The 113926-nt window shown below is 61.0% G+C and carries 111 protein-coding genes (2 of these 111 running past the window's edge); 62 read left to right on the top strand and 49 right to left on the bottom strand.

Annotated features, from left to right (window positions below; genetic code table 11):
- The 4 genes from AB7813_RS05120 to AB7813_RS05105 all read left to right on the top strand — a co-directional run.
- A protein-coding gene (locus AB7813_RS05120) for a penicillin-binding protein 1A (protein WP_320444266.1) crosses the window boundary here: on the top strand, window positions 1–1671 show its 3' portion. It extends 822 nt beyond the left edge of the window; only the last 1671 of its 2493 coding nucleotides appear in the window; its start codon lies off the left edge, out of view; its stop codon occupies window positions 1669–1671.
- A gap of 109 nt (window positions 1672–1780) precedes the next feature.
- Window positions 1781–2912 (top strand): peptide chain release factor 2 gene (gene prfB / locus AB7813_RS05115; protein ID WP_120289384.1). Its coding sequence is split into 2 segments (ribosomal slippage): window positions 1781–1849 and window positions 1851–2912, totalling 1131 coding nucleotides; the frame shifts between segments, so codons are not numbered across the junction.
- A 15-nt stretch (window positions 2913–2927) separates the two neighbouring features.
- Window positions 2928–3806, top strand: a complete 879-nt coding sequence (locus AB7813_RS05110) for an NAD(P)-dependent oxidoreductase (RefSeq protein ID WP_439084228.1) — start codon at window positions 2928–2930, stop codon at window positions 3804–3806.
- Between the two features lie 174 nt (window positions 3807–3980).
- Window positions 3981–4364, top strand: a complete 384-nt coding sequence (locus tag AB7813_RS05105; protein ID WP_246297915.1) for a hypothetical protein — start codon at window positions 3981–3983, stop codon at window positions 4362–4364.
- Between the two features lie 84 nt (window positions 4365–4448).
- On the opposite strand, the gene AB7813_RS05100 is transcribed toward AB7813_RS05105, so the two are convergent.
- Complete coding sequence (locus AB7813_RS05100) at window positions 4449–5078, bottom strand: helix-turn-helix domain-containing protein (protein WP_089264128.1); 630 nt, start codon at window positions 5076–5078, stop codon at window positions 4449–4451.
- 228 nt (window positions 5079–5306) lie between these two features.
- Here AB7813_RS05100 and AB7813_RS05095 point away from each other — a divergent pair, with 228 nt between their 5' ends.
- Together AB7813_RS05095 and AB7813_RS05090 are read left to right on the top strand one after the other, a co-directional pair.
- On the top strand, window positions 5307–6176 hold the full coding sequence (locus tag AB7813_RS05095; protein WP_093758407.1) for a fumarylacetoacetate hydrolase family protein: 870 nt from the start codon (window positions 5307–5309) through the stop codon (window positions 6174–6176).
- A 195-nt stretch (window positions 6177–6371) separates the two neighbouring features.
- Window positions 6372–7352 carry a tripartite tricarboxylate transporter substrate binding protein gene (locus AB7813_RS05090; protein ID WP_439063969.1) on the top strand — a complete coding sequence of 327 codons (981 nt, stop codon included), beginning with the start codon at window positions 6372–6374 and terminating at the stop codon, window positions 7350–7352.
- Here AB7813_RS05090 and AB7813_RS05085 read toward each other — a convergent pair.
- From AB7813_RS05085 to AB7813_RS05065, 5 genes are all read right to left on the bottom strand, one after another.
- The gene (locus tag AB7813_RS05085; protein WP_439063968.1) at window positions 7349–9496 is read right to left on the bottom strand and encodes a carbamoyltransferase C-terminal domain-containing protein; all 2148 of its coding nucleotides are present in this window, start codon (window positions 9494–9496) and stop codon (window positions 7349–7351) included. The two genes, AB7813_RS05090 and AB7813_RS05085, sit on opposite strands and share 4 nt — an antisense overlap.
- A 74-nt stretch (window positions 9497–9570) precedes the next feature.
- On the bottom strand, window positions 9571–10929 hold the full coding sequence (locus tag AB7813_RS05080) for a M23 family metallopeptidase (RefSeq protein WP_439063967.1): 1359 nt from the start codon (window positions 10927–10929) through the stop codon (window positions 9571–9573).
- 91 nt (window positions 10930–11020) lie between these two features.
- Complete coding sequence (locus tag AB7813_RS05075) at window positions 11021–11815, bottom strand: peroxiredoxin (RefSeq protein ID WP_439063966.1); 795 nt, start codon at window positions 11813–11815, stop codon at window positions 11021–11023.
- Window positions 11816–11835: 20 nt separating this feature from the next.
- A complete protein-coding gene (locus AB7813_RS05070; RefSeq protein ID WP_158005733.1) occupies window positions 11836–11976 on the bottom strand; it encodes a hypothetical protein in 141 nt (46 codons plus the stop codon).
- A 195-nt stretch (window positions 11977–12171) separates the two neighbouring features.
- Window positions 12172–12732 (bottom strand): hypothetical protein, encoded by a 561-nt coding sequence (locus AB7813_RS05065; protein ID WP_309946059.1) that lies wholly within the window; start codon window positions 12730–12732, stop codon window positions 12172–12174.
- On the opposite strand from AB7813_RS05065, the gene AB7813_RS05060 reads away from it, so the two are divergent.
- Window positions 12688–15921: a YhdP family protein gene (locus AB7813_RS05060; protein ID WP_439063965.1), complete on the top strand. Its 3234-nt coding sequence runs from the start codon at window positions 12688–12690 to the stop codon at window positions 15919–15921. The genes AB7813_RS05065 and AB7813_RS05060 overlap by 45 nt on opposite strands.
- Window positions 15922–15966: 45 nt before the next feature.
- Here AB7813_RS05060 and AB7813_RS05055 read toward each other — a convergent pair whose 3' ends face one another.
- Window positions 15967–16710 carry an IclR family transcriptional regulator gene (locus tag AB7813_RS05055; protein WP_175368901.1) on the bottom strand — a complete coding sequence of 248 codons (744 nt, stop codon included), beginning with the start codon at window positions 16708–16710 and terminating at the stop codon, window positions 15967–15969.
- A gap of 238 nt (window positions 16711–16948) precedes the next feature.
- On the opposite strand from AB7813_RS05055, the gene AB7813_RS05050 reads away from it, so the two are divergent.
- Both AB7813_RS05050 and AB7813_RS05045 read left to right on the top strand, forming a co-directional pair.
- Entirely contained in the window at window positions 16949–18172 is a 1224-nt protein-coding gene (locus AB7813_RS05050; protein WP_439063964.1) for an ABC transporter substrate-binding protein, read from the top strand.
- 105 nt (window positions 18173–18277) lie between these two features.
- Window positions 18278–19048, top strand: coding sequence for an SDR family NAD(P)-dependent oxidoreductase (locus AB7813_RS05045; protein ID WP_231080589.1), 771 nt, complete (start codon window positions 18278–18280; stop codon window positions 19046–19048).
- Window positions 19049–19123: 75 nt separating this feature from the next.
- On the opposite strand, the gene AB7813_RS05040 is transcribed toward AB7813_RS05045, so the two are convergent.
- The 4 genes from AB7813_RS05040 to tyrS form a co-directional block, all read right to left on the bottom strand.
- On the bottom strand, window positions 19124–20818 hold the full coding sequence (locus tag AB7813_RS05040; RefSeq protein ID WP_231080590.1) for a methyl-accepting chemotaxis protein: 1695 nt from the start codon (window positions 20816–20818) through the stop codon (window positions 19124–19126).
- A 176-nt stretch (window positions 20819–20994) separates the two neighbouring features.
- The gene (locus AB7813_RS05035) at window positions 20995–22689 is read right to left on the bottom strand and encodes a methyl-accepting chemotaxis protein (protein ID WP_120290292.1); all 1695 of its coding nucleotides are present in this window, start codon (window positions 22687–22689) and stop codon (window positions 20995–20997) included.
- A gap of 110 nt (window positions 22690–22799) precedes the next feature.
- Complete coding sequence (locus AB7813_RS05030) at window positions 22800–24017, bottom strand: MFS transporter (RefSeq protein WP_439063963.1); 1218 nt, start codon at window positions 24015–24017, stop codon at window positions 22800–22802.
- A gap of 84 nt (window positions 24018–24101) precedes the next feature.
- On the bottom strand, window positions 24102–25352 hold the full coding sequence (tyrS, locus tag AB7813_RS05025) for a tyrosine--tRNA ligase (protein ID WP_120289408.1): 1251 nt from the start codon (window positions 25350–25352) through the stop codon (window positions 24102–24104).
- A 156-nt stretch (window positions 25353–25508) separates the two neighbouring features.
- Between tyrS and AB7813_RS05020 the strand changes: the two genes are divergently transcribed.
- Both AB7813_RS05020 and AB7813_RS05015 read left to right on the top strand, forming a co-directional pair.
- Window positions 25509–26618, top strand: coding sequence for an anhydro-N-acetylmuramic acid kinase (locus AB7813_RS05020; RefSeq protein WP_439064628.1), 1110 nt, complete (start codon window positions 25509–25511; stop codon window positions 26616–26618).
- A 316-nt stretch (window positions 26619–26934) separates the two neighbouring features.
- The gene (locus AB7813_RS05015; RefSeq protein WP_439063961.1) at window positions 26935–28458 is read left to right on the top strand and encodes a porin; all 1524 of its coding nucleotides are present in this window, start codon (window positions 26935–26937) and stop codon (window positions 28456–28458) included.
- A gap of 105 nt (window positions 28459–28563) precedes the next feature.
- On the opposite strand, the gene AB7813_RS05010 is transcribed toward AB7813_RS05015, so the two are convergent.
- Entirely contained in the window at window positions 28564–29211 is a 648-nt protein-coding gene (locus tag AB7813_RS05010; protein ID WP_068736626.1) for an alpha/beta hydrolase, read from the bottom strand.
- Between the two features lie 277 nt (window positions 29212–29488).
- On the opposite strand from AB7813_RS05010, the gene AB7813_RS05005 reads away from it, so the two are divergent.
- The 9 genes from AB7813_RS05005 (at window position 29489) to AB7813_RS04965 (ending at window position 37478) form a co-directional block, all read left to right on the top strand.
- Window positions 29489–30697, top strand: a complete 1209-nt coding sequence (locus tag AB7813_RS05005; protein WP_439063960.1) for a cysteine desulfurase family protein — start codon at window positions 29489–29491, stop codon at window positions 30695–30697.
- A gap of 108 nt (window positions 30698–30805) precedes the next feature.
- A complete protein-coding gene (gene sufB, locus AB7813_RS05000; protein WP_439063959.1) occupies window positions 30806–32287 on the top strand; it encodes a Fe-S cluster assembly protein SufB in 1482 nt (493 codons plus the stop codon).
- Window positions 32288–32292: 5 nt separating this feature from the next.
- On the top strand, window positions 32293–32604 hold the full coding sequence (locus tag AB7813_RS04995) for a hypothetical protein (RefSeq protein WP_120289416.1): 312 nt from the start codon (window positions 32293–32295) through the stop codon (window positions 32602–32604).
- Window positions 32588–33346 carry a Fe-S cluster assembly ATPase SufC gene (gene sufC, locus AB7813_RS04990; protein ID WP_320444250.1) on the top strand — a complete coding sequence of 253 codons (759 nt, stop codon included), beginning with the start codon at window positions 32588–32590 and terminating at the stop codon, window positions 33344–33346. The genes AB7813_RS04995 and sufC overlap by 17 nt, the downstream gene beginning before the upstream one ends.
- 11 nt (window positions 33347–33357) lie before the next feature.
- On the top strand, window positions 33358–34677 hold the full coding sequence (gene sufD, locus AB7813_RS04985) for a Fe-S cluster assembly protein SufD (RefSeq protein WP_439063958.1): 1320 nt from the start codon (window positions 33358–33360) through the stop codon (window positions 34675–34677).
- Window positions 34674–35921, top strand: a complete 1248-nt coding sequence (locus AB7813_RS04980; protein ID WP_093758422.1) for a cysteine desulfurase — start codon at window positions 34674–34676, stop codon at window positions 35919–35921. The genes sufD and AB7813_RS04980 overlap by 4 nt, the downstream gene beginning before the upstream one ends.
- Window positions 35918–36319: an SUF system Fe-S cluster assembly protein gene (locus AB7813_RS04975; RefSeq protein ID WP_170849663.1), complete on the top strand. Its 402-nt coding sequence runs from the start codon at window positions 35918–35920 to the stop codon at window positions 36317–36319. The genes AB7813_RS04980 and AB7813_RS04975 overlap by 4 nt, the downstream gene beginning before the upstream one ends.
- A 78-nt stretch (window positions 36320–36397) precedes the next feature.
- Window positions 36398–36808, top strand: coding sequence for a HesB/IscA family protein (locus AB7813_RS04970; protein ID WP_175368910.1), 411 nt, complete (start codon window positions 36398–36400; stop codon window positions 36806–36808).
- A gap of 202 nt (window positions 36809–37010) precedes the next feature.
- Window positions 37011–37478, top strand: a complete 468-nt coding sequence (locus AB7813_RS04965; protein WP_175368911.1) for a TfoX/Sxy family protein — start codon at window positions 37011–37013, stop codon at window positions 37476–37478.
- 56 nt (window positions 37479–37534) lie between these two features.
- Here the strand turns inward: AB7813_RS04965 and AB7813_RS04960 are convergent, their stop codons facing one another.
- The 5 genes from AB7813_RS04960 to AB7813_RS04940 form a co-directional block, all read right to left on the bottom strand.
- The gene (locus AB7813_RS04960) at window positions 37535–38602 is read right to left on the bottom strand and encodes a diguanylate cyclase (RefSeq protein WP_120289426.1); all 1068 of its coding nucleotides are present in this window, start codon (window positions 38600–38602) and stop codon (window positions 37535–37537) included.
- Between the two features lie 123 nt (window positions 38603–38725).
- Window positions 38726–40237 (bottom strand): DEAD/DEAH box helicase, encoded by a 1512-nt coding sequence (locus tag AB7813_RS04955; RefSeq protein ID WP_175368912.1) that lies wholly within the window; start codon window positions 40235–40237, stop codon window positions 38726–38728.
- A gap of 376 nt (window positions 40238–40613) precedes the next feature.
- A complete protein-coding gene (locus tag AB7813_RS04950; RefSeq protein ID WP_439063957.1) occupies window positions 40614–41990 on the bottom strand; it encodes an MFS transporter in 1377 nt (458 codons plus the stop codon).
- Between the two features lie 119 nt (window positions 41991–42109).
- The gene (locus AB7813_RS04945) at window positions 42110–42724 is read right to left on the bottom strand and encodes a TetR/AcrR family transcriptional regulator (protein WP_089264150.1); all 615 of its coding nucleotides are present in this window, start codon (window positions 42722–42724) and stop codon (window positions 42110–42112) included.
- A gap of 369 nt (window positions 42725–43093) precedes the next feature.
- On the bottom strand, window positions 43094–43402 hold the full coding sequence (locus tag AB7813_RS04940; protein ID WP_093758428.1) for a hypothetical protein: 309 nt from the start codon (window positions 43400–43402) through the stop codon (window positions 43094–43096).
- Between the two features lie 231 nt (window positions 43403–43633).
- Between AB7813_RS04940 and AB7813_RS04935 the strand changes: the two genes are divergently transcribed.
- Complete coding sequence (locus tag AB7813_RS04935) at window positions 43634–45133, top strand: caspase family protein (protein ID WP_439077225.1); 1500 nt, start codon at window positions 43634–43636, stop codon at window positions 45131–45133.
- A 94-nt stretch (window positions 45134–45227) separates the two neighbouring features.
- Complete coding sequence (locus AB7813_RS04930; protein ID WP_089264153.1) at window positions 45228–46460, top strand: FAD-dependent oxidoreductase; 1233 nt, start codon at window positions 45228–45230, stop codon at window positions 46458–46460.
- A 6-nt stretch (window positions 46461–46466) separates the two neighbouring features.
- Here the strand turns inward: AB7813_RS04930 and AB7813_RS04925 are convergent, their stop codons facing one another.
- From AB7813_RS04925 to AB7813_RS04910, 4 genes are all read right to left on the bottom strand, one after another.
- Entirely contained in the window at window positions 46467–47237 is a 771-nt protein-coding gene (locus AB7813_RS04925; protein ID WP_093758431.1) for an SDR family NAD(P)-dependent oxidoreductase, read from the bottom strand.
- 18 nt (window positions 47238–47255) lie between these two features.
- Window positions 47256–48026, bottom strand: a complete 771-nt coding sequence (locus AB7813_RS04920; RefSeq protein WP_439063954.1) for an SDR family NAD(P)-dependent oxidoreductase — start codon at window positions 48024–48026, stop codon at window positions 47256–47258.
- A gap of 92 nt (window positions 48027–48118) precedes the next feature.
- Window positions 48119–48385, bottom strand: coding sequence for a hypothetical protein (locus AB7813_RS04915; RefSeq protein WP_439063953.1), 267 nt, complete (start codon window positions 48383–48385; stop codon window positions 48119–48121).
- A gap of 27 nt (window positions 48386–48412) precedes the next feature.
- Complete coding sequence (locus AB7813_RS04910) at window positions 48413–49381, bottom strand: SDR family NAD(P)-dependent oxidoreductase (RefSeq protein ID WP_439083401.1); 969 nt, start codon at window positions 49379–49381, stop codon at window positions 48413–48415.
- A 136-nt stretch (window positions 49382–49517) separates the two neighbouring features.
- On the opposite strand from AB7813_RS04910, the gene AB7813_RS04905 reads away from it, so the two are divergent.
- Window positions 49518–50114 (top strand): TetR/AcrR family transcriptional regulator, encoded by a 597-nt coding sequence (locus AB7813_RS04905; protein WP_439058487.1) that lies wholly within the window; start codon window positions 49518–49520, stop codon window positions 50112–50114.
- Between the two features lie 78 nt (window positions 50115–50192).
- Here the strand turns inward: AB7813_RS04905 and parE are convergent, their stop codons facing one another.
- Window positions 50193–52241, bottom strand: a complete 2049-nt coding sequence (parE, locus tag AB7813_RS04900; protein ID WP_089264158.1) for a DNA topoisomerase IV subunit B — start codon at window positions 52239–52241, stop codon at window positions 50193–50195.
- A gap of 102 nt (window positions 52242–52343) precedes the next feature.
- Entirely contained in the window at window positions 52344–52724 is a 381-nt protein-coding gene (locus tag AB7813_RS04895) for a hypothetical protein (RefSeq protein ID WP_089264159.1), read from the bottom strand.
- A gap of 278 nt (window positions 52725–53002) precedes the next feature.
- On the opposite strand from AB7813_RS04895, the gene AB7813_RS04890 reads away from it, so the two are divergent.
- The 5 genes from AB7813_RS04890 to argC all read left to right on the top strand — a co-directional run bounded on the left by AB7813_RS04890 (window position 53003) and on the right by argC (window position 57780).
- Entirely contained in the window at window positions 53003–53533 is a 531-nt protein-coding gene (locus tag AB7813_RS04890) for a DedA family protein (RefSeq protein WP_089264160.1), read from the top strand.
- Window positions 53534–53680: 147 nt separating this feature from the next.
- On the top strand, window positions 53681–54670 hold the full coding sequence (locus AB7813_RS04885) for an MBL fold metallo-hydrolase (protein ID WP_441227912.1): 990 nt from the start codon (window positions 53681–53683) through the stop codon (window positions 54668–54670).
- A gap of 146 nt (window positions 54671–54816) precedes the next feature.
- On the top strand, window positions 54817–55806 hold the full coding sequence (locus tag AB7813_RS04880; RefSeq protein WP_439063949.1) for an MBL fold metallo-hydrolase: 990 nt from the start codon (window positions 54817–54819) through the stop codon (window positions 55804–55806).
- A gap of 232 nt (window positions 55807–56038) precedes the next feature.
- Window positions 56039–56725 carry an FMN-binding negative transcriptional regulator gene (locus tag AB7813_RS04875; RefSeq protein ID WP_089264163.1) on the top strand — a complete coding sequence of 229 codons (687 nt, stop codon included), beginning with the start codon at window positions 56039–56041 and terminating at the stop codon, window positions 56723–56725.
- Complete coding sequence (argC, locus tag AB7813_RS04870; RefSeq protein WP_439063948.1) at window positions 56722–57780, top strand: N-acetyl-gamma-glutamyl-phosphate reductase; 1059 nt, start codon at window positions 56722–56724, stop codon at window positions 57778–57780. Before AB7813_RS04875 ends, argC begins: the two co-directional genes overlap by 4 nt.
- Window positions 57781–57883: 103 nt before the next feature.
- Here the strand turns inward: argC and AB7813_RS04865 are convergent, their stop codons facing one another.
- A complete protein-coding gene (locus AB7813_RS04865) occupies window positions 57884–58348 on the bottom strand; it encodes a carboxymuconolactone decarboxylase family protein (protein ID WP_439063947.1) in 465 nt (154 codons plus the stop codon).
- A gap of 196 nt (window positions 58349–58544) precedes the next feature.
- A complete protein-coding gene (locus AB7813_RS04860; RefSeq protein ID WP_089264165.1) occupies window positions 58545–59579 on the bottom strand; it encodes a glutamine synthetase beta-grasp domain-containing protein in 1035 nt (344 codons plus the stop codon).
- A 502-nt stretch (window positions 59580–60081) separates the two neighbouring features.
- Here AB7813_RS04860 and AB7813_RS04855 point away from each other — a divergent pair.
- Window positions 60082–60282 carry a DUF2735 domain-containing protein gene (locus AB7813_RS04855; RefSeq protein WP_093758441.1) on the top strand — a complete coding sequence of 67 codons (201 nt, stop codon included), beginning with the start codon at window positions 60082–60084 and terminating at the stop codon, window positions 60280–60282.
- Between the two features lie 109 nt (window positions 60283–60391).
- Here AB7813_RS04855 and AB7813_RS04850 read toward each other — a convergent pair whose 3' ends face one another.
- From AB7813_RS04850 to AB7813_RS04840, 3 genes are all read right to left on the bottom strand, one after another.
- Window positions 60392–61333: a glutaminase gene (locus AB7813_RS04850; protein WP_175368928.1), complete on the bottom strand. Its 942-nt coding sequence runs from the start codon at window positions 61331–61333 to the stop codon at window positions 60392–60394.
- A 27-nt stretch (window positions 61334–61360) separates the two neighbouring features.
- Window positions 61361–61762 carry an MAPEG family protein gene (locus AB7813_RS04845; RefSeq protein ID WP_089264168.1) on the bottom strand — a complete coding sequence of 134 codons (402 nt, stop codon included), beginning with the start codon at window positions 61760–61762 and terminating at the stop codon, window positions 61361–61363.
- A gap of 146 nt (window positions 61763–61908) precedes the next feature.
- A complete protein-coding gene (locus AB7813_RS04840; RefSeq protein WP_439084229.1) occupies window positions 61909–63648 on the bottom strand; it encodes a PHA/PHB synthase family protein in 1740 nt (579 codons plus the stop codon).
- 352 nt (window positions 63649–64000) lie between these two features.
- Here AB7813_RS04840 and AB7813_RS04835 point away from each other — a divergent pair, with 352 nt between their 5' ends.
- From AB7813_RS04835 to recJ, 7 genes are all read left to right on the top strand, one after another.
- On the top strand, window positions 64001–64321 hold the full coding sequence (locus AB7813_RS04835) for a hypothetical protein (protein ID WP_439083403.1): 321 nt from the start codon (window positions 64001–64003) through the stop codon (window positions 64319–64321).
- A gap of 93 nt (window positions 64322–64414) precedes the next feature.
- Window positions 64415–65635, top strand: coding sequence for an LL-diaminopimelate aminotransferase (locus AB7813_RS04830; RefSeq protein ID WP_309946125.1), 1221 nt, complete (start codon window positions 64415–64417; stop codon window positions 65633–65635).
- Window positions 65636–65712: 77 nt separating this feature from the next.
- Window positions 65713–67035: a homoserine dehydrogenase gene (locus tag AB7813_RS04825; protein WP_439083404.1), complete on the top strand. Its 1323-nt coding sequence runs from the start codon at window positions 65713–65715 to the stop codon at window positions 67033–67035.
- A 57-nt stretch (window positions 67036–67092) separates the two neighbouring features.
- Window positions 67093–68091: a class II fructose-bisphosphatase gene (glpX, locus tag AB7813_RS04820; RefSeq protein WP_068736567.1), complete on the top strand. Its 999-nt coding sequence runs from the start codon at window positions 67093–67095 to the stop codon at window positions 68089–68091.
- Between the two features lie 10 nt (window positions 68092–68101).
- Window positions 68102–68554: an N-acetyltransferase family protein gene (locus AB7813_RS04815; RefSeq protein ID WP_441227911.1), complete on the top strand. Its 453-nt coding sequence runs from the start codon at window positions 68102–68104 to the stop codon at window positions 68552–68554.
- 79 nt (window positions 68555–68633) lie between these two features.
- Window positions 68634–69353: a haloacid dehalogenase type II gene (locus AB7813_RS04810; RefSeq protein WP_439083406.1), complete on the top strand. Its 720-nt coding sequence runs from the start codon at window positions 68634–68636 to the stop codon at window positions 69351–69353.
- Between the two features lie 47 nt (window positions 69354–69400).
- Window positions 69401–71239 carry a single-stranded-DNA-specific exonuclease RecJ gene (gene recJ / locus AB7813_RS04805; RefSeq protein ID WP_439083407.1) on the top strand — a complete coding sequence of 613 codons (1839 nt, stop codon included), beginning with the start codon at window positions 69401–69403 and terminating at the stop codon, window positions 71237–71239.
- A gap of 43 nt (window positions 71240–71282) precedes the next feature.
- On the opposite strand, the gene AB7813_RS04800 is transcribed toward recJ, so the two are convergent.
- Window positions 71283–72032: a GntR family transcriptional regulator gene (locus AB7813_RS04800; protein ID WP_439083408.1), complete on the bottom strand. Its 750-nt coding sequence runs from the start codon at window positions 72030–72032 to the stop codon at window positions 71283–71285.
- A gap of 135 nt (window positions 72033–72167) precedes the next feature.
- Between AB7813_RS04800 and AB7813_RS04795 the strand changes: the two genes are divergently transcribed.
- Genes AB7813_RS04795 through AB7813_RS04785 form a run of 3 tightly spaced genes read left to right on the top strand, consistent with a single transcriptional unit; the run spans window position 72168 to window position 75928 of the window.
- Window positions 72168–73517, top strand: coding sequence for a class-II fumarase/aspartase family protein (locus AB7813_RS04795; protein WP_439083409.1), 1350 nt, complete (start codon window positions 72168–72170; stop codon window positions 73515–73517).
- Between the two features lie 26 nt (window positions 73518–73543).
- Window positions 73544–74530: a tripartite tricarboxylate transporter substrate-binding protein gene (locus AB7813_RS04790; RefSeq protein WP_439084230.1), complete on the top strand. Its 987-nt coding sequence runs from the start codon at window positions 73544–73546 to the stop codon at window positions 74528–74530.
- Between the two features lie 9 nt (window positions 74531–74539).
- The gene (locus tag AB7813_RS04785; protein WP_439063938.1) at window positions 74540–75928 is read left to right on the top strand and encodes a class II fumarate hydratase; all 1389 of its coding nucleotides are present in this window, start codon (window positions 74540–74542) and stop codon (window positions 75926–75928) included.
- A 9-nt stretch (window positions 75929–75937) separates the two neighbouring features.
- Here AB7813_RS04785 and AB7813_RS04780 read toward each other — a convergent pair whose 3' ends face one another.
- Together AB7813_RS04780 and efp are read right to left on the bottom strand one after the other, a co-directional pair.
- Window positions 75938–77167: a lytic murein transglycosylase gene (locus AB7813_RS04780; RefSeq protein WP_439063937.1), complete on the bottom strand. Its 1230-nt coding sequence runs from the start codon at window positions 77165–77167 to the stop codon at window positions 75938–75940.
- A 168-nt stretch (window positions 77168–77335) separates the two neighbouring features.
- Window positions 77336–77902, bottom strand: a complete 567-nt coding sequence (gene efp / locus AB7813_RS04775; RefSeq protein ID WP_068736546.1) for an elongation factor P — start codon at window positions 77900–77902, stop codon at window positions 77336–77338.
- 138 nt (window positions 77903–78040) lie between these two features.
- Here efp and epmA point away from each other — a divergent pair, with 138 nt between their 5' ends.
- Genes epmA through AB7813_RS04760 form a run of 3 tightly spaced genes read left to right on the top strand, consistent with a single transcriptional unit; the run spans window position 78041 to window position 80509 of the window.
- A complete protein-coding gene (gene epmA / locus AB7813_RS04770; RefSeq protein WP_439063936.1) occupies window positions 78041–79093 on the top strand; it encodes an EF-P lysine aminoacylase EpmA in 1053 nt (350 codons plus the stop codon).
- Entirely contained in the window at window positions 79090–80190 is a 1101-nt protein-coding gene (locus tag AB7813_RS04765; RefSeq protein WP_439063935.1) for a lysine-2,3-aminomutase-like protein, read from the top strand. The genes epmA and AB7813_RS04765 overlap by 4 nt, the downstream gene beginning before the upstream one ends.
- A gap of 40 nt (window positions 80191–80230) precedes the next feature.
- Window positions 80231–80509 carry a hypothetical protein gene (locus tag AB7813_RS04760; RefSeq protein WP_081422013.1) on the top strand — a complete coding sequence of 93 codons (279 nt, stop codon included), beginning with the start codon at window positions 80231–80233 and terminating at the stop codon, window positions 80507–80509.
- Between the two features lie 23 nt (window positions 80510–80532).
- On the opposite strand, the gene AB7813_RS04755 is transcribed toward AB7813_RS04760, so the two are convergent.
- Window positions 80533–81108 carry an HdeD family acid-resistance protein gene (locus tag AB7813_RS04755; RefSeq protein WP_089264182.1) on the bottom strand — a complete coding sequence of 192 codons (576 nt, stop codon included), beginning with the start codon at window positions 81106–81108 and terminating at the stop codon, window positions 80533–80535.
- Between the two features lie 123 nt (window positions 81109–81231).
- On the bottom strand, window positions 81232–82257 hold the full coding sequence (locus AB7813_RS04750) for a PrsW family glutamic-type intramembrane protease (protein WP_315842261.1): 1026 nt from the start codon (window positions 82255–82257) through the stop codon (window positions 81232–81234).
- A gap of 156 nt (window positions 82258–82413) precedes the next feature.
- Between AB7813_RS04750 and AB7813_RS04745 the strand changes: the two genes are divergently transcribed.
- Window positions 82414–82674, top strand: coding sequence for a hypothetical protein (locus AB7813_RS04745; protein WP_068736902.1), 261 nt, complete (start codon window positions 82414–82416; stop codon window positions 82672–82674).
- Window positions 82675–82677: 3 nt separating this feature from the next.
- Here the strand turns inward: AB7813_RS04745 and AB7813_RS04740 are convergent, their stop codons facing one another.
- Window positions 82678–82968, bottom strand: a complete 291-nt coding sequence (locus AB7813_RS04740; RefSeq protein ID WP_175368942.1) for a hypothetical protein — start codon at window positions 82966–82968, stop codon at window positions 82678–82680.
- Window positions 82969–83160: 192 nt separating this feature from the next.
- Between AB7813_RS04740 and AB7813_RS04735 the strand changes: the two genes are divergently transcribed.
- Window positions 83161–83754, top strand: coding sequence for a DedA family protein (locus AB7813_RS04735; protein WP_175368943.1), 594 nt, complete (start codon window positions 83161–83163; stop codon window positions 83752–83754).
- 21 nt (window positions 83755–83775) lie between these two features.
- Here the strand turns inward: AB7813_RS04735 and AB7813_RS04730 are convergent, their stop codons facing one another.
- Both AB7813_RS04730 and AB7813_RS04725 read right to left on the bottom strand, forming a co-directional pair.
- A complete protein-coding gene (locus AB7813_RS04730) occupies window positions 83776–84012 on the bottom strand; it encodes a hypothetical protein (RefSeq protein WP_068736536.1) in 237 nt (78 codons plus the stop codon).
- Window positions 84013–84147: 135 nt separating this feature from the next.
- Window positions 84148–84699, bottom strand: coding sequence for a hypothetical protein (locus AB7813_RS04725; protein WP_441227910.1), 552 nt, complete (start codon window positions 84697–84699; stop codon window positions 84148–84150).
- Between the two features lie 212 nt (window positions 84700–84911).
- Between AB7813_RS04725 and AB7813_RS04720 the strand changes: the two genes are divergently transcribed.
- Window positions 84912–86309 (top strand): molecular chaperone, encoded by a 1398-nt coding sequence (locus AB7813_RS04720; protein WP_439077203.1) that lies wholly within the window; start codon window positions 84912–84914, stop codon window positions 86307–86309.
- A 135-nt stretch (window positions 86310–86444) separates the two neighbouring features.
- Here the strand turns inward: AB7813_RS04720 and AB7813_RS04715 are convergent, their stop codons facing one another.
- From AB7813_RS04715 to AB7813_RS04705, 3 genes are all read right to left on the bottom strand, one after another.
- Complete coding sequence (locus tag AB7813_RS04715; protein ID WP_439071794.1) at window positions 86445–87299, bottom strand: metal-dependent phosphohydrolase; 855 nt, start codon at window positions 87297–87299, stop codon at window positions 86445–86447.
- A gap of 233 nt (window positions 87300–87532) precedes the next feature.
- A complete protein-coding gene (gene cax / locus AB7813_RS04710; protein ID WP_120289492.1) occupies window positions 87533–88633 on the bottom strand; it encodes a calcium/proton exchanger in 1101 nt (366 codons plus the stop codon).
- 250 nt (window positions 88634–88883) lie between these two features.
- The gene (locus tag AB7813_RS04705) at window positions 88884–89405 is read right to left on the bottom strand and encodes a GNAT family N-acetyltransferase (protein ID WP_439083410.1); all 522 of its coding nucleotides are present in this window, start codon (window positions 89403–89405) and stop codon (window positions 88884–88886) included.
- Window positions 89406–89550: 145 nt separating this feature from the next.
- Between AB7813_RS04705 and AB7813_RS04700 the strand changes: the two genes are divergently transcribed.
- From AB7813_RS04700 to fabI, 5 genes are all read left to right on the top strand, one after another.
- Window positions 89551–90627 carry an AI-2E family transporter gene (locus AB7813_RS04700; RefSeq protein ID WP_120290302.1) on the top strand — a complete coding sequence of 359 codons (1077 nt, stop codon included), beginning with the start codon at window positions 89551–89553 and terminating at the stop codon, window positions 90625–90627.
- 77 nt (window positions 90628–90704) lie between these two features.
- Window positions 90705–92927: a DUF3141 domain-containing protein gene (locus tag AB7813_RS04695; RefSeq protein ID WP_441227909.1), complete on the top strand. Its 2223-nt coding sequence runs from the start codon at window positions 90705–90707 to the stop codon at window positions 92925–92927.
- 27 nt (window positions 92928–92954) lie between these two features.
- The gene (locus tag AB7813_RS04690; protein ID WP_441227908.1) at window positions 92955–93917 is read left to right on the top strand and encodes a phosphate acetyltransferase; all 963 of its coding nucleotides are present in this window, start codon (window positions 92955–92957) and stop codon (window positions 93915–93917) included.
- A gap of 5 nt (window positions 93918–93922) precedes the next feature.
- On the top strand, window positions 93923–95137 hold the full coding sequence (locus AB7813_RS04685; RefSeq protein ID WP_120289500.1) for an acetate kinase: 1215 nt from the start codon (window positions 93923–93925) through the stop codon (window positions 95135–95137).
- Complete coding sequence (fabI, locus tag AB7813_RS04680) at window positions 95134–95925, top strand: enoyl-ACP reductase FabI (RefSeq protein WP_120289502.1); 792 nt, start codon at window positions 95134–95136, stop codon at window positions 95923–95925. Before AB7813_RS04685 ends, fabI begins: the two co-directional genes overlap by 4 nt.
- A gap of 17 nt (window positions 95926–95942) precedes the next feature.
- On the opposite strand, the gene AB7813_RS04675 is transcribed toward fabI, so the two are convergent.
- From AB7813_RS04675 to AB7813_RS04655, 5 genes are all read right to left on the bottom strand, one after another.
- Complete coding sequence (locus AB7813_RS04675) at window positions 95943–96401, bottom strand: MaoC family dehydratase (protein WP_120289504.1); 459 nt, start codon at window positions 96399–96401, stop codon at window positions 95943–95945.
- Window positions 96402–96423: 22 nt separating this feature from the next.
- A complete protein-coding gene (locus tag AB7813_RS04670; protein ID WP_439083412.1) occupies window positions 96424–97074 on the bottom strand; it encodes a 3-oxoacid CoA-transferase subunit B in 651 nt (216 codons plus the stop codon).
- Window positions 97075–97077: 3 nt separating this feature from the next.
- Window positions 97078–97725 carry a 3-oxoacid CoA-transferase subunit A gene (locus AB7813_RS04665; RefSeq protein ID WP_120289508.1) on the bottom strand — a complete coding sequence of 216 codons (648 nt, stop codon included), beginning with the start codon at window positions 97723–97725 and terminating at the stop codon, window positions 97078–97080.
- An 84-nt stretch (window positions 97726–97809) separates the two neighbouring features.
- Window positions 97810–98424 (bottom strand): hypothetical protein, encoded by a 615-nt coding sequence (locus AB7813_RS04660; protein WP_120289510.1) that lies wholly within the window; start codon window positions 98422–98424, stop codon window positions 97810–97812.
- A complete protein-coding gene (locus AB7813_RS04655) occupies window positions 98421–99347 on the bottom strand; it encodes an alpha/beta fold hydrolase (protein ID WP_439083414.1) in 927 nt (308 codons plus the stop codon). The genes AB7813_RS04660 and AB7813_RS04655 overlap by 4 nt, the downstream gene beginning before the upstream one ends.
- Before the next feature lie 131 nt (window positions 99348–99478).
- On the opposite strand from AB7813_RS04655, the gene AB7813_RS04650 reads away from it, so the two are divergent.
- From AB7813_RS04650 to AB7813_RS04640, 3 genes are read left to right on the top strand one after another with little or no spacing between them, the layout of a single operon-like run.
- Complete coding sequence (locus tag AB7813_RS04650) at window positions 99479–101986, top strand: alpha/beta hydrolase (protein ID WP_439083415.1); 2508 nt, start codon at window positions 99479–99481, stop codon at window positions 101984–101986.
- A gap of 8 nt (window positions 101987–101994) precedes the next feature.
- Complete coding sequence (locus tag AB7813_RS04645) at window positions 101995–102858, top strand: alpha/beta fold hydrolase (RefSeq protein ID WP_120289516.1); 864 nt, start codon at window positions 101995–101997, stop codon at window positions 102856–102858.
- A gap of 18 nt (window positions 102859–102876) precedes the next feature.
- Window positions 102877–103335, top strand: a complete 459-nt coding sequence (locus AB7813_RS04640; protein WP_089264203.1) for a potassium channel family protein — start codon at window positions 102877–102879, stop codon at window positions 103333–103335.
- On the opposite strand, the gene AB7813_RS04635 is transcribed toward AB7813_RS04640, so the two are convergent.
- Window positions 103313–103996 (bottom strand): helix-turn-helix domain-containing protein, encoded by a 684-nt coding sequence (locus tag AB7813_RS04635; protein ID WP_120289518.1) that lies wholly within the window; start codon window positions 103994–103996, stop codon window positions 103313–103315. The genes AB7813_RS04640 and AB7813_RS04635 overlap by 23 nt on opposite strands.
- Window positions 103997–104302: 306 nt before the next feature.
- Between AB7813_RS04635 and AB7813_RS04630 the strand changes: the two genes are divergently transcribed.
- On the top strand, window positions 104303–104920 hold the full coding sequence (locus tag AB7813_RS04630) for a response regulator transcription factor (RefSeq protein ID WP_439058456.1): 618 nt from the start codon (window positions 104303–104305) through the stop codon (window positions 104918–104920).
- A gap of 22 nt (window positions 104921–104942) precedes the next feature.
- On the opposite strand, the gene AB7813_RS04625 is transcribed toward AB7813_RS04630, so the two are convergent.
- Entirely contained in the window at window positions 104943–105560 is a 618-nt protein-coding gene (locus tag AB7813_RS04625; RefSeq protein WP_439083416.1) for an invasion associated locus B family protein, read from the bottom strand.
- Window positions 105561–105581: 21 nt separating this feature from the next.
- Entirely contained in the window at window positions 105582–106421 is an 840-nt protein-coding gene (locus tag AB7813_RS04620; protein ID WP_439060489.1) for an alpha/beta hydrolase family protein, read from the bottom strand.
- Window positions 106422–106573: 152 nt separating this feature from the next.
- Between AB7813_RS04620 and AB7813_RS04615 the strand changes: the two genes are divergently transcribed.
- From AB7813_RS04615 to AB7813_RS04600, 4 genes are all read left to right on the top strand, one after another.
- The gene (locus tag AB7813_RS04615) at window positions 106574–107290 is read left to right on the top strand and encodes a YoaK family protein (RefSeq protein WP_120289526.1); all 717 of its coding nucleotides are present in this window, start codon (window positions 106574–106576) and stop codon (window positions 107288–107290) included.
- 68 nt (window positions 107291–107358) lie between these two features.
- Complete coding sequence (locus AB7813_RS04610) at window positions 107359–108951, top strand: SulP family inorganic anion transporter (RefSeq protein WP_439071788.1); 1593 nt, start codon at window positions 107359–107361, stop codon at window positions 108949–108951.
- Between the two features lie 123 nt (window positions 108952–109074).
- Window positions 109075–109230, top strand: coding sequence for a hypothetical protein (locus AB7813_RS04605; RefSeq protein ID WP_158596792.1), 156 nt, complete (start codon window positions 109075–109077; stop codon window positions 109228–109230).
- A gap of 54 nt (window positions 109231–109284) precedes the next feature.
- Window positions 109285–109719 (top strand): hypothetical protein, encoded by a 435-nt coding sequence (locus AB7813_RS04600; protein WP_120289530.1) that lies wholly within the window; start codon window positions 109285–109287, stop codon window positions 109717–109719.
- A gap of 43 nt (window positions 109720–109762) precedes the next feature.
- Here AB7813_RS04600 and ppk2 read toward each other — a convergent pair whose 3' ends face one another.
- A complete protein-coding gene (ppk2, locus tag AB7813_RS04595; protein WP_120289532.1) occupies window positions 109763–110563 on the bottom strand; it encodes a polyphosphate kinase 2 in 801 nt (266 codons plus the stop codon).
- A 36-nt stretch (window positions 110564–110599) separates the two neighbouring features.
- Window positions 110600–111055, bottom strand: coding sequence for a hypothetical protein (locus AB7813_RS04590; protein ID WP_089264212.1), 456 nt, complete (start codon window positions 111053–111055; stop codon window positions 110600–110602).
- 158 nt (window positions 111056–111213) lie between these two features.
- Between AB7813_RS04590 and AB7813_RS04585 the strand changes: the two genes are divergently transcribed.
- From AB7813_RS04585 to AB7813_RS04570, 4 genes are all read left to right on the top strand, one after another.
- Window positions 111214–111657, top strand: a complete 444-nt coding sequence (locus AB7813_RS04585; protein WP_439083417.1) for a hypothetical protein — start codon at window positions 111214–111216, stop codon at window positions 111655–111657.
- On the top strand, window positions 111650–112882 hold the full coding sequence (locus AB7813_RS04580; protein ID WP_439084231.1) for an HlyD family secretion protein: 1233 nt from the start codon (window positions 111650–111652) through the stop codon (window positions 112880–112882). The genes AB7813_RS04585 and AB7813_RS04580 overlap by 8 nt, the downstream gene beginning before the upstream one ends.
- An 11-nt stretch (window positions 112883–112893) precedes the next feature.
- Entirely contained in the window at window positions 112894–113319 is a 426-nt protein-coding gene (locus AB7813_RS04575) for a hypothetical protein (RefSeq protein ID WP_439071787.1), read from the top strand.
- A 79-nt stretch (window positions 113320–113398) separates the two neighbouring features.
- Window positions 113399–113926 carry the 5' portion of a DUF2092 domain-containing protein gene (locus tag AB7813_RS04570; protein ID WP_441227907.1) on the top strand. 276 nt of this gene lie beyond the right edge of the window, so only the first 528 of its 804 coding nucleotides appear in the window; its start codon is at window positions 113399–113401; the stop codon falls past the right edge of the window.

The following is a 113926-nucleotide window of genomic DNA, read 5'->3' as shown; positions in this document are numbered from 1 at the left end:
GAAGTGCGCCGCGACATCCTGGAACGCTACGGCGAAAAGAAACTCTATGAGGGCGGCCTGTCGGTCCGTACCACACTGGATCCCAAGCTGCAGGTCATGGCGCGCAAGACCATGACCAACGGCCTGATCAATTTCGACGAGGTGCGTGGCTGGCGCGGGGCGACCAACAAGATCGATATTTCCGGTGACTGGGGCGTGAAGCTCGCCGAGGTCAAAGCGCTGTCCGACATCGCGCCGTGGAAGCTCGCTGTCGTGCTGGATGTCAGTGATCAGTCGGCGCGGATCGGCTTTCAGCCGGGCCGTGAACTCGGCGGTGCCGTGCTCAAGGATCGCCAGACCGGCATCCTCACGTTGGATGGCGTGCGCTGGGCCAAACCCGCCGCCGGCCCGACAAAGGGCAAAACACCGACGGCCGTGTCGCAGGTTTTGGCCGCGGGCGACGTCATCTATGTCGATCCGCTCACAAACAAGGACGGCTCGGTCGTCGAAGGCCAGTTCCGGCTGCGGCAGTATCCGGAAGTGTCCGGCGCCATGGTTGCGATGGATCCTTTGACCGGACGTGTGCTCGCCATGGTCGGCGGCTTCTCGTTCGACCAGAGCCAGTTCAACCGCGCCACGCAGGCCTATCGTCAGCCCGGCTCATCCTTCAAGCCGCTGGTCTATTCGGCAGCGATGGACAATGGCTACACGCCGTCCACCGTCGTGGTCGACGCGCCGATCGAGATCGATCAAGGGCAGGGCGCCGGGGTGTGGCGTCCGGAAAACTATTCGACCGGCAAGTATTACGGCCCGGTGACGCTGCGTAATGCATTGATGCGCTCGCTGAACACCGTGACAGTGCGACTGGCGCAGGACGTCGGCATGCCGCTGATCGGCGAATATGCCAAGCGATTCGGCGTCTATGATGAATTGCCGAACTATCTCTCCTATGCGCTCGGCGCCGGTGAAACGACCGTCATGCGGATGGTGACGGCCTACTCGATGTTCGCCAATGGCGGTCGCCGCGTGAAGTCGACGCTGATCGACCGTATTCAGGACCGCTACGGGCATACGATTTTCAAGCATGACCAGCGCGAATGCCGCGGCTGCGACGCGCCGGAGGGTTGGAAGAACCAGGCCGAGCCGCAGCTCGTCGATCGCCGCGAGCAGGTGCTCGACGCCATGACCGCCTACCAGATCACCTCGATGATGGAAGGCGTCGTGCAGGGCGGCACGGCGACTGTGCTCCGCGAAGTCGGCAAGCCTATCGCCGGCAAGACCGGCACGACCAATGACGAGAAGGATGCCTGGTTCATCGGCTTCTCGCCTGACGTCGTGGTCGGTATCTATGTCGGTTACGACAAGCCCCGGAACCTCGGCAACAAGGCCACCGGCGGTGCGCTGGCTGCGCCGATTGCGAAGGACTTCATGAAGCTTGCGCTCGCCGACAAGCCGGCCGTGCCGTTCCGCGTGCCTGCCGGCATCAAGCTGATCCGCGTCGACGCCAAGTCGGGCATGCGCGCCGGACCGGGCGATGGCGGCCGCACCATCCTCGAGGCCTTCAAGCCCGGCACGGCGCCGCCGGACAACTATTCTGTGATCGGTGTCGCCGATGCCGATGGTCGTTCGCTCTCGGTGTCGCCGGAAACCGACCGCAGTTTCATGCGACCGGGAACGGGCGGGCTGTATTGAGGCTCATCTGACCCCACAGCAGATCCTTGCGGATTGCGCTTTGCCGCGCACGCCGCTACATCCCGATCACCATTCGTATTGCGGCTGATGCCGCCAGATCAGAGTTTCCATGCGCGCTGAAATCGAACGCCTCGTAGAAGAGATCAAGCAGTCAGTCGGGCTGCTGAGGAGGCATCTTTGACGTCGATGCATCCACGGCACGACTTGCAGAGCTGAACGCTCTCGCCGAAGATCCCAATCTCTGGAACGACCCCCAAAAGGCCCAGCGCCTGATGCAGGAGCGCACCTCGCTTGAGGACTCGCTTCAAGGCATCGGCAAGGTCACGCGTGAACTCGACGACAACGTCGAGATGATCGAACTCGGCGAGGCCGAGGGCGACCAGAGCGTCGTGACGGAAGCCGAGAATGCGCTCAAGGCGCTGAAGAAAGAGGTCGCGCGCCGCGAGCTGGAAGCGCTACTCTCTGGCGAGGCCGATCGCTTCGACACCTATCTCGAAGTCCATGCCGGCGCCGGCGGCACCGAGAGCCAGGACTGGGCCTCGATGCTGCTGCGCATGTATACGCGCTGGGCTGAAAAGCACGGTTTCAAGATCGAGTATCTCGAAGAGACGCAGGGTGAAGAAGCCGGCATCAAATCGGCGACGATCCAGATCTCCGGCCACAACGCCTATGGCTGGCTGAAGACCGAAGGCGGCGTGCATCGTCTGGTGCGTATCTCGCCTTACGACTCCAATGCCCGTCGTCACACCTCGTTCTCGAGCGTCGCGATCTTTCCGGTCGTGGACGACAGCATCAAGATCGACATCAACGAATCCGATGTACGCGTCGATACGATGCGCTCGGGCGGCGCCGGCGGTCAGCACGTCAACAAGACGGAATCTGCCGTACGTCTGACGCATATTCCGAGCGGTGTGGCCGTGGTTTGTCAGGCCGGCCGTTCGCAGCACAAGAACAAGGCCCAGGCCTGGGACATGCTGCGCGCGCGTCTCTACGAGATCGAGCTGAAGAAGCGCGAGGAGAAGGCCGCTGCCGATCAGGCTGCCAAGACCGATATCGGCTGGGGTCACCAGATCCGCTCTTACGTGCTGCAGCCCTATCAGATGGTGAAGGATCTGCGCACCGGCGTGCAGACGTCGGATACCTCCGGCGTGCTCGACGGCGACCTTGACGAGTTCATGGCGGCGACACTGGCGCAGCGCGCCTTCGGCACCTCGCCAGGTGCCATCGACGACGTGGATTAAGCCATGCCCCAAGTTTTGCCCCATGTTGCGTTCATCGGTTTGGGACGCATGGGGCACGGCATGGCCGGCCGCTATCTCGAAGCTGGTTTCAGCGTTGCCGTCTGGAATCGGAGCAGGGCGAAAGCAGAAGATCTGATCGCACGTGGCGCACGCTGGGCAGCTTCGCCGGCGGATGCAGCCGAAGGCGCCGATGCCATCGTCACGATGGTCGCCGATGACGAGTCTTCACAGACTGTGTGGCTCGGCACTGATGGTGCCGGGCGAACCGCGGAGGCGGGCGCGCTGGCGATCGAATGTTCGACGGTGTCGCACCAGCATGCGCTCGATCTTGCGAAAGTGCTGCAGGAACGCGGGCTGACCTACATCGATTGCCCTGTCACTGGTCTGCCGGATGCGGCTGCGAGCGGCAAGCTCACGCTGCTGGTCGGCGCGGATACTGCGGACCTCGACAAGGCCCGGCCGTTTCTGGCGCCGATCGGATCGACGATCCGGCATTTCGGCCCCATCGGATCGGGTACAGTTTACAAGCTGATCAACAACCTGATGGGCGCGATCCATATAGCTGGGCTCGCCGAAGGTCTGGCCATTGCAGAACATGCCGGGCTGGACATGAAGCTGGTGTTGGAGTCCATCGCGAGCGGCGTCGCGGCAAGCCCACAGGTGCTGCGACATGCGCCGCGAATGTTGGCGCGCGATTATTCAGGCGCATCCTTCACCGCTGCACTGCGCCATAAGGATGCGGCCTATGCGGTGAGATTGGCGGAGCAGCTTTTGCAGGCGAGGCCCCTGGTCGGCGCAGCGGCTGTTGAAGCCTATGAAAAGGCGAAGGCTTTCGCGCCAGACGATGACGAAGCCAAAATGATCGAGCTCATCTCGCAACCGAGAGACGGCTGAGTAAGCTAACCCGCCCGCCAAAGTCTGCGGCGTCTTGAAACAGTCGCGTCGCTGCGCGGCCGCTTCCGTTCTTCTTGTCACCCGATATCATCCGCGTGCCGGAACTCAACATCCGGCGCTGGCTTATCCTGACGCCGCATGTCGCGGTGTCATGAATTCAACGGGGTGTGGGGCATGAAGAAGATCATTCCAATTCTTGCTGTTGGCGTTGCATTGATGCTGGGCGCCTGCGGCCGCGATCCCGGACCAGCAGGTCCGAAGGGCGAAACCGGCGCGCAGGGGCCGGCCGGCCCGCAGGGTGCGCAAGGCGTTCAGGGCATTCCCGGCGCGCAGGGACAGGCGGGTGCACAGGGACCGCAAGGTCCGCAGGGTACGCCCGGCGCCAAGGGTGACAAGGGTGATGTAGCACCAGTGAGCTTCCGCGCGGTGCAGGCAGATGGCGCGATTAGCTGCGAGGCGACAGAGACGCTGGTGTCCGTTGTCTGCCCGAGTGGCGGTGCACCTGATGGCACCAAGTGCACCACGACGCCAACCGTTGGTCTCTGCCTGAAGAAGTAATCGTGTGGCAGATTGAAATCGGCTGCTAGCCAACAGGTCCCTCGCTCGCAGGTGAGCGGGGGCCTTCAAACTTGCGGACGCGTGCTAGGCCTTGCCGTCGCTGCGTCGTCCGTAACTCGGAGGCACCGAAATCACGAGGTAGTATTCACACCGGCGCGCGGTCTTGTTCTCGAACCAGTGCTCGACATCGACTTCGAAATACAGCGAGTCACCCTCGTCCAGAACCGTCTCGGTATCCTTGGTGCGCACGGTGACGCGTCCGTGCGTGGCAAGGACGTGTTTGGATGTGCCCTGCGGGTAGGCGGGCAATTTGCCGGTCGAGGTTTTCGGGGGCAGGTGATGCAGGACGACTTCCACTGCCATGCCGGCCATGACGGGCGACAGCAGGAAGCGCTCGAAGCCCGTCTTTGAATCGCGAAAGATCTGGCGTTGATCCTTGCGCACCACAGCGAAGGCCCGGCGCGGCGCGTCGTCGTCGCCCATCAGCGTCGAGAACGATGTTTCCAGAGCCAGCGCGATACGTCGCGCGACCCCGATCGTCGGGCTCTTCTCGCCGCGCTCGACTTTCGACAGCATCGCCCGACTGACACCGGACTGCTTGGAGAACTGCTCCAGGGTCAGGTTGGCCTGTTCACGCAATATGCGAACCCGATCGCCGAATGCGCGACTGACGGGGTCTTCGCGAACGACCTTCCGCGTCGCCGGTTTCGCCATATCGGGTGCTGCTCCAATGTCATTCGCGGATGTAATCCGCCGGTGATTCCATCTTAGGCGCCGTTGCTCGCCATGTCACATCCTGCTGCGGCAGATGACCGCGTGCGTCTTCTAAAGAATAAATAGCCGGGATGATCAGCTTGCCAAAATCTTCTATCGAAGATAGGTGTATCTTTAGAAGATGCCGGCGATCCATTCGCCGGACAAGCAGACATATCAGGAGGAAGAATGCACCTTGTTACTTTCCTGCATGAGGGCCGGGCCACGGTCGGCATTGCAGATCAGGCGCTCACTCAGGTCTCGCCGCTGCCGCGCGACGTTGCCCCCGATATGATTGCGCTAATTGCCAATTTCGATAGCCTGAAGGGTACGCTTACCGCTTCAGCGGGCGCGCCCCTTCCTATCGCCAGCGTCGAGCTTCTTGCGCCAATCCCGCGCCCGGCACGCAACGTGTTTTGCGTTGGCAAGAACTACCATGAGCACGCGAAGGAATTCGCGGGTAGTGGTTTCGACTCCTCGGCAAAGGAAGTCGTGCCGGAAGCGCCAGTCATCTTCACGAAGCCGTCGAGCACGGTGATCGGTTCCGGCAAGTCGATTCCGAATTATCTCGATCCGACCGACAGCACCGACTACGAAGGCGAGCTGACGGTCGTCATCGGGCGTGGCGGCCGCGGCATCAAGAAGCAAGACGCGCTGGCGCATGTGTTCGGTTACACGATCATCAATGACGTCACGGCACGCACGCTGCAGCACAAGCATCGCCAGTGGTTCATCGGCAAGGGCATCGACGGTTTCTGCCCGATGGGTCCCGCGATCCTAACTGCTGACGAGATGCCCGACCCGACGAAAATGCGACTGACGACATCCGTCAACGGCGAAAAGCGCCAGGATGCGTCGGTGACCGATCTCATCTTCGACATTCCGACGCTGATCGAGACGCTCTCGGCAGGGATCACGCTGGAGCCGGGCGATCTGATCGCGACCGGAACGCCGGCCGGCGTCGGCCTCGGCTTCACGCCGCCGCGCTTCCTGAAGAAGGGCGACGTGGTTACGATCGAGGTCAGCGGCATCGGCAAACTCGAAAACCCGGTCGGCTGATTAAGCCTACATCGGTTGCGGTTTTGATGAAGAGGCGCGGGGCATCATCTGCCCCACGCTCAATTCTGCGAGCTTCAACAACTTAGAGCTTTGAAAGAGCTCCAGGGCGCGCAGGCGCTGTCTCCCGAGATGGCGCGTCGTCCCCTGGATGCGACTGAAACCAATGCGTTGCTCAAAAACAAACGGGAGACAAGTATGAAACGTCGTGACTTCATTGCAGGCCTCGGGGGCCTGTCGACGCTCGCTTTGACCGGTCAGGGTGTACGCGCGCAGGAAGCCTGGCCAAGCCGCAACATCACCATGGTCGTGCCATTTCCGGCTGGCGGGCAGGCCGATATCGCCGCGCGTCCGGTCGCAAGCTATATGCAGAAGGTGCTCGGCAAGCCGGTCATCATCGACAACCGCAGCGGCGCCGGCGGCTCGCTCGGCAACGCGACCGTTGCCCGCGCCCAGCCTGACGGGCACACGCTGCTGATGACGCTGTCGTCGCTTGCGGTTCTGCCCGAGTCGGATCGCATCTATGATCGGCCAGTCGCCTATGAGGTCGACCAACTGCAGCCTGTCGCGCGCGTGCTTGCGGATCCGACCCTGTTCGCCGTGCCGGCCAGTGCGCCGTGGAAAACGATTCAGGAATTCGTTGCTGACGCCAAGGCGCGTCCCGGAGCGATATCATACGGATCGTCGGGCCCGTTCGGTACGCTGCACGTCTCGATGGAGATGTTCGCGATCGCCGCCGGCATCAAGCTGCTTCACGTGCCGTATCGTGGTGCGACGCCTGCGATCAGCGATCTCCTGGGCGGGCAAATCCAGGCGCTGGCCTCGGCGCCGGGTACACTCAAGCAACATGTGGATGCCGGGACATTGCGTGTTCTCGCAAATTTCGGCGGCGAACGCCTCGCTGCCTTCCCGAATCTGCCGACGTTCAAGGAACTGGGCTATCCTGATGTCGAGTTCTACATCTGGGCCGGGCTGTTCGCGCCGAAGGGAATGCCCGCACCGGTCTTGACCAAATTGCGCGAGACCATGAAGCAGGCGATGAGCGATCCGGAAGTCACGAAGACATTCGAGGCCGCCGGCAACATGCCCGCCTATCAGGACTCGGAAGAGTTCGCGGCATTCGTGGCCAAGGACAGCGCGCGTCTGGTTGTCGTCGCAAGGAAGATCGGCAAGGTCTAACTGCGGCTGCGCGTCCACTCCGACAGCCAGGCCGTGAAGCGGCCGCCGTCGCGGGTGCCGCCATGCCAGGCGGCAGTCACCTGACCGTCGTTTGCAACCATCAGCACCACGTCGAGACCCGCCGAACGGCGCAGGGTCTCGACGGCCTGCTGCGGCGTCTGTGCGATAGGGCCAGCGACGTTGAATGAGGTATTCACCGACAACTCGACGCCGATATGGCGACCGAGCGCCTTGAGATAGGCATGAGTGAGCGGATCATCCTCGGCGCGGACGATCTGGATACGTCCGGTGCCGTCGGCATGGATCACGGCCGGAATTCTCTCCCGCGCATGCGGCTTCGATTGTGCCGTCAGCACCATGTAGTTATAGGCGTTGTAATCCGCGTCGGACGCGCCCTCCAGCAAATCGAAATACTCGTGCGCCGCGTCAAGCGTCGCCATCGGCGCCAGGGGGCGGATCGCCTCGCGATATTTCACGCGTTCATTGAGCCGTTCGCGCGTGCCGGCGTCGCAGGGGTTGGCGAGGATCGAGCGATGGCCGAGCGCACGTGGGCCTGTCTCCGCCGCGCCCTGATAGAGGGCGATGATGCCGCTCTGCGCGACCACGAAGGCCATCAGGTCGGCAATTGCATCGCAACCCTCAGGCGTTGAGATATTGCCGATCGTCTGTGTCTTGATGTTGTCAGCCTGCAGTGCCGCGGTGATGTCGCCCTGCGTCGGCGCGTCGCCGCAATAGAACGCGTGCGTCATCGGGGCACCGCGCGGCGCAGCGATGAGATGCGCAAACATCCAGGCCGCGCCGATGGTCACGCCGGGGTCGCCGGGGGTCGGTGGAATCCACAGATGCAGTCGTTTCGCGCGACCTTGCGCCTTCTGGAACCATGCTTCGTCGAAATGCTGCAGCAGTCGCATGTTGCCGAGCGCGTTCAGTGCCACGCCGCCGGTCAGCACCAGCCGATGCGCGCCGGTGGTACGCAGCAGGCCGCCGACGACGTGGATCATCGCATCCTCGAACACGAGTTGCGTGGCAGCGGCCTTGTCGAGGCGATCCTGCGTATCCGGTTGGTGCTGGATGTCCTCGACGCGCAGTACGGCGTCGGGATTCCAGAGCTGGTCTGGTTTGAGTGGCTCGCCGAGAATCTTGATCAATGCGGACTTATAAGGCCCCTCGAATGGGTCGCAGTACCAGTTGCCCATGGCGCGGTTGAGCTGGATCTCACCATTTGCACCGAAATGCAGCACCTCGCGCAAGCGTGCGTAATACGGATTGCTGGCGCGATCCATGTCGCCCCAGGCGGCCGCGCCCATATAGCGGCCCTCGCTGGAGAGCCAAGTCCAGCCGCCCTGTGTCGACGAGATGACGCTGTAGAACGCACCCAAGGAGTCGAAGACGCTATTATTGCAATAGAGCCGCTGCATCTCGCCATGCTTGGCGACATATAGGGAGACCGAGCCCAGATCCCCTGTACCATCCAGCACGGCGATCGCGACCGGTTCGTCATCGGGGAAGGGCGATACGGCAAAGGAGAACCAGGCGTGGTTGTCGTGATGGGGCACCATCAGCAGCGGGACACGCGCGGGCAGGCCGAATTGCTTGCGGAGCAGCTTCGGGGTCCGCGTCATCTGCTCGAGGCGCCGTGCGTCGAAGCTGACGGAGTTCTTGGTGCGCAGCAGCTTCAATCCGTCGGGCAGTTCTTCGACGATGCTTCGTACCAGCGTGCCGAGCAGATCAGGATAGTCCCAGGTCGTCAGCCAAGCATCGATATCGGGGACGTCACGGCCCATCGCCTGCAGCGTGACGCGCATCGCATCGAGTGCTGCACGCGGATATTGCGTGGTGTGCTTGTCGCCCGAGAAGCGTTCTTCTTCGTTGTTGACGATGAGGCGCGGGCCGTGAGCCCGCGTGACTTCGACCAGCGCCACGCCCGAATTGTGCGTGCCGGGCAGTCCGAGGCCGGCGAGCAGAACCGTTTCGCCGCGCGCCAGCTTGGCGCGGAGCTCCGAGATGCGACGGACCGTAAAGTGGGAGTCGTTGGCATAAAATCCTGCCAGCGTCATCGCCCAGGTCGCGACCCGACGTGTGGCGCGGAAACAGAACCGGCCGAGGCGGGGGAAACGGGGACCGATGCGTCGGGGGGATTTCAACGGGCTGCCTCGGATTGACGGAGACCCGCTTCAATCACATCAGGGGCAGGGCAACAATGCCCCGCATGCCGCACTTAGCCTGCGTTGAGGCGAACGCCGGCGCGGAGAAACTTCTGCGGATCGACAGCTTCACCATCGATACGGGTTTCATAGTGCAGATGGGGGCCGGTGGAGCGGCCGGTCGAACCGACCAGGCCGATCACCTGGCCGATCTTGATGATATCGCCGACCTTGACGTTGATCGCGGACATATGGCCGTAGCGGGTCGACAATCCGTTGCCATGGTCGATCTCGACCATGCGGCCGTAGCCGCCGGCATAGGCCGCGGAAACGACACGCCCGTTGGCCGTGGCGCGGATCGGGTCGCCCGTGGCGCCGCGGAAGTCGAGGCCCGTATGCATTGCGGGGCGGCCGAGGAACGGATCGCTGCGCACGCCGAAGCCCGAAGTGAATTCGACTTCGCCGACGACCGGCTTGCGATAGGGCACCAGCGCCATCGTCCGGTTGAGCTTGTCCATTTGCGCGCGGGTCACGTGGATGCGGTAGAGTTGGCGTTCGAACGGATCCGCGCTTGAAGATAGCTTGACCGGCACAAACGGGCCGCCCATGGGCGCGCGCGGTGTGGCGGATTCGAGTTTCGCCATATTGAGCCCGAGGTCCGAAATCGCGCCACGCATGCGGCGAACCTTGGAGTCCATGGATTCTTCAGCCGCGGCGAGTGTCGCAATCTGGCGGCTCTCGACCTGATCGAGCGAGGCCTGCAGGCGACCAATCACATTGTCGACGCCGCCGAGTTTGGCGAACTGGTTGGGTTGCTGGGCGGTGAGCGCAGGCGTGCGGGACTCAAGCCGCGCTTCGCGATCCGGCGGCGCCACGAAGGTCACCGTGTCGCTGATCGGCGACGGCTTGGGGATCGATGTCGTAGGCTCGATCGCGGCGCCACGGGCCGGCGGCTTGCCGATCGAGCCTGTAACAGACAGATCGGGCATGGCGCCGAGCGCCGTGGCGCGCGATTCCAGCGTGGTCTGCCGGCGCATGACCTGATCGAGTTTTTGATCGAACTGTTCCTGGTCCAGCATCTGGCGGCTGGTGGTGCGGTCGATCTTGGCGCGGAGTTCTGCGATGCGATCTTCGTAGGCATATTGCATGTCCGCCTGGCGCGCGATGAGCTTGGTCAGCACGTCGTCGCGAAAGGCAAAGTAAGTGGCTGTGGCCGCAGACCACGCGCCCAGCACGGTCACCGTGCCGACGACGATCCAGAACACCACAGGCCCGATGCGGACCTGCTTGCCGCCATGAGCAATCGTATAGTCGCTTTGATTGGCTTTCGGGGGCGGCGCCTTGACCGGCCCGACGCGGCGCGCCTGTGGCCGTCCATGGTCGTGTGCGTGGTGCTGAGGGTACTCGGCATATTGGGTGGGGCGGTTCGACATCAGCACTCCTGATGCCAGCCGGAGACTCGTCGGCTGGCTCAACGGAGGCGATTTGAGCCCTTCATGGTTAATTTTGAGCAAATGACATTGATCAAATCCGACGTGCCTCTTCGAGCACTGCGTCTGCGTGTCCGTCCACTTTGACGCCGTGCCAGATCTTGGCGACGTTGCCTTTTGCATCGATCAAAACCGTGGTGCGAAGAACGCCTTCGAAGGTTTTGCCGTACATCGATTTCTCGCCCCAGGCGCCATAGGCTTTCAGCATCGATTGTGTCGCATCCGACAGCAGCGGAACTCCCAGCGCGAACTTGTCGCGGAACGACTCCTGAGCCTTTAGCGGGTCGGCCGAGACGCCAAGCACGGCGGCGTTGGCTGACTGAAAGTCGGCGGACAGGCGGGTGAAGTCGATGGCTTCCTTGGTGCAGCCCGGAGTGCTGGCGCGGGGGTAGAAGAAGATCACCAGCTTCTGGCCAGCATAGTCCGACAGCGAGACCGTGGCGCCGCCGTCACGGGGCAACTGGAAGGCCGGAGCCTTGGCCCCCTCGGCTGCGACACTAGGCGCCGGTGCGATTTTCTCGCGAGTTGCTTTCGGTGCCGCCACGGAGGGCGGCGCAGGCTTCGCAACTGCTTTGGGCGATGCCTTCGCGGCGATCGTCTTAGTCGCTGGAGCCTTTTTGGCGACAGGAGCCTTCGCGACTTTGGCGGCTGGCTTGGCTAGCGCCTTGGACACGGCTTTCGCCACAGGCTTGGCTTGCTTGGCGGCAGCCTTTTTGGCTGGGGACTTTGTCGCAGCCTTGGCAGGCTTCTTCGCCTTCGAGGGAGAAGCAGTCTTGGCCGTTTTCTTGGCGGCGGCCTTGGCGGGTTTCTTGCTGGCTTTCTTGGCCATGGATGTTCCTTTCTTCGCGTTCAGCGGTTCAATTGCGCGGCGCGCCCGACGAGGCGCTTGGCCGCAGTTTCCAGCGTCAATCCGGCTTTCGCGCCCGATGCGTTTTCTGCCACTGTACAGATGGCTCGTTTCGAGGGATTCTTGCGCGATTTCTTGGACATACGCCTTCCTTTCGTCGCTTTCAGCGGCTCAGTGTGATGACATTGCAAAGCACCGGCGATCGGGTGGCGGCACGTTGCGGTACAAATGCGCTGGCCCAAATATGCTGGTCTCGGAGTATGGTTACAAAGGATTCGACGCAACACACGTTCCGTGCGCCATAGGGGCGCCGCAACGACCGCACGACGAGTTATAATTCAAACCGAGGATTGGCAGCGATGCCGGCAGAAAAGCGCTCGTCGGTTGTCGATGCGCGAAGGGCCGGTGACGATCATTCTCATAGTCAGCGCCAGCACCGAGAGGCAATGGCCAGAAATAAGCCGCCACAAGCGTATCGATCGCGCGCCGATGACGAGTCCTTGCAATGGGATGATGCCGATTGGGATCATCAGCATGACGAGGCCGGGCATCACCGTGCACGCCGCTTGCTGTCCAAGAAAGATAGTGGCTGGCACCGTTTCGGCGATCGACTCGTTGCGGTTCGCGATTGGCTGTTCGGCGGTCGATGGGTCAAGCGGATCGCGGCTGTTCTCGGCATCCTTCTGATTATTTTTGGCGTTTGCTTTGGCGCCTTGTGGGTCCGGCTGGGCGCAGGCCCGATCAATTTCGACATGGCCACACCGTGGCTGGTCGAGGCGATCCAGGACAATATCGGGCAGGGTAATACGGTCGAAGTTGGCGGCACGCAGATCGAACGCGCCGGGCGGGTCCGGATGGCTGTGCGTATCCGCGACATCGTCGTCCGCGATCGTGATCACGCCGTCGTGGCTAGTGCTCCGAAGGCCGAAGTCCGTCTCTCCGCTGCTGCCATGATGATGGGCCGCTTGCGCGCCGAAAGCCTCAACCTGGTCGATGTCGTGCTGGCTGTGCGCATTACGCCGGATGGGCAGGTGACGGTGTCGACCGGCGAGAATGCTCGCCCGATTGCGACGGGTGTCGCATCGCCGCGCACACCAGGGTCGTGGCTCGGTCCGGGCAGACAACCGGAACTGACCTTCCCGCGGCAGCCGCAGCCGCCAGTGGTCCAGATTCCGCAGCCCCCTGCTGACAAGCGCGAGGCCTCCACCGGCTTGCTTGCGGGTCTCGATTGGCTCGACAGCCTGACCCTGTCGGGCCTCGACGGACAGAACCTCAACGAGATCGGCCTGAAGAACGGCAAGCTGGTGGTTGATGACCAGCAGCGCGGCAATACGTGGGACTTCAACAATATCAGCCTGACCCTGCGCCGACCGAGCGGCGGCGGCGTCATGATGACAGTGGGCGAAGGCGGCAAGGCCCCATGGACACTCGGCGTCACAGTCGGTGCGCCAGCCAATGGCGTGCGTGCGGTCAGTCTGCGGGCCGACAAGGTCTCGACCCGGAATATCCTGCTCGCGCTGCGCATGAAGGATCTGACTTACAGCGCCGATCTGCCGTTGACCGGTGAGTTGAGGGGCGAAATTGGGCGCGACGGCCTCCCGACCTATTTCCGCGGCAAGCTCACTGCAGGCGCCGGCAACATCATCGATAATGACACGCCGGATTATCCGATGCCGATCGATCAGGCGGAGCTGAGCGTCGAGTGGGATGCCGGCCGCCGTGTGCTGCTGGCGCCGTTCAAGTTCGTGTCCGGCGAGAACCGCGTCACTTCGCTTGCCCATGTCGAGCCACCCAATGGCGCGACCGACTCGTGGCAGGCAGGGATCAGCGGCGGCACCATCGTATTGGGTGGAGGTCCGGGTGAAGCGCCGCTGATCTTCAACAGCATCGACATCGGCTTGCGTTTCGATTCCGACAACCGCCGGGTTTTGCTGACGCGGGCGAATATCAGCAACGGCGAGATCGGCGTCGCCGGCACAGGCAGCATTGACTACGCCGGCGAGCCGCGCATGACCCTCGGCTTTGCGGGAACGCCGATGTCCGCCTCGGCGCTCAAGCGCATGTGGCCAATCCTGATCGTGCCTGAAGTGCGCGAATGGGTCACCGAACGCATCGAGGGCGGGCAGCTTCAGAGCATCGAGATCGGGGTCAATTCGCCAACCAAGAACCTGACACGGCGCGGGCCGCCAATCCCCGATGAGGGGCTGTCGGTGAAGATCCTCGCCAATGGGGTCGCGCTACGTCCGGTGGATGGCATGCCGGTGATCCGCGACGGCGATCTGCGCGCGCGCGTCACAGGACGGACCGCGACCGTGAGCATCGGTCAGGCAAACTCCGAGACCGCGGGCGGACGCAAGCTCAATCTCAGCGATATCGTGTTCGAAGTTCCGGATATGGCGCCGAAGCCATCGCCAGCTCGCGTGCGTTTCAAACTGGAGGGACCGGTGGCAGCGGTGGCCGATGTCCTCAACTCCAACCGTCTGAGCGAAGTCACCGGCAACATGCTCGACCCGGCGACCACCAAGGGCAATGTGACCGCTCAGGTCGCCATGGGCATGCCGATCCAGCACGAACTGACCAAGGCCGATACGACTTACAACATCACCGCGGATCTGACGGCATTTTCCGCCGACAAGCTGGTGATGAACCAGAAGCTCGAAGCCAATTCGCTGAAGGTCACAGCGAACAATCAGGGTTATCAGGTCAAGGGTGACGTCAAGATCAACGGGCAGCCGGCATCGCTCGACTATCGCAAGCCAACCGATGGCGATGCCGATGTGCGTCTCAACGCGACGCTCGACGATGCAAGCCGCGCGCGGCTCGGTGTGGACCTCGGACCGGCGGTGGTCGGCAATCTCCCGATCAAGGTTGTCGGCAAGATTGGCTCCGGGGACCGTGACAGCAAGCTCGGGGTCGACGCCGATCTGACGCCGTTGAAGCTCGACAATATCCTGCCGGGCTGGATGAAGCTGCCCGGCAAGAGCGCTCGCGCTGTCTTCAACGTCGTGAAGAAGGGCGACACAACGCGTCTGGAAGATATCGTCGTCGATGGCGGTGGGGCTTCGATCAAGGGCTCCGTCGAAGTCGATCAGAACGGTGACCTCGTCGGTGTGAACTTCCCGACTTATTCGCCGTCAGAAGGCGACAAGACGTCGTTGAAGGCAGACCGTGGTCCGGATGGCGTATTGAAAGTCACGATGCGTGGCGACGTGTTCGACGGCCGCGGCTTCCTGAAATCGGCGATTTCAGGCAAGGATGGGGATCCCAAGAGCAAAACCAAATCGGTCGACTTCGATATTGACGTGAAGCTCGGCGCCGTTGCCGGTTACTACGGCGAGGCGGTTCGCAGTGTCGATGCCAAGATTTCGCGGCGCAACGGTACGATCCAGAAATTCTCCCTGACCGGAAAGCTCGGACGCGACACACCGCTGACGGGCGACATGCGCGGACGCTCCCAGGGCGCCGGCCGTGATGTCATCTATATCGAGACCAACGATGCCGGCGCCTTCCTGCGCGCGACCGACACCTATTCCAAGATGTCGGGGGGGCAGCTCGCACTGGCAATGGATCCGCCATCGTCGGACGCCCGCGCCAAGGAAGGCCTGATCAACATCCGCGACTTCAACGTTAAGGGCGAGGCGCAACTGGCCAGCGTCGCCGGAGGCGGGCAGAACGCGGCGCAGAGCAGCGTCGCGTTCTCGCGGTTGCGTGCCGAGTTCACACGGCAGAACGGCCAGCTCACCATTCGGGACGGCGTTGTCAAAGGCCCGACCGTCGGTGCGACCATCGAGGGCAGCATCGATTACCCGCTCAACCAGGTTCGGATGAGCGGCACCTTTGTGCCGATGTATGGGCTGAACAACATGTTCGGCCAGATTCCGATTGTCGGACTGTTTCTCGGTGGTGGCAGCAATGAAGGCCTGATCGGCGTCACTTACGAAGTCGTCGGTACGCCCGGTGCGCCGGTGCTGCGCGTCAATCCGATCTCGGCCATGGCACCGGGCGTGTTCCGCAAGATCTTCGAATTCGGCACCGGCAAGCAGAACAATTCGGTCGAATTCCCAAACCAGAACAACAACAGCAACTAACGACGTCTGTGGCTCAAGCGCAGCGCTCGCCGTATTGGGCGGGGCTTAGCTTGACGCGAGTTCGGATGCGAATCTCTGTATCAGCTTCTGGATGATGGCTGCCGTTTCGGGACGCCGTGTCAGGCAGCGCGACGTCGGGCCGGCAACCACCAGCGACAACCGGCGATGTTGCACCGGCAAGGGCACGGCGACGCCCGCAAGGTCGGCGATATATTCCGATGAACTCTGCTGATAACCGCGCTCGGCCGCCTCTCTGAGTTCGTCCTCGATCGCCTCTGCCGTTGTCGGTGTCGTATGGGAGAAGGCTTCGAACTTGATCTTGCGATAGATCGCCTTGCGTTCCTCGGGCGAATGCTGCTCGAGAATGGCGCGGCCCACCGAACTCGCATGGACCGGAACGCGGTCGCCTATCTGCGCGAAGTAGCGCACCGAATGCGTGGACTCGACGACATCCAGGAAGATTGCTGACGTTCCGGCGAGGGCGGCGACGCCGGTCGTTTCGCCGGTCTGGTCGGCGATTTCGGTCACCAGCGCATGGGCCGCGTCCGGGAGCGGCTCGGCATCTGCGACAGCGCGGGCAAGCATTAGCCAGCGGGGGCTGGGATAGTAGCCGTTGCGCGCACGGGGCTCATAGAGCCAGCCTTTGTCGGCGATGGTGCCGACGAGATTGAACGTACTGGAGCGCGGCCAGCCGAGGTCGTCCGAAATTTCGGCCAGCGTCGCGGGGCGTTTGCGCCGGGCGAAATATTCCATCAGTTCCAGGACGTTGGCAGCTTGTCTGACCAGCATTGAAATTCTCGTTCTTCCATTTGGGCGCGCCACGAATGGCGAACTGTCCGCGTTTCCGCACGGTCTGGTTGGCCTCTGTATCGCTGAAATGGCTTTGAAAGCCATCCACATCGACAACGCTGGTCTTGACTTACAATTCACGTATAGGTCTTATAAATTCATAAACAAGAATTATTCACGTGATCGCTGGGCTGGCGTCTTGCCAGGTGAATCATGGAATTTGTCAGGGGAGGAATAGATGACCATTCGCAATACTGTTGCCGTGTCAGCCGTGGCGCTGTCGCTCGGGTTGCTGTCCGCGCCGATGGCGTCGGCGCAGACGCCGGTGAAACTCGGCGTCCTCGCCGATATGTCCGGCATCTTCTCGGACATCGGCGGCATGGGCTCGTTCGACGCCACCAAGATGGCTGTCGAGGATTTCAACAAGCTTCCGGGCGCCGACAAGTTCAAGGTCGAGGTGATCCAGGGCGATCCGCAGAACAAGCCGGACATCGCGCGCAACATCGCGCGCAAGTGGTACGAGACCGAAGGCGTCGACGCCCTCGTCGACATTCCGACCAGCGCCACCTCGCTGGCTGTCGCGCCGCTCACGGCGGAGCTCAACAAGGTCGCGCTGTTCACGGCATCAGGCACGTCGGACCTGACGGGCAAGGCTTGCACCCCGAACTCGGTGCATTGGACCTATGACACCTGGGCACTGGCGCACGGCACGGCCGACGCCATGACCAAGGCCGGCGGCAAAAGCTGGTTCTTCCTCACCGTCGACTTCGCACTCGGCGCGTCGCTGGAGCGCGATGCCACCGCGGTGATCAATGCCAATGGCGGCAAGGTGCTCGGCAGCATCAAGCATCCGACAGACTCGAACGATTTCGCGTCCTATCTGCTGCAGGCGCAGGCATCGAAGGCCGACATCATCGCGCTCGCAAATGCCGGCGGCGACACCATCAAGGCGATCAAGCAGGCGTCTGAATTCGGCATCGTGCAGGGCGGCCAGAAGCTTGCCGGCATGCTGATGTTCATTTCGGATATCCACTCTCTCGGTCTCAACACGGCGCAGGGCCTGCAGCTCACTGAGGGTTTCTACTGGGATCTGAACGAGCAGACCCGCACCTTTGGCGAGCGGTTCGCCAAGCGCAACAACGGCCGTTATCCCAGTATGAACCAGGCCGGCGCTTATTCGGCGTCGCTCACCTATCTGAAGGCGGTCGCCAAGGTTGGCTCGCCGAAGGATGGCGCGGCGGTCGTGAAGGCGATCCGCGAGATGGGTACGTTCGACGATCCGTTGTTCGGCAAGACCACGCTGCGTGAAGACGGCCGCGTGCTGCACGACATGTATCTGCTCCAGGTCAAGAAGCCCGCTGAGTCGAAGAAGCCGTACGATTATTACAATGTTTTGGCGACGATCCCGGCCGACACGGCCTTCCGTCCGATCAAGGACGGCGGTTGCCCGCTGATCAAGTAACGGCTGCAGCAACGAACGATGAGAACGCGCAGATATCGGTGACCCCGCGCTGCGCGTTTTTCTTTTTCTGAACCGCGATATCAAAACCATCACAAGGACAACAGAATGCGTCTCGCCAATAAACTCGCCGCCGTCACCGCTGCTGCATCGGGCATGGGACGCGCCGGCGTCGAACTGTTCCTCAAGGAAGGCGCCAAGGTCGCCGCCATTGACGTCAATGCGGACGCGCTCGCGCAGCTCAAATCCGACATGAAGAAGCTGGGTTATGAGCTCACCACCATCCAGGCCGATCTGTCGAAAACCGAACAGATGAAGAGTTCAATCAACGAGGCGGCTGCCGCACTTGGCGGTATCGATATCCTCTGGGCTCATGCCGGCACGCCGGGTCCGGCCGGCGTCGAGAATCTCGACCTCACGGCCTATGAATTTGCGATGGCGCTCAACGTCACCTCGGCGACGCTGGCGGCCGGCGAAGTGATCAAGCACATGCGCAAGCGCGGCGGCGGCTCGGTGATCTTCACCTCGTCGGTGTCGGGCATTGTCGGCTCCATGATGAGCCCGATCTATTCGGCTGCTAAGTTCGCTGTGGTCGGCCTCACCAAGTCGCTGGCACAGGCATTCGCTCCCGATCAGGTCCGCGTCAACGTGATCTGCCCGGGTCTTGCGGATACGCCGATGAAGCTCGGTTTCACCGGCCGCTCGGGCGTCGCAGCGGAAGCTGCGGCCAACGAGGCCAAGCTTTTGGCGGCGGTGCCCATGGGCCGTCTCTGCAAGGCCGAGGATGTAGCGCATGCCGCGCTGTGGCTCGGTTCGGACGATGCCTCCTTTATCACGGGCGTTGCGCTGCCGGTGGACGGCGGCTTCACCGCGCGTTGATCGGCAGTTACTCCTAAAATAGCGAAGGGCGCAGTCATTGCTGACCGCGCCCTTCGTGCTTGAGGGATATCTGCGTCAGGCGGCGCGAACGCCGGCGAGGAAGGTTTTGACTTCGCCGGACAGTTGCTCGGCCTGTTTCGACAGGCCGGTTGCCGCACTCAGCACCATGCCCGCAGCGTTGCCGGTCTCGTGCGCTGCCGAGCTGACACCGCCGATATTGGTGGTGACGTTCTGGGTCGCCTGCGCTGTCTGCGTCACGTTGCGAGCAATTTCGGCAGTCGCCGCGCCTTGCTCCTCAATGGCCGAGCCGATCGTCGTGGCGATGGCGCTGACTTCCTCGATGGTGGCCGTGATGCCCTGGATGGCATCGACGGCTTCCTTGGTCGCGCTCTGGATTTGCGCGATGCGCGTGCTGATCTCCTTGGTGGCATCGGCGGTCTGTCCGGCGAGGCTCTTCACTTCGGTGGCGACCACCGCGAAGCCGCGGCCGGCATCGCCAGCGCGCGCAGCTTCGATGGTGGCGTTCAGAGCGAGGAGGTTGGTCTGGGCAGCGATGGTTTGGATCAGCTCGACGACATGTTCGATCTGCTGTGCGCCATCCGCCAGCGCCCGCACGATGGTATCGGTGCGGCGTGCACTATCCACCGCGTGCGACGTGATCTTGGCGGACTGGGCCATCTGACGTGCGATCTCGGTGATCGACGAGGATAGCTCCTCGGCGGCAGATGCGACCGTCTGCACGCGCGTGCTGGCTTCGGTCGCAGCCGAGCTGACCATCGTGGCCTGCTGGTTGGTCCGATCGGCCGTGCCCGTCATGGATTGCGCGGTGGCTTCGAGCTCGGTCGAACCCGACGCCATCAGTCCGACCAGCTGGCCGACGGATGCGTCGAAGCGATTGGCGAGAGCGATGAGCGCATCGCGCTTTTCGGCTTCGCTGAGGCTTTTCATTTTTGTCTGCTCGGCCTCGAGGGAGCGCGCCGTCAGCGATGTCTGGCGCAGCATCTCCAGCGTTTCCGCCATGCGGCCGATTTCGTCGCCGCGATCAGTCTCCTCAACCTTGGCGTCGAGCGCGCCATTGGCGATGTCATGCATGCGTGACTGCAACCGGCGCAGTGCGCCCAGAATGTCGCTGGAAATCAGCCAGGACAGCAGCGCCATAAGTGCGAGCACGCCGGCACCAATAGAGCCGAGCCGCATCAGCAGGGCGTTCATGTCGGCATCGAGGTCGTCCACATAGACGCCAATGCTGATGACGACGTTCCACGGCGCGAATTTACGGGCGAACACGACTTTCGGTCGGGGCTCATCCTGTCCAGGACGTGGATACAGATAGGTCGCGGTCGCACCTTCAGGCTTGCTGTTGGCGGCGGCGATGACGGCAGAGGCGATCAGGACGCCATTGGAATCCTTGCCGTTGGTGATGGTGCCTTCGAGCTTCGGCAGCGTGCCGTGGACCATCACGGTGGAGTCGGCGCGATAGGCGAGCACGTAGCCCTGTCCCTTGTCGAACAACATGCGCCGGCTGCGCAGGCGAAGCTGATCTTCGGCTTCGGGCAACTTCATCTTGCCCGCTTCAACTTCGTCCTGGAGCGATTGCGCGAGGCCAGTGACAAGATCGACGGCGGTGCGGAGCTGCAAAATCCGATCCTCCATCATCCGCTTCTGACTAAGCGAAGCGGCGACCGCGATGACGGCGCAGACCGCAATGGCAGAGACCGCGACCATGCTGACGAGCTTGGTGCGGATCGTGAAGTTACTGAGCAGACTCATCTGGACCTCGGCGTGAGAGTGGCCAGACAATGATACCGTCAATCTGCTTACCAATGGTAAATCACGGGTTGCAATGCATCCCTTTCAGCATGTGCCGCTTCGTCAGGTCCTGAAATGAAAAAGGCGCAGTCATTGCTGACTGCGCCTTTCATTCAATGGGGTTTAGTTCGTCATGCTTAGGCAGCCCGCACGCCGGCGAGGAACGTCGTGACTTCGCCGGACAATTGCTCGGCTTGTTTCGATAGGCCGGAAGCGGCGTTGAGCACCATGCCTGCAGCGTCACCGGTCTCATGCGCGGCAGCGCTGACGCCGCCAATATTGGTAGTGACGTCCTGCGTCGCCTGCGCGGTCTGGGTGACATTGCGGGCGATCTCCGCGGTCGCTGCACCTTGTTCCTCAATGGCCGAGCCGATCGTGGTGGCGATGGCGCTGACCTCTTCGATCGTCGCAGTGATGCCCTGGATCGCGTCGACCGCTTCCTTGGTCGCACTCTGAATCTGCGCGATGCGGGTGCTGATCTCCTTGGTGGCGTCGGCGGTTTGGCCGGCAAGGCTCTTTACTTCGGTCGCGACGACGGCGAAGCCGCGGCCTGCATCGCCTGCACGGGCTGCTTCGATCGTTGCGTTCAGCGCCAGCAGGTTGGTCTGGCCGGCGATGGTGGAGATCAGTTCGACGACATGCTCGATCTGCTGCGCACCGTCGGCGAGGGCACGCACGATGGTGTCGGTGCGGCGGGCGCTATCGACGGCGTGGGTGGTGATCTTGGCCGACTGCGCCATCTGACGCGCGATCTCGGCGATAGACGATGACAGTTCCTCGGCGGCGGCGGCGACCGTCTGCACGCGGGTGCTGGCTTGCAAGGCGGCAGTGTTGACGATGCCGGCCTGGTCATTGGTGCGGGCGGCGGTGCCGCTCATCGACTGCGCGGTGGCTTCGAGTTCGGTGGAACCGGATGCCATCAGGCCGACCAACTGGCCGACCGAGGAGTCGAAACGATCGGCGAGGGCAATCAGCGCATCGCGCTTCTCGGCTTCACTCATCTGTTTCAACTTGGCCTGCTCGGCTTCGAGGGAGCGGGCGGTCAGCGAGGTCTGGCGCAGCATTTCCAGCGTTTCGGCCATGCGGCCGATTTCGTCGCCGCGGTCGGTTTCGCCGACATTCTCATCGAGCGCGCCATTGGCAATCGCGTGCATACGTGCCTGCAGCCGGCGGAGTGCGCTCAGGATGTCGCTGGCCATCAGAAAGGACAGCAGTGCCATAACAGCGAGGACGCCGGCGCCGAGCGAGCCGAGGCGGACGAGGAGAGCATTCACGTCGGCGTCGAGGTCGTCGATATAAAGGCCGGTGCTGAAGGTGATATCCCATGGGGCATAGTAACGAGCAAAGACCATTTTGGCGGTCGGCTCAGTCTGGCCGGGACGCGGATAGAGATAGTAAGTGCTGCCGCCATTGGCGGTCTGGCGTGCGGCGTCGATGATTGCTCTGGAAATCAGGATGCCATTGGAATCCTTGGCGCCCGTGTTCTTGTCTTCCAACTTCGGATTACCGGCATTTACCAACAGGACGCCGTCGGGCCTGTAGGCCACGAGATAGCCCTGCTTGTTGCCGAAGGTCATGTTGCGGGCGAGCTGGCGATAACGCATCTGGGCGTCAGCCAAGGTGATCTTTCCGGCCGCAATTTCTTCCTGCATGCTGTCGGCCATGCCGACCATCAGATCGACCGCAGTGTGGAGCTGTTCCATCCGATCCTGCTGCATGCGCTTCTGGCTCAGCGAAGCAGCCACCGCAATGATGGCGCAGATAGACGCAGCAGAGACCAGCACCATGCTGGTGAGCTTGGTGCGGATGGTGAAACGGCTAAGCAAACTCATGTCGACCTCTGATCGGAGCATTACTGGCAAAAAGATACCAGCGAGTCGCTTACCAATCGTGAAAGCTGACAAACTCAATGAGTTCGCTGTGCGAACGCGCGTGTAGCGATTTAGCGGCGCAAGGCAGGGACGACGAGAAACGGGATCATGCCGATCACGACGCTGATCAAGGCAAAGGCGAGCAGCGCGTTATAGCTCTGGGTCCAGTCATGCAGCAGGCCGCCGGTCCATGAGCCAAGTGCCGCTCCGAGCCCGCTGCCGAAGGTGATCGTCCCATAAATGGTGCCCATCCGTTTGCCGCGAAAGATCTTCATGGCGGTCGCTGACAGCAGCGGGCCGCGCGATCCGATCATGCTGCCGAAGCAGACGACGAAGCCGGTGAGCAGCGCGTAGTTCGGATACCATTGCAGCAGCCACAGCATCACGATGCCGAGGATCGACATTGAATAACTGAACAGGATCGACGGCCGTCGACCGATCACGCCGTCGAGCCAGCTGACGCCGATCATGCCGAACAGCAGCGCTATGCCGCTGAAACCCCAAGCCGTCGCTGCTTGCAGAGGCGGGAAGCCGACATCGACGAGATAGGCGACCACTTGCGGCGTGATTGCAAACATGCCGATGGCAGTGAAGAAGAATGTGCCGAATAGCGCCCAGAATGCGTGATGGCGCATGGCGCCGACCAGTGTCCATCCTTCGTCGATGATGTCGTCGTGCTTCTCCGATTTATCGAGATGCGGCGACCCCGCGCTGATCTTACGCCAAGGTAGCAATATGGTGGGTACCAGCAGGGCCAGCGCGATCATGCCGAAGGTGCGGTAGGCGCCACGCCACTCGATGTGATCGATCAGAAGCTGTGCAAGCGGCAGCATCACCAGGACGCCTGCGCCGGTGGCGGAATAGAAAACCGACATTGCTAGCGGCAGTCGCTTGCCGAACCAGCGTCCCAGCAGCAGCGCATTCGGGACGTTGCCGATGCAGGCGACGGCAAAGCCGAAACAGGCACCGAGGGCGAGCTGAAACTGCCACAGGTGCTGGGCATAGGCGGCGGCCAGCAACGAAAGTCCAAGGACCGAAAGGCCGACGACGAATACCGTGCGCGGCCCCGAGCGATCGAACAGCCGGCCGATCAATGGAGATGACAGGCCGACGCACAGCGCCGTCAACGAATAGATCGAAACGACTTCGCTACGGTCCCAGCCGAATGATTGTGAAATCGGCAGCAGGAAGACCGAGAAACTCTCCTGCAGTCCCCGGCCGAACAGCGCAAAGGTGAAGCTGAGGCCGAGGACCGATAGTCCGATGCGTTGCGACGACTTCAAATCCATCTGGCTCTTCTTCACGGCGTTTGCGACAGCTGCGCCATGGAGCGCGTTTCACCGTGCATGAACAAGTGCGCTGGATGAATGTGGCTATGCAGGCTTGAGCAGGATGTGCCGCTTCTTCCCGAGCGAGAGCTTGATGACGCCTTCCGTCAGCAGCGCGGGAGTCAGCATCATCTTTTCGTCGGTGACCGCAACATCGTTGACGCGCAAGCCACCGCCCTTGATCTGCCGCCGCGCTTCGCCGTTCGACGCGACGAAACCGGCATTGACGAAGGCCGCGAGGACACCGATGCCTGCTTCAAGTTCAGCTTGCGGAATATTGACGGTCGGCAAGCTGTCGGCGAGCGCGCCTTCCTCGAAGGTCTTGCGTGCCGTCTCCGCAGCGGCATTTGCTGCATCGCGACCGTGCACCACGGCCGTCGCTTCGGTGGCGAGAATCTTCTTCGCCTCGTTGATCTCCGAACCGCTCAAGGCGGCGAGCTTGGCGATTTCGTCGAGGGGCAGGCGTGTGAAGACCTTGAGGAAACGGCCGACGTCTGCATCTTCGGTGTTGCGGAAGTACTGCCAGAAGTCGTAGGGGCTGAAGAGGTCACCGTTGAGCCAGACGGCGCCGGAGGCCGACTTGCCCATCTTCTCGCCAGATGACTTGGTGAGCAGCGGCGTTGTCAGCGCGTAGAGCTGCGGGCCGCCCATGCGGTGGCTGAGATCGACGCCATTGATGATGTTGCCCCACTGGTCGGAGCCGCCCATCTGCAGCAGCGTGCCGTAGCGGCGGTTGAGCTCGACGAAGTCGTAGCCCTGCATGATCATGTAGTTGAATTCGAGGAAGGACAGCGACTGGTCGCGGTCGAGGCGCAGCTTCACGCTGTCGAAGGACAACATACGATTGACCGAGAAGTGGCGGCCGACGTCGCGCAGGAATTCGACATAGTTCAGCTTCAGCAGCCAGTCCGCATTGTTGACCATCAGTGCGTCGGTCGGGCCGTCGCCATAGGTCAGCATCTTGCCGAAGATTTTCTTGATGCCTTCGATGTTCTCCGCGATCTTCTCGACCGTCAGCAGTTGCCGCTGGTCGTCCCGGAACGACGGGTCGCCGACCATCGAGGTACCGCCGCCCATCAGCGTGATCGGGCGGTGGCCGGTCTGCTGAAACCAGTACAACATGGTCACCGAGATCAGATTGCCGATATGCAGACTGGTCGCCGTGGCGTCATAGCCCACATAAGCCGTGACCGGTCCTTTGCAGCAGGCGGCGTCCAGCGCCTCGGCATCCGAGACCTGATGGATCAGGCCGCGGCTCTGGAGGACGTTGAGAAAATCGGACTTGTAGCTGGTCATCGGTTTACGGCTCGGTTCGGATAATTTTACGCTGTCTCAATGGATTGGCGGCAAGGTGGGGGCGTGCTGGCTGCCCCAAAGTGCCTGTGGCATTATAAGATTGGACGCTTCGACACAAGTTTTGACCGGAAATGAGGGCTTTGCCGTGTGCCTGATATGCTGACCGCGATCGGACTAATGAGCGGAACCTCGCTGGACGGGGTCGATGTCGCCCTGATCGAGACCGATGGCGAACGGGTCGGGTCGTTCGGTCCGTCGGGGTATCGGCCATATAGCGAGGCTGAGCGTGCAGTGTTGCGCCAGGCGCTGGCTGAGGCCGTGCAACTGAGCCGGCGCGATATCAGACCGGGCAGTCTGGCCGAGGCGGAGCGGGTGGTTACATCGGTCCATGCTGAGGCGGTCGAGGCGTTTCTGACTGATCATGGCATCGCACGAGGCAGCATCGACATCATCGGCTTTCACGGCCAGACCGTGCTGCATCGTCCCGCCGATCGACTCACCGTGCAGATTGGCGATGGGGCGAGTCTTGCCGGGATGCTCGGCCTGCCGGTGATCCACGACCTGCGCGCGGCTGATGTGGCTGCGGGCGGGCAGGGAGCGCCGCTGGTGCCGGTCTATCACCGTGCGTTGGCGCAGGGACTGCATCGTGACGGGCCCATTGCCGTGGTCAATATCGGCGGCGTGTCCAATGTGACTTACATTGATGGCGACATCGCGTTGATTGCCTGCGACACCGGTCCGGGCAATGCACTGCTCGATGATTTCGTGTTGCGTGCAACGGGGCAGCCGTTCGATGCGGATGGCGCATTGGCGGCGCAGGGCCGCGTCGATGATGCGTGGGTCGCAAAGGGGTTGCAGAATCCGTTCTTTGCGGCAGCGCCGCCGAAGTCGCTTGATCGCAATCACTTCGTTGCATTGCAACTGAGCGATACGAGCCCGGCTGATGGTGCAGCGACACTGACGGCGTTCACCGCGGCGACCATCGCCAGCATTGCGCCGCTGTTACCGAAGCCGCCGCGCAGCTGGATCATCACCGGCGGCGGCGCACGCAATCCGACGATGCTGCGCATGCTGCGGGAGCGATTGCCGGCCGCTAGCGTCGAGAGTGCGAATGACCTGGGCTGGTCGGCCGATGCGATGGAAGCGCAGGCCTTCGCGTTCCTGGCCGCGCGTTCGCTTGCGGGCTTGCCGTTGAGCTATCCGGCAACGACTGGTGTGCCGGAGCCGATGACGGGCGGTGTGAGAGCGGACTACCTCGCGAGCTAGTGCGAATTCGCCGTGGTGAGGGCGATTCGACTCACTCAACGAATCAGGTTGATCGCGAATAACGGCGTCTATGCCTGTGGTAGTCGGCAAGCTGCCGCGGACACGAATACGTGAGGGCATAACCAAATCTCGTGATGAATTTGGTACGGAAATGCCGCGGTTTGCCTAATATGTTGCCGAAAGCACACAGCCGGAAAATGATGCTGCGACAATCGACCGCGCGCATTGTTTCGCAACATGATCTTCCACAACTCTGCCTCATGAATGGCACGCCCGGGGCAATCGCGCGTGCCGATACGATCGGTCTGGAGGCAACATGACCACGATGAAGCAAATGATACTTGGTTCCGCTGCAGCGTTGCTGGCAGCGAGCACTGCTCAGGCGGCGGACCTTCCGGTGAAGGCCAAGGCTGTCGAATATGTGAAGATCTGCTCGATCTACGGTGCCGGCTTCTACTACATCCCGGGCACAGACACCTGCATCAAGATCGGCGGCGCGATCCGCCTCGATACGACTTTTAACGGTGGCCCGTACGACGCGCCGTTCTGGCAGGGCGGCGCCGGTGGCAACAATCTCTGGACCAAGGATAACTTCCTCACACGCGAACGTATCAACATTACGACCGATACGCGCACGGCGTCCGAATACGGCGTGGTGCGTACATATGCGAACATGCAGCTCGACTTCACGCAGAACCGCGACAGCATCGCCGGCGGCTTCACGGAAGTGGATTTCGCATTCATCCAGTTCGCCGGCTTCACCTTCGGTAAGGCTGTTTCGAACTTCGATCCGCAATGGGCGCTGACCAAGCCCTGGATCTCATCGGGCTTCCTTGCGGGTTCGAGCAATACGACTGGCATTCCCCAAATCGCTTACACTGCTGAATTCGGCAACGGCTTCTCGGGCACCATCGCGCTCGAGAATGCGTCGCCCTATCGCAATGCTGGCCTCTACAATACCGCGAATTTCATCGTGGCGCCGGGCGCGGGCTCGTTCACCGGTGCCTTCTACGGCACCAATTCGAACACGTTCTTCGGCAACGCCACGGGCGGCAACCATATTCCTGATGTCGTCGGCAACCTTCGGCTCGATCAGAAGTGGGGCTCGCTGCATTTCGCTGCGGCCATGCACACGTCGACGGCCGGCTTCTACGGGGCGAATGAAGCCTCCGGGCATCCTGACGATGTCTACGGCTTTGCCGTCAGCGGCGCGGTGGAATTCAAGGTCCTGCCAACCGGTGCAAACGACAGCCTGAAGATCGAAGCGTCTTATGCCAAGGGCGCCGCGCGTTACGCCTTCACCGGCGGCTCGCTCGAAACCTCCGGCGGCGGTCGTTTTGCCAAATTCGATGGCAACACAGTTGGCTTCGGCTACGTGCTCGACGGTGTGTATTCGCCGGGAAGCTCGATCCAGCAGAGCGATGCCTGGGAAGTCAGTGCCTTCTATGAGCACTACTGGAACACGGCATGGCGCACCTCGGTGTTCGGCAACTACAGCCATATCTCCTATGGCGATGCCGGCAACGCGATGCTCGCCGCGGCATTCAGCCCGGCCGGCGGTCGCCTGGGAACGAGCAGTTCGTCCAACCCGGGCTCTACGGCTGGCAGCATTACTGGCACGACCAATAATTTTGATTTCGGCATTGCCCAGGTCGGTACACGTACTGCATGGACCCCCGTCAAGAACCTGACCCTGTCGGCTGAATTCACCTATAGCCGCCTCGATCAGAATCTCGACGGCACCTATACCGGCACGGCAACTGGCAAGCCCAATCAGGCCTACCAGATCAAGGATCAGAATCTTTACAACGGCTCGGTCCAGATCCTGCGCTCGTTCTGATCCCGATCAGGACCTAAAACTGAAACTGAAAAGCCCTCGGCCGATCCGGCCGAGGGCTTTTTGTTAGGTTGACATGAAGCGGCCGGCGTGAGGCCGATCGACGCCTCAGCGCACGTTGGCGAGGCGCATGTCGAGATAGCCGGTGACCGATTCCATCAGCGGCTCGAGCTTGTTATCGAAGAAGTGATTGGCACCCGGAATGATGTGCTGATCGATCACGATGCCCTTTTGGGTCTTCAGCTTCTCGACCAGCGTGTTGACGTCCTTCGGCGGCACGACCGCATCCTTCTCGCCGTGCACGATCAGGCCCGACGACGGGCAGGGTGCGAGGAACGAGAAATCATAGAGATTGGCCGGCGGTGCGATCGAGATGAAGCCTTCGACCTCGGGGCGACGCATCAGGAGCTGCATGCCGATCCAGGCGCCAAACGAGAAACCGGCAACCCAGCAGGCGCGCGCTTCGGGATTGATGGTCTGTGCCCAGTCGAGCGCTGCGGCTGCATCCGACAACTCGCCGGTGCCGTGGTCGAACGAGCCCTGGCTGCGGCCGACGCCGCGGAAGTTAAAGCGCAGCACCGAGAAGCCGCGATGCACGAAGGCGTAATAGCATTGGTAGACGATCTGGTGGTTCATCGTGCCCGCGAATTGCGGATGCGGATGCAGCACCATGGCGATCGGTGCGTTCTTCTGCTTGGCCGGATGATAGCGGCCTTCAATACGGCCTGCGGGACCGGTAAAAATAACTTCGGGCATAGTGATCCTTAGGTCCCGTTCTTGGCGTGATCAGCCGGTTTCGCGCAGGGCTCGGCGAGAATGGCTCGGAGGGGACCCTGCGAGGAAAAGGGCGATCGGGCACCGTCAGGTTGATGGCGGGCGGCACCGGGTGAAGTTGAGGCCGCGTTCTACCATGAGCGCAGGGGAGAAAAGCAAGCATATTGAATGCGTCGGCGGCCGTGACATGCGTTGCCGCGGGCGCATTTGGTCAGCAATTGGGCTAATAGAGACGGCGTGCGGCACCGGACGACGTCCGATGCGGCTGTCGAGACTTCAAGTCCTTCAAGGTAAAACAGAATTGGCCAGAGACCGGGTCTATCTCGATTGGAATGCGACGACACCGCTACGCCCTGAGGCGCGGGCGGCGATGGTGGCCGCGTGGGATTTGGCTGGTAACCCGTCATCGGTTCATACCGAGGGTCGTCAGGCCCGCCGGATCGTTGAGGACGTCCGTGCGGCGGTCGCAGGTGCCTTGGGCGCAGATTCGCGAAGCGTCATATTCACCTCAGGCGGAACCGAAGCCAATGTGCTGGCGCTGACGCCCGGGCTGGTGCGCAATCCAGGCGCGGCCGTGCGGCGGCTGATCGTCTCCGCGGTAGAGCACGCCTCGGTGCGGGCGGGAGGCCGCTTCGCCGCGGGAGACCTCCAGGTGCTGGGCGTGGACCGGGATGGCGTCGTGAAACCGGATGAGTTGCGGGCGCTCCTGGCGGGTGGGGAGCCGGCGCTGGTTTCCGTGATGTTGGCCAATAATGAAACCGGCACCCTTCAACCGATTCCTGAGCTTGCGGGCATCGTGCATGACGCCGGCGGCTTGCTGCATGTCGACGCGGTGCAAGCGTTTGGAAAGATACCGATAGATATCAAATTATTGCAGGCTGATCTTCTATCAATTTCTGCGCACAAGATCGGCGGCCCAAAGGGCATTGGCGCGCTGGTCATGGCCAATAGCATCGTCGGGCTCAATGCGCTGCTCAGCGGCGGCGGGCAGGAACTGGGGCGTCGGGCCGGAACCGAGAATGTGCCCGGAATCGCCGGCTTCGGCGCCGCCGTGACGGCCGCTATCGCGTCGCTTGATGACATGAAACGGGTTGACGAGCTGCGTCAGCGGCTTGAGGCGGGCTTGCGGCAATCCAGCAATGGACTTGTGTTCGCCCAAGATGTGCCGCGTCTGCCCAATACGGTCCTGTTCGGCGCCCCCGGATTGCGCGCCGAGACCGCCGTAATTGGATTTGATCTCGAAGGTATCGCGGTATCGTCGGGATCGGCCTGTTCTTCTGGTAAGGTACAGCCGTCTCACGTGCTCGAAGCCATGGGTTTCGGGCCGGAGCTGACCCGGGGTGCTGTGCGTCTCAGTCTGGGCTGGTCGACCACCGAAGCGGACGTCGATCGGTGCCTGGAGGCTTGGCGAAAGCTCTCGGGTACACTACTTAAACATAGCGACGAAACACAGCTTGAACGGTTCTAAGAGGGGTGATTTCCCCGCGGGAACATCGTAAAGAACCCCGACAAGCTTTGAGTTTCACGTTTCTGGATTGATCCACCGCGGTCCTTGAAACCGCGAGCGGAGGATAAAATGGCTGCCGTACAAGAGACCGTCGATCGGGTTCGCCAGATCGACGTCGATCAATATCGTTATGGATTCGAGACCATCATCGAATCCGAGAAGGCCCCGAAGGGCCTTTCCGAAGACACCGTTCGTTACATCTCCGCCAAGAAGAACGAGCCGGCATGGATGCTGGAATGGCGTCTTGAGGCGTATCGCCGCTGGCTGACCATGGAAGAGCCGAAGTGGGCGCGGGTCGAGTATCCGAAGATCGACTTCCAGGATCTCTATTACTATTCGGCGCCGAAGCCGAAGAAGACCATTGGCTCGATCGACGAGATCGATCCTGAAATTCTCGAAACCTACAAGAAGCTCGGCATTCCTCTCCGCGAGATCGAGGCGCTGGAAGGCGTCGTGCGTCCGGAAGGTGAGCGCAGGATCGCCGTCGATGCCGTGTTCGACTCAGTGTCGGTTGCGACCACGTTCCAGAAGGAGCTGAAGCAGGCTGGCGTGATCTTCATGCCGATCTCGGAAGCCATCCGCGAGCATCCCGACCTGGTGAAGCAGTATCTCGGCACGGTCGTGCCGACCTCTGATAACTTCTATGCCACGCTGAACTCCGCGGTGTTTTCCGACGGCTCGTTTGTCTATGTGCCGCCGGGCGTGCGTTGCCCGATGGAGCTGTCGACCTATTTCCGCATCAATGAGCGCAACACCGGCCAGTTCGAACGAACGCTGATCATTGCCGACAAGGGCGCCTATGTCAGCTATCTCGAAGGCTGCACGGCGCCGCAGCGCGACGAGAACCAGCTCCATGCGGCTGTCGTCGAGCTCGTCACCCATGACGATGCCGAGATCAAGTATTCGACGGTCCAGAACTGGTACCCCGGCAATTCCGAAGGCAAGGGCGGCATCTACAATTTCGTCACCAAGCGTGGTGACTGCCGCGGCGACCGCTCGAAGATTTCCTGGACCCAGGTCGAGACCGGCTCCGCCATCACCTGGAAATATCCGAGCTGCATCCTGCGCGGCGACAATTCGCGCGGCGAGTTCTATTCGATCGCGATTTCGAACGGCTATCAGCAGGTCGATAGCGGCACCAAGATGATCCATCTCGGAAAGAACACCACGAGCCGGATCATCTCGAAGGGTATCGCTGCCGGCAAGTCGCAGAACACCTATCGCGGCCTTGTCACCGCGCATCGCAAGGCGACGAACGCGCGTAACTTCACGGCCTGTGACTCGCTCCTGATCGGCGACCAGTGCGGTGCGCATACCGTGCCGTATATCGAGGCGAAGAATTCCTCGACGCTGTTCGAGCACGAGGCGACCACCTCGAAGATCTCCGAAGACGTGCTGTTCTATTGCGTCCAGCGGGGCCTGTCGCAGGAAGAAGCCGTCGGCCTCGTGGTCAACGGTTTCGTGAAGGACGTGTTGCAGCAGCTGCCGATGGAATTCGCGGTGGAAGCGCAGAAGCTGATTTCGATCAGTCTCGAAGGCAGCGTGGGATAGTGAGAATGCTGAAGATCCTCGGAGGTGCCGTGGGTCTTCTGTTTGCGATCACGCTGTTTCTCGCATTCGCAGGCGCGATCGTTGCGTTATTCGGCGGCATGGCCGGATTTGAAAATGCCAGGGTAGCTGGAGGGGCGGTCAGCGGGATTGGAGCACTTGGTTTCTTTGCTCTGCTTCTGTCGCCTCTCGGAGAACTTCTCGGTCTGCTAGGCACGTCGACGCCTACCGGATCGTCTCAATTGAACGTCAATGCATCGGCGCCACCGAATCCAGGCAAGCCGGGCAAGAAGGAAGTTACTGATGACCGCATTGCTTGAAGTGAAAGACCTGCAGGTTCGTGTCGAGGATCGCGAGATTCTCCATGGGCTGACCATGACCGTGAATGGCGGCGAAGTGCATGCCATCATGGGACCGAATGGTTCGGGCAAATCCACGCTCAGCCACGTCATCGCCGGCAAGCCCGGTTATGAGGTGACCGGCGGCGAGATCCTGTTCAAGGGCGAAGACCTGCTGGAAATGGAGCCCGACGAGCGCGCCGCCAAGGGCGTGTTCCTGGCCTTCCAGTATCCCGTGGAAATTCCCGGCGTCACCACGATGAACTTCCTGCGCACCGCGGTGAACGCGCAGCGCAAGGCGCGCGGCGAATCCGAATATCTGGTGCCGGACTTCCTCAGGAAGGTCCGCGAAGTTGCTGCTTCGCTGAACATCCCGATGGATATGTTGAAGCGCGGCGTCAATGTCGGCTTCTCCGGCGGTGAGAAGAAGCGCAACGAGGTGCTGCAGATGGCGCTGTTCCAGCCGAGCCTGTGCATCCTTGACGAAATGGACTCCGGTCTCGACATCGATGCGTTGCGCGTGGCTGCCGACGGCGTCAATGCACTGCGCAGCCCGGATCGCGCCATGGTCGTCATCACGCATTATCAGCGCCTGCTGAACTACATCGTGCCGGATCGTGTGCATGTGATGTCGAAGGGCCGCGTCGTAAAGAGTGGCGGCAAGGAACTGGCGCTGGAACTCGAAGAGTCCGGTTACGCGCAGTATGAAGACGCGGCGGCCTGAGTGAGACAATCATGAATGTAGCTCTCGCAAAGACAACAACGGGCGCGGTGCTGGACGGCACATTCGCCGCTGCGCGCGGCCGGCTGCCGGGCGTCGGCACGGTGGCGGAAACGCGCCAGCAGGCGTTCGACGATTTCGCGCGTACCGGTCTGCCGACCCGGCGCATCGAAGAATGGAAATATACCGACCTGCGCAACCTGCTGCGCGATGTGGCGCCGCTTGCGCCGGCGCCTGATCAGGCCGCGCTGGCCCAGGCCGCGAAGCTCGTCGAAACGCTCGGTACGGGTGATACGCAGAAGCTGGTCATCGTTGACGGCGTCTTCGCGGCAGGCCTTTCCGATCTGACATCGGGCGGCGGCGTGACCGTGCATGCGCTCAGCGCCATGCTCGATGACGCGACCAGTGCGACGCGGGCCGACTTGCTGCGCTCGCGTATTGTCGATCCGATGATCGCATTGAATGCCGCCTTTGCGACCGATGGCATGCTGATCGATATCGCCGACGATGCCGTTCCGGCCCGGCCGCTGCATATCGTGCATGTCGCGACACGCCCGAGCGTGGCCGCATTCACGCGGTCGCTGGTGCGTATCGGCAATCGCGCGCGTGTGACGCTGGTCGAAAGCTTCGTCGCGACAGAATCCGCGAAGGCGTATCAGGCCCATGATGCTGTCGTGATCTGGATCGGCGACGATTCCGATCTGCAGCATGTGCGCGTGATGGAAGACGCCGGCGATGCAGCGAATATCGCAACGGCCATCGTCACAGTCGGTGCGCGCACCAAGTTCAACACCTTCAGCCTGACCACTGGCGGTGGCGTCAGCCGCTATCAGAGCTTTATCACGCTGGCTGGTGTGGATTCGGAGCTGTCGACCAACAGCGTTCATCTGCTGCGCGACAAGCAGCATGGCGACTGTACCTTCGTGATCGAGCATGCGGCGCCGAATTGCCTCAGCCGTGAGCTGTTCCGCGCCGTGCTCGACGATCGCGCGCATTCGGTGTTCCAGGGTCGCATCAACGTCCATCAGATCGCGCAGAAGACCGACGGCAAGATGATGTCACGGGCGCTGCTGCTGTCCGACGAGGCCGAGATCGACAACAAGCCCGAGCTCGAGATCTTCGCTGACGACGTGCAGTGCGGCCACGGCGCGACCATTGGCGCGCTGGATGACAGCTTGCTGTTCTATCTGCGGGCTCGCGGCCTGCCGGAGAAGGCGGCGCAGGCGCTGCTGATCCAGGCATTCGTGGGTGAAGCGCTGGAGTCGATCGTGAATGACGATCTGCGCGACGTCGCGATATCGGCCGCAGAGCGTTGGCTGGAGTCGCGCGCATGACATTGCATCCCGCGGTCTCGAACGGGTCATATGACGTCGCTCGCGTCCGCGAGGATTTTCCTGCGCTCGAGATGAAGGTCTATGGCAAGCCGCTGGTCTATCTCGACAACGCGGCATCGGCGCAGAAGCCCTATGCTGTGCTCGACCGCATGACCGAGGCCTACAAGTCCGAATATGCCAATGTGCATCGCGGACTGCATTACCTCGCCAATGCCGCGACCGAGGCCTATGAGGGCGCGCGCATCAAGGTGCAGCACTTCCTCAATGCCAAGCGCCCCGAGGAAATCATCTTCACCCGCAATGCCACCGATGCGCTCAATGCCGTCGCGGCATCGTGGGGCGGCGAGAACATCAAGCCGGGCGATGAGATCGTGCTCTCGATCATGGAGCACCATTCCAACATCGTACCGTGGCACTTCCTGCGGGAACGTCAGGGCGCCGTCATCAAATGGGCGCCGGTCGATGACGAAGGCAACTTCCTGATCGACGAGTTCGAGAAGCTGCTGACCGATCGTACCAAGATCGTCGCTATCACCCAGATGTCCAATGCGCTGGGCACGCTGGTTCCGGTCAAGGACGTGGTGAAGCTCGCGCATGCGCGCGGCATTCCCGTCGTGGTGGATGGCAGCCAGGCTGCCGTGCACATGCCGATCGATGTGCAGGACATCGACGCCGACTTTTATATCTTCACCGGCCACAAGCTGTACGGACCGACCGGCATCGGCGTGCTGTATGGCAAATATGACCGCCTGGTCGCGATGCGGCCCTATGCCGGCGGCGGCGAGATGATCCGCGAAGTGGCGAAGGAGTGGGTCACCTATGGTGATCCGCCGCACAAGTTTGAGGCTGGTACGCCCGCCATCGTCGAAGCCATCGGCCTCGGCGCTGCCATCGATTACGTCAATTCGATCGGCAAGGAGCGGATTGCCGCCCATGAGCACGACCTCCTGGCCTATGCACAGGACCGGCTGCGCGAGATCAATTCGCTGCGTATTATCGGAACTGCCAAGAACAAGGGCCCGGTGATTTCGTTCGAACTGAAGGGCGCTCACGCTCATGACGTGGCGACCGTGATCGACCGGCAGGGCGTCGCGGTCCGCGCGGGAACCCACTGCGTGATGCCGCTTCTGGAGCGATTCAATGTGACGGCCACGTGCCGTGCATCATTCGGAATGTATAATACCCGCGAGGAGGTAGACCACCTCGCACAGGCGCTGATCAAGGCACGGGAGTTGTTTGCATGAGTGACATTGCAGAAGCCAAGACGCCGGACGCCACCCCCGAGGCTGAGAAGCCCGCTCACATGCAGACCACCTCGGCGCTCGATCCCGCCGAAACCGAACGCCTGGGCACCGAGATCGTCGCTGCACTGAAGACTGTGTTCGACCCGGAAATCCCCGCGGATATCTACGAACTCGGCCTGATCTACAAGGTCGACATCAAGGACGATCGCTCTGTCCAGGTGGAGATGACGCTGACGACGCCGAATTGTCCGGCGGCCGAAGAGCTTCCGACCATGGTGGAGAACGCCGTGGCCAGCGTGCCCGGAGTCGGTCTGGTCAAGGTCGAGATCGTCTGGGAGCCGACCTGGACGCCGGACCGGATGACCGACGAGGCCCGTCTCGTTCTGAATATGTGGTGAGTTGCGTCCGGTTTGCTGAATACGCCCAAGTCGCTTGAATTCCTATGGCGGCCTTGAACCGCCGAAGGGACTGAACACATGACTGAGATGACACCGAACCCAACCATACCGGCTGCCAAGCCGAAGCCGCGACCCCGTCCGCAGGTGATGCGCCTGACGGATGCTGCCGCAACGCGGATCCGGGAGCTGACGGAGCGTGCGGATTCCGAGATCATCGGCCTGCGCGTCGGCATCAAGAACGGTGGCTGCGCCGGCCAGTCCTACACCGTCGAATATGCCCACGACATCAAGCCGACCGACGAAATCGTCGAGGACAAGGGCGTCAAGATCCTGGTCGATCCTAAGGCCGTGTTGTTCCTGCTCGGCACCGAGATGGACTACAAGACTGACCGCATGCAGGCCCAGTTTGTGTTCAACAACCCGAACCAGATCTCGGCCTGTGGCTGCGGCGAGTCCGTGCAACTGACGCCGGCGAAGATCGACGGCTGAGACTGTCATTTCATAAGTAGAACGCTGTCATGCCCGGGCAAAGCGCGAAGCGCGGCTTCGCTAGATGTCCCGGGCATCCATTTTTCTGGGCTTCGGTGAAAGCGAAGGAGGCTGGATGGCCGGGTCAAGCCCGGCCATGACGTAGGGAGACGACGCGGACGGACCGCTTCCGCAATCGCGCGTCGCATCCTACACTTCCCCAATGGACCGCGATTTCCTCAGTGAACTTTTCGCCGGCTTTGGCCCGGTAACGATCCGCCGGATGTTTTCCGGCTTTGGCATTTCCGCCGATGGCATCAACTTCGCGCTGGTGCTGCGCGGCGCGGTCTATCTGCGTGCCGATGAAATCTCGATCCCGCGTTTCGAGAGTGAGGGCTCGCAGTGTTTTCAGTATGAGATGCGCGGCAAGCTGCGGATGATCGGATCCTATTGGCAGCTGCCGGAACGGCTCTATGACGATCCCGATGAAGTCACCGAATGGGCGAGGGTCGCGCATGCCGCAGCGATCCGTGCATCGCTGGCAAAAGCAAGCAAGAAGCGGGCAACGAAGAAAGCGAAGGTCGTGAAGAAGACCGCGGCGAAAAAGAAGGCCACCAAGAAGGCTGCAGTTAAGACGGTCGCCAGCAAGAAAGCCAGTAAAGCCGCAAAGAAGCGTAAATCCTCATCCTGAGGAGCCGTGCGCTTGCGCGGCGTCTCCTTGCGAATGGTGAAGCCAAGTGTGGGGCGTCATGCCACCTGAAACTGCAGCTCCGCAGAATATTCCGGATCGACTTCGCAGATCACGCGGTTGCGGCCGCTGCGCTTCGCGGCATAGAGACAGGCGTCGGCACGGCCGATGATCGATTCCATATCGTCGCCGATCTGCAGCATCGAGACGCCGACGGAAATCGTGACGCGTCCCAGGATCTCGCCAGTCGATTTTTTCTTCAGCTCCTTTGACATCACGGCGCGGCGGATGTGATCGGCAACGGTGAGCGCCTGACGCAACGGCGTGTTCGGTAGCACCACGGCGAATTCCTCGCCGCCATAGCGCGCGGTGATATCCTGGCCCTTGATGGTCTGCTTTAATGACTGGCCGACAAGACGCAGCACCTGGTCGCCGGTGAGATGGCCATAATTGTCGTTGAAGGACTTAAAGTGATCGATGTCGAGCATCAGGAGCGACAACGGTTCGCCGCGCTTCACCGCGGTATCGATTGCCGCCATCAGCGCACGGTCGAAATATTTGCGGTTACCGAGTGCGGTGAGGGGATCGGTCAGGCTCTCGGCGCGGATCGCCTCGAGGCTCTGTTGCAGCGTGTAGACCTCGCTCTTCGAGGACAGTAGCCGCTCTTCCAGCGCCTTGTTCGTGTCGTGCACTTCACGGGTAGATTTGACGAGACTCTCGATCACGGCTTTCACCGCAGCAGAATCGTGCGCCCGCGACAAATCCTTGCTGGCACCATCCAGACTGGCATTGAAGTTCGTCGTCATGCCCAGAGCGTCGGTGATGAGCGCCATCACGTCGTCGATCTCGCCGATAACGCGGGCGCCGACCTGATCGATGCGATCGGTGGTGCGAATTTGTGAGAGATAAGTGTCGTGGATCAGGTCGAGATCGGCTTCGGTCAGCCGGCCATTGCGTGCCAGCGTCTCATTGATGACTTTGTTGAGCGCCGAATTGTAGCCAGTCGCGTAGACGTACCAGATCTCATAATTGCGCGGAATCGCCGTCTGGCGGAGCGAGCGAATTTGGCCCAGCGCGACTTCGGCAAAGGCCAAAGTCCGCTCTTGTTCGTCCAGGATGCCGGTCACGTTCTGTGCCCTCGTGGACAGCGTGTATACGCGGTCCTCTGAAATGCAAATTCGTTAAAAATATCGCATTCAGATTAGGGGACGAGAGTGAACGGCAAGTAAACGTTCCTGGCGCGATACTACCTATGCGCGTGCCCGGATCGGACGCAACAGAAAGGCCGGCAGGTGCGAATGATCCGCCGGTTCGTTGTCTTCGCGGCGCGAACGTGGCGCTTCGGCGCGGCCGATGGAGGGGGGACGCTGCGCCTGCGGGGCTGCCGCTGCCACGACCGGTGCTGCCAAAGCGGCTTCCGCGGGTTGCGCCTGCGGGCTGCGCTCGCCGCCTTCCGAACGACCACCTTCACGGCGCGGGCCACGCTCACGGCGCGGTTTGCGATCCCGTCCGCCTTCGCGGGGCTGATCGTTGCGGCCGCCGCGCGGCTGTTCGGCATTGGCTTCGCGATTGCCGGTGCGGTTGCGCGACTGGCGCGACGCCTCAGCGGTTTCGCCTTCGACAGGCTCGGAGATCGCTATGGAGGTTTCGACCTTGGGGATCGACTGGCCGATCAGTTTTTCGATCGCCAGCATGGACTTCTGGTCGGATGGGCACACCAGCGAGATCGCGGAGCCGGTGCGGCCGGCGCGGCCGGTACGGCCGATGCGGTGCACGTAGTCGTCGGAATGATGCGGGACGTCGAAATTATAGACATGGCTGACGGCGGGAATATCGAGGCCACGGGCGGCGACGTCGGAAGCCACCAGGATCGGCAGCTCGCCCTTGCGGAACTGGTCCAGCGCGGCCGTGCGGGCCGACTGCTCCATGTCGCCATGCAGGGCGCCGACACTGAAGCCGTGCTTCTGAAGCGACTTGGCGAGCAACGCGACTTCACGCTTGCGGTTGCAGAAGATGATCGCGTTCTTGAGGTCGGTGGCTTCGCGGAGAAGGGCCCGGAGCACTTCGCGCTTCTCGTGAGGCTCGCGACCGACGGCCACTTGCGACTGGGTCACGGTGACGGCGGTGGAGGCGGGCTTGGAGACTTCGATCTTCACCGGATTATGCAGGAAGGTCTCGGTGACGCGGCGGATTTCGGCGGGCATGGTCGCCGTAAAAAAGAGAGTCTGACGGGTGAACGGCACCAGCTTGCAGATGCGTTCGATGTCGGGGATGAAGCCCATGTCCAGCATGCGGTCGGCTTCGTCGATGACCAGCAATTCGACGCCGGTGAGAAGCAGTCCGCCGCGCTCGGTATGGTCGAGCAGGCGCCCCGGCGTGGCGATCAAGACGTCAACGCCGCGGGTGAGTTTGCTGTCCTGATCACCGAACGAGACTCCGCCGATCAGCAGCGCCACGTTGAGCTTCTGGCCGACGCCGTATTTGTCGAACTGCTCTTTGACCTGTGCGGCGAGTTCGCGGGTCGGTTCGAGAATGAGCGTGCGGGGCATGCGGGCGCGGGCTCGGCCCTTTTCCAGCATGGTCATCATCGGGAGAACGAAGGCAGCGGTCTTGCCGGTGCCGGTCTGGGCGATGCCGAGCACGTCTTTGCGCGCCAGCACATGAGGAATCGCTTGTTCCTGAATGGGGGTTGGGGTGGTGTAACCGGTAGCCGCAACGGCGGCGAGAACCTTGTCGGACAAGCCGAGATTGGAGAAGGACATTGAGCCTCTGTATGGGGGCATGATCTGATCCGGTATCCGGATGATCACCGTTCGGAATCACGCCTCAGGTCGAAACCGCCGCTTGGATTCTCGGGAAATACTGCAACGCTTATCCCCGGAGCGGCACGCAAACATGCACGGAGACGCTGGGCGCTGACAGGCGGCTTACTCAAGATATCGCGTTTCGATACCGGGCCGCGTCGAGCCGGAACATAGGCTGGAATCGGCCAAAGTCAATCCGCCACACCCTGGAACATCCCAAAAAGCTTAATGTTTTAGCGGAAAAGGGCCAAAACCGGGATATTGGCGGGGGCTTGGGGCCCCGCCGGACGGCCGCTACGCGACGTCGCGTGTGACGTCGATGCAGCGCTGACCGTTAGTCGACCGGCCTGCGTTCGCGGCCGGGTGGACCGGCAATGGCGATGAGCGCGCCGCTCAGTAACAGCGCGGTCGAGATCACCATGAACATCGCGATCGGACCGTGGCTGCCGAGCAGCGGCAGCAGCGCGATCGGTACCAGCGCCGATACGACGCGGCCGAGGCCCCATGCGCCAGCGGTGGCCGAGGCGCGCAGATGCGTCGGCAGCAGCTCGACAGCGTAGAGGCTAAGCACGGCGCTGTAGACGGCACTGGCGAGGTTGAACACGATGCCGGTGACGATGAGCGGCGTTAGCACCGTGCTGACAGCGAAAGTCAGCCCAGTTGCGATCATCGCCACGGCACAGGCGACCAGAGCGAGGCGCCGCGGGATACGATCGACGAAGGCCGATGCCGCCGCGATGCCGATCGATGGACCGAACATCGTAAGTCCCGCGAACAGCAGGGACTCGCTGACATGAAATCCCTTCTGCACCATCACCGCGGCGCTGAGCAGCGGGAAGCCAATGGTGGCCCAGGGTCCGAGTACATAGAGCGCGGCAAGGAGCGCTGTGCGCCGCAGGCTGATCCGATCGCGGGCGAGCGCTCGGAAGCCGCTGGATCTGGTCGCAATAGTTTCGGGAGCGGAGATCGCCGGCGGTGATGGCTGACGCGCGGATGCCTCGAAGCGGCGGCAGGCGGCATCAGCCTCGGCGTCGCGTCCGACCGATGCGAGCCAGCGCGGCGATTCCGGCACCAGGAAGAACAGCAGGGCTGCCAGGGTCGAGCACGCGCTGCCGAAGATCAAGGCCCAGCGCCAGCCCTCGATGCCCCATGGCGCGATGGGCGTCAGCCAGCGGATCATCAGGATGATTGCCGGTGCGCCGAGAAAGGCGAGCGCGCCGCACAGCATCATCAAAAGGCCGCGGCGCCGGGGCGGCAGCAGGTCTGACAGATAGGCCGATGTCAAAGGCGGATAGCCGCCGATGGCGAGGCCGGAGATGAAGCGGAAGGCCGTCATGGTTGCCACATCGCGACTGGCGGCGACGGCGAGCGAGCTCAGCGCCAGGACGGCAAGCGCGCTCTGCAGCGCGATCTGGCGGCCATAGCGATCCGCAATCCAGCCGAACACAGGTGCACCAACGGCGCCGCCGGCAAAGACCGATGCCAACAACAGCGAGAGCTCGCCGCGCGAGATGCTGTAGGGCGGCGCGAGGAAGATGCCGGAAAAGGCATTGCTGAGCGCCACTTCGGCGATGTCTGCGAACAGGCCGAAGGCACAGAGCGCGAAGATGCCGAGGTGAAGCGGCGTGACTGGCAGCCCGTCCAGGCGTGCCGCAATAGTTGGCACGGCTGCGCCCGCTAGCGCCCCGTGCGTCCGCACCTGGTCGTTCATCTGACGCCCCGCATCTCATAGCGGCAACGCAATGCGCGTCCTCCGCTGCCCGCGCGGACCATATGTCGATGGAGCTGGATGAGTCGAGAGGAGGGTATGTGGCGGCGAACCGCAGCGTCTCAAATCTGCGTCGGCGTTGCCGCGCAGCCATACAGGATCATCTCGCAGGTCTGGCGATAGCGCGCCGAGAAGTCATTCGCTGCGATCGGAGGGAGTGCCTGATTGACAGCCCGTCCGCCGTCGGCCAGCGCCTGTGCGATCTGCGCGGCCGTAAAACGGCCGGTCAGGATCAGCAGCTTGCTGTAGTGGAAATCGATAATCAGCTTTTCCAGCTCGGCCTGGAAGGCGATTGCGGACTCGATCATGAGATCGCGGCAGCGCCGAAAGGCTTCCGCATTGAGCTCGACGGTATGCGGTGAGAACGTCAGCATCCGACGGGTTTCGCCGTATCTCAGGTCGATGATCGTCGCAAAGATGTCGAGTGCGCTGCCGCCACTTTCCCGGATCTTCTGGCCGGCCTCGAGTGCCTGCGCTATCGCGACTTCATTGCGATGGCCGATCGAGGCACGAAATGCCTCTTCCTTGTTGCTGAAATAGTAATAGAGCGCGCGCTGCGTGAAGCCGCACTCTCTCGCGAGACCGACCATCGACAGGCCGGCATAGCCGTGGTCGAGAAATGCCTTGTTGACCCGAAGCAGCAACTCGTGCCCGGGCGTAATCATCTTCTTTGCCATTGGTCGTCAGGTATCCAGTCGTAGCGGGCTTCGGGCGGGTGATTAAAACTGCCTGAAATCTTACAGTCTAAAAAATCCCATCCCCAGATCGCCAGCTACGGAGGAACGCAAAGTTCCTGAGGCGCGTTTCCTGACATTGGTTGCCTGTAGCAGGAGCCGGTTTTAGCAATTGCTCCCCGGATTGGCTCCGGACCTGATGAATTGTCACATAGCACATGTCGGGGCAATCATGTCGATGATTGGCCGCGTACCCCTTATCCACAGGACTTCGCGACCTGTGGTACCTCATCACCCCTGATCGAGAGCGCACGCCGAGCCGTCCGGAAGTCGACTTATTCCGGCGCGCGCGAGAGGGATACCGCAGGCTGACTATTTGCCGTAAGTGCCCAGCTGCATCCCGAGATTCTGCATCACGAAAGCATTCATGCGCAGATGCACCTCGCTGCCGCTCTGTAGACGGGCATCGACCTCATAGGTCGCCGGATCGACCTGGCGGATCCCGATGATCTGGTTGATATCCAGCACTTCCGGGGTGGTCTGTGCAGGCTTGGCGGCCACCGGGGCGCGCTTCGGTTTGGCGGCGGCAGCCGGCGGTTTCGCCGCGGTAGCGGGGGCCGCATCCTGCGCGAGTGCCATGGTGGGAAGCAGCAGGGCGGCTGCGAGGACGAGTGATTTCACGAGGATCTCCTGACTCTGATTGGGGCTCGGGCTAGCGGAGATTAAGGCGGAAAATGTGGCAGCGGGGCTGCAATCGGCGGGCAGATGATCTGCCTGAGCAGGCAGGACAAAATGGGTGGTAACGGCTAGACCTCGGTTTGAACCGGCCGCAGTTCTGCCTCGACCAAGGCAGACAATGACGCGGTCGAGCCACCACACGGATACATGTGCTGGCGGGGCGGGGATAGAACAATGCGACGGCTTTTGATTCTGCTGGCAGCGCTGGCAGCGGCGGCACTTTCGACAGCGCCGGCTTTTGCTGCAAAACGCGTGGCGCTGGTCATCGGCAATAACGACTATCGCAATGTGCCGAAACTGCAGAAGGCCGTGAATGACGCCCGCAGCATAGGGGGCGCGCTGAAGAATCTGGGCTTCAGCGTCATGGTCGCCGAGAACCAGACCCGACAAGCCTTCAGTCAGTCGTTGCTCGCGTTCGATTCGACGATTGAAAAAGGCGACACGGCCTTTTTCTTTTTTGCAGGGCACGGCTTCGAGATCGCCGGCCAGAACTTCCTGCTGCCCACGGATGTCCCTGCCGCCACGGAAGGGCAGGAAGAGCTGGTGCGCGACTCAGCGATTCTCGCCGACCGGATTGTAACGCGGCTGCAGATGCGCGGCGCGCGGACGTCGATTCTGGTGTTCGACGCCTGTCGCAACAATCCGTTCGAGCGCGCTGGCACCCGCGCTGTGGCCGGCAGCGGTGGCCTCGCTCCGATGACGACGCTCCCGGAAGGCGTGTTTTCGATCTTCTCGGCCGGGCCGCGGCAGACCGCGCTGGATCGTTTGTCGAACAACGACACCGATCCGAATTCGGTTTTCACGCGCGCCTTCATCAAGGAGCTGCAGGAGCCATCGCTGAACCTCGTGCAGGTCGCGCAGCGCACCCGGCGGACCGTCAGCGAGATGGCAGAGACCGTGAAGCACCGTCAGGTGCCGGTGTATTTCGACCAGATGGTCGATGACGTCTTTCTCAATGGTGTGGCGCTTAAGCAGGCCGATGCGCGGCCGCCCGAACCGCTGCAGCAGGTCGCTGCGCTGCCCCCTGTCAACGTTCCGCAACTGCCGCCGGCCAACGATGCGGTGAACGCACCGATCGCCAGCTTCTCGCGCCACAATGGCGGCTGGACCGTGATGTTCTCGATCGCCGATCCGACGCTGGGTATCTCCTGGCGGATGGGCGAGGGAGGTAATTTCCGCGAGACCGGCTTCATGGACACGCTCGATCCGCGCACGCGCAAGCGAATGCCGAATCCGGCGATCCAGCTCGACGCCGATGCAGCGGCGACGACGATCTATCTGCGTTACGTCGACGCGAACGGCGAGATGCAGGGCCCGTTTCCGATCCGCTTCGATCCCGAGGCGGCGCTGGTTCGCGACCAGCGCAAGATCCTCGATATGACCGCCGGAAGCTGGCTTGCCTTCGGTGGCTACAACACGCCCCTGATGTATTATACGCATCTGATGTCGTATCGCTGTGCCATTCGCGAGGCCCGCGTCGGGATCGATAGCGCCGTGCCGGACAAGCTGCTGAAATTCCCGCCCTGCGACCTGCGCGACCCCATAGCGACGCCGTCGGATGCCGAGACCTACATCAAAATCCCGGCCTCGACGAAGTTCGTGTCGGTCGAATTGACGTTCCGGGACGGCAGCATCTCCGAAACCAAGAGCTTCCGACGTTCGGGAAATCGATGAGCATGATCGACACCGCCCCGCGAACCGCGGCATTTCGACTATCGCAAGCTCGCATTCCTTGATCAAGAAATTCGACTCGCCGGAGGAATAGCGAATGGCTGCAGGCGCGAACGAGAACTCGCTGACCGCGCGCTGCTGCATCGTTGGCGGTGGCCCTGCCGGAATGATGCTCGGCTATCTGCTCGGCCGCGCCGGCGTCGATACGATCGTTATCGAGAAACACGCCGACTTCTTCCGCGATTTCCGCGGTGACACCGTGCATCCATCGACGCTGCAGGTGATGGACGAGCTTGGCCTGATCGACGACTTCCTGAAGATCAAGCACGATCGTATCCAGAAGATGGATGGCTTCTTCGGAACGCATAAGCTGCGCATCGCGGATATCAGCCGCACCAGCGCGAAGTATCCGTTTATCGCCTTCATGCCGCAGTGGGATTTCCTCAATTTCCTGCGCGACAAAGCGCAGCGCTATCCGCATCTCAAGGTGATGATGAACACCGAGGCGACCGATCTCATCTGGTCGGGCGAGCAAGTGGTCGGCGTCAAGGCCATCACGCAGCAGGGGCCGGTCGAGATCCATGCCGATCTGACAGTGGCCTGCGATGGCCGGCATTCGATCGTGCGGCCGGCGGCGAAGCTGGAGGTCGAAGACATCGGTGCGCCCATGGACATCTTGTGGTTTCGCGTTGCCAAGGGCGCGGAGACCGAGAGCGTGTTCGCGCGGCTCGAGCCCGGCAAGATGATGGTGACCATCGATCGCGGGGACTACTGGCAATGCGCTTATGTGATCGCCAAGGGGCACTATGAGGAGATCAAGGTGCGTGGCCTTGAGGCTTTCCGTGCCGAAACGTCACGTCTGGCGCCGATCCTGAGCGCGCATATCGAAGAGCTGAAGAGCTGGGACGACGTCAAACTACTGACCGTCGCGATCAATCGGCTCAAGCGCTGGACCCGGCCGGGGCTGTTGTGCATCGGCGACGCCGCGCATGCGATGTCCCCGGTTGGCGGCGTCGGTGTGAATATCGCGGTGCAGGACGCCGTCGCGACCGCTAACCTGCTGGCGGCGAAGCTGGCGAAGGGACCGGTGACCGAGGACGACCTCGGCGCGGTGCGTCGCCGCCGCGAATTCCCGATGCGCGCGACACAGGGCATGCAGGTCGTGATGCAAAACAACATCATCAGCCGTGCACTGGCCAAGGGCGGCGAGCCGCTGACGCCGCCGCTGATCATGCGCCTCGTCAGCGCGTTTCCGCCGCTGCAGGGATTAACCGCGCGTTTCCTGGCCATTGGCGTACGACCCGAGCACGTGCAGTCGCCGGAAGCCTAAGACAGATTATCCCTGCACCGAGAAGCCGCCGTCCACGGGGATTGCCGTACCGGTGACGAAGTCCGAGGCGCGCGACGACAGGAACACGGCAATGCCCGCGAAATCTCCCGACGCGCCCCAGCGGCCGGCGGGCGTTCGTGCCAGTACTTTGTCATGCAGGCCGTCGATTTCACGGCGCGCATTCTGTGTCAGTTCGGTATCGATCCAGCCCGGCAGAACGGCGTTGCACTGAATATTGTGAGGCGCCCAAGCGACGGCGCAGGAGCGGGTGAACTGGACGATGCCGCCTTTGCTGGCTGCATAGGCTGGCGCGAAAGACGCGCCGAAGATCGACAGCATCGAGCCGATATTGATGATCTTGCCGCCGCCCGCGACCTTCATCGCGGGATGCGCCGCCTGCGAACAGACGAAGGCGCTGGTGAGATTGGTCTTGATCACGCTGTCCCATTCGTCGAGTGCGATCTCGTGCGGCGGCTTGCGGATGTTGATGCCGGCATTGTTGATGAGGATATCGATGCGGCCCAGTTCTTTCAGCACGCGTGCGATCATTCCATCGACAGCGGTCTTGTCGGTCACATCGGCCGCAATGGCGACCGCCCTGGCGCCGCTCTCAGTCAATTCCGCGACGGCATCCTTGGATTTCGTCTGGTTGCGTCCCACCACCGCGATGGCGGCGCCGGCCTGCGCCAGACCCCGCGCCATGCCGAGCCCGATGCCGCCATTGCCGCCAGTGACGATGGCCACTTTGCCGGAGAGATCGAACAGTCCTGCAGTCATGGTGTTGTCCTCATTGCATCAGCCTTGAATTGAAAAGCCGCCATCGACCGTGAGCGCGGCACCGTTGACGAAGTCGGAAGCCCCGCTGGCCAAGAACACGGCCGCGCCCGCAAGATCATCAGGCCTACCCCAGCGCTGCGCCGGTACACGCCCGAGAATGCGATCGTGCAGTTCGGGTCGGATGTCCTTGGCGCGCTTGGTCAGGTCGGTGTCGATCCAGCCGGGCAGAATGGCGTTGGACTGGATGTTGTCCGCAGCCCAGGCAGTCGCCAGCGCGCGGGTGAATTGCAGGATGCCGCCTTTGCTTGAGGCGTAGTTCGCCGCGCCGCCGGCGCCGAGCGTGGCCAACACCGAGGCGATATTGATGATCTTGCCGCGGCCTGCGGCTTTCATCGTCGGGTAGACAGCCTGCGCGCAGATGAAAGGCGCGGTCATGTTGACGTCGATGACCTTCTGCCAGTCGGCCAGCGCCATTTCTTCGATTGGCGCGGAGATGCTGATGCCGGCATTGTTGACGAGGATGTCAATGTGGCCGAACGCGTTCAACGTTGCGGACACCATCTGCGCGATCGAGTTCGGGTCGGTAACATCGGTCGTCAATGCGAGTACCGGATGTCCGGACGTCTCCAGTTCGGCTTTTGCCGAAGCGGCATTATCGCTGTTGCGATCGGCGATCACGAGGGTCGCACCGGCATTCGCCAGCCCGCGCGCCATGCCGAGGCCAATTCCGGTGTTGCCGCCGGTGACGATGGCGACCCTGCCGGTGAGATCGAAGAGATTACTGGTCAAAGATTGTCCGCCCCGCATGATTGTTCCTGACGCGTTCTACGGCGCGTCTGGGACGGATCATCGCAAGACTGGCGGGAAGATGGAAGGGGGCGTCAGCGCCGCACGAGCGCCAGTCCCATCAGTCCGACGCCAAGCGCGGCGAGAGCCGCGCCGTAATAGGCCCACTGCATCTGGCTGATCATGAAACTGGACTTTGGCCAGTTCACGAGCCCGGCGCCCTGGCCGATCCAGAGGATGCCGATCAGGAAAGCGAGAATGCCGAGAGTGAGCAATGGTGCGCGCATGGGATAGATACGATGAACGGAGCCAAAGGTTTCAAGCGCCAGCTGTGGCGGTGACGAACCAACTGTTTGGTTCATCACCGCAGTTTCATTTCGGCAGGGCGATTAGAAGCGCTCGCCAACCATTTCCTCACTCTTGGCCCATAGCGCCTTGGCGCGTTCGGCATCGAGCGCGTAAGCGCGCACGCCTTCGCTGGCCGGATTGATCAGCCCGTCGACGATCTCCGAGACGTGACAGTTCTCGCAATAGCGGCCGCCGATCTCGTCCGCGCTGGCGACCACGCCGGCCCACACCGAAGTTGCAGCGCCTTGCGGAATGGTCTTCCATTGAAACAGCGGTTTACCCTCGGCCGCGAGCTCGGCATTGATGCCGTCGAGCATGGCATCGATCGTTGCTTCGCCGATATGGCGGCCGAGTTCTGTCTTGATGCCGCCGGGATGCAGCGCGGTGGCGCGCACGCCGCGCGCCCGATGCCGCCGGTCGAACTCGACGGCGAACAGGATGTTGGCGGTCTTCGAGCGGCCATAGCCGATGACCGGCTCATAGGACCCCTTGGTGAAATTGGGATCTTCGAGATCCACGTCGGCGAAGCGATGGCCGGACGAGGCGACGTTGACCAGCCGCGCGGTAGGCGACAGCAGTGACGCGATACGGTTGACCAATACGAAGTGACCGAGATGGTTCGTGCCGAACTGGGTCTCGAAGCCGTCTACAGTGAGGCCGAACGGCGGCGCCATCACACCGGCATTGGCGATCACCAGGTCGAATGGGCGGCCCGCCGCGACCAGCGCATCGGCGCAGGCGCGGACACTGGCCAGCGAGCCGAGATCGAGTGCAATCAGTTCGAGGCCACCGCCGCCAGTGGCATCGGCGCGCACTTGCGCGGTCGCCGCTTCCGCCTTGGCGAGGTCACGGGCGGCACCGACCACCTGCGCGCCCCGGGCGGCCAAGCTGCGCGCCGTCTCGACGCCGAGCCCGGCTGAGACGCCGGTGACCAGAATGCGCTTGCTGCGGAGGTCGACGCCAGCGAGCACGTCGTTGGTGGTGGAAGTGGCACTGAAAGGTCCTGCCATGATAGCTCCTTGCGTTTGGCACGACGCGCCTCCGAGCTGATCGAGCTTTGTCGAACGGCGCTTTGAGGGTATAAATGGAGGCCGTCTCCGTTTAAATACGGAGGCATCCTCCGTTTATCAAGAGGTGACCCGTAAAATGGCACAGGAGGCCAAGCCGAAGGCCGTTCGCGGACCACGGATCGATGCGCAGCGCAATCGTCAGCGGCTGTTGGAAACGGCAAAGGCGACATTTGCCGAAAAGGGCGAGGCGGCCGGTCTTGAGGAGATCGCGCGGCTCGCGGGCGTCGGAATCGGGACGCTATATCGCCACTTCCCCACCCGCGACGCATTGGTCGAGGCGGTCTATCGCAACGAGACACAGCAGCTTGCCGAGGCCGCTGCGGAACTTGCGACCACACATGCCCCGGTGGAGGCCTTGCGCACCTGGATGCGAATCTTCGTCGATCACATTGCGACGAAGCAACTGATGGCGGGTGTGCTGGGTTCGATTGTTGGCGACTGTTCGGACCTCTATGCCGATGCTGGCACGCAGATCAAAACTGCGATGGCAATGCTGGTCGACCGCGCCGTTGCCAATGGTGACATCCGCCTCGATCTCGATCCGCTCGACATGTTGCGCGCACTGGCCGGCGTGGCCAGTGTCAGCGCAGGTCCGAATTGGGAAGCCAGCGCCAAGCGGCTCGTCGATATCCTGATCGCCGGCGTTCGCACGCCGGGCGGCGAGGGGCAATGACTAAATAGGGAATAAAAGATTGCTCCCGGCACGCGCCCGATGATTTCTGAAGCGTGAGCGCGTCCGAGAAACGAGCTTTTAAACGTCCAGCAATTCCTCGTTGGCGAATTCCGCCTTGTCCGAGATGAACGCAAAGCGCGCTTCGGCCTTGGTGCCCATCAGGCGCTCAACGGAGTCAGCAGTGCCGTCGCGGTCTTCCGGCAGCAGCTGCACGCGCAGCAAGGTGCGGCGCGCCGGGTCCATGGTGGTTTCCTTCAGCTGCGCCGGCATCATTTCGCCGAGGCCTTTGAAGCGACCGACATCGACCTTGGCATTGGCGTTGAATTCGCTCTTCAGCAACGCGTCCTTGTGCGCATCGTCGCGCGCATAGACCGTCTTGCTGCCATGGGTCAGGCGGTAGAGTGGGGGGACTGCGAGATAGAGATGCCCTTCATCGATCATCTTTGGCATCTGCCGGTAGAAGAAGGTGATCAGCAATGATGCGATGTGGGCGCCGTCGACATCGGCGTCGGTCATGATGATGATGCGCGAATAGCGCAGGTCTTCTTCGCGGTAATGCGCGCCGGTGCCGGCGCCGATCGCCTGCATGAGGTCTGATATCTGCGCGTTGGCCGTCAGCTTTTCCTTGGTCGCCGAGGCGACGTTGAGGATCTTGCCGCGCAGCGGCAGGATGGCCTGGGTCTTGCGATCGCGCGCCTGCTTGGCGCTGCCGCCTGCCGAATCGCCCTCGACGATGAACAGTTCGGAGCCTTCGGTCGCGGTATTGGTGCAGTCGGCCAGCTTGCCGGGCAGGCGCAGCTTCTTCACCGCGGTCTTGCGCGAAGTCTCCTTTTCGGCGCGGCGGCGCAGACGCTCGTCGGCGCGCTCGAGCACGAATTCGAGCAGCTTGTTGGCCTGGACGGGATTGCCGGACAGCCAGTGGTCGAACGGATCCTTGATGGCCTGTTCGACGATCTTTTGGGCTTCGGCGGTCGCGAGACGATCCTTGGTCTGGCCCTGGAATTCCGGCTCGCGCACGAATACCGAGAGCATCACGGCGGCGCCGACCATCACGTCTTCCGAAGTGATGGTGCCAGAGCGCTTGCCCTGGCCGACGCGTTCGGCGTGGTCCTTCAATCCGCGCAGCATGGCGCTGCGCATGCCGGCTTCATGGGTGCCGCCGTCTGGCGTCGGCACGGTGTTGGTATAGGACGACATGAAACCGTCGGCATCCGCGGTCCAGGCGACAGCCCATTCGCAGGCGCCATGGGCGCCATTGCGGCCGGATTTGCCGGAGAAGATCTCCGGATGCACCAGCGTATCGGCATGGATCGCCGCGGCGAGATAGTCCTTGAGGCCGCCGGGAAAGTGGAATTCGTCCTCGGCCGGAGTATCCTCAAGGCCCTTGAGCAGTTCCGGATCGCACTTCCAGCGGATCTTCACGCCGCCAAACAGATAGGCCTTGGAGCGCGCCATCTTGAACAGACGCTGCGGCTTGAAGGCTGCCTTGGCGCCGAAGATGTCGGTATCCGGCTTGAAGCGCACGCGGGTGCCGCGGCGGTTATGAACCTTGCCGAGATCCTCAAGCTTGCCTTGGGGAATGCCGCGGGCGAACGTCATCTTGTAGAGCTGTTGGTTACGCGCGACCTCGACCTCGAGCAGCGAGGAGAGGGCGTTGACCACGGAGACACCGACACCGTGCAGACCGCCCGAAGTCTCGTAGACCTTGGAGTCGAATTTGCCGCCGGCATGCAGCGTGCACATGATGACTTCGAGGGCGGATTTCTTCGGATGTTTCGGATGCGGATCGACCGGGATGCCGCGGCCGTTGTCCGACACCGACAGGAAGCCGTCGGCGGTGAGTTCCACCTCGATGAAGGTCGCATGGCCAGCCAGCGCCTCGTCCATCGAGTTGTCGATCACTTCGGCGAACAGGTGATGCAGCGCCTTTTCATCGGTGCCACCGATATACATGCCCGGACGACGCCGGACCGGCTCGAGGCCTTCGAGGACCTCGATGTCCGCGGCCGTATAGCCGTCTTCGGCATTGGCGGAGCGGGTGGACGCCTTCGGTGCCGCAGCCGATTTTGGCGCGCTGGCGCCACCAAAAAGATCAGCTTTCGCGTTTGATTTCTGTGCCTTGGCCATATGTCTTAAAGTTTTGTCTCGGTTGGCGCCGCGCGAGGCGCGGCGAATCGTTGCTGTGACTATGCCACGTTCAGGTTGGCAATGTGGCTGCGACCTCGGGGCTCATGCGGCCGTGCCAGAGCGCTCGGTGCGTAGCACAATCACAACGAATAGGGCCATGGCCGCGAGCATGATCAGTGAACCGATGATCGGAATGGCCATATAGGCGTGGTTGGCGAGCAGGGTGATGCCGATGCCGACAGGGAACATGATGCCGCCGACGATGTGCATCGTGCCCTGGACCTTGGCCAGTAGCGAGCGTCCGGCCAGGGGAATCAGGCGGTAATACAACCCGAACAGGAACAGCAGCACGCCGCCGACGAGGTTGAGATGCGCATGCGCGGGGCTCAGCAGGAAGTCCTGGCGTATGCCCATCGCGATGCCGGCGACCATGCCGATCAGCAATACCAGCGCACTCACGCACATCATCAGCGATCCGATCATCTTCAGTCCTTTGCGTTCTTGATTTTTGACAGCCGGGCGGGAAGTCAGCCCAACGGCGGTACAGAGTTGCCATTGGGTAAGCCGGTCTCTGACCTTGGACGCAGAGGCCTGGAAAAGGTTCAAATTTACCGGTGGGCACCCGCACCGCGGCTATCGGCCCTCAGATGTTGTGACTTGATGTGATCGGCGCCGCCGGATTACCTGTCGCGGGCGTTTGAAGGTTAAAGCGGTTCGCGGCCAATCCGGCCGGGCCAGAGCCGTAAAGGGACACTCTCCATATGGAAGGCTGGATGCACGGGCTGATCGAATTCGTGCGCCAGAACCAGGTCTGGGCGGCGCCGATCGTCCTGCTACTGGCCTTCGGGGAATCGCTCGCTTTCATCTCCCTGCTGCTGCCGGCCTGGGGCGCGCTGGTGGCCATCGGCGCACTTGTCGGCGCGAGCGGGATCAGCTTCTGGCCGGTGTTGATTGCCGGCGCTCTCGGCGCGGCGCTCGGCGACTGGCTCTCCTATTGGTTCGGCTTCAAGTACAAGGACCAGGTCGCCCAGATATGGCCGCTGTCCAAATTCCCTGAGTTGCTTCCGCGCGGCGAAGCCTTCGTCCAGAAATGGGGCGTGCCCAGCATTTATATTGGCCGCTTCTTCGGCCCATTGCGGGCCTCGGTGCCGCTGGCTGCCGGCATTTTCGAAATGCCGTATTGGCGTTTCCAAGTTGCCAACTTCACCTCGGCCTTTATCTGGGCGGGCGTCCTGCTGCTGTTCGGCGACGGCCTGTCCGTCGCTATCGAATGGCTCTGGAAGCTGAAGTAGTCCGGCGGGGAATAACCGCCGTGTCCGGGTGTTGAACGGGCTGACATGTCGCGGTGTCTGCATGCCGCGACAACTCGCAGAAGTCATCGAACGCTGGTAGATAGTTCCGCCAGCCCCGCCTCTCACTGCTTCACCCAGGAGAACATCATGGACCTGTCACGTCGTCACGCCCTTGCCGGAGCCGCCGCGCTCGCCGTATCTCCATTGCTCACCGCAGGCTCTGCCAAAGCCTCTGCTCCGCCGGCCGACAAGCAGGCGCCGAGCTTCTATCGCTACAAGGTCGGCGATGCGCAGGTGAACGCGATCTCCGACGGCGCCAACACCTTTCCGCTGGCCGACACCTTCGTGCTCAACGCCAAGAAGGATGAGGTCAACGCCGCGCTCGACAAGGCCTTCCTGCCGAAGGACAAGATGACCATTCACTTTGCGCCGCTGGTCATCAACACTGGCGGCAAGCTGGTGGTGATCGATACGGGCAACGGCCCCGGAGCCCTCGCGGCGACCAAGGGCAATGTCGGCCAGTTCGCCAACAACATGGCCGCCGCTGGTATCGACGCCAAGAACGTCGACATGGTCGTGATCTCGCATTTCCACGGCGATCACGTGAACGGGCTTCTGGCCGCCGATGGCACGCCGGCTTTTCCGAATGCCGAAGTCCTCGTCCCGGCCGCGGAGTGGAAGTACTGGAACGACGATGGCGAGATGGCCAAGGCCGCCAATGACCGCATGAAGGGTCTGTTCGCCAGCAACCGCAAGCTCTTCAACGATGGGCTGAAGAAGAAGGTCACGCCCTATGAATGGGGCAAGGACGTCGCGCCAGGCCTGCTCGCCGTGGAGTCGGTCGGCCATACGCCTGGCCACACCTCGTTCGTGCTGTCGTCCGGCAGCGACAAGCTGTTCATTCAGTCCGACGTCACCAACCATCCGTCGCTGTTCGTCACCAATCCCGGCTGGCATCTGATGTTCGACCAGGACCCGGCGCAGGCGGAAACCACGCGCCGCAAGGTCTATGACATGCTGGTGGCCGAGAGGATGCGTGTGCAGGGCTTCCACTATCCATTCCCGGCCAACGGTTTCGTCGAGAAGGATGGCAACGGTTATCGGCTGGTGCCGGCCCCATGGAGCCCGGTGATCTAAACGAAGCCTGGCAAATTTCCCGGCCTGCGCTGCAGTGCAGGCCGGCTGGCCTCGTAAACACCCATCGCCTCCGTCGGTGCGTCGTGCCAGTCTCTGCGCCGGAGTCGCGCCAACAGCGACCATGCAAAGCAAGGGGAGAAGACTTCATGGATCTGTCACGACGACACGCACTGGCGGGTGCCGCCGCGCTCGCAGCGACGCCACTGCTTTCATCGGCCCCGGCAAAGGCATCCGCACCGCCGGCCGACAAGCAGGCGCCGAGTTTCTATCGCTACAAGGTCGGCGATATCCAGGTGAACGCCATTTCCGATGGTGCGGCGACGTTTCCGCTGGCCGATACCTATATTTCCAACGCCAAACGCGATGATATCAATGCAGTGCTCGCCAGGGCATTTCTGCCGAAAGATCAGATCACCAACTTCTATGCGCCGTTGGTGATCAACACCGGCGGCAAGCTGGTGGTGATCGACACCGGCAACGGGCCCGGCGCCTTTGCGGCAACCAAGGGCAATGTCGGGCAGTTCACCACCAACATGATGGCGGCGGGGATCGATCCAAAGATGATCGACATGGTCGTGATCTCGCACTTCCATGGCGATCATGTGAACGGCCTGCTGACGGCGGACGGCGTGCTGGCGTTTCCCAATGCCGAAGTGCTGGTGCCGGCAGTAGAGTGGAAGTTCTGGATGGACGACGGCGAGATGAGCCTTGCCACCGGCGATCGCATGACCGGTCTGTTCAAGAACAATCGGCGGGTGTTCGAGGCCGGGTTGAAGAAGAAGGTTACGCCCTATGAATGGGGCAAGGACGTCGCGCCCGGGCTGCTGGCTGTCGCCTCGATTGGGCACACGCCGGGCCACACGTCCTATGTGCTGTCGTCCGGATCGGACAAGGTCTTCATCCAGTCGGACGTCACCAACCTTCCGGCGCTATTCGCCGCCAATCCCGGCTGGCACGTGAATTTCGACCAGGATCCGGTGCAGGCCGAAACCACCCGCCGCAAGGTCTATGACATGCTGGTCGCCGACAGGATGCGGGTGCAAGGCTTCCACTATCCGTTCCCGGCCAACGGTTTCGTCGAGAAGGATGGCAACGGCTACCGCGTCGTGCCGGCACCGTGGAGCCCAGTTCTCTGAGGTCTGCGCTCTGGTGATCTTGACGGATCGCGGGCGCGGCCCTATGACCGCGCCCATGATCAACCTTGCGACCAGCATAATCGCCCGCCGCCGCCGCATTCTCGCGGCAGGTGGAGATATGCGCGCATAAGCGTTTCGATCTCTCACTGCCGCCGGATATGGTCCGCGGCAGTCTTTCTCCCAAACAGCAGCGCGACCCATCCGGCGGCCTTCACTCAGGAAGGAGCCCGTCATGTATACGCCGCCCAAATTTCAGACCGACCGGACCGACGCACTTGCGTTTGCGGACGCGCGCGGCTTCGGCACGGTCTGCGCCTTCGATGGCAGGAAGCCGATCGCCTCCGCGGTGCCTTTCTGCCTCGACTACGGCAATGACGGCACGCCGCGTCTGGCCTTTCACCTTGCGCGACAAAATCCGCTGCTCAAGCTTGCAGACGGCGTGACGCCATGGGCCATGGCCATCCTGGGCGCTGATGCCTATGTGTCGGCCGACTGGTACGTATCGCCCGATCAGGTGCCGACCTGGCTCTATCAGGCGGTCCATCTCACCGGACCGGTGCGCATCCTGTCGGGTGGTGAACTGGGCCCGCATCTTGACGCGCTGAGCGCAAGGTTCGAAACACGGCTGGCGCCGAAGAAGCCTTGGACCTCCGATAAGATGGCGGCGGGGCGGCTTGAGGCGATGAAGAAGGCGATCGTCGGTGTGGTGATGACAGTGGACGAGGTGGAGGGTAGCTCCAAGCTCAACCAGCACAAGTCAGATGCCGATCATCTGGCTGTCATGAGCGCACTGGCGCTGCGGCCGGAGCCTGCCGCGTTCGAGATTTCAAATGCGATGCGCAAATTGCGGCCGCATTTGTTTGCGGAAGAGACGACACAATTGACTGCTATGGCTGAGGCCGAAGGATTTATGGGATGAGCACGAAGAAGAAAATCGGCATTCTCGGTGCGTCCGGCTACACCGGAGCCGAACTGGTGCGGCTGCTGCTGCGCCATCCCAAGGTCGAGCTCGTGCTGTTGACGGCCGACCGGCGCGCCGGGCAGGCGATGGGCGATGTGTTCCCGCAATTCGCACCCTATGAACTGCCGACGCTCGTAAGCATCGACTCCGTCGGCTGGACGACCATTGGCCTCGATCTGGTGTTCTGCGCGCTGCCGCATGCGACCACGCAGAAGGTGCTGCAGGATTTGCTGGCCAAGGCGCCGGAGACGAAGGTGGTGGATCTGTCGGCCGACTTCCGGCTCGAGGACGCAGCCGCCTATGCGAAGTGGTATGGCCACGAACATCATGCGCTGGAGCTGCAGAAGGAAGCCGTCTACGGCCTCGTCGAGCTCTATCGGCGCGACATCAAGAAGGCGCGGCTCATCGCCAATCCCGGCTGCTACACCTCATGCGCGATCCTGCCTTTGGTGCCGCTGTTGAAGGCGCGCGCCATCGAGACCGATGAGATCGTGATCGATGCCAAGTCCGGCATGACGGGCGCAGGGCGTTCGGCCAAGGAAGAGATGCTGTTCTCCGAAGTGTCCGAAGGCTTCAACGCCTATGGTGTCGGCCATCACCGGCACATGGCGGAGCTCGATCAGGAGTTCTCCAAGGCTGCCGGCAAGGAGGTTGTTGTCAGCTTCACGCCGCATCTCTTGCCGCAGAACCGCGGCATTCTCTCGACCATTTATGTGCGTGGCCGGCGGGGCAAGACGGCGCAGGATCTCCACGAGGTGCTGGTGAAGCAGTATGAGAAAGAGCCGTTCGTGCACATCCTGCCATTCGGCAAGACGCCGCATTCGCGGCATGTGCGCGGCTCCAACATGACCTTCATCGGCGTTGCCGCTGACCGTATCCCGGGCCGTGCGATCATCGTCTCGACCTTGGACAACCTCACCAAGGGCGCATCGGGGCAGGCGGTGCAGAACATGAATCTGGTGCTTGGCTTTGCCGAGACGCTGGGCATCGATCAGCCCGCGATGTTCCCGTAGAGAGCGCGCATACACCTTGGCCCGCATTGCAGGCCGGGTGACGACAGCGAGAGACAACAGAAAAGGCCCGAATTTGCGTTCGGGCCTTTTTTCTATGCTCTTGTCACTTAGCCGCTCCCGGCTTCGGTGCGCGCTCCTTGAACAGTTCACTCAGTGTCTGCGCCGCCTCAATGGCGCGCGGGAAACCGGCATGGACGGTCGTCAGATAGACGATCTCCTTCAGCTCTTCCTCTTTCACGCCGGCGTTGAGCGCGTAGTTCGCATGGATCTTCATGAACGGCCGATGCCCCAGCGCCGCGAAAGCGGCGACGGCTGCTAGCTGTCGCGTGCGCGCGTCGAGAACCGGCCGGGCCCAGACGTCGCCGAGTGCGTAGCCCGTGATCGCATCGGCGAGAAATGGAAATTCGGCGCGCAGGTCTTCGAGGGGCGGCTGGCTGCTGCCGGCATTGAGTGATCGAACAACCTCGTCGCCGCGTCGCAGGCGTTCTTCCGTCGTCTCCGCGCGAAGGCTTGCCGTGGATGCCAGCACGCAGAAAGCCGCAACGAAAGCGGTCGTTCGATATGACATGATCGCTTCTCCCTGTTTTTCTCGCCGAGTGAATGTTGCGACAGCGGACAAGCATTGGGGCATGTCGCACGGCCGGCGTTAGACCGATCCTGCCGATCTCTTGTCCAATCCTCTAAGGCGGCGAAAGGACGCAGGGGCCAAACAAAACGGCCCGAACTTGCGTTCGGGCCGTTCGCTTTTGATCTGTAAGTGACGCTTACGCGGCAGCTGACTTGGCGGTCGGGACTTCCGAGATGGTCTTCAGGATCTGCGAAGCGATCTGGTAGGGGTCGCCCTGGGAGTTCGGACGACGGTCTTCCAGATAGCCCTTGTACTCATTCTTGACGAAGGAGTGCGGGACGCGGATCGAGGCGCCGCGGTCCGCGATGCCGTAGCTGAACTTGTTCCAGGGAGCCGTTTCGTGCTTGCCGGTCAGACGCTTGTCGTTGTCCGGGCCGTACACGTTGATATGGTCCATCAGGTTCTTGTCGAATTGGGCCATCAGGGCTTCGAAGTAAGCCTTGCCGCCGACCGTACGCATATATTCGGTCGAGAAGTTGGCGTGCATGCCCGAGCCGTTCCAGTCGGTGTCGCCGAGCGGCTTGCAGTGGAATTCGATGTCGATGCCATACTTTTCCGTCAGACGGAGCAGCAGGTAACGCGCGATCCACATTTCGTCAGCGGCCTTCTTGGAGCCCTTGCCGAAGATCTGGAATTCCCACTGGCCCTTCGCCACTTCGGCGTTGATGCCTTCGTGGTTGATGCCGGCTTCGAGGCAGAGGTCGAGATGTTCTTCGACGATCTCGCGGGCAATTGAGCCGACGTTTTTGAAGCCGACGCCGGTGTAGTAGGGGCCCTGCGGTGCGGGATAGCCATCCTCGGGGAAACCGAGCGGACGGCCGTTCTCGTAGAAGAAGTATTCCTGTTCGAAACCGAACCAGGCGCCGGCATCGTCGAGAATGGTAGCGCGCTTGTTGGTGGAGTGCGGGGTGACGCCATCCGGCATCATGACTTCGCACATCACCAGAGCGCCGTTCTCACGGGCCGCATCCGGATAGATCGCAACCGGCTTCAGCACGCAATCGGAGCTGTGGCCTTCGGCCTGCATGGTCGACGAACCGTCGAAGCCCCACAGCGGGAGCTGTTCGAGGGTCGGGAAATCTTCGAATTCCTTGATCTGCGTCTTGCCACGCAGGTTCGGAACCGGCGTGTAACCGTCGAGCCAAATATACTCGAGCTTATACTTTGTCATGCGGGTCTCTCATGAGTTGGCGATGCGTAGGGCGTGAGCCCTGAGCTTGCCGGCGGGCGGACGCAAAATCCGCCCCCAGCGGCGCTGCATATAAAGCACGTAGTATGCCAACTTGTCGCGGCGCAACGCTTTTGTGACGAAAACCGCGGCGCGTCCCCAACGGGGCTGTCATTCGCTGTCTGGAGAGGGCATCGGAGGCCGGGAATCGGTCCGGATTCGCAAATCTTTCAGAGGAATTCGGCCGCGCGCGAAAATACCGGCTGCCCAATTCCCTTGCAGGCTATTTTTGACCGGAACTTTTCTGCCTTTCAGACGCTCAACTGAGAGGTCAGGCGCTGTGTAGGCGGCTTCAAAACCTGCGCGCCCAAAGCGCATGTCTATCGAGTGCGCATATTGTAGCCATTTTGATGCTTCTTACGAGGCAGTCGGCACAAAAGAAGGGCGCCTCTGTTACAATGATGATCCGAAAGGAAAAAACAGATCAGAGGAAGGAAGAGAAGCGATGCCGACGTCTCAAACGCATCACCCCCATACCGCTAAAATCTACCAATTCCCGGTTGGTGGCCGTGGATCGGTCGGCCCGCGGGGACGGCTCAGCAAGCCGTTGGACCTGCGTGCCTCGACCGTGAAAACCGTGGCCGACTATGACAGCTGGTACCACGAGGCTGCCATCCAGGAAGCCAACCGGACCTACGAACATTGACGGTGCTTGGCCGGACGCAAGGTTCACCCGGGCGCGGTTTATCGACGACGATCAAGGGCTGAAACAGCGATGTTTCAGCCCTTTTTCATGACTGGAAACCGGGTTGGCGTCAGACGCCGAAGATCGACCAGCCGAGCCGCTTCGTGAGCGCTTCGAGCGCAATGCGGCCGAGATGCGAATTGCCGTGCTTGTCGAGACCCGGCGCCCAGACTGCGATCGAGGCCTTTCCGGGGGCGACTGCGATAATGCCCCCGCCAACGCCGCTCTTGCCTGGCAGGCCGACGCGATAGGCGAACTCACCCGAACCGTCATAATGGCCGCACATCAGCATCAGCGCGTTGATACGGCGCGCCCGCTCCGACGACACCACCGAGAGCCCGGTCGATGGATTGCGGCCCGAATAAGCCAGATAGCGCGTCGCCATCGCGAGCTGCCGGCACGACATCGCGATCGCGCAGTGGTGGAAATAGACGCCGAGCGTGAAGTCGACGGGATTTTCGACGACGCCGAACGACTTCATGTAATTGGCGAGCGCGGTGTTACGAAAGCCGGTGCGCTTCTCGGACGCGGCGACGGTTTCATCGATCACGATGGAGCTGTCGCCGGACAGAAACTGCATGAAACGCAGGATTTCGCCGATCGCCTCGCGCGGCTGATGGCCGGACAGGATGACGTCGGTGACGGCGATGGCGCCGGCATTGATGAAGGGATTGCGCGGCACGCCGCGCTCGCGTTCGAGCTGGACGATGGAGTTGAACGGATTACCCGAGGGCTCGCGGCCGACATGTTTCCACAGCCGGTCGCCGACCATGCCGAGCGCCAGCGTCAGCGTGAAGACTTTCGAGATGCTCTGGATCGAGAACGGCACATCGGCGTCGCCGGCGGCTGCGACGTGGCCATCGGCATCGATGACCACAAGACCGAACTGGTTGGGATCGACACCCGCCAGTTCCGGAATATAGCTCGCGACGTCGCCGCGGTCCGTTCGCTGCGCCATCTCGTCGGCAATTTCCTTGACGACGAGATCGAGACTTGGGGCAGCGTGGTTCATTGCAGATCAATCTGGCGAGAAGAAGCGTTAGTACGGAATCCGCAGGATCGCGATGGCGAGGACCGCCTGGGCGATGAAGCCGACCACGAAGGCCAGCGTGCGGAAAATCGGCAGGCCGAGCGTATAGACAATCAGATGCACGACGCGCGACCAGAAATAGACCGCGCAGGCCAGAACAGTAGTCGGGGTCGAAACGTCGGCGGCATTCAGGATCAGCACCAGCGGCGCGAAGATGATGAGATTCTCGACGGCGTTGTCATGGGCGAACATCATCCGGTTGGCCCATTCGGCCTGCGGCCTGTCGGTGCGTGTCGGGTTGGCCATGACGCCGGTGACACCGCGGACCATGATGCGGTTCAGCATATAAGGCACCCAGAGCAGGCCGGTGAGAATCACGGTCAGCGTCAGCCAGAACAATTCGCGCGTCATCCGGGTATCCTTTCAGTCGAAATTCCCGCGGAAAACGCGGAGATGGTCATGCAAAACACACGCGCCGCAAGCGGATGCGACGCGTCCTGGCTGAAATCATAGACGTTTGCTGTGAGGACGCCAAGCAAGCGCGGAGAGGCGGGCCGTTACGCCCGCACCCGCACATAACTGCCGGGGGCGTCTTCCAGCGCGGGGAATGCGTCTGTGCCGACATGGCGGGCAGGAACTTCCTCACCATCGATGCCGGAGAGCCACTCCCGCCAGTTCGGCCACCACGAGCCAGCATGTTCCTGTGCGGTCTTCATCCAGTCGGCGAGATCGGTGGCGTGGGCGTTATCGTTGGTCCAGTACTGGTACTTGCCGGAGGCTGGCGGATTGACCACGCCAGCGATATGGCCGGAGCCGGACAACACGTATTTCACCGGGCCGCCGAAGAATTGCGAGCCGTACAGCACCGATTGCGCCGGCGCGATGTGGTCCTCGCGGGTGGCGAGATTGTAGACGGGCACCTTGACCTTGGAGAGATCGAGCCGGGTGTTGTCGAGGATCATGTTGCCGGTCGAGAGCTTGTTCTCCAGATAGCAGTTGCGCAAATAGAACGAGTGGTTCGCCGCCGGCATCCGCGTCGCGTCTGAATTCCAGTGCAACAGGTCGAAGGCCGAAGGCGGCTTGCCCTTGAGGTAGTTGTTCACGACATAGGACCAGATCAGATCGTTGGAGCGCAGCATGTTGAAGGCCATGGCCATCTTGCTGCCTTCCAGCACGCCTGCTGCCTGCATGTCCTTTTCCAGCGCCGAGATCTGATCCTCGTCGACGAACACCATGAGATCGCCGGCATGGGTGAAATCGACCTGGGCTGCCAGGAACGTCGCCGATGCCACGCGGACGCGGCGCTTCTCGGCGAGCCAGGCCAGCGTCGAGGCGAGCAGGGTGCCGCCGACGCAATAGCCGATGGTATGCATGGTCATCTCGCCGGTGACCTTCTCGATCACATCCATCGCAGTCAGCGGGCCTTCCTTCATGTAGTCGTCGAAGGTCTTGGCGCCGAGGCGCTTGTCGGGATTGACCCAGGAAATCACGAATACCGAGACGCCCTGATCGACGGCCCACTTGATGAAGGACTTCTCGGGCTTGAGATCGAGGATGTAGAACTTGTTGATCCATGGCGGCACGACCAGCAGCGGCGTGCGCAGCACGTTTTCGGTTGCCGGCTGATACTGGATCAGCTGCATCACCTCGTTCTGGAAAATCACCTTGCCCGGCGTCGTCGCCATGTTGACGCCGACTTCGAGGTTTTTCGGATCGGACTGGCGAATGCGCAGCGAGCCTTTGCCGGCCTCGATATCCTCGGCAAGCATGGTCATGCCGCGCATCAGATTGCTGCCGTTCGACATCACCGTCTCGCGCAGCACTTCCGGATTGGTCAGCACGAAATTCGATGGCGCCATCGCATTGGTGATCTGCTGAACGTAGAATTCCGCCTTCTTGCGGGTATGCGCATCGAGCCCCTCGGCATTCTTGACGAGGTCGTGGGCCCATTGCGTCGTGAGCAGATAGGCCTGCATGACGAAATCGAAGAACTGGTTCGATTTCCACTCGGGATCGCTGAAGCGCTTGTCGCGCGGCGGTGCCTCGATAGCGGGCAAGCCGGCTTCGCCGACCATCCGGCGCATCGCCGAGCCCCAGAGGTCGAGATAGGCCTTGCCGAGCTTCATCTGCAATTCGGCGGCGCGCTTGTCGTCGGACAGCCAGTAATTGGCGACGATGCTGAAGGTCTTGATCAGCTCCGTCAGCTCGTTCGGCGGCTTGTCGACGGTCTCGCCACTTTGGCGCGGTTGCAAATAGGCGGCCAAGGCCTTGCCGCCATTCTCCATCGCCTTGGCCATGTTGAGCGCAAAAGCTTCGGGATTGAACGGTTTGGCGGACGCGTCGCCCGAGATTTTGTCGTTAGCAGCTTTGGCGTCGGCGGCAACTTCGGTCATGGCGCAACAACAGCTTCATTCCAGTCGGGCAACGGTACGTCGCCACGCAAAATCGATGATGGCACAGTTCGCGGATTGCCGCAGGATTCGATGTGCTGCACCGCATCATCTATTCGGCTTTGGGTCTTGCTTCCGTCATATTGAAGATCCAAGCCTTTAGCGCCTTCTCCCGGCATTAATCGTTTGTGACCAGATTGGTTGGATGGTGCGCTGCGATAGGGATGAAATCGATTCTAATGCGATGTAGGGTTGTGGCGTGACGCGTAGAGGCACATTCAGGGCAATTGGTGGTCGCAGCGGGCAGGCGGCGACAGCGGCCGCCTTGCTGGTGCTAGGGCTTGGCTTGCCTCTGGGCGGCTGCGCCTCGACCATCGCCGACATGCCCATGGTGGGGACGCCGGCGGGCGCTCCGGCGCGTCCGGCCGAGGTGGGCACCTATCTGCCGGTTCATGATCTGCCGACCACCCGCGAAGGCACCGCCATGGCGCCGGCGGATCAGGCCAAGATGCAGGCCGAACTGACTGCCGCCCGCGATCGCCAGGCCGTCGTGCTGCCGGCCAAACCGGCAGCCAAATAGTCAAAACTGCCCGTCGTGACTGGTGTCACCGGGCTTCCGTGATAAAAAGAAGCGATTCAACCGCATGATGAAGCGGTTCTGGAGCCCGATCCCATGGAAGAATTCTACCGCATCCGCCGATTGCCGCCCTATGTGTTCGAGCAGGTCAACCGGGCCAAGGCCGCCGCGCGAAACGCTGGCGCCGATATCATCGACCTCGGCATGGGCAATCCGGATCTGGCGACCCCGCCGCATGTGATCGAAAAGCTCAAGGAAACCCTCGGCAAGCCGCGCACCGACCGCTATTCGGCTTCGAAGGGCATCACCGGCCTGCGCAAGGCCCAGGCCGGCTATTACGAGCGCCGCTTTGGCGTAAAGCTCAATCCCGACACCCAGGTGGTGGCGACGCTGGGCTCCAAGGAAGGCTTCGCCAACGTCGCCCAGGCGATCACCGCGCCCGGCGACGTCGTGCTGTGCCCCAATCCGAGCTACCCGATCCATGCCTTCGGCTTCTTGATGGCCGGCGGCGTGATCCGCTCGGTGCCGTCCGAGCCGACGCCGGATTTCTTCGCTGCGGTCGAGCGCGCCATCGTCCATTCGATTCCGAAGCCGATCGCGCTGATCGTCTGCTATCCGTCGAACCCGACGGCGCAGGTGGCGAGCCTCGATTTCTACAAGGACCTCGTCGCCTTCGCCAAGAAGCACGAGATCTACATCCTTTCGGATCTCGCTTACGCCGAGGTCTATTTCGACGACAAGAACCCGCCGCCCTCGGTGCTGCAGGTGCCGGGCGCGATGGACGTCACCGTCGAATTCACCTCGATGTCGAAGACTTTCTCCATGGCCGGCTGGCGCATGGGCTTTGCGGTCGGCAACGAGCGCATCATCGCCGCGCTGACGCGGGTGAAATCCTATCTCGACTACGGCGCCTTCACGCCCGTGCAGGTCGCGGCCACTGCAGCGCTGAACGGTCCGGACGACTGCATCCGCGAGATGCGCGACACCTATCGCAAGCGCCGCGACGCGATGGTGGAATCCTTCGGCCGCGCCGGCTGGGACATTCCGCCGCCCTCGGCGTCGATGTTCGCCTGGGCGCCGCTGCCGGAGAAATTCCGCGAGGTCGGCAGCATGCAGTTTGCAACGCTTCTCGTCGAAAAGTCCGGCGTGGTGGTATCTCCCGGCGTCGCCTTCGGCGAGCATGGCGAAGGTTACGTCCGTATCGCGATGGTCGAGAACGAACAGCGCATTCGCCAGGCTGCCCGCGGCATTCGCCGCTTCCTTGAAAGCGGTCTCGAAACGTTGCACAACGTGGTTCCTCTCGCCAACCGGCGATAGGCGTGATCCCCGAAAACCGGCAACCGGTTTTCGGACCGGTCATCGCTCAACAAGAATTCCGACAGGTCTGAAGCTTAATGGTCGCACCCCTCAAAGTGGGTATCGCGGGACTCGGCACCGTTGGTGCCGAAGTCGTCCGTCTCATCGAACAGCAGAACTCGATTTTGGCCGCGCGCTGCGGTCGTGGCGTCAAGGTGGTTGCTGTCACTGCGCGCTCCAAGACCAAGAAGCGCGGCGTTGATCTGCGCGGCATCGACTGGATGAAGGATCCGCTCGCGGTTGCGCAGCATCCCGATGTCGAGTGCTTAGTCGAATTGATGGGCGGTGTCGGCGATCCCGCGCTGTCGTCGATCGAGGCGGCGCTGCGCGCCGGCAAGTCGGTCGTGACCGCGAACAAGGCACTGATCGCCAAGCATGGCCTGAAGCTAGCCGCATCGGCTGAGAAGCACGGCGGCGCGCTGAACTACGAGGCCGCCGTCGCTGGCGCCATTCCGATCATCAAGACCATCCGCGAAGGTCTCGTCGGCACCGATATCAATCGCGTCTACGGTATTCTCAACGGGACCTGCAACTACATCCTATCCCGGATGGAGCTGGAGGGCCTGTCCTTCGAGGAATGCCTTAAAGACGCGCAGCGGCTTGGCTACGCCGAGGCCGAGCCGTCCTTCGACGTCGATGGCCACGACACCGCGCAGAAGCTGGCTATTCTCGCCAGCCTCGCATTCGGCACCAAGGTCGCGCAGAACGCCGTGTCGGTCGAGGGCATTTCGTCGATCGCGGCTGAAGATCTGCGCGCTGCTGCAGAGCTTGGCTATCGTGTGAAGCTGCTGGGCGTTGCCATGCGCACCGCAACTGGCATCGAACAACGCGTGCATCCGACCATGGTGCCGCTGTCGTCCTCCATTGCGCAGGTCATGGGCGTCACCAACGCCGTCACGGTTGATGGCGCAGGTATTGCGCCGATTACACTGGTCGGTCCGGGCGCGGGCGGCGCTGCGACGGCGTCCGCAGTCCTCGCCGATATCGCCGATGTAGCACGCAATGTGCGCGCGCTGCCGTTCGGTCGGCCGGTTGAGAAGCTCAAGACCACTACCAAGGCGCCGATGGAACGCCATGAAGGTGGCTATTACATCCGCCTGATGGCGCGGGATCTCGCCGGCACCGCCGCACGTATCGCAACGCGGTTGGCCGAACAGAAGATTTCGCTGGAGTCGATCGTGCAGCGCCATCCGAATGGCGGCATCGAGCCGGTCGGCAAGAGCACGAAATCGTCACCGGTGCCTGTTATCCTGATCACCTACGCCACCACCGAGGACGCGATGCGCCGCGCTCTCCAGGCCGTACAGAGCGACAAGGTGATATCGGGCAGGCCGCAGGTTATCCGGATCGAGAAGAACTAAATCCACGCGTTCAGAGTTGTACGGGGATATTCGTCCCACCGTAGAAGGAGCCCGCCCATGTCGACCCATATTACCGTCCCGCCGCAGCAACTGCTCGAGCGCATTCTGACGCTGGAGATCGTTCGCGTGACCGAGCGCGCGGCAGTGTCGGCTGCGCGGCTGCGTGGTCATGGGCAGGAGAAGGCGGCCGATCAGGCAGCGGTCGATGCGATGCGCCGCGAGCTCAACAAGATGCCGATCGACGGCACCATCGTGATCGGCGAGGGCGAGCGCGACGAAGCGCCGATGCTCTATATCGGCGAAAAGGTCGGCATCAATGCCGGCCCGAAGGTCGATATTGCCGTCGATCCGCTCGAAGGCACGACGCTGTGCGCCAAGGACATGCCGGGCTCGATCGCCACCATGGCGATGGCCGACGGCGGCACGCTGCTGCACGCGCCCGACGTCTATATGGACAAGATCGCGATTGGCCCGGGCTACGCCAAGAACGTGATCGACATCGACGCATCGCCGGAAGAGAACATCAAGCGCCTCGCCAAGGCCAAGGGCGTGCCGGTGTCGGCGATCACCGCCCTCGTGCTTGAGCGGCCGCGGCACGAAGCATTGATCGCAGCGATCCGCTCGACCGGGGCGGCGCTGCGTCTCATTCCGGACGGCGACGTCGCCGGCGTCATCCACACCACCGATCCCGCCAAATCTGGCATCGACATCTATCTTGGCATTGGCGGCGCACCGGAAGGTGTGCTGGCAGCTGCAGCACTGCGCTGCATCGGCGGCCAGATGCAGACCCGATTGATCCTCGATACCGACGAGAAGCGCGAGCGTGCGCTGAAGATGGGTGTCACCGATCCGAAGATGATCTATGGCATCGAGGACATGGCGAAGGGCGACTGCCTGTTTGCCGCCACCGGTGTCACCGACGGTGCATTGCTGTCGGGCGTCAAGTTCCGCGGCGACGTCATCGAGACCGAGACCATCGTGATGCGTTCGGTGACCGGCACCGTGCGCATCATCAAGGGCGAGCATCGCCAGCTCGAAAAATTCCACCTGGATTGAGTTCGGTCACATGGCGAAGGCGAATGTTGACATCCGCCCGGTCGGCCCCGATGAACGGGCTGCCTGGGAGCCGCTGTGGCAGGGCTATCTGACCTTCTACAAGGCGACGCTGCCACAGATCGCGACCGATACCGCGTGGAAGCGTTTCCACGACGCCAACGAGCAGATGTTTCTGCTCGGTGCCTATGCGGACGGCAAGCTCACCGGCATCGTGCAGTTCCTGTATCACCGCTCATCCTGGACGCCGGGTAACTACTGCTACCTGCAGGACCTGTTCGTCGACAACGGCGCGCGGGGACTTGGCATCGGCCGCGCTCTGATCGAAGCGGTTTATGCAAAGGCCAAGGCTGACGGCTGCAGCCGCGTGCATTGGTTGACCCAGAACGAGAATGCGCAGGCCAGGACTCTCTACGATCAGGTCGCGGACAATTCCGGATTTATGCAGTACCGGAAGATACTCTGATCAAAGGCAATCCGAGCGCGCCAACATGCGCTCGGATTAATCGAACTAAAAACCAAGAAAACAAAACGGGGATGAGACCATGAGCGAGACCGATAACGTCAAGGCTCTGGTGTTCGACGTGTTCGGCACCGTGGTTGACTGGCGTTCCAGCCTGATTGCTGACTGTACCGCGTTCGGCAAAGCGCGCGGTATCACGGCTGACTGGACCGCGCTCGTCGATGCCTGGCGGCAGGCCTATATGCCGTCGATGGATGTGGTGCGCCATCATCCGGAACGGGGCTTCGTGAAACTCGACACGCTGCATCGGCAGTCGCTCGACGTGCTGGTCGCCAAGTTCGGCATCAACGGGCTCTCGGACAACGATCTGCATCACATGACACTCGGCTGGCACCGGCTGCATCCGTGGACGGATTCGGTCAGCGGTCTGACGCGCTTGAAGACCAAATACGTCATCAGCCCGTTGTCGAACGGCAATGTCGCGCTGCTGACCAACATGGCGAAATTCGCCGGCCTGCCATGGGACCTGATCATGAGCGCGGAACTGTTCGAACACTATAAGCCCGATCCGCAGGCCTATTTGGGCGCGGCCGCACTGCTCAATCTGAAGCCTGCGGAAGTCATGATGGTCGCCGCCCATAACAGCGATCTCGATGCCGCGCACAAACTCGGCCTCAAGACCGCCTTCGTGCCGCGCGTCACTGAATATGGCCCGCACCAGAACCGCGATTTCAAGGCCGAGGGCCCGTGGGACGTGGTGGCCGATGATTTCAATGATCTGGCGAAGCGGATGGGCTGCTGACGGCCTGAGATTTGCCGAAAGCGGCTGCGCGGCCTATTGCTGATGCCATGACGCCACCGACCATCATTCCCGTCGAATCCCAGCAGGCCTTTCTCGGCGTTACCGAATCCGCCACCGGGCGGATCTGGCGCGACCGGGTGGATCAGCGCGGGGCGGCGCGGGCGCTGGCCATGGTGCAGCGTTTCCAATTGCCGGAGATGCTGGCGCGGGTCATCGCCGGCCGCAATATCGAGCTCGACGCGGTCGAAGACTTTCTCGATCCCACCATCCGCAAGCTGATGCCGGATCCCTTCACTGTTACGCAGATGGAAGCGGCAGCGAAGCGTATCGCGGATGCCGCGCAGCGCCGGGAGAAAGTGGCGATCTTCGGCGACTACGACGTCGACGGTGCGACATCGTCGGCGCTGCTGGCCTGGCATCTGCGCCATTGCGGGCTCGACCCGCAAATCCACATTCCCGATCGCATCTTCGAGGGCTACGGCCCCAATGTGGATGCCATCAAGACGCTGGCGGGCAAGGGCGCCACGCTGCTCGTGACTGTCGATTGCGGCACGACCAGTTTCGAGCCGTTGGCCGAGGCGAAGAAGCTCGGCATGTCTGTGGTTGTCATCGATCACCATCAGACAGGCGAGGAATTGCCTGACGTCGATGCCGTCGTGAATCCCAATCGGCTCGACGATATTTCCGGTCTCGGTCATCTCGCTGCCGTGGGCCTCGTGCTGATCACGCTGGTCGCGGTCAATCGCGAATTGCGCAAGCGCGGCTTCTGGACCGCGGAGATGCCGGAGCCGGATCTTCTGGGCATGCTGCATCATGTGGCCTTGGGCACCGTGGCCGACGTAGCGCCGCTGATCGGCCTGAACCGCGCCTTTGTCGCCAAGGGTCTCATCGCATTGCGCCGCCGCGATCACATCGGGCACACCGCACTGATGGATGTGGCGCGTTTGAACGGCCCGCCGGAAGCATGGCATCTCGGCTTCATGCTGGGGCCGCGCATCAACGCCGGCGGCCGCATCGGGCGCGCCGATTTGGGCGTGCGGCTGCTGCTCGAAGGCGATATTTCCGAGGCCGCGAAGATCGCTGCCGAACTCGATCGGCTGAACATCGAACGACGCGTGATCGAACAAGCCGCGGAAGCGCAAGCCGAGGCCGAGGCTCTGGCGTCACTGGGGCTCGAAGACAAAGGCTCCGTAGTCGTGACCGCGTCTGAAGGCTGGCATCCCGGCGTCGTCGGTCTGGTCGCCTCGCGGCTCAAGGAGAAATTTGCGCGTCCGGCTTTTGCCATCGCGCTGGAGCCTGGCGGAATTGGCACGGGGTCCGGCCGCTCGATCTCCGGCGTCGATCTCGGCAAAGCCGTGCGGCAAGCTGTTGCCGATGGGCTTCTGATGAAAGGTGGCGGCCACGCCATGGCCGCGGGCATCACGCTACGCAAGGAACGGCTCGGCGAATTCCGCGCCTATATCGAAAGCGCGCTGGCTGCGGATGTCGGCAAGTCCCGCAACGAGAAAGAACTCTTCATCGATGGCGCTATCACTGCGCGCGGTGTGACGACGGATCTCGTGAATACGCTCAATCGCGCCGGGCCGTTCGGGCAGGCCAATCCCGAGCCGGTGATTGCGCTGCCGGCGCATCAGCTCGTTTATGTCGATGAAGTTGGGCAGGCGCATCTGCGGCTGCGCTTCAAGGCGTCGGACGGCGCCATGGTCAACGGTATCGCGTTTCGTTCAGTGGGGCAGAAGCTTGGCAACGCGTTGCAGGAGCTGCGCGGTCAGCCGGTCCATGTGGCGGGCTCGCTGACCGTCGATCGCTGGCAGGGTGCCGAGCGCGTGCAGATGCGCGTGATCGATGTGGCGGCGCCGGATCCCGGGCCGAAGATGATCAGGTAGTCTCACCGCTCTCAACCTGTCGTCTCCGGCTTGACCGGTGCACTCATCCATTTGTGTCTTGCCGGCGGAGCAGCCTGGTCGAATACCGATACCGGTCCGCCGGATGAATGCTGAGCGAGACCTCAGCCAGCTCGTTTGAGGCGAACAGATACTGCCGCCGGATCGACAGCGCATGCGCGCCAGCCGTTGCCTTCAGTGGCTCCGCCATCGCGTCCGACACGCCAACCGCAGAAATGTCCTGCCGGATCTCGACAAAGCGTCGTCCCGAGATTTTCTCGACCAGCGTGCCGAAGATCTCATGATGCCCCGCCATTTTCGTGCGTACCTCGTCGGCGAAGGCGCCGTCGATATAGACATCGGTCCAGCAGATCGGCGTCTGTGTGACTTCGCCGGGAATCGTGCGCAGACTTGAGATGCACAGCCAGCGGCGACCCGGCCGGCATCCGAGCTGGCTGGCCAACTCGCTGTCCGCGACAATGTCGGCGACACGCTGCACGTGGCGCTCCGTCTCGGTGCCGAACTGCTGCACCGCCTCGATCGTATTGAGTGCCTGCGTAAAGCCATCACCGCCCTTGGCCGGCGAGGTCGCCTCGACACGCGTCCCGGCATTGCGCTTCCGGCTGACCAAGCCGGACGCCTGCAGCTCCTGCATCGCCGCGCGCACGGTTGATCGGCTCACGGCGAACTGGTCCGCCAGCTCGAACTCTGTCGGCAGCACAGACCCGACCGGATGCCGTCCGTCTGCGATGGCCTCGGTCAGTGCTCGGGCCACGAACGCGTAACGCTTTTCCACCGTCGTCCCTCGACCCCTAAGTCCCTGATCGCAAGATGGAAGCCTGATTGGCGACCATCTCGTCAAGAAAGGAGATTGACACACAGTTTATGTTCGTACAATTTAATATGTACTAACATAATAAGAGGAAGCGGTATGAGCAGCACGGTTTTCGATTCGGTCCTGTTTCGGGACATGTTCGGCACCGCGGAAATGCGGGCGATCTTCGCCGACGAAGCCCTGGTCGGCCGCTACATCGAGGCCGAAGTTGCGCTGGCCCGCGCCCAGGCCCGTCTCGGCGTTGTCCCCAAGGAAGCCGCGCAGGCCATCGAGGCCGCCGCCAAATCGATCCGGATCGATTTCGACAAGCTCCGCGCTGAGACCGAAATCGTCGGCTACCCGATCTTGCCGCTGGTCCATCAGCTCTCCGAAGCCGCAGGAGAGGCGGGCCGCTACGTCCACTGGGGTGCGACCACTCAGGACATCATGGACACCGCCAACGTCCTGCAGATCCGCGCGGCGCTACAGATCGTTGCACGCGATCTGCGCGAGGTCCGCGACATCCTCGCTACCATGGCGAAAAAATATCGCGACACGCCGATGGCCGGGCGCACCCATCTGCAGCAGGCGTTGCCGGTGACCTTCGGCTACAAGGCTGCCGTCTGGCTGTCCTCCATCGATCGGCACATTGAGCGCGTTGATCAGGCATTGCCGCGCATCCTGCTCGGCGAGTTCTCCGGCGCCGCGGGGACGCTCGCGTCGGTGGGCGAGGGCGGCCTGGAGATGCAAAAGCTGTTCTGCGAGGAGCTCGGCCTGCATCAGCCCTCGATCACCTGGCATGTCGCCCGCGATGGCATCGCCGAAGCGGTCACGCTGCTCGGCCTGATCACCGGTACGCTCGGCAAGATCGCCACCGACGTGATGCTGTTGTCATCGTCCGAATTCGGCGAAGTGTCTGAGCCTTTCGTGCCCGGTCGCGGCGCGTCATCGACGATGCCGCAAAAGCGTAACGCGATTTCAAGCGAACTGATGCTCGCCGCTGCCAAGGCGGTGCGCCAGCACGTCGCGACCATGCTCGATGGCATGATCCATGACTTGGAACGTGCAACGGGGCCGTGGCACCTCGAATGGGTGTCGTTGCCGGAGAGCTTCCTGCTCACCGCATCATCGCTGGCAAATGCCAAATTCATGCTGGCCGGACTCGTGGTTCACGAGAAGCGCATGCTGGAGAATCTGGATCTGACACGTGGTCTCATCGTCGCCGAAGCGGTGATGATGGCAGCGGCGCCGAAACTCGGCCGTCAGCATGCGCATGACGTCGTCTACGACGCCTGCCGCAAGGCGATCGAAGGCGGCGGACAGCTTGCGGATATCCTCGCCGAGGTTCCGGAAATTACCGAAGCGCTTGGCGGCAAGGATGCCATCCGTCGTCACTGCGACCCGGCCAACTATCTCGGCCTCTGCGGTCCGATGGTCGATCGCGTGCTGAGCATGAGCGGACACTGAAACAACACACACACAACAGGGGAGGAATTTCGATGACGAAGAACATTTTGACGACCACATTCGTGCTCGCCGGTGCACTGCTGGCCGGCCCAAGCCTGGCGCAGGACTATCCGACCCGTACCATCACCATGAACATGCCGTATTCGGCAGGTGGCCCTGGCGACACCATCGCGCGGCTGCTGGCGCAGGGCATGAGCGGCCCGCTGAAGCAGCAGGTCATCGTCGAGAACACGACGGGTGCCGGCGGCTCCATCGGCAGCGCCAAGGTCGCGGCCTCGCCGCCGGACGGCTACAATCTGCTGCTGATCCATATCAGCCACGCGACCAATCCGGCGCTGTATCCCAAGCTGAAATACGATCCGATCAAAGACTACGAGCCGATCGGTCTCGCTGTCGATCTGCCGTCAGTGTTCGTGGCACGCAAGGATCTCCCGGCCGCCAATCTCGCCGAGCTCATCGCCTGGATGAAGACGAACAAGGAGAAAGTGAACTACGCGCATGCCGGCATCGGATCGGCGTCGCATCTGTGCGGTCTGCTGCTCAATGCAGCGACGGGTACGCAGCCGACCCAGATCGCCTATCGCGGCGCTGGTCCGGCGATGAACGATATGATGAGCGGACAGGTCGATGTCATGTGCGACCAGATCGTCAACGTGGTCGGCAATGTCGACGGCGGCACGATCAAGGGCTACGCCGTCACCAGCACCGAGAAGGCGCCGGCGCTGCCAAAACTGCCCACGACAGCCGAAGCCGGTCTGCCGGGCTTCACCTACACGGTCTGGTACGGCCTGTTCGCGCCGAAGGGCACACCCAAGCCGATCATCGACAAACTCGTTGCCGCACTGAACGTGGCGCTGAAGGACGAGACCGTGAAGAGCCGGCTTGCCGGGCTCGGCGTGCAGCCAGTGGCGCCGGAACGGGCGACGCCCGATGCGCTGGCCGCGCATCTGAAATCCGAGATCGACAAGTGGACGCCGATCATCAAGGCGGCGGGCGTTGTCGGCGCGCAGTGAGCCAGACTCGTGAGTGACGTTCGCACGGAACATGACGCCTTCGGTGCCATCGCGGTGCCGAAGGATCGCTATTGGGCCGCGCAGACCCAACGCGCGCTTGAGGTCTTCCAGGTTAGCGATGTGCGTTTCCCGGTCGCGCTGATCCGTGCATTCGCCCTGCAGAAGATCGCGGCCGTTCGCGCCAATCTGCAACTCGGGACGATCGCGCCGGAGATCGCAGCGCCGATCGAAGCAGCGGCACTCGAACTTCAGCGAGGCCGTTTCGACGATCATTTCCCGTTGCCGATCTGGCAGACTGGCTCCGGCACCCAGACCAACATGAACGCCAATGAGGTGATCGCAAACCGCGCCAATGAATTGCTGGGCCAGCCGCTTGGGACCAAATCACCCGTTCATCCCAACGATCACGTCAATTGCTCACAGTCATCGAACGACAGCTTTCCGACCGTGATGCATGTGGCAACGGCGCTGGAGTTGCGCGGGCGCTTGCTCCCGGCCTTAAAGACGCTACGCGATGATCTTCGCGCCAAGGCGGACGCGTTCTCCGACGTCGTGAAGATCGGACGCACGCATCTGATGGATGCCGTGCCGATGACCATGGGGCAGGCATTCGATGCCTTCGCCCGCCAGATCGGCCATGCGATCGACCGCATCGAAGCCGTCTTCCCGCGCCTGCTGATGCTGCCCCAGGGCGGCACGGCCGTCGGCTCGGGGCTCAATGCGCCAAAGGGATTCGACAGCGCCTTTTGCGAGCACCTGAACGCACTGACCGGCGTTACGTTCGTCCCGAACCCGAGCAAGTTCGAAGGCATGGGCGCGCATGACGCGCTTGTCGAAGTGTCCGGCGCGCTCAATGGCCTTGCCGTCACGCTGCTGAAGATCGCGAACGACGTGCGCTTCCTCGGTTCGGGTCCGCGCTGCGGGTTCGGTGAGCTTGTCATCCCGCATGACGGGCTGACGTCGTCGATCATGCCAGGCAAACGCAATCCCACCATCGCTGAGATGCTTGCGCAGGTGTGTTTTCAGGTGACGGGTAACAACGCCGTCGTCACCGCAGCCAGCGCATCCGGCAATTTCGAGCTCAACGTTGCCAAGCCGGTGATCATCTACAATGTTCTGCAGTCGATCCGCATCCTCGCCGATGGCATCGATGTCTTTACGTCCCGATTGATCCGCGATCTCGACGTCGATCGGCGACAGCTCGCCGCGAATGTCGCCAACGCGCCGCTGCTCGCGACAGCGCTCAATCCGGTGATCGGCTACGACAAGGTCGCGCTCATCACAGCCAAGGCGCTGGACGAGTCCATTACACCGCGCGAAGCAGCGATCGCGCTAGGACTGCTCTCGGGTGAAGACTACGATCGTTACGTCGATCCGCAGCGGATGGCGGGCATTTGACGGAACGGCTCAGCCGCCTTGCCGCAACCGCGCGAGCACCTTCAGCCCGCCATAGCCATCCGCCGGCAGCAGACCCATCTTCGTTTGATAGTCCTTCACCGCTTTCATCGTGTCGTTGCCGACGCGGCCATCGGTGCCGCCGGTGTCGAAGCCGGCGCGGGTGAGGCGAGTTTGTACTTCCTGCACTTCGGCGAGTGTGAGCGCGCGTTCCGAGCCGGGGAACGGCTGGATGAAAGGCGGCGCGCCGAGAATGCGATCGCCGAGATGGCAGATCGCCAGCGCATAATTCATCGACGGGTTATAGCTGCGCACGGCGTAGAAGCCCTGGCCGAGCAGGAAGGCCGGACCGCCCTGCACAGGCACCCAGAGCTTGGCATTTGCAGTGGCCTGCGGGAACGGCTGTCCATCGGCGCGCGTAACGCCGGCTGCGGACCATGCTGCAAAACTGCGATTGCTATCCGATGAGCCGGCGCCATTGGCGCGGACTTCATAGCCCCAGTGTTCGCCGCGCGGATATTTGCCGCGATTGACAAGGAAGCGTGCGCTTGAGCCCAGCGCATCGTCAGGCTTGCCGAACGGCGAGACGCGGCCGTCGCGGTCATAGTCGATGCCGACATTGAGCCAGACTTCCGGCATCCATTGCGTGTGGCCCATTGCACCGGCCCAGGAGCCGCGCATCTCGTCGGGCGTGCCCCATCCCTTATCGACGATCTTCAGCGCGTTGATGAGTTCGGTTTCCCAATAGGCGCGGCGGCGCGGCTCGTTCCACGCCAGTGCGGCCAGCGACGGAAACACCGGGCGCATATGGTTCTGCTGCACGATGGGATCGCCATAGGCGGACTCGACGCCCCACAGCGCCAGCAGCGTGCCGCGCTCGACGCCGAAGTCACGCTCGATGCGGTCGAACACGGCTTCGTTCTTGCGCAGCGCATCCTTGCCGGCGGCGATGCGCCAGTCGGAGGCGCGGCGGTTGATGTATTGCCAGAGCTGCTCGTGAAATTCCGGCTGCTTCTGCATCTTGGTGAACACGGACATGTCCGGCTCGATGCGGCCCATCACGCGGGTATAGGTGGCGTCGGAGACACCTTTGGCAGTTGCCTTTGCACGAAAGCCGTCGCGCCACGCGTCGAAGCCCGCGGGGGCCGCAAAGGCGGTCCCGGGCATGGCCAGCAGCGCGCCGGCACCGAGGGCGGAGCGGAGCAGGCTGCGTCGGTCGATCAGGGAATCGCGTGCGGTCATGCCCCACTGTAGCCGCATGATTTGCGCCATGGCAGGGGCAATGCGTCGCGGCGCGTCAACGCAATCAACGGATTGATATCATGTATAAAAAAGACCGCCGGATGCCATTTTCGGGCGTCCGGCGGTCTTGCGAAAAACTTGCGGCAGTCTTGCGACAGCCGGGATCCTTTAGTCCTTGGCGCGCTCGATGTACGAGCCGTCCTCGATCAGCACCACGATGCGTGTGCCGGTACCAACATGCGGCGGCACGTTGGTGCGGACGCCGTTGGACAGCATGGCAGGCTTGTAGGACGACGACGCGGTCTGGCCCTTGGTCACCGGCTCGGTATCGACGACTTCGAGGGTCGCGCGCTGCGGCATCTGGATCGCCACCGGAACGAGGCCGTGCAGCGACAGCTTTACGGTCATGTTCTCCTGCAGATAGGGCTCGGCATCGCCGATGACGTCCTTCTGCACCTGAACCTGGTCGTAATTGTCGTTGTTCATGAAATGGAAGCCGTCGGCATCCTTGTAGAGGTAATTGAAGTTCTGGTCTTCAATCGTCGCCTTTTCCACCTGGTCAGTGGTCTTGTAGCGCTCCGAGATCTTCACACCGTCGCTGATTCGGCGCATTTCGATCTGGCTGACCGGGGTTCCCTTGCCGGGGTGGATGTTCTCCGCGGACAGAACCACGTAGAGCTTGCCTTCCTGCTCGATGACGTTGCCCTTGCGAATAGAACTGGCGATGACTTTCACAGATATGTTTCCTAGATTTCAGGCCCGGGACCGATCCGGACGTGTGTGTCCTGTGGCCAGCGAAGCGGTTTCGGGGGGCAACATACTGATTTCACGCGGCGATGCCAGCGTTTTGCAACCCAAAAGGGCCGTTTGCCGATGACTGGAACCGACCGTCCGTCGCCCTGGTGGAGCCCGGCGCGACATCAGGACCGCCGGGGCTTCCTGCTGGCGCGGGGAGCGATCACGAAGGGTATCCGGACGTGGTTTGAGGCTCAGGGCTTCCTGGAGGTCGAGACTGGCGTCCTGCAGGTCTCACCGGGCAATGAGACCCATCTGCATGCGCCAAAGACAACATTGATCGACCGCGACGGCGAGCGGTTCTCGCGGTATCTGCGGACATCGCCGGAATTCGCCTGCAAGAAGCTGCTGGCGGCAGGGGAGACGAAAATCTTCGAATTCGCCCGGGTGTTTCGCGACCGCGAGCGCGGCGACAAGCACCTGCCTGAATTCACGATGCTCGAATGGTACCGTGCCGAGGAGAGCTATGAGGCTGTGATCGCCGATTGCGTGGCGATCATTGCATGCGCGGCGCAGGCGACAGGCATCAAGCAGTTCACGTTTCGCGGTCAGGTTGCCGATCCGTTTGCCGAGCCGGAGATGTTGACCGTGGCAGCGGCGTTCACGCGTTTTGCGGATATCGATCTGCTTGCGAGCATCGATGGCGCCGAGGGTGATCGCGCTAAGCTGGCGGCTGCTGCGACTGGCAAGGTGCGGATCAGCGATGACGATACCTGGTCGGATATTTTCAGCAAGATTCTGGTCGAGTATGTCGAGCCGCATCTCGGGCAGGAACGGATGACTGTGCTGTTCGAATATCCGGCGCCGGAGGCCGCATTGGCGCGCACGAAGCAAGGCGAGCCTGATGTCGCCGAACGCTTTGAGGTCTATGCGTGCGGTGTCGAACTCGCCAACGGTTTTGGCGAGCTGACCGACGCTGACGAACAGCGCCGCCGCTTCACGGAAGCCATGGATGAAAAGGAGCGTCGCTATGGCGAGCGCTATCCGCTCGATGAGGAGTTTCTTGAGGCCGTCGCAGCGATGCCGCCTGCATCTGGTGTTGCGCTCGGCTTCGACCGGCTGGTGATGCTGGCGTCGGGCGCGACGCGGATCGATCAGGTGGTGTGGACGCCGCCGGCAGGTGTGTCATGAACCGTCACGTGAAAGTTGCGACGACCCTACGGCAAGCCAGCGACCTCATTGAAAACGGTCTCGCGCCAGCCTCGACGCTGGCCGATCTGGAGAAAGTCGCCGCGCGTTATGCAGTCGCGGTGACGCCGGCCGTAGCCGCACTGATCGACAGCAGCGATCCCGACGATCCGATCGCGCGCCAGTATATTCCGAGGGTGGATGAACTGAACGCGCAGCCCGAAGAGAACGCTGATCCGATCGGTGATCACGCCCACGCGCCAATCGATGGCATCGTGCATCGCTATCCCGACCGCGTGCTGTTCAAGCTGGTACATGTCTGCGCGGTGTATTGCCGGTTCTGTTTCCGCCGCGAGATGGTGGGGCCGGGCAAGGAGACCGCGCTGTCACCCGACGCCTATTCAGCCGCACTGGATTATATCCGCAGCCATGACGAGATCTGGGAGGTAATCCTCACCGGCGGCGATCCCCTCATGCTGTCGCCGCGGCGATTGAGCGAGATCATGGCGGATCTCGCTGATATCCCGCATGTAAAGATCATTCGATTGCATACGCGGGTCCCCGTGGCTGATCCCGGCCGCGTGAGCGCGGAGATGGTGGATGCGTTGAAAGTCACGGGTGCCAGCACATGGGTGGCGCTGCATGCCAATCATCCGCGCGAGCTGACGGATGCTGCACGTGCGGCCTGCGCGCTGATGGTTGATGCCGGCATTCCCATGGTGAGCCAGTCGGTATTGCTGCGCGGCGTCAATGACAATGCGGCGACGCTGACGGCATTGATGCGCGGCTTCGTCGAATGCCGCATCAAGCCCTATTATCTGCATCATGGCGACCTCGCGCCTGGCACCGCACATTTGCGCACCAGCATCGCGGAGGGACAGGCCCTAATGCGCGCCATTCGAGGCAATGTTTCCGGATTGTGCCAGCCGGATTATGTGCTCGATATTCCCGGCGGTTATGGCAAGGCGCCGATCGGTCCCGAATATTTGTCTGAGAATTCTTCAATCAGCCTCAAGCCTGACGGTGAAGCTTCTGCGGAATCGGTCTATCGTGTGGTGGATTACTGCGGCGACGTTCATATCTATCCACCGAAGCCGTAGCGATCGGCTTACACGCGCCACCTGGTGTCGGAGACAAAAAATGAAAACATTGTTCGTGATGACGGCAGGCCTGTTCGTTCTCGGCCATTCGCTGGCTCTGGCGCAGGATTCGTCCCGCAACCTGCCACCCAAGGGCCTGCGCTCGCAGCCGACCACACAGACCAACAGCGGCGGTGCTCTGCCAGAGGCTCCCGTCGGCCATCGCCAGCCGCGCCCGGGCGATTTGCCGCCGGAGACCGGCAAGAACGATCCATCCCGCATCGACGCGCAGGATCGCGAACTTGATCGTATGATCAAGAATATCTGCAAGGGCTGCTGAGCCCCTGCAGACAGTTGGCGGGGTCAGGCCTTCTTGCGGGCGGCCATCGCCAAGCCAATCAGCGAAGCGCCGCCGATCACCAGATTGATGCCGACCATCAAGCCGATGGCCCAGGCTGCCGTGCCGGGCAGGCCCGAGATGATGATGAAGGCGATCACGATATCCATCAGACCGGAGAAGGCCATCCAGCTCCAGCGCTCGGACAGCTCCTTGCGATGCTGGAGCGCGTACATGATGGTCGCTACGCCCTCGGCGAGGAAATAGACGCCAACCACGAATGTCAGTGTTAGCGTGCTTTCGGCCGGGCGCGTAAGTAGAATGATGCCGGCGCCGATGCCAAGGATTGCTGAAATCAGCGACCAGATGAAGCCCGGCGTCTGACGCGCCCAGAAGGTCATCAGCAGCGCGGCGACGCCCGAGATGAAGAACATCCAGCCCAGCATGACGGTGACGGCGATGCTGGCCACCTGCGGCACGATCATCGCGGCGAAGCCGAGGATCACCAGCACGATGCCCTCGATCAGAAATGCCTTCCAGTGCGCGCGCACGGCGTCGCTCATCTTCGATTGCAGCTCGGCGAGGTTGGGCGGCATGGTCATGGCGGCGATGTCCTGATCTGGCCGGCAGCGTGCTGGCCGTGCCTCGCATTTATCCGCTCACACGCGGAAGCGTGCAAGTTGGTTGATCGGGAATAACTCGAATGTCGCGCGAGGTCTTGAACGTTACGACTGCATGGTCATGGCCGGCGCGGCCGTGCGCATGCGGTTGCGACCGAGAATATAGGCCGTCGTCGTCAGCACCAGCAGCACGGCGCCGATGGCGATCGATGCCAGACCGAGCGGGATCAGCACCATGGTGACGTTGCGCGCAGGGTTCGTAAACCAGTGATGAATCGAGGTCAGCAAAAAGGCTGTGCCGGCAAAGCCCGCGCCGCCGCCGGCAACCAGCAGTGCCCACATGCCGCGCAACTGGCTGAGCCGCTCGCGTGACACCTCGGTATGTGGCGCATGATGCGCGCCGATCCGCCGGACCAGCCGCGCCGCCAGCGCAATGGTGCCGAAGCCAATCACCACGCCAGCGGCCTCGAGCACGCGGCGCATCACGCCGACGATCTCCGGATGTCGCTGCAGCGTCAGCAGAGGGAGATCAAAACAGGCATGCAGCGTCACTGGCGCGAGAACAATGAGCATGGGCGTGCGAATGAAGGCCCACCCATCGCGGCGATGGGCGCCGAGCGCACGGCCGGAGCGGGTGATGGCGATGTAAGCGCCGGCGATGACGCCGAGCGCGCCGTGAAATGGTACGGTCAGTACGCTGCGCAGCACCGCGAGCGTCCGCCACATCTCGGGATATTGCAGGAGATAGACGAGATTCTCGTAGGCGGCGAAGCCGAGGCCGGCGGCGGCGCCATAAACCACCGTGTCCATTGGATCGGCCGTCCGGGCGCGCTGGGTGGACACCGCGATGATGACGAAGATCTTCACGATCTCCTCCGGCGCGGCGACACCAAACACGGCGTGGAGCACCATGGCCAGGGTCGGGTTGTCCGTAAGACCCGGAATTGCTGCGAACAGCGCGCGGGCATAGCCGAGCAGGGAGATGCTGGCGGCGCCCAGCAGGAATGACGCCCAGACCAGCCCGGGCGGTCCCGGCCGTTCATCGGCAGCAATCACCAGCCACAGCAACAGCAGAGCTGGTGCCACGGCGGCGATACCGATCACGGTGGGGAGCGATTCGAGCAGGTTCATGGAACTTAATTATAGACGGCCGGGCAGACCGGAAAGAGTGACTCTTGCGGGAGCCGCCTGCGACAAAAGAGAAGCGAGCGGGCCCGGGCCAGGGCCGGAACCAATCAGTGTTCGGTCGATTGGGCTGACACAGCTCATACTGCACGGGAAATGACCATGGCCGACGACGCAAAGACACCCCCCTACATCTACGAAGGCGTCGAGCCCGTGCCTGAGGCCAGGTCGACAATCACAGAAACGATCACGGATGTGAAAGAGGCGGTGACCGAGACCGCGCACCGCATCGGCGGTGCCATCGAGTCCGGCAAGAAGCCAGGCATGCCCTTGAGCATCCTGGCCAATGTGGCGCGTGAAGCGCCGCTGGGGTCGCTGCTGGTTGCTTTTCTGCTCGGCGTCGCCGTGGCGCGCCGGCGCTAGGCGTCAGCGAATCCGGGCCGGCACCAGATTGACCGGCTTCGTGGTCCGTAGCGATGCCGGCTGATAGGCTGAGGCAGGCGCAAAGACCGACTTGCAGCCATCGCTTAGCTGAGACTTGTTGCGGATCATGCAAGCCGTGACGCGATCGACATCCGGGATTTCCGAACTGCACAGTCGCATCGCATCGCCCGTGCAAAGCTGTTCCTGTTCGGCGCTGTAGGCGTGGCAGACGGTGGTCAGCATGCCGAATGCAAGAACGGTGGCGGCGGCGAGCTTCGCGGTGGTGAATGTCATCGTGTGTCCCTCGATCTTGTGTCCATCCGTGCGCCGATCGGCGCGTCGTTGGAGCGATTTGATAGAGGGCGTTCGCTTCAGGCGGTTTGCGCGGAGGCGAGGAAACGGTTTCTTCGACCGCGGTTTTGTTTCATTTCTGATGATGGACGAAACACAGCCTGAACACAGCGTGCCGGTCGGAATCCCATCCTGATGGACATTATTCAGAAAATCTCGGCGCTGATCGCGGCGCAAGCCGATTTGGCTGGACCGCTCGGTTTCGTCATCGCCTTCTTCGGATGTCTGGTCGGCTCCAGTTTCGTCGTTCCGGCTGCGGCCATCGTGACGGCGACGGGGGTGCTGATCGGCGCCGGCGTGGTGTCCTGGACTTTCGTCCTTTGGGCCATCGGCGGTGCGGTGCTCGGCATGAGCGTGTCCTATGAGCTCGGCAAACGGTGCGGGCCGAGGCTGCTGGAGATGCGGATGCTCCAATCGCGTCAGCAACTGGTGGCGCGGGTGCGTGGGCTATTCGAGCGCTACGGCATCGCGGCGATCATGGTCGGTTATCATATCGGGCCGGCGCGCGCGCTGGTCACCAGCGTCGCGGGCATTACCGGCATGCCGCGTCTGAAGTTCGAAATTGCCAGTATCGTGTCAGCAATGGTCTGGATCGTCGATCACGCCTTGATCGGCGTCATCCCCGGCACACTCATCGACGCCGACAGTCCATGGTTGCTCCCGGTGACATTCGGAGCACCGGTCGTCGTGATCGTGCTGACCGTGATGTTGCTGCGCAAGGCGTTGTAGCCCCAGCGCCAACGTCTCGCATCACGCGGCCTTCGAGATCTTCTTCTTGAGATGCCCGGTGTCGTGATCGCGGCGGAGCTGACTGAGCGACGTGTCGTTGAGCTTCGGCAGCACTTCGCTGAGCGTGAGCGTGTCGGGATGCCCGGCTGCGAAAAACTTGCCGTAGATCTTGCGGAGTGTTGCCAGTGTGGTGCTGCCGTATTTCTCGGTCATCGCGCTGTCGTGCGCGTGAAGGTGATCGCCGCCGTCATGCTTCATGTCTCGCTCCCTGCCGGTATCGCATGATCTTGCACCTTGAGCAGTGCAGATTGCGTTCGGCCAGACAGACTAGGCGCGGTGCTGTGGAGAGTACAAGCAGTTCACGTGTGCTCGGGAGCAATCGCGCGGGATGGCTTAGCCGCGCGCCCCGGGGCGCTTGCGCTGCACAATGATCTTCATCTTCTGACGGCCCTTGCTTGCCGCGGCGCGGGAGCGTGAGCGGCGCGGCTGCTCACGCGCGGCAGGCTTGTCGTCAGTTGCCGAGGTGCTGGCAAAAGACTGCCGGAGAGTGTCGAGCGTGGAGGTGAGAGCGCCGACCTGTTCGTTGAGCTTGCGCGCTTCGTTCTGCTGCGCTGTCATCAGACGCTGCATGGTCTGCAACTGATCCTGCACGACCTGAAGCTGATCGATCGACTGCTGCTGCGTGGCCTCGATGCCCTTGGTCTTTTCGATCAGCTGTTCGGACGCTTGCGCCACACGGGCCTGTTGCAGGCGTGATGCGGTGAGCCGCTCCGGCTCCGGCGTTGCGCCGCTGTAGCTGCGCCACGTGAATATGCCGCCGATGCCGATCACGACCAGAAACAGGGCCGCAGCCGCAACCATGATCGGCTGCTGGCTAATGCGCCAGGTGTGACCGGGTTCGGACGCGTAACTGTGCTGGGAAGCGCTCGGCATGATTTCGACCATGAAGCTCGAAGTCCTATGGCGTGTGATCGTTCCAATCCGCGACAAAACCATCCAGAACGCGTGAATTTCGGGAGGTTCGCGGCCAAGTTCAACGAAAATAAGGCTCGGGTGGCAATAACGTGGCCTAACCCAGGGCAGTGCGCGAATGGCGCTCCCTAGCAGTGCCAACGGGGCTGTGCATAACATCTTGAAGTAGCGAGGAAAAGTGCGAATTGTTTGACATTTTCTTGGCCTTCGCCGACAAAAACGTCCAACAAAACGTCCAACATGGGGCAGGGATGGGCGAGCATCTGACTAAGCGAAACGGAACCTGGCACTTCGTGCGTCGCGTGCCGGAAGAGTTCGCGAGTTATGACAAACGCGGCATCGTGAAGCTGTCCACCAAGGTACGCATTGCTCGTGACAGGCACGGACGGCGCGCCTCCCTGATCGCCGATCGGATGAATCTGGACCTTGAAGCCTACTGGCAGAAGTGCGCCGCCGGTGAAGCCGGCAGGGCGGCCACGGACCACGCCGAAGCGGTTCGGCGGGCGCGCATCCTCGACCTTTCATATCGCCCCGCTGCCGCCGTAGCGTTGGAAGCGCCAGCCGAGCTGAAGCGACGCATCGAAACCCTAGCCGAGGGCGACCGGTTGCATGATCCCGTGACGCGCGCGGCCGTGCTCGGTGGTGTTGCTGAGCCGCTTATCAAGCTTTCAACTCTGTTTGCCGAATTCGAGGCGGCCACGGCGACCGAGCGGATGAACTATTCACCGAAGCAGCTCAAGAAATGGAAGGCCGGCAAAGAGCGCGCTATTGAGATCCTGATCGAGGTGGTGACCGATAAGGCCCTTCAAGAGATGACCCGCGACGATGCGCTCAAGTACCGCGATCACTGGCAAGCCCGCGCCGTGAAGCGTGAAGTTGCCATCGGCACCGCAAACAAGAACATTACTCATATTCAGCGCATGGTTCGAACCGTCAGCCAGCGGCATCACCTGGACAAGGAGAGCCTGTTCGCCGGTCTGCGTCTCTCCGGCGGTGAGCGCGGGCAGCGCAAGCCTTTCGAGACCGCTTTTATCGTCGACACGATCCTGCGACCGGGAGGCTTCGACGCGCTGAACGATCAGGCGGTGGCCGCAGTGCACATCCTAATCAACACCGGCGCGCGACCCTGCGAGGTGTTGAACCTGCTGCCGGCGAATATCGTGCTCGATGCCAATATCCCCTATATCCGAGTGGTTCCCGACGGACGCGTGCTGAAGACGGAATCGTCGGAGCGCGACATTCCTCTGGTCGGCATCGCTCTCGAAGCGATGCGACGCTTTCCGAAAGGCTTTGCGCGCTACTTTGACAACGAGGACAGTTTCTCGGCAGCGGTCAATAAGCACATGAAGAAGCATGGCATGAAGCCTTCGTCGCGCCATTCGGTCTATTCGTTCCGTCATAGCTTTAAGGATCGGCTGCGCAATGCCGAATGTCCGGACGAGCTTACCGACGAACTAATGGGCCACGCCAGCGGCAAGCCGAAATACGGTGACGGCCACGGCCTCAAGCTCAAACTAAAATATCTGCAAATGATCGCATTGGCCTCTCCGGAACCGGACGTAACCTTGAAGGCAGTCGGATGACTGCTCAGGAGCCCAGTTGAGATTAGGTGGCGGAACGTCACCACCGAATTCCTAGCCTGCCGACAACTATTCACAACGCGCAATATAATTTCGCTGCAATGAAGTGAGCGCGATGACTGCAGGTCTCGGGAGCGTTTATCTCTGCGGCCCCGATAGGTTCACCTCACGCTCAGCCCGAAAAACATTGCTGTGCAGGCTGGCGATCCACTGCCGGCCGCTAGAGGTAACATTGAGATACCGGATCGCAAGCTGGATCTGCGGTGCAACGTTGGTCCAGTAGAACTGAGGAAATTTATAGACGATATCAGCTGGCGTTGCATAGCCGAGTGCCTTGTTCAGTCCGACCTCCTCGAACTCGTGGAACAGAGCATTTGATTTCCTGATGTAATTAGGATCGCCGAGCTGGCCAATCAGATCCGCAGCACGCAACAGCAATCCTTCTTCCTCATCGAGGTCATCTCCTCCTCCGTTTGTTGCATCGATGTAGGGAAAGCGCGTGTATTCGATGGCCCGGGCAATCCGGGCGGCGTCGACTTCCTCCACGGCATGGAGCCGCTCAATCACAAAGAGCTTTGAGCGGTCGACATGGTAGGGTGCGAGCGCGGCATCGGAGGATCCAACCGGCAATGCAATTTTGCGCCCAGTAAGGTCCGCAACATAAGCGCCGTCTTCATCGCCTTGGATAATGCCCCGCACATATCCAATGTCATGGGTTAGGCAGGCCATAATAAAGTTCGCATAGTCGGTTGCGGTGGTGGTACGTTGCAGGGCACGCCCAGCCAGGATGTCGTTCCCGACCAGCGTAACCAGCATGGTATGTTCGATATTGTGATAGAGTGCGTCACTATTCCCGATGCACTCCAATGCCAGCCTAGCTGCAAAGGGCAGCAATTTCGTCAGATCGGAATGCGAGGAGCGGAAGCGGTCTTCGGTTTCCCGCGCGAGAAAAGAGCCAAGGGCTTGCGCCGTCAGTTGAGGAATTGTGATCATCTCGGCTCCCTATCTTGCCTCATTGTTGTTGCACCATGATCGCCGGGTCCTCAGCGGTATCCTCCACCTTCAGCATCGTCAAAGCCTGAGTGCCTGCGGATTTCAACGGATGCTGCTAGTGAGAGTCCCCTGAGAGTTGGTTTGAATCAATGCTCTGAAAGCCAGAATCCCGAAGCGTTCGATGTCAAATAGAGCTGAGCGCTAGCGGCCCGCTGTCCCACCGAGCGCGTACTTCACCCCACCCCTTGGCCCGTCGGTGGGACTACATACAGCGTCAGTGCAAAAACTGCATAAATGAAGATGAGCAGGGCGCCGACGAACCAGGCCGAGCGGCCGCTGCTCGTAATGAAGCTCGCTGTCACGGTCGCAATCAAGACCATGGTGACGGCGCCGGGCCAGAATTGCAGGCTCATCGGCATTGGTCCGACGACATAGCTGAGTAGCACCAGGGCGGGGGCAACGAAGAGCGCAATCTGGGAGGCGCTGCCAAGCGCGATGCTAACGCTCATGTCGAGGCGGTCCTTGCGTGCCGCAGAAAAGGCTACGGCAAACTCGGCGGCGGCCCCGACCATTGAGACAATAATAAAGCCAACGAAGGCCGGACTCATTCCAAATGTTGCTGCGGCCTTCTGCACTGACTCGACGAAAATCTCACTTACAAGTGCAACCAGCACAGTGACAACAAGCAGTGTGCCCACCGCAAGGGCAATCGGCCAATGTTCCTCATCTTCGCTATGCGCGGCGCCTGCGAACAATTCCTTGTGGGTCTTCAGCGAGAACAGCAAACCTAGTGCGTAGGCAATGATGAGCAGGATGGCCAGGCCAATGCTGAGCTTCTGCATGACGGTCTCACCCTGCACAAGATCCAGGTCGGCGACCGCGGATGGGGCAAGCAGGGCGACGGTCGCCATGAGTAGGAGACCGGAGTAGAGCCGCGCGCCGGAGCGATTATATTCTTGGACATGGTAGCGCAGGCCGCCGAGGAGCAGACAGGCACCGAGCATGAAGAGGGCATTGGTGACAATCGCACCAGCAATTGACGCCTTCACCAGCATGTACTGGCCGGCACGTAGCGCGGTGATCGCAATGATCAGCTCCGTTAAGTTTCCCAGCGTAGCATTGAGCAATCCGCCGACGGCATCACCGGTCTTGGCGGCAACCGCTTCGGTCGCGTGGCTGAGCAGGGCGGCCAGCGGCACGATGGCGAGAACCGAAAGCATGAACAGCAGCGTATGGGAATGCGGCGCTATTGCTTCCGCGACCAGTACGGCAGGCACGAAGATCAACATCCAAAGCAGCGGTGTGTGCTGAATTTGCTTGAGCAGGGGTTTCATGGCGGCGCCGTCTCCATATCGAATGCGACGGCGGAAACTCCGATCCCATCGCCGGACCGGTATTGATCTAGCTCAACAAGACCTCGAAGTTGGAAGAACGCGGACGCACTTCGACCGCTCTTCACCACATCCCCTACAAAATGCCGGCGTTGCGTCAGAAGCCGTCGGGAGGGCCAGATTTCTTCTGACGGTGCAAGGGCTATGCACATCATCAGTATCTAGATGCGTTAGGATTTGCCGACCTTGGATCTTAAGTGAGTGTGAGCATCAGGCTGACGATCTGGGGATCTTTCCGCGGGGCTGCCTTGAAGCCGAACCTGGTGAAAATCTTTCGCATCGCAGTGTTCTCGGGCAGAACTTCTGCGGTCAATTCTTTTAGCCCGGCATCGCGCCCGAGATTGATGAGGTGGCGCATGAGGATCGAACCCACTCCGCGCCCTTGCCAGCCATCGACGACCATAAACGCCATTTCGGCCCGATCTGGCTCCGAGACGATATATCGGCAACCGCCGATCAGGATACTTTGGCCGGTTTCCTCAACTCGCGCGATCAGTGCGACATGGTTCTCAAAGTCGACGTCCATGAAGAAAGCGCGCTCCTTGTCTGAGAAATGGCGCTTCATGACGAAAAAGCGCCGCTGCAGCGACTGCACGCTGGCCTGCGCCAGCGCGGCGAGCATGTCGGGCTCGTCTTCGGGGCGAAGCGCCAGGATATTCACCGGGCGGCCATCGCGTAACTGCTCTTGCGCGGCGTAGGTGGCGGCATCGGACATGGGAACTCCGCTGGCTGGTCGGGTACACTAGTTCGGACCAGTGCCAAGCAAGCTGCGGTCGACGGACGGGTGCTTGATCTGGATCAAGACCGCGGGCGAGTGCAACGGCAACGCTCGCACGACCTGCACAGATCAAGGCGCGTCCGTGAGAACCGTCCGTCAATTTCTATCCGGAGACGTCATCATCCAGCTTGTAGTCCGGCTGGGACTGCTGGCTTTGTTGGTGACCTGGACATTTATCGTGATCCGTCCCTTCGTGCCAATTCTGGCCTGGAGCGGTGTCCTTGCAGTCGCCTTCTACCCCGCCTTCAACTGGCTGGCCAAATTGCTGGGCGGTCGTCCAAAGACCGCCGCAGTCATCCTCACCATCGTCAATCTTGCAGTTGTCGTCGGGCCGGCGACATGGCTAGGCTTGAGCGCAGTGGAGGGGGTGAGACAGCTCGCCGGTGAACTGACCGCCGGGAATTTAGCCATTCCGTCACCGCCCGAACAGGTCAAGGAATGGCGGATTGTCGGGCCGAAGCTCTACGAATTCTGGGGGCGGGCATCCAGTAACGTCCGGGCGGTCTTGCGTGAGGTTGCACCGTATTTGAAGCCCTTGGCGGGCACGATGCTCACACTTGCGGGCAGCGCCGGTGTCGGGACGCTCAAATTTCTCCTGTCTGTTCTTATAGCCGGCTTTCTCTTTCCCTACGGTCTTCAACTGGTCTCGGGCGGGAGGCGCCTTCTGTCACTTATCGTCCATGAGCAAAGCGAACATTTGCTGGATTTGGCAGGGGCGACAATCCGCGCCGTCTCCCAAGGCGTGATCGGCGTCGCGGTCGTACAGGCCCTGCTGGCCGGCATAGGCTTCAAGATGGCCGGCATTCCCAGCGCCGGCCTTCTGGCTTTCGCGGTCATGTTGCTGACCATTGTTCAGATTGGCGCAGCAATCGTCCTCTTTCCCGTGATCATCTGGATCTGGATGGACAAGGATTTCGCCACAGCGCTGCTGCTGACATTATTTCTCACCGTCGTCGGCATTCTCGACAACATATTGAAACCGCTCGTGATGGGGCGCGGGCTCACGACACCGACGATCGTCATCTTCATCGGAGTCATCGGCGGAACGCTCGCGCACGGAATTGTCGGCCTCTTTATCGGGCCAATTGTTCTCTCGGTTGCCTGGGAGTTGATCGCCGCATGGATGCGTGAGGATCGTTCGCAACCCGCGCCGAACTGACTTAGACCCTTGACCTAGATCAACGTTACGCGCCGGGAAGCCCCTTGAATGAGCTTACGCGACGATGAGGTCGGAACATGTCGATGGAAACGCCAAACCTGCCAGGCGGCCCCATGTCCGGGCTTGTTGCCTCGGCAGTGGAGTACATGGTCGATGCGGGGCAGCGGAGCATGTTGTTCCTGGACGTCATGCGCCAACGCGGCGATCAGTATCGTGAGCACGTCGCGCAGACAGCGCCGCATGTATTGCAATATGCAGCCGAATTGATCATCGATGGTCGCGAACTGATCGAACCCGTCAACTATGCACTGGTCCGCATCGTTCCGCCAGATGACGTCGAAATCGATATCGAGCGGCGCCCCTTCATCGTGATCGATCCTCGTGCTGGTCACGGTCCGGGAATCGGCGGATTCAAGGCTGACAGTGAGATCGGCGTAGCGATGAGAGCGGGGCACTCCTGCTATTTCATCGGCTTTCTCCCCGAACCTATGCCGGGACAGACCATCGAGCGCATTGCGCGCGCCGAGGCGCAGTTCATCGAGAGAGTCATCAACCTGCATCCCAAGGCCGACGGCAAGCCCTGCGTCATCGGCAATTGCCAGGCCGGTTGGGCCGTCATGATCCTGGCGTCACTGCGACCCGAGCTATTCGGGCCTCTGATCATCGCAGGGGCTCCGTTGGCTTATTGGGAAGGCGTGCACGGCAAATACCCGATGCGTTATTCGGGTGGCCTCATGGGCGGCAGTTGGCTCACCGCAATGACCAGTGATCTCGGTGCGGGAAAATTCGATGGCGCGTGGCTGGTGCAGAACTTCGAGAGTCAGAACCCTTCGAACACACTGTGGACCAAGCAGTATAACGTCTACTCCAATATTGATACCGAGGCGGATCGCTATCTCGAGTTCGAGCGCTGGTGGGGCGGGCACGTCAATCTGAACGCCGAAGAAATCCAGTTCATCGTCGACGAGCTTTTCATCGGCAACAATCTTGCCGTGGGCAAGGTCGAGATGTCAGACGGACAAAAGGTGGACTTGCGCAACATCAGGTCGCCGATCCTGGTGTTCTGTTCCGAGGGTGACAACGTTACGCCGCCGCAACAAGCGCTGAATTGGATACTGGATTGCTATGCTGATGTGGATGAGATCAGGGCGTATGGGCAGACGATTGTCTATACCGTTCACCAAAGCATCGGCCATCTCGGCATTTTCGTTTCCGGTGGCGTCGCCAAGAAGGAACACGCCGAATTTTCTAGCAATATCGATCTCATAGATGTGCTGCCACCTGGTCTCTACGAAGCGACCTTCGAGGCGAAGGGCGAGGAGACCACGAGCTCCGACCTTGTCGTAGGCCAATGGGTGATGCGCTGCGAGGCGCGGACGCTCGATGATATCAGGGCCATGGGTGGCAATTCGCCTGAGGACGAGCGGCGTTTCGCTGCGGCCAAGCGCGTCTCTGAGATGAATCTCGCAGCCTACCAAAAATTTGTTCAACCCTGGCTTAAGAACGCAGTGACGCCGCAGATGGCGGAGATGATGCGTAATTTGCACCCGTTACGACTGCAATATGAAGCCTTCAGCAGCAAAAATCCGTGGATGAGCGCCGTAAAGTCCGCAGCCGAAGGCATTGAGGATAACCGTAAACCGGTCTCGAAGAACAATCCCTTCCTGGCATTCCAGGAGCAGATGGGAGAGCAAATCGTTCATCTGCTGGATAGCTGGCGTGACTCTCAGGAGGCGCTGAGCGAAGCCATGTTCCTCAACATCTATGGTTCACCGGCGTTGCAGGCGGCCGTCGGCATTGATCCGAAGTCCGAGCCGTCGCGTCGTCGGGAGATGTCGGATGAACACCGCTTGATGCTCGACAAGAGGATCGCTGAGTTAAAATCGAAGATTTCCCAAGGGGGCTTACGCGAAGCGACCTTGCGCTCATTGCTCTATGTGGGTTCTGCGCGGGGAATGGTCGATGAGCGAAGTATCGAGGCACTGCGTCAGGTTCGGAGCGATCACGCTGGAGCACGACTGACGCTGCCTGAGTTCAAGATGTTGGTGCGTGAGCAGTTCTTTATGTTGTTGCTCGATTCTGAAGGGGCGCTGGCCGCTATTCCGAAGTTGTTGCCCGCGGACGGTGCTCAAAAGCGATCGGCCTTCACGGCAATGCGTGAGATTTTGTCCGCCAGCGGTGACATCGCTGGTGAACGCGCGAGCCGTTGGGCGCGGATCGCCGGGTTGTTCGGCGTCGACGCCGGAGAGGCGGGGGCGTCAAACGTTGCCGCGTTCGACCCTGAGGCACGAGCGTCGTAAAGAAATTTCAAACGGGGGAGCAACATCATGTCAACCGACGCAAGCCAGGCACAATCTCCCAGTAAATATGATCGATTGATCGCGTTGGCGCAGGCCGTGCCGCCGGTTTCAACCGTCGTCGTGCATCCTTGCGACGAAACATCACTACGCGGAGCTGTCGACAGTGCGAAGGCCGGCATCATTCGGCCAATCCTGGTCGGTCCCGAGCAGAAGATCAGGGACACCGCGGACAAGGGCGGATTTGACATCACGGGCTTTGAAATCGTCGATGCCGCGCATAGTGAGGACGCTGCTGCCAAAGGCGTCGAATTGATCCACGCAGCCAAAGGCGAAATGCTGATGAAGGGCAGCCTGCACACCGACGAGCTGATGCGCGCGGTGGCGGCAAAGGCGGGCGGCTTACGCACCGACCGGCGCATCAGCCATGTCTTCGTGATGGATGTGCCGGCCTATACCGAGACCATTTTCGTCACAGATGCTGCGATCAACATCTTCCCGGACCTTGGTGCCAAGCGAGACATCATCCAGAACGCCATCGATCTCTACAATCAGGCCGGGTTCGGCCAGTCTCCTCGCGTGGCGATCCTGTCTGCGGTTGAAACCGTTACCGCCACGATTCCTTCGACGATCGATGCGGCAGCGCTGTGCAAAATGGCCGACCGAGGTCAGATCACCGGGGGATTGCTCGACGGACCGCTGGCATTCGACAACGCCATCGATGTTGAGGCGGCGCGGATCAAGGGTATCAAGTCCGAGGTCGCAGGCCGCGCGCAGATACTGGTTGTTCCTAACCTTGAGGCTGGCAACATGTTGGCAAAGAACCTGGCGTATTTCGCCAAGGCCGATGGTGCGGGAATTGTGCTGGGTGCCCGAGTGCCTGTTGTGTTGACGTCACGAGCCGACACGGCACGCGCGCGGATGGCGTCCTGCGCTATCGCGTCGCTCTATGCGCATGCCAGGCGTCAACGCGCGCCAACGGTCGCTGGGTGATAGCCATGGACACAATCCTTGTCGTCAATGCTGGCTCGTCGAGCGTCAAGTTTCAGGTCTTTTCGGTCGAGGGAGAGGGGAACTTAGACAGGCGGATCAAGGGCCAGATTGATGGAATCGGCAGTCGTCCGCGGTTACGTGCGAACGGGCCTAATGCTGAGCCGATGGCCGATCGTGTCTATCCGATCGAGGCCGTGGCTGACGTGCCAGCTGCGATGTCTGTCGCCGGCGCCTGGCTCCGCGAAGAACTCAATATCAACCCCGTCGCCGTCGGCCATCGCGTCGTCCATGGCGGGCCGGATTATGCAAATCCGGTATTGATTGATCACGGCGTCGTGGGGCGCCTGGAGCGATATGTTTCGCTGGCCCCGCTACACCAGCCGCATAACCTGGCGCCGATCAAAACGATCCTGAACAACTTCCCGGCTCTGCCGCAGGTCGCCTGTTTCGACACCGCCTTTCATCGCGATCACAACGCTCTCGCGGATCACTATGCGATTCCGTACGAGCTCCATGCCGAGGGCATCAGGCGGTACGGCTTCCACGGCTTATCGTACGAATATATCGCCAAGCGCCTGCCGCAGGTTGCGCCCGACGTCGCAGGCGGACGCGTGATCGTCGCCCACCTCGGCAGTGGTGCCTCGATGGGGGCGATCAAGAATGGAAAGAGTGTCGAGAGTACAATGGGCTTTACGGCGCTCGATGGGCTCGCGATGGGAACGCGTGTCGGTCAGCTCGATCCGGGAGTCGTTCTGTATTTGATTGCAGAGAAAGGCATGTCGGTATCGAAAGTGCAGGATTTTCTTTATCGGGACTGCGGCCTGAAGGGGCTATCTGGCGTCAGCAACGACATGCGTGAACTTGAAAGCAGCGGGGATCCGCGCGCGGCGTTTGCGATCGACTACTTCGTCTATCGAGTGGGGCTGCACGCCGGCATGCTCGCTGCCGCGTTGCAGGGTCTCGACGCCTTCGTGTTCACGGCTGGGATCGGTGAGAACTCGGCATCGATCCGGGCGCGCATTGTCGAGAGGCTTGCCTGGCTCGGCGTCGTGCTTGATCCGGCAGAGAATGCTGGACACGCAAGCAGGATATCGCGATTCGATAGCCGTATTCCCGTCTATGTCATTCCTACCGACGAAGAGCTGATGATTGCGCAGCATACGCTATCGTTGTTGATGAATCCGAAAACGCACGATCAGAAGCATGAGAGAGTGTCATGAAGATTCCGGTATATCCAGAGACCAGTATCGCGTTGAAAGGCAAGAAGGGGCTCATCGTCGGTATAGCCAACGACCAGTCTATAGCTTGGGGCTGCGCCAAGGCCTTTCGGGCGCTTGGCGCCGACGTTGCCGTTACATATCTGAACGAAAAGGCCAAGAAGCACGTCGAGCCGCTCGCGGAGGCGCTGGAGTCTCCAATCTTCATGCCGCTTGATGTGATGGTTGAAGGCGAAACCGAGAAGGTGTTTGAGCGGATCGGCAAGGAATGGGGGCAACTCGACTTTCTTTTGCACTCCATTGCTTTCTCGCCCAAGAATGCGTTGCATGGCCGTGTGGTTGACGTTGATCGTGAGGGCTTTCAGAAGACCATGGACGTTTCGTGCTGGTCGTTTATGCGGATGGCGCACCTGGCGGAGCCGCTCATGAAGAACGGTGGCACGCTGTTCACCATGACCTATTATGGCAGTCAGATGGTGGTGAAGAACTACAATGTCATGGGTGTCGCGAAAGCGGCTCTCGAGGCCGCAGTGCGTTATATCGCGGCCGAACTCGGTCCAAAAGGCATTCGCGTGCATGCGATTTCGCCCGGGCCTCTGGCAACGCGCGCTGCGTCCGGCATTCCGGAGTTCGACGAACTGATGGACAAGGCGCAGTCGCAAGCGCCGTCGCGCAGTCTTGTCAGCATTGACGATGTGGGGAGGGCGACTGCATTCCTCGCGCTCGACGGTGCCAAGCTGATCACTGGAAGTGTGCTCTACGTCGATGGTGGCTACCACATTATCGATTAACGTGTGGCGTTCTTGCTTCAGCTGAAGTGTAGGCCGATTACCTCAGCGACGCAGGCAGGGCGCTTGCCGCCCTCGATCTCGATTGTCACGCGATAGTGGGTGCGCAAGCCGTTGGGTGGTACTTCCTCGGCTTCCGCTATGCTGACGCGGCCGCGCAATTTTGAACCGGCCGGCACAGGCGAGAGATAGCGGACGCGGTCCGCGCCATAGTTAAGGGTATTCTTCAGCCCCTTCAGACCCATCACTGAGCGGATAAACATCGGCGTCAAGCTCAGGGACAGCAGGCCGTGAGCGATAGTCTTACCACCCGGCATCTCCGTTTCCGCGCGCTCCTGGTCGACATGAATCCATTGCTCGTCGCAGGTCGCTTCCGCGAACTTGTTGATGCGGTCCTGCGTCACCTCAATCCAGTCGCTAACGCCGACCTCTGTACCGACGGCGGCCTTGAGTTCTTCAAACCCGTTGAAAATCCGCATGAATGTGATCCGATTCCACAGGTTACAGTTTCATTTCGGGAACTTTGTCTGGAACGACGAGCTCGGCCTCCGTCACCGCCAGTACCTCGGCGATGGTGACGCCGGGCGCCGTCTCCTGCAAAGTTGCGTTGCCGCCAGGAAAGGCGATGACCGCCATATCGGTAACGACGAGATCGATTGGCCGAACCGACGTGAGTGGTAGGATGCATTTGGCAACAATCTTAGACTTTCCCTTGGCTGCATGTTGCATGGCAACGATTACACGTTTGGCACCACTAACGAGGTCCATCGCGCCGCCCATACCTGGCACCATCTTGCCGGGAATCGTCCAGTTGGCGAGCCGCCCGCCGGCATCTACCTGCAGACCGCCGAGTACGGTGATGTCGACATGGCCACCGCGGATCAAACCGAACGACATCGCACTATCGAACGTGGCGGCGCCGGGCAGCGCGCTAATGGGCTTGCCGCCGGCATCGGTCAGCAGCGGATGAGCCATGCCCTGCTCGGGTATGGGACCGGTGCCAATCAATCCGTTCTCGGACTGAAAGAAAATGTTCAACCCTGGCGGCACATAGTTAGCGACCAGAGTTGGAATGCCAATGCCTAGATTGACGAGGTTGCCCGGTCGAAGCTCTTGCGCCACGCGGCGGGCGATAGTGGTTTGTGCATCCATAGATCACCCGTTCGCGACGAGGTAATCGACCAGGGGGGCGGGGGTAATAACGTGGTCGGGCGCGATGACGCCGACCGGGACGATATGCTCCGCGGTGACGATGACGGTGTCCGCCGCCATCGCCATGACCGGATTGAAGTTGCGGGCCGTGAGGGCGTAGGACAGGTTGCCGGCGTAGTCGGCAAGAAATGCGTGCACAAGCGCAAAATCGGCGCGTAGGGCGGTCTCGAGCAGATAGCTCTTCCCGCCCACATCGATCTTTTGTTTGCCTTCCTCGACCAGCGTCCCGACGCCAGTCGGCGTCAATACGCCACCCAACCCACAGCCACCGGCGCGAATGCGCTCGACGAAAGTGCCCTGCGGGATCAGATCAACGGTGATCTGTTTGCCCAGCATTTGCTGTTGAGCCTTCGGATTGAGGCCAATGTGGGTCCCGATCATGTGGGCTACCTGTGCGCCCTCGAATAGTTTCCCGACGCCTTTACCGGGGGTGGCCGCATCATTGCTGATGAGAGAAATGTTCGACTTCTTCTGCCGCACTAGTTCGTCGAGCAGGCGCTCCGGCGTTCCCACACCCATGAATCCGCCGACCATGATGCTTGCGCCGGTCGGGATCATCGCAATGGCATCTTCCAGAGAAACAGCCTTCATAATGGAGCTCCGGTCAACAGTCGATCAGGAGAGCCGATGGTGAAGAAGTGTCGGTGTACGAAGCCGGTGCTCCTTTGATCTGCGTCAAGACTTGTCATTATTTCCTTCGCGAACAGAGACTCCCACGCCTTCGAGGGCTTCCGCCCAGAGCTTGCGGATCTCTGCGTGGCGCTCTTCGAGAGTAGCGCTCACGGCTTCACGGAAGGGCGTCAGATTCGGGCTCTTTAGAAGAAGGATCTGTGCCTGCAGCAGGCGGCCGCTTTCAAATTCAATACGGCGCAGCGCCGTGACGAATGGATCATGCGTGTCGGCTTCGACCGGCAAGAGGGCGGCGGGCCGAATTCCAGCATGTATGGCATGCGCGCGGGCAGCCAAATCACCCGCCAGTGCCAGGGGGGGATCGTCAATGCCTTCGATGGGCTTTGGGAGCCATGTCGTTTCCCAAGACGCTGCCAAATAGCTCAGTGCAAGATCGGGTATCCATGATGTCGCGCGCAGCAACAGGGAAACGATTTCCGCTTCTCGATAGAATTGCGCATTCAATTCGGTCTGCCAGGCGGATTCGAGCTTGAGTGGCATGGCGAACGCGAAGTGTCGCGCCAACGCGCCGTGGGCCGAGATCAAGAATGCTGCGACGCGTGTTTGCTGATGTAAGGGCACGCGGCCTTCGGGGTCGAGTGGTCCGAAGAACGCCCTCATCGTATCGTTTCCTGTACTGGTATCGCTCGCAGATGGTCGTAGCCGGCTGGAAATGGAACGAGCTGCCCGCCGGCTTCTTCCGGAGCAATCCAGACAGCCTTGTTGCCTTGCCAGCCCCCCGCCAGCACATCCTCTGCAAAGCGTGCGAGCAGGTCGGCGGTGAGCGCGGGTTTCTCCAGCGTAAAGGCATGGTAAGCGCGTTGAACGATGACAAGCGAGCTGTCTGGAATTTGGATACGCAGGGTCTCGTGGAGTGCACGTGGCGTCAGAAAGTCGAATTCACCGTTGAGGATCATCGTTGGTACGCCGATTAGAGGGAGTTGCGGCGTCAAAGGCTGGAAGTCGAGGAAAGACTCCATCAGATTCTGCAGGGCGTAAACGTCATTGATAAGCCAGCCTTGCCGCTTGACGTTGTCGAGCGTTTCCAAAACCGGATTCAGCCACTGGTCGCTGACGTTCATTGGCAGCAGTAGGTCCTGAAGATAGCTGGTGCCGCCAAGGACTAACCCGGTTCGCAAAGCATTGCCGAGCAGATACAGTTGAGGCGGTAGCTCGGCAAAGCAGCTCATCGGCACCAGACCGGTCAACCGTTGGCCGTGTTCGATTGCATAGCGCAGTGCAATAAGGCCGCCGAAGCTGATGCCACTCAGAAAAATGGGACCGTCGCCGAGTTCTCCAATCAGGAGATGTAATGCGGCGACGTGGTCGTCCTGACGGATGAACAGCGCGGGCTTATCGGACGCACCTTGGCCGAGCAGATCGAACGTCGCGACGCGGAAGTGACGCGCCACCAGTGCGTCGCGATAGGCCGTCCATAATTCAGCGTATTGCGTCAGTCCGTTGACCAGAACGTAGACGGGCGCGTCCGTCGGTCCGTCGAGCTCATAACGTATCCGATATGAACCGTAGCTCAGGAAGGGCATTGCGCTGACCGGTTGGCGATTTGATCGTCGCAATGATCAGCGGACGAAGACAATTTCTATTGAGCTAGATCAAGCATTTCCTGATTGAGCCCCTTAACATATGCACAAAACATCATCGGGAGGAGACCGTCATGACCGGTAGAGCTGCCATGAAACGTTGCCTCGTCAGCCTGATCCTGTTGCTGGTTGGCACTGCAATTGCGGTTGCGCAACCCTTCACACGCCGGTCGTCGCAAGTGCAACATGATGGGCTGAAAAACTACTATGAGGTGCCAAACTTCAGGTTGGGCGGTAAGTATGATCTGAACGATCCGACCAAGTGGGAGAACGGCGGAGAGGGCGGGGTCACGCTGGAGTCGCTCGGTGGCGGACAATTGCGCACCGCGTACGTCGCGATTGGGAATGCGCGCCGCAATGCGGCCGGCGAGATCACCAACGCCGTTGTCATCAATTCCTATTATTCCGGTGACTCCACTGACATGTATGAGCAATGGGTCAAGGGCGCTGCCCTGTCGGGCGGCGTGCCGACTATTGGTCCGGGTCGACCGATCGATACCGACCGGTACTATGTTATTATGGTCGATCCGCTGGGGACCTGGGGTGCTAGTAAGCCATCAGACGGTCTAGGCATCAAATTTCCGCAATACAGCTATTTTGATATGGTGCAGGCTAACTACCGCATGTTGCGTGATCACCTGAAGGTCGCGCGCGTGGCGCTTGTTGCTGGCGTCTCGATGGGCGGCACGCAGACCTACGTTTGGGGTGTGCTGCATCCAGAGTATATCGGCGCACTTATGCCGATCGGCGGAACGACCCAGTCCGACGCCGAGGACCCCGTCGGCAATTGGACTTTTCAGTTGATGACGGCCGCGATCCAATCTGATCCGGTATGGCAATCCACCAAAGGTGATTACTACAAGCTTCCCAAGGAGAAGCACCCCTTGCCGGGCATGGCCTTCGGCTGGTCGGTGCTCGGCCTGACCGGATATGATTTCGGCTTCAGGACTACTCAGAGTTTCGCATCGGTACAGCCCGAGGTCTTCTATTGGGATCCACCGAACGAGAAGGCCGGTCTCAGTGTCAACAATCGCTCCAAGATGTATGATGCGGTCGACCTTGTCTGGCGCAATCGAGTTGGTGAAACCTACAACGTCAATCCGTACCTCGGCCGAATTCAGGCGCGCACATTGGTGATGCACATCACCAATGATCTCTGGCTGAACTTCAAGCTCGCCCAGCGCGCCGTCGATCGCGTGCCGGGCGCGGACCTCATTTCCGAGGAGAGTCCGGTCGCACACTACGGCGTGTTCCCGATTATCAACAATCGCAAGAACGATCCGAAGTTCGTGGCTTTCATGGACGACGTGGCGAGCCTTGATCGGGCGCAGAAGTTCGTCGACAAGAATTATCGTGTTCCTGGTGTTGCCGAGAATGTGGATAAGACAAAATCATTCTGGAAAGATCATGTGACCTATCCTTATCCGGTCAAATACGCGACCGCGAAGGACAAGCGTGGAACGCCCTGGCAGATCGGCTACATGGACGAATATGCTGGGACCGACAAGGAACCGAAAGTTCTTGTCGTCATTCACGGGAAGGGCGCGTTTGGCGGGCACTACGGCAATATCATGCAGTATGCGCTGCGCAGCGGACTGCGCGTGATCGTTCCGGATTTACCTCATTACGGCATGTCAGGGCCCGGCAATCTAGATAAGAGCCCGGCGCGGACCATGCAGGACATGCGCGAGGTGATTTACGATCTCGTTGTCAATCAGCTCGGCGTCAAAAAGGCGCATTACCTTGGACACTCGCTTGGTGGTCAGTTTGTGATGGGTTACGCGCTCACTTGGCCGGATGCAGTGCAGGGCCTTGCGCTTGAAGCGCCGTCTGGCCTTGAGGAGTATCCGCGCGACATCACGATCGCCAAGGACAAGAAAGCGCGCTTGTTCGATGAGGCCTTCGGCCGCGATTTCGACAAGTGGAAGCAGAGCTGGGAGCAGACCGGAATTCTCAAAGCGGAAATGGGGCGATCTGAGCCGAACATCCGCGATTTCTTTTACTTCAAGAAACGTGACCCTGAGACCGGCGTGGTGTCGGCTGCCAAGAGCGGATACTTCTTTAGCGACAGCGAATATGCCCGCTTCCATACGGAGCAGCGTGTTGGGTTAACGAAGGGAAATCCCAAGGAGCTCGAGCAGTGGTGTAACGTCTTCATCTTCGACGTCTACACGATCGGGGCGGAGTTGCAGCAGGACGATCCGAAGAACCTTTACGATCGGCTGACGGAGATCAAGGCGCCGATCTTCCTCGCGTTCGGGGACAAGGAGCCATTTATCCCGACGCCTGCTTTTAACGGGCTAACCGACCTGGGACGTGACGTCATTACGCCGTTCATGTCGCGCATGACCAATGCCGGTAACCGGCCGATGCTTAAAATCTATCCGGAGACCGGACACTTCATCCATACGGACAATCCAGTTGAATACTCCGCAGACGTGGTCGATTTTGTAACGAAGGGAACCGTCGACACCAGTTCACCACTCGGCACTGACCGTATGATCAGGGGAGCTGTCGCGTCAGCCGTCCCTTTAGCACCGACGCCGCCCGGAGCTGCGCCGACTGCCGGCCTGAACAAGTAGGGTGATACATGCCAAGAGTGCGGGCAGGTGAGGTCTCTCTGGGCTGGCGGGAGTGGGGACGAGGCGACGTTAGCGTCGTCTTCGTTCACGGCAACCTCGCCAGCAAGGATTGGATCGAAATCGCCGCACCACTGTTTCCTTCTGGACTGCGCGTGATTGGAATCGACTGGCGCGGTTGTGGCGACAGCGACCAGCCGGAACCTGCAGCCGACTATAGCAACTACTCCATGCAGCAGCACGCGGAGGATATGTTAGCCGCGATCGACGCTCTGGACGTCAAATTCTGCCATCTTGCTACGCACTCAACGGGCGGCATCATTGCCGCGCGTATGTTGTTGATGCAACCGGAGCGCTTTGGGAGCGTATTCTCCCTCGATCCAGTTTCACCGCTCGGTATGGCCTTCAACGCCGATCAGATCGGCGTTTTTCGGGCGATGATGGCAAGCAAGCAAGTCACGCGGACGGTAATGGCCAGCGCGGCGTCCTCGCTATTCTTGCCAGATAGCTTGGCGCCAAATGCGATCCCACGTTTTCGCGAAGGGCTCGGGGAAATTCAGGCCCTGTTTGAACGCATCATCGAACAGACCTTCGGCGTTTCTGAAGGGATCTGGATCGGCACGCCGCTAAATCTTACCCGCGAGCGAGAAATTGGAGAACTCAAACGCCGCATGCCGGATATCCGGCATCCCCATCTGGTGTTGTGGGGGGAACAGGATGGCTGGATTCCGCCAGCCGATCTCCGGGCGATGGCTGCGGTAATGCCAGATTGCCGGCTCGTGGTTGTGCCCGGTATCGGGCATTCGATGAATCTTGAGCTACCCGCGCTCTACGCAGGCTATTTCGGCGCATGGTTCGGAGGGCGTTCGAAATAGCAGGGATCTGGGCAGGCAATGGCAATTCAGCTCCTCGTCGGCACGATCGTTACCGTGATCACCATCATGGTTCATGCGCTGGTCACCGTTGGTGCGGTGGGCATCGCCCGCTCAGCAGGGCTACGGCACACCACGCGACCGAGACTTCACCTGATGGCCGTGATGGTTGGGGTTGCTGCCGTGCTGATGATTGCACATACGCTGGAAATGCTCGCTTGGGCGCTGGCCTATGCAATAGTCGGCGCTGCCCCAGACGACAGCGACCTTCTTTATTTCGCATTCGTAAATTACACCACCCTCGGCTACGGCGATATAACGCCGGTGCAAGCGTGGCGGCTGATCGGGCCGATGACCGCCATGAATGGCATTCTGATGTTTGGTTGGTCGACTGCGGTCCTCTTCGAAGTGTTGCGTAAGACGCTGGATCATCTTGCCGCGATCGGTGCGCGCGGCTTCAGCCCTGTAGATCCAGACTAGCGAGTCTGCTTCGGTCCAAGAGTACAATCTGACGCTGAGTGTTGCCGATGAAACCGAGAGTCCTCAGTTCGTGCAATCGCGACAGTACGCGGGAAACAGTTTCCAGCGTTAGGCCCAGGTAGTCGGCGATATCGCGGCGTGACATCGGCAGGGCCATAGTGCCCGCGGCAGACAACCGCTTGTCCATCTCAAGCAGGAAGGCCGCGACCCGCTCCAGCGAGGTCTTGCGGCCAAGCAGAAGCATGTGATCCTCCGCGTGTTGCAGATTGCTTGTGGTCATACTGAGCAAGTTGCGCGCGACCATGGCGTCGCTTTCAGCCACGATCTCTAAACTTTGTCGCTTAATGAGGCGAACAGTGGTGTCTACAATCGCTTCCGCAGTGAACCGATGCTCGCCACCGTTCTCAAGGCCGAAGATGTCTCCGGCGAGGTGAAATGCGCCGATCTGACGGCGGCCGTCGGAGAGCAGTTTGTAGCTTCGCACGGCACCGGATTTCACCTGATATACGTACTCTGCAGGCTCTTTCTCCCCGTAGATCTCGGTGCTCTTTTTGTAAGTAAACTCATTCAAGCTGACGATGGGATTCGAGTCGCTGGCCATGCCGAACTCACGGAGGGAATTGGGGCGAGGCGTCGGATTCGTAGTCGTGCGAGCAAACATGGGTCAACTCCCCTCACCAAATGATCGCCAGAGCAACGTTGCATTGCAGGGAAGTGTTGAGCTTTTCGCTTCCTCTAAAGCTGATCTAAGACTAGGGTGCAACCTTAGGCTATTGGTCCAAAGGTCATTGTCCCAAAGTACAATGCGCGAGGCCTTACGTCGCCAAGGGCATTACGCTTGGAATGAATCATTTGAGCGGATGGACGGCGCACTCGCATGATCGATAGGAGAGAATGCGAAGGTCGGTCGGGCAGGAAATGTCAGAGCTGTGGTTGTCATTAGAGAAACTTGATCTCAGAGGGCAAAATGCCTGGTTTGATCCATGTAGTGGATGACGACGCGTCGTTTAGAGCTGCGATCGAACGTCGGCTCAGGGTGGCCGGGTATGAGGTTGCGGTATATGCTTCGTCACAGCAGTTTCTGGATCGATTGCCAGACGTTAATCCGCGCGCGTGTATCGTGCTGGATGTTCAGATGCCGGCACTTAACGGCCCGCAATTGCAGAGCCGCTTGATCGAGCTAGGCTCGAGTATGCCGATCATCTTCCTTACGGGACATGTCGATACCGCGGTAACGGTGCGAACGATCAAGGCCGGCGCGGAAGACTTCCTGACCAAGCCCGTGACATCACAGCAGTTGATTGATGCGATTGAGCGTGCGCTAGCGCGCCAGGAGTCTACGGGAGGTCAGCAAGAGAAAACCGCCTTATGTCGCCTGCTGGTTTCATCTCTTACGCCACGTGAGCGACAGGTGTTCGATCTAGTGGTACGTGGAAAGATCAACAAGCAAATCGCCATAAGTCTGGGAACGACGGAGCGCACGATAAAAGCGCACCGCCATCAGGTAATGGAGAAAATGCGTGTCCTTTCACTCGCAGAACTCGTTTCTATCGCAGAGCGGCTGGGGATGCGCGACCGAGTTTGAATCGCAGCGGCCGCAGCTCTCACTATTCATCGATACCCTGATTAAACATCTGCGTGGGCGGGCCTTCATGAGCGGTGGCGAAGCGACCAAGGGCTAGCGAGGTCGTCAGTCGTAACAGACTGGAATCCACAAACTGCAGATGCAGAATCTGCCCCTGTGCCATACGTTTTACCAAGCTTGGTTCGGCGATAGTTCCTGCGATGCAGGCATTGGTCAGACACCAGGTGTACGGAACTCTGTAAGTCACGCCTTGATCGATCGTGAGTTCAACCGGCTTTTGCAGGTACATACCTACGGGGGAGAATATTTGTATCCGCTTGGCGGCATCGCCTTCGCGTTCGATGATGTCCAGCCGAACCGCCATTTGACCGGTCGGGAAAGCACCGGTGATCGATGTGCGACAAAGTGGTTTTGCCCCGCCAGGCTTGAAGCAGACTTTGCTCCAGTCCCCGAAGGTGATGTCCTTCACTGGGCGCTGACCGCGGGAGCGAACTTCCCCATCAGGAGCGGTGGCCGCCGGGTCTTGTTGGGATACTGCGGGTTTGTTGAACGTGAGGCTCGCCAGCGCCGCAAGTAGGAGCGCTCGGAAGGGGTTCAACGGATGCTTGCGTTGTGGTTTATTGGGATCGGAATATGTCACAGCTGACCTCCGGTCTTGGTCTCATTTCTGGTCATCCAAAAACTTCGCTACAATTGGCGACCAAATCGGGATAGCTTCCGGCGATCCGATGAGAAAGTGCCCCTCATCACCAAAAGGCGGTATCAAGCGGTACTCTGCTTTACCGCCGGCGGCCGTGAAGGCCTCGTGCATACGTTTCGACAGTGCTGGTCCGAAGAACGTATCGTTTTCGATGTAGATCCACAGCATTGGCATGCGTGATGTGCGGCCGAAATCTGCCGTCGCTTCGATGAGCCTGTCCGGCGCGCAGTTGTTGTTTGGCTTGCCGTCGACGCGGCCACCGCGGCCGGCGGCGAAAGTAATGATCGCTTTAACCTGTGGTGGATTTACGCTCGATAGCGCAATGGATGCCCAACCTCCGGCGGATTGTCCAACGACGATGACATCGTTCGGCACGATGCGGTTTTCTGCGATCAAATAGTCAATAATCCAGAGGTTAACTTTTGCGACTGCAAGCCCGGCGTCGTGGAAGTTTGGATTTTCGCATTTTCCGATCTTGGAGAAGAAAGGGCCGTAGATGGCACGCTCGGGAATGTCGATGGCGGATGCCCCATATCCGGTGCCGACCGGCGCCACCACCAGATAACCGCGCCTCGCAAACCATTTGGCCGCATCGCGGAATTCAACCAGGGGAAAGAAGCCGCGGTCAGTCGGATTGAGCGAGACGCCGTGGTTCATGATAACCAGCGGGAAGGGGCCGTTGCCTATCGGGCGCACCAGATAGGCAAACATCGGCAACGGCAGCGGCAGCACCCAGAGCTCTTCCTGGATGCGCGCAGCGTCGGGCTTGTCGGCCGCTTGCATCGGCGCGGCAGGGGCCATGGATATAAGAAGCGCCGCCGTGACGAACGCGTGAATGGCATGCATGGTGGGTGCCTTTCCGGATCGCCTCATGTCGCGATCCGACAGCCAAAATTCTGAAGGCAGTTGATTCAGATCAATCCTCATTGCCGGAGCCAGCGCCTGTTGGCCCGATGAGCTCGAATATTTCTGCGATACGTGTGGTTAATGTGCCGACGCGCCGCGAAGAAACCCTGATGGTCGCGTTGCTGCTGGGCTTCGCAGGCGGCTATCTCGATGCCTATACGTGGATTACGCATGGCGTTCTAGCGAATGCGCAGACCGCCAACTTGGTATTCTTATGGGTAAAAGCGACGGCCGGGAAGTGGACGGAGGCATTTCACTTCGTGCCATCGCTCTTCGCTTTCGTCGTCGGCGTGGTGATCGCCTCATGGCTGCGGCGTGCAGTCGGTGATCGAGTCGGCCCGATCAGCATTCTCGTAGAAGCTGGCGTTCTGATCCTTGTCGGTGTGCTGCACAATCGCGTGCCTGACGTTGCGGGCACGCTGGGCGTCTCGATGGTGGCCGCAATGCAGACTTCGATTTTCACCAAGGTTGAGGGTTCAAACTACAGCTCTGTGATGATCACAGGAAACTTTCGCCAGGCGATTGAGGGAGCGGTCGCACTGGTTGCTGGAGATATCCAGGTCGGTCTGTTGCGTAAGTCCCGTATATTCATGGGGGTTTGCGCCGCATTTGGCACAGGCGCCGCTGTCGGTGCTTTCATTACAGAGCGGGCGCCAGCACTCACTCTAACCGTTCCTGTCGGTGCGTTGCTGCTGGTTCTTCTATGCTGCGGCGGATTCCGCGGCATGATGCGGGATCGCGTTGATCGAAGGGAGCAGGCATGAGGTCGCACGGGATCTTTCCGCCGACGCGCTGGCTTGCCGAATATCGCGCTGACTGGCTTCGCTGTGACATGATCGCTGGCGTCACGCTGGCCGCCTATGCGATCCCGGTGTCGTTGGCCTATGCTGCGCTCGCCGGCATGCCGCCCCAGATCGGGATCTATGGCTACATGCTGGGCGGCATTGGCTATGCCTTGTTGGGCTCTTCGCGGCAACTTGCTGTCGGCCCGACTTCGGCGATTTCGCTGATGATCGCCGCTTCGGTCGGGGGTCTAGCGGCAGGCGATGCGCTTCGCTATGCGCAGATTGCGAGTGTAGCAGCCCTTGGCGTTGCGGCTCTCTGCCTGATTGCCTGGATCTTTCGACTAAGCATGCTGGTACGCTTGATCAGCGACACCATTCTGGTTGGCTTCAAGGCTGGCGCGGGTCTCACCATTATCATGACGCAGCTGCCGAGCCTATTTGGCGTTGCTGGTGGCGGGCGAAATTTCTTCGATCGCCTTGTCGTGCTTGTTGGGCAGCTCGGTGGTGTTCACTGGATCGTGCTTGCGATCGGACTTGTTGCGATCATGCTGCTCCAGGGCGAGCGTCTATTGCCCGGCAGACCGGTAGGACTTGCAGTCGTCATCCTATCGATCGTTGTCGCGACAGCGCTCGGCTTGCCGGCGCTTGGCATTCCCGTCACCGGCGAAATTCCGAAGGGCTTGCCGAGCATTGCCATGCCGACCTTCGGGCTTCTTGAGTTCGATGAACTATTTCCTCTCGCTGCCGGCATCATGTTGCTCGCCTATGTCGAAGGCGTCGCAGGTGCGCGAAGTTTTGCGGCGAGGCACGACTATCCCATCGACGTGCGGCAGGAGTTTCTGGGGTTGGGCGCCGCCAATCTGGCGGTAGCGCTCGGCCATGGTTACCCTGTTGCGGGAGGCTTGTCACAATCCGCCGTTAATGATCAGGCCGGCGCGAAAACGCCGCTCGCTCTGATCATTTGTTCAGCCACGTTGGGGATCTGTCTACTTTTCCTCACGGGGATATTGACCAATCTGCCTAAGGCTGTACTTGCTGCGATCGTTTGCACGGCTGTCTACAAACTAGTTGACATCGCCGCGCTAATGCGGATGTGGCGTATCAGTCGGATCGACTTCTATGCTGCGGCGATCGCCCTTGTCTCCGTGCTGATGCTGGGCATCCTTCAGGGCATCCTGCTGGCTACGCTAGCGTCCATATTTCTGTTACTGGCGCGTGCCTCGCAGCCAAACGTCGCGATTCTCGGGCGCTTAGCAGGAACAGGCCGATATGCCGATAGTGCGCGATACCCTGACGTCGAGCCCCTTGCTGGTGTTCTCGCTTTCCGCCCAGAGGCCTCGTTACTTTACATCAATGCGGAAACGGCGATGGAGAATGTGATGGCAAAGGTTCGCGCATCACCGGACACCAGGGTTGTGGTCTGCGGGCTCTCTTCCTCACCCTTTATCGATCTTGCGGGCGTGAAAATGCTTCACGACCTCCATGGCGAACTTGTCTCGCGCGGCATCGCTTTTCAGATCGTCGGCGCCCGCGGGCAAGTCCGAGATGTTTTGCAGGCTGATGGCCTCGCGGAGAAGACCGACAGCGCCAACTGGACCCGAAGGATGGATAGTGTACTCGACGATCTGAGGAAAGGTTGACCGTGTTGCCGTGCCAAGCGGAGCGTCGTTCACAACATCACGTTGCATTGACTTGGATCAACAGGCGCCACTGGGAACGGCTTTAGCATTGGCTACACGCCATCAGCATCCTGGATTTGTTACATGTCCAAGGACGGCAACGCCGCAACAACCGATCTGCTGACATTGGCCGCGGGAACGATATCGGCTTCCTCGGCACGAGATCCAGAGTTCGGTACCGAGGATGGCTTCCCGGTCGGCCATGCCATGTCCGGCCTACTTTTCACCGTGTTCGGATAGTTCGCGATGATCTTGGCCCAAGAAGTCAGTTTCACAACCAGAAGGGAATGAACCATGCGAAAATTTAGCGTCTTTGTCGTTGCAGTCGCGGTGCTTGCTGGGGTCGTCGGCTTCGCCACGCCATCAAGCGCGGATATGGGCCAGGTTGCTGTGATATTTACCAAGGGTGGCTTTATTGTCGGGGTCGGCGGCGGTGAGGGCGTGTTGAGGTACCGCGGAAAAGCCTATCCCTTTACCGTCTCGGGCATGAGCGTGGGTTTCACGATTGGTGCATCTACCACCAAGCTTATCGGTCGCGCGATCAATTTGAAGGGGCCCACATCAATTGAAGGCACCTATGGAGTGGTCGGAGCGGGTGGGGCGGTGGTGGGTGGCGCTGGAGGCGTGCAATTGCAGAATGGCAATGGCGTGATCCTGCAGCTCAGCGGCCCCAAAGTTGGCGCTGAACTATCCGCCGCTGTTGGCGGCGTGACGATACGGTTGAAGTAAGCCGGCGTCGAACGGGGCTGCGCACTGCGCGGCCTCGTTTCTTTTAGTAACGATTTTCGACGAACTTCATCCGACGGAGGCTGACCTGATCGTTGTAGCGGCCCTTGTTGGAACGCTTCGACATCCTAATCTTCTTTCGCGCAATCTTCTTGTATGGGATCGTCTTGAGGATATGCGATATAATGTTGAGCCGAGCCCGCCGCTTGTCGTCGGAGCGGACCAATCGCCATGGCGCATGCCTTGTATCGGTCGCCTTGAACATCACGTCGCGCGCTCGGGAATAGTCATACCAGCGCCCAAATGACTCGGTGTCCATCGGGCTTAACTTCCATTGACGGAGAGGATCCTCGATGCGTGCCTTGAAGCGCAGCTCCTGCTCCTTCATACCGACTTCAAGCCACAGCTTGATTAGGATGATCCCAGCATCCACAGCGAATTTCTCGACCAGCGGGCACAATTCCAAGAAGCGTTTGTGTTCAGCGGGGCTGCAGAAGCCCATCACATACTCGACGCCAGCGCGGTTGTACCAGCTTCGGTCGAAGATCACGATCTCGCCACTTGCCGGGAACTGCTCGATGTAGCGTTGAAGGAATAGCTGAGACTTTTGGCGGTCAGACGGTGCTGGCAGGGCGCAGACGCGGAAGACCCGCGGACTCACCTTTTCGGTGAGGGCTTTGATGGCGCCCCCCTTGCCAGCGGCATCGCGTCCTTCGAACAGAACGATGACTTTTAAATTATTGGCTTTAACCCAGTCCTGCAAATGGCAGAGTTCGACCTGAAGCTTTCCCAGCTCCTTCTCGTAGTCCTTGCGCTTTAATCGCTCCCTTGGCACGTCAGCTGACATCTCACAGCTCCAGCATGAATCCGATGCGAACCACGTTCAATCTCCCCAAGAAATTGTGATGGCAATGTCGCCGGGTATTCCTCCCGGATAATCGATGGTCTGGTAACCGATGCGATAGCCACGTGGCTGCAAATAGTCGCTCCAAAGCTGAAATATCTCACTTGGAATTCCCGTTAGTGTTTTCTCCCATCCCTTTTCTTGCTGATTGATCGCGCGACCCTTGTCGGTGCACAGCGAATTGGGAAAGCGATAGACCTGAACTTCCGTCAAACCGTTTCGTACCGCCCGCTGGATTATGGTCGACGCAAGCTGGACCTTTTCGGCTTCGCTCTTGCCGGACGGTTGGCTGAGCCGCTCGATCAGCGCGCGCTTCTCGGCCTCAGCCGCCGCGGCAAGACGTGCGTACTTTTCCACCGCCTCGGCCTCCTTGAGGGCGGCCTCTTTACGGATCTGCGTGGCGTTGGGAATGAGATCATCGATGCTACGAGACATGATTGATGGCTCCTGGTGATTGTCGGCTTCGGCGCTGCCACAAGGTTATGTACGGCCGATCGTGTTTTATTGATCCAAATCAAGCAAACCGCACCGTGGGGAGGCACGGTACAGCGTATGGCTGCGGAGCGCCCAGGCGTCCGGAAGGGAGAGAAGACTTGAGCGAACAGTTGCACGCCGCAGCTCCTCATCATCTGCCATTCTTCGTTCCCGGTGCCGACGGAGCGGATACCCTGATGGTAGTGATGGGCGTTTTTCTCGTAGCGACGCTGCTATGGGCGGGTACGCTATACTGGAAACTGCACAGCCTGCCCGAACGCATGGCGCACAAAAGCCAGAAACTGCAGATGGAGATCGTCGCTGTCCTCGGTCTGATCTCGCTGTTCACTCACATGCATATTTTTTGGATCGCGGGCTTGTTGCTCGCCATGATCGACCTGCCGGATTTCGGTACGCCGATGCGCAGCATTGCGGATTCCGTGGAGCGAATCGCAAATGCGACGCCGGGCACGCTTTCCGCTGAAGCCAAGGTTGAGTCTGTAACTGGCGCCAAGGCCGATGTTCAGCCCTCGATAAGGCAAGGGGTGCATGACCATGCTTGAACTCATGATCTGTTCGCTGGTTACCATCCTTCCCGATTATCTCTATCGCCGCTATCGGCAGGGAAAACGGTTCGGCAAAGAGATTACTTTCTTCTCTGTCTGGTATGAACTGAGATGGGGGATCACCGGCTGCCTGATGCTGACGCTCGGGCTAATCACGATGATCTTCTATTTTCATCCGTCCACAACGTCGGCGGCCATCTACTTCCGGACGGTACCAATTCTCCCTGAAGGCTCGGGCCGTGTCGCGGAGGTGAATGTCGGATTCACGGCTGATGTTAAAAAGGGCGACGTTCTTTTCCGGCTGGATAGTTCGAAGCAGGACGCAGCGCTGGAGACCGCCAAGCGAAAGATCGCCGAGGTCGAGGCATCCCTCGTCTCGGCGCGAACCGACATTGCTAAGGCGGACGCCCAGATCGGAGAAGCGAGAGCATCTCACCAGCAGGCCAAGGATGAGCTGGAGGTCAAGACCGAACTGCAACGTCGGAATCCCGGGATCGTGCCGCAGCGCGATATCGAGAAGCTGCAAGTGCTGGTCGATCAGCGGCAGTCCGGTATCGATGTGGCGACCGCCACGAGGGAATCTTCGCTACTGCGTGTTTCTACGCTCTTGCCGGCCGAGAGAGCGAGCGCCGAGGCCGCGCAGGCGCAAGCGCAGGTGGATGTCGACAAGACCTATGTGCGTGCCGGCGTCGATGGCCGTGTTGAGCAATTTCTCATTCGCACCGGCGACGTCGTCAATCAACTTATGCGGCCGGCCGGAGTTTTGATACCCGACGGAGCAGGTCGGCGTAGCTTACAGGCCGGATTTGGCCAGATCGAAGCCCAGGTCATGAAGCCGGGCATGGTCGCGGAAGCAACCTGTATCTCGCAGCCGTGGGTCATCATTCCGCTGGTCGTCACAAGCGTGCAGGATTTTATCGCCGCGGGGCAATTCCGTAGCGGCGAGCTGTTGATTGATCCGCAGAACCTGCAAAGACCCGGTTCGATTCTCGTCTTCCTGGAGCCGCTTTACAAAGGCGGCTTGGAGGGAGTCACGCCGGGCAGTGCGTGTATCGTTAATGCGTACACCAGCAACCATGACGTAATTGCCGATCCAAAAACTGGTGCGTTGAAGGGGTTTGCCCTGCATGCCGTAGATGCGACCGGACTTGTGCATGCATTGCTGTTGCGGATCCAGGCGCTGCTGTTGCCAATCAAGACACTGGTATTGAGCGGTCATTGAGAGGAAAGAATATGGCTATGCTTCAAAGATTTGTCGTTATTGCCCTGATTGCGGCTTCCTCAGCAATGTTGTCACCGCGGAGCGCAAAGGCGATCGATCTTGCTGGTGCGTGGGCGACAAGTGCGGACCAATGCAACAAAGTGTTTACCCGCAAGGGGCGTGCGAAACAGATCGCGTTTACGAATTTCTCCGGCGTATACGGCGGCGGCTTCATCGCCGAAGCAGATCGTCTGAGGGGAAAACACGAGATCTGCAAGATCAAGTCGAAGAAGGAAAGTAAGGAAACGATCAACCTGATCGCGGCCTGCGCATCGAGCATTATGCTTTCACACGTCCAGTTCATCCTTAACGTGGTTGATGAAAATACGATCTCTCGAGAGTTTCCGGGAATGGTGGATATGAAAGTGTCCTACCATCGTTGCGATATAGCGGATTAGCATCCGATGATGCGATTGACCTGGATCACAGAAAGTGTGCGCGGGGTGGCTGGATAGAGTTGACCAAGGGAGTTACGCTATGAACGAGAGAAATTCAGTTAACAGTAAGCCAAAACACCTTGTAGATGTGGCGCTGGTCGCTGCCGCCATCGCATTTTCTGCACAGCCGGCCAGTGCGGACGATCCAGCGAAATTGCTTAAGGCGATGGCTGAATACACGGCCGCGCAAAAGTCGATCTATGCGACATTCGAAAGTGATATCGAGGTCGTGACGCCTGAGCTGGAGAAGATCCAGTTTACGAGTTCCGGAAGAATGCAGCTCTCGCGACCGGACAAGCTTCGGATTAGCCGAACGGGAGGCTATACCGACGTCGACTTTATCTACGACGGAAAGACTGCGTCGATCTATGGCAACAATGCCAAGGCCTATGTGCAGGCCGACCTTGTGGGGTCCATCGATCAGCTTGTCGATCTGATCCAAGCGAAATCGGGCGCTGCGATGCCAGGCACGGACTTGCTGCTTACAAATACCTATGACGTGTTGATGTCCAATGTCGTCCAGGCTCAACACATTGGGCAAGGTATGATCGACGGCGTCGAATGCGAA

Source organism: Tardiphaga sp. 20_F10_N6_6 (assembly GCF_052076045.1).
Lineage (GTDB): Bacteria > Pseudomonadota > Alphaproteobacteria > Rhizobiales > Xanthobacteraceae > Tardiphaga > Tardiphaga robiniae.
Note: the sequence above shows the minus strand (reverse complement) of the source record. Positions and strands in the feature narration are given on the sequence as shown.

Bases quoted from the DNA above. Each gene is read 5' to 3' on its own strand.
- AB7813_RS05105 (WP_246297915.1), top strand. From the start codon at position 3,981: ATGAAGAAGATCATTCCAATTCTTGCTGTTGGCGTTGCATTGATGCTG.
- AB7813_RS05100 (WP_089264128.1), bottom strand. From the start codon at position 5,078: ATGGCGAAACCGGCGACGCGGAAGGTCGTTCGCGAAGACCCCGTCAGT.
- AB7813_RS05095 (WP_093758407.1), top strand. From the start codon at position 5,307: ATGCACCTTGTTACTTTCCTGCATGAGGGCCGGGCCACGGTCGGCATT.
- AB7813_RS05090 (WP_439063969.1), top strand. From the start codon at position 6,372: ATGAAACGTCGTGACTTCATTGCAGGCCTCGGGGGCCTGTCGACGCTC.
- AB7813_RS05080 (WP_439063967.1), bottom strand. From the start codon at position 10,929: ATGTCGAACCGCCCCACCCAATATGCCGAGTACCCTCAGCACCACGCA.
- AB7813_RS05075 (WP_439063966.1), bottom strand. From the start codon at position 11,815: ATGGCCAAGAAAGCCAGCAAGAAACCCGCCAAGGCCGCCGCCAAGAAA.
- AB7813_RS05070 (WP_158005733.1), bottom strand. From the start codon at position 11,976: ATGTCCAAGAAATCGCGCAAGAATCCCTCGAAACGAGCCATCTGTACA.
- AB7813_RS05060 (WP_439063965.1), top strand. From the start codon at position 12,688: ATGGCTGTGCGTATCCGCGACATCGTCGTCCGCGATCGTGATCACGCC.
- AB7813_RS05055 (WP_175368901.1), bottom strand. From the start codon at position 16,710: ATGCTGGTCAGACAAGCTGCCAACGTCCTGGAACTGATGGAATATTTC.
- AB7813_RS05050 (WP_439063964.1), top strand. From the start codon at position 16,949: ATGACCATTCGCAATACTGTTGCCGTGTCAGCCGTGGCGCTGTCGCTC.
- AB7813_RS05045 (WP_231080589.1), top strand. From the start codon at position 18,278: ATGCGTCTCGCCAATAAACTCGCCGCCGTCACCGCTGCTGCATCGGGC.
- AB7813_RS05040 (WP_231080590.1), bottom strand. From the start codon at position 20,818: ATGAGTCTGCTCAGTAACTTCACGATCCGCACCAAGCTCGTCAGCATG.
- AB7813_RS05035 (WP_120290292.1), bottom strand. From the start codon at position 22,689: ATGAGTTTGCTTAGCCGTTTCACCATCCGCACCAAGCTCACCAGCATG.
- AB7813_RS05030 (WP_439063963.1), bottom strand. From the start codon at position 24,017: ATGGATTTGAAGTCGTCGCAACGCATCGGACTATCGGTCCTCGGCCTC.
- tyrS (WP_120289408.1), bottom strand. From the start codon at position 25,352: ATGACCAGCTACAAGTCCGATTTTCTCAACGTCCTCCAGAGCCGCGGC.
- AB7813_RS05020 (WP_439064628.1), top strand. From the start codon at position 25,509: ATGCTGACCGCGATCGGACTAATGAGCGGAACCTCGCTGGACGGGGTC.
- AB7813_RS05015 (WP_439063961.1), top strand. From the start codon at position 26,935: ATGACCACGATGAAGCAAATGATACTTGGTTCCGCTGCAGCGTTGCTG.
- AB7813_RS05010 (WP_068736626.1), bottom strand. From the start codon at position 29,211: ATGCCCGAAGTTATTTTTACCGGTCCCGCAGGCCGTATTGAAGGCCGC.
- AB7813_RS05005 (WP_439063960.1), top strand. From the start codon at position 29,489: ATGCGGCTGTCGAGACTTCAAGTCCTTCAAGGTAAAACAGAATTGGCC.
- sufB (WP_439063959.1), top strand. From the start codon at position 30,806: ATGGCTGCCGTACAAGAGACCGTCGATCGGGTTCGCCAGATCGACGTC.
- AB7813_RS04995 (WP_120289416.1), top strand. From the start codon at position 32,293: ATGCTGAAGATCCTCGGAGGTGCCGTGGGTCTTCTGTTTGCGATCACG.
- sufC (WP_320444250.1), top strand. From the start codon at position 32,588: ATGACCGCATTGCTTGAAGTGAAAGACCTGCAGGTTCGTGTCGAGGAT.
- sufD (WP_439063958.1), top strand. From the start codon at position 33,358: ATGAATGTAGCTCTCGCAAAGACAACAACGGGCGCGGTGCTGGACGGC.
- AB7813_RS04980 (WP_093758422.1), top strand. From the start codon at position 34,674: ATGACATTGCATCCCGCGGTCTCGAACGGGTCATATGACGTCGCTCGC.
- AB7813_RS04975 (WP_170849663.1), top strand. From the start codon at position 35,918: ATGAGTGACATTGCAGAAGCCAAGACGCCGGACGCCACCCCCGAGGCT.
- AB7813_RS04970 (WP_175368910.1), top strand. From the start codon at position 36,398: ATGACTGAGATGACACCGAACCCAACCATACCGGCTGCCAAGCCGAAG.
- AB7813_RS04965 (WP_175368911.1), top strand. From the start codon at position 37,011: ATGGACCGCGATTTCCTCAGTGAACTTTTCGCCGGCTTTGGCCCGGTA.
- AB7813_RS04955 (WP_175368912.1), bottom strand. From the start codon at position 40,237: ATGTCCTTCTCCAATCTCGGCTTGTCCGACAAGGTTCTCGCCGCCGTT.
- AB7813_RS04950 (WP_439063957.1), bottom strand. From the start codon at position 41,990: ATGAACGACCAGGTGCGGACGCACGGGGCGCTAGCGGGCGCAGCCGTG.
- AB7813_RS04945 (WP_089264150.1), bottom strand. From the start codon at position 42,724: ATGGCAAAGAAGATGATTACGCCCGGGCACGAGTTGCTGCTTCGGGTC.
- AB7813_RS04935 (WP_439077225.1), top strand. From the start codon at position 43,634: ATGCGACGGCTTTTGATTCTGCTGGCAGCGCTGGCAGCGGCGGCACTT.
- AB7813_RS04930 (WP_089264153.1), top strand. From the start codon at position 45,228: ATGGCTGCAGGCGCGAACGAGAACTCGCTGACCGCGCGCTGCTGCATC.
- AB7813_RS04925 (WP_093758431.1), bottom strand. From the start codon at position 47,237: ATGACTGCAGGACTGTTCGATCTCTCCGGCAAAGTGGCCATCGTCACT.
- AB7813_RS04915 (WP_439063953.1), bottom strand. From the start codon at position 48,385: ATGAACCAAACAGTTGGTTCGTCACCGCCACAGCTGGCGCTTGAAACC.
- AB7813_RS04910 (WP_439083401.1), bottom strand. From the start codon at position 49,381: ATGGCAGGACCTTTCAGTGCCACTTCCACCACCAACGACGTGCTCGCT.
- AB7813_RS04905 (WP_439058487.1), top strand. From the start codon at position 49,518: ATGGCACAGGAGGCCAAGCCGAAGGCCGTTCGCGGACCACGGATCGAT.
- parE (WP_089264158.1), bottom strand. From the start codon at position 52,241: ATGGCCAAGGCACAGAAATCAAACGCGAAAGCTGATCTTTTTGGTGGC.
- AB7813_RS04895 (WP_089264159.1), bottom strand. From the start codon at position 52,724: ATGATCGGATCGCTGATGATGTGCGTGAGTGCGCTGGTATTGCTGATC.
- AB7813_RS04890 (WP_089264160.1), top strand. From the start codon at position 53,003: ATGGAAGGCTGGATGCACGGGCTGATCGAATTCGTGCGCCAGAACCAG.
- AB7813_RS04885 (WP_441227912.1), top strand. From the start codon at position 53,681: ATGGACCTGTCACGTCGTCACGCCCTTGCCGGAGCCGCCGCGCTCGCC.
- AB7813_RS04880 (WP_439063949.1), top strand. From the start codon at position 54,817: ATGGATCTGTCACGACGACACGCACTGGCGGGTGCCGCCGCGCTCGCA.
- AB7813_RS04875 (WP_089264163.1), top strand. From the start codon at position 56,039: ATGTATACGCCGCCCAAATTTCAGACCGACCGGACCGACGCACTTGCG.
- argC (WP_439063948.1), top strand. From the start codon at position 56,722: ATGAGCACGAAGAAGAAAATCGGCATTCTCGGTGCGTCCGGCTACACC.
- AB7813_RS04865 (WP_439063947.1), bottom strand. From the start codon at position 58,348: ATGTCATATCGAACGACCGCTTTCGTTGCGGCTTTCTGCGTGCTGGCA.
- AB7813_RS04860 (WP_089264165.1), bottom strand. From the start codon at position 59,579: ATGACAAAGTATAAGCTCGAGTATATTTGGCTCGACGGTTACACGCCG.
- AB7813_RS04855 (WP_093758441.1), top strand. From the start codon at position 60,082: ATGCCGACGTCTCAAACGCATCACCCCCATACCGCTAAAATCTACCAA.
- AB7813_RS04850 (WP_175368928.1), bottom strand. From the start codon at position 61,333: ATGAACCACGCTGCCCCAAGTCTCGATCTCGTCGTCAAGGAAATTGCC.
- AB7813_RS04845 (WP_089264168.1), bottom strand. From the start codon at position 61,762: ATGACGCGCGAATTGTTCTGGCTGACGCTGACCGTGATTCTCACCGGC.
- AB7813_RS04840 (WP_439084229.1), bottom strand. From the start codon at position 63,648: ATGGCCAAGGCGATGGAGAATGGCGGCAAGGCCTTGGCCGCCTATTTG.
- AB7813_RS04830 (WP_309946125.1), top strand. From the start codon at position 64,415: ATGGAAGAATTCTACCGCATCCGCCGATTGCCGCCCTATGTGTTCGAG.
- AB7813_RS04825 (WP_439083404.1), top strand. From the start codon at position 65,713: ATGGTCGCACCCCTCAAAGTGGGTATCGCGGGACTCGGCACCGTTGGT.
- glpX (WP_068736567.1), top strand. From the start codon at position 67,093: ATGTCGACCCATATTACCGTCCCGCCGCAGCAACTGCTCGAGCGCATT.
- AB7813_RS04815 (WP_441227911.1), top strand. From the start codon at position 68,102: ATGGCGAAGGCGAATGTTGACATCCGCCCGGTCGGCCCCGATGAACGG.
- AB7813_RS04810 (WP_439083406.1), top strand. From the start codon at position 68,634: ATGAGCGAGACCGATAACGTCAAGGCTCTGGTGTTCGACGTGTTCGGC.
- recJ (WP_439083407.1), top strand. From the start codon at position 69,401: ATGACGCCACCGACCATCATTCCCGTCGAATCCCAGCAGGCCTTTCTC.
- AB7813_RS04795 (WP_439083409.1), top strand. From the start codon at position 72,168: ATGAGCAGCACGGTTTTCGATTCGGTCCTGTTTCGGGACATGTTCGGC.
- AB7813_RS04780 (WP_439063937.1), bottom strand. From the start codon at position 77,167: ATGACCGCACGCGATTCCCTGATCGACCGACGCAGCCTGCTCCGCTCC.
- epmA (WP_439063936.1), top strand. From the start codon at position 78,041: ATGACTGGAACCGACCGTCCGTCGCCCTGGTGGAGCCCGGCGCGACAT.
- AB7813_RS04765 (WP_439063935.1), top strand. From the start codon at position 79,090: ATGAACCGTCACGTGAAAGTTGCGACGACCCTACGGCAAGCCAGCGAC.
- AB7813_RS04760 (WP_081422013.1), top strand. From the start codon at position 80,231: ATGAAAACATTGTTCGTGATGACGGCAGGCCTGTTCGTTCTCGGCCAT.
- AB7813_RS04755 (WP_089264182.1), bottom strand. From the start codon at position 81,108: ATGACCATGCCGCCCAACCTCGCCGAGCTGCAATCGAAGATGAGCGAC.
- AB7813_RS04750 (WP_315842261.1), bottom strand. From the start codon at position 82,257: ATGAACCTGCTCGAATCGCTCCCCACCGTGATCGGTATCGCCGCCGTG.
- AB7813_RS04745 (WP_068736902.1), top strand. From the start codon at position 82,414: ATGGCCGACGACGCAAAGACACCCCCCTACATCTACGAAGGCGTCGAG.
- AB7813_RS04740 (WP_175368942.1), bottom strand. From the start codon at position 82,968: ATGACATTCACCACCGCGAAGCTCGCCGCCGCCACCGTTCTTGCATTC.
- AB7813_RS04735 (WP_175368943.1), top strand. From the start codon at position 83,161: ATGGACATTATTCAGAAAATCTCGGCGCTGATCGCGGCGCAAGCCGAT.
- AB7813_RS04730 (WP_068736536.1), bottom strand. From the start codon at position 84,012: ATGAAGCATGACGGCGGCGATCACCTTCACGCGCACGACAGCGCGATG.
- AB7813_RS04725 (WP_441227910.1), bottom strand. From the start codon at position 84,699: ATGGTCGAAATCATGCCGAGCGCTTCCCAGCACAGTTACGCGTCCGAA.
- AB7813_RS04715 (WP_439071794.1), bottom strand. From the start codon at position 87,299: ATGATCACAATTCCTCAACTGACGGCGCAAGCCCTTGGCTCTTTTCTC.
- cax (WP_120289492.1), bottom strand. From the start codon at position 88,633: ATGAAACCCCTGCTCAAGCAAATTCAGCACACACCGCTGCTTTGGATG.
- AB7813_RS04705 (WP_439083410.1), bottom strand. From the start codon at position 89,405: ATGTCCGATGCCGCCACCTACGCCGCGCAAGAGCAGTTACGCGATGGC.
- AB7813_RS04695 (WP_441227909.1), top strand. From the start codon at position 90,705: ATGTCGATGGAAACGCCAAACCTGCCAGGCGGCCCCATGTCCGGGCTT.
- AB7813_RS04690 (WP_441227908.1), top strand. From the start codon at position 92,955: ATGTCAACCGACGCAAGCCAGGCACAATCTCCCAGTAAATATGATCGA.
- AB7813_RS04685 (WP_120289500.1), top strand. From the start codon at position 93,923: ATGGACACAATCCTTGTCGTCAATGCTGGCTCGTCGAGCGTCAAGTTT.
- fabI (WP_120289502.1), top strand. From the start codon at position 95,134: ATGAAGATTCCGGTATATCCAGAGACCAGTATCGCGTTGAAAGGCAAG.
- AB7813_RS04675 (WP_120289504.1), bottom strand. From the start codon at position 96,401: ATGCGGATTTTCAACGGGTTTGAAGAACTCAAGGCCGCCGTCGGTACA.
- AB7813_RS04670 (WP_439083412.1), bottom strand. From the start codon at position 97,074: ATGGATGCACAAACCACTATCGCCCGCCGCGTGGCGCAAGAGCTTCGA.
- AB7813_RS04665 (WP_120289508.1), bottom strand. From the start codon at position 97,725: ATGAAGGCTGTTTCTCTGGAAGATGCCATTGCGATGATCCCGACCGGC.
- AB7813_RS04660 (WP_120289510.1), bottom strand. From the start codon at position 98,424: ATGAGGGCGTTCTTCGGACCACTCGACCCCGAAGGCCGCGTGCCCTTA.
- AB7813_RS04655 (WP_439083414.1), bottom strand. From the start codon at position 99,347: ATGCCCTTCCTGAGCTACGGTTCATATCGGATACGTTATGAGCTCGAC.
- AB7813_RS04650 (WP_439083415.1), top strand. From the start codon at position 99,479: ATGACCGGTAGAGCTGCCATGAAACGTTGCCTCGTCAGCCTGATCCTG.
- AB7813_RS04645 (WP_120289516.1), top strand. From the start codon at position 101,995: ATGCCAAGAGTGCGGGCAGGTGAGGTCTCTCTGGGCTGGCGGGAGTGG.
- AB7813_RS04640 (WP_089264203.1), top strand. From the start codon at position 102,877: ATGGCAATTCAGCTCCTCGTCGGCACGATCGTTACCGTGATCACCATC.
- AB7813_RS04635 (WP_120289518.1), bottom strand. From the start codon at position 103,996: ATGTTTGCTCGCACGACTACGAATCCGACGCCTCGCCCCAATTCCCTC.
- AB7813_RS04630 (WP_439058456.1), top strand. From the start codon at position 104,303: ATGCCTGGTTTGATCCATGTAGTGGATGACGACGCGTCGTTTAGAGCT.
- AB7813_RS04620 (WP_439060489.1), bottom strand. From the start codon at position 106,421: ATGGCCCCTGCCGCGCCGATGCAAGCGGCCGACAAGCCCGACGCTGCG.
- AB7813_RS04615 (WP_120289526.1), top strand. From the start codon at position 106,574: ATGAGCTCGAATATTTCTGCGATACGTGTGGTTAATGTGCCGACGCGC.
- AB7813_RS04610 (WP_439071788.1), top strand. From the start codon at position 107,359: ATGATCGCTGGCGTCACGCTGGCCGCCTATGCGATCCCGGTGTCGTTG.
- AB7813_RS04605 (WP_158596792.1), top strand. From the start codon at position 109,075: ATGTCCAAGGACGGCAACGCCGCAACAACCGATCTGCTGACATTGGCC.
- AB7813_RS04600 (WP_120289530.1), top strand. From the start codon at position 109,285: ATGCGAAAATTTAGCGTCTTTGTCGTTGCAGTCGCGGTGCTTGCTGGG.
- ppk2 (WP_120289532.1), bottom strand. From the start codon at position 110,563: ATGTCAGCTGACGTGCCAAGGGAGCGATTAAAGCGCAAGGACTACGAG.
- AB7813_RS04590 (WP_089264212.1), bottom strand. From the start codon at position 111,055: ATGTCTCGTAGCATCGATGATCTCATTCCCAACGCCACGCAGATCCGT.
- AB7813_RS04580 (WP_439084231.1), top strand. From the start codon at position 111,650: ATGCTTGAACTCATGATCTGTTCGCTGGTTACCATCCTTCCCGATTAT.
- AB7813_RS04575 (WP_439071787.1), top strand. From the start codon at position 112,894: ATGGCTATGCTTCAAAGATTTGTCGTTATTGCCCTGATTGCGGCTTCC.